The organism is Streptomyces sp. NPDC043876, from assembly GCF_056435825.1.
In genome coordinates this window covers 113,586-199,628 of record NZ_JBWKDV010000014.1, presented here as the reverse complement: position 1 = coordinate 199,628, position 86,043 = coordinate 113,586, and the positions used below count along the sequence as shown (strand labels likewise).

At 72.3% G+C, this 86,043-nt stretch carries 95 protein-coding genes (1 of these 95 cut by a window edge); 38 read left to right on the top strand and 57 right to left on the bottom strand.

Going from position 1 to position 86,043, the window contains the following annotated elements; genetic code table 11:
• The coding region (locus AC0693_RS34175; protein ID WP_478803928.1) for a hypothetical protein at positions 1-334 on the top strand (334 nt) is incomplete at its 5' end.
• A gap of 344 nt (positions 335-678) precedes the next feature.
• Here AC0693_RS34175 and AC0693_RS34170 read toward each other — a convergent pair.
• The 3 genes from AC0693_RS34170 to AC0693_RS34160 form a co-directional block, all read right to left on the bottom strand.
• Entirely contained in the window at positions 679-1,806 is a 1,128-nt protein-coding gene (locus AC0693_RS34170; RefSeq protein ID WP_478803927.1) for an alpha/beta hydrolase, read from the bottom strand.
• Between the two features lie 230 nt (positions 1,807-2,036).
• Positions 2,037-2,417: a PIN domain-containing protein gene (locus tag AC0693_RS34165; protein ID WP_469320253.1), complete on the bottom strand. Its 381-nt coding sequence runs from the start codon at positions 2,415-2,417 to the stop codon at positions 2,037-2,039.
• Positions 2,414-2,671 (bottom strand): hypothetical protein, encoded by a 258-nt coding sequence (locus AC0693_RS34160; RefSeq protein WP_478803926.1) that lies wholly within the window; start codon positions 2,669-2,671, stop codon positions 2,414-2,416. Before AC0693_RS34160 ends, AC0693_RS34165 begins: the two co-directional genes overlap by 4 nt.
• A gap of 165 nt (positions 2,672-2,836) precedes the next feature.
• Between AC0693_RS34160 and AC0693_RS34155 the strand changes: the two genes are divergently transcribed.
• The 4 genes from AC0693_RS34155 to AC0693_RS34140 are packed head-to-tail and all read left to right on the top strand — an operon-like array spanning position 2,837 to position 4,589.
• Complete coding sequence (locus AC0693_RS34155) at positions 2,837-3,169, top strand: hypothetical protein (RefSeq protein WP_478803925.1); 333 nt, start codon at positions 2,837-2,839, stop codon at positions 3,167-3,169.
• Positions 3,166-3,567 carry a TraR/DksA family transcriptional regulator gene (locus tag AC0693_RS34150; RefSeq protein ID WP_469320256.1) on the top strand — a complete coding sequence of 134 codons (402 nt, stop codon included), beginning with the start codon at positions 3,166-3,168 and terminating at the stop codon, positions 3,565-3,567. Before AC0693_RS34155 ends, AC0693_RS34150 begins: the two co-directional genes overlap by 4 nt.
• 18 nt (positions 3,568-3,585) lie before the next feature.
• Positions 3,586-3,786 carry a hypothetical protein gene (locus AC0693_RS34145; RefSeq protein WP_478803924.1) on the top strand — a complete coding sequence of 67 codons (201 nt, stop codon included), beginning with the start codon at positions 3,586-3,588 and terminating at the stop codon, positions 3,784-3,786.
• A complete protein-coding gene (locus tag AC0693_RS34140) occupies positions 3,783-4,589 on the top strand; it encodes a 3-keto-5-aminohexanoate cleavage protein (RefSeq protein WP_478803923.1) in 807 nt (268 codons plus the stop codon). The genes AC0693_RS34145 and AC0693_RS34140 overlap by 4 nt, the downstream gene beginning before the upstream one ends.
• A 302-nt stretch (positions 4,590-4,891) precedes the next feature.
• Here the strand turns inward: AC0693_RS34140 and AC0693_RS34135 are convergent, their stop codons facing one another.
• Positions 4,892-5,233 (bottom strand): DUF5713 family protein, encoded by a 342-nt coding sequence (locus tag AC0693_RS34135; protein ID WP_469320258.1) that lies wholly within the window; start codon positions 5,231-5,233, stop codon positions 4,892-4,894.
• Between the two features lie 288 nt (positions 5,234-5,521).
• Positions 5,522-6,283: a hypothetical protein gene (locus AC0693_RS34130; RefSeq protein ID WP_478803922.1), complete on the bottom strand. Its 762-nt coding sequence runs from the start codon at positions 6,281-6,283 to the stop codon at positions 5,522-5,524.
• Positions 6,284-6,564: 281 nt separating this feature from the next.
• On the opposite strand from AC0693_RS34130, the gene AC0693_RS34125 reads away from it, so the two are divergent.
• Positions 6,565-8,349: an SMI1/KNR4 family protein gene (locus AC0693_RS34125; protein ID WP_478803921.1), complete on the top strand. Its 1,785-nt coding sequence runs from the start codon at positions 6,565-6,567 to the stop codon at positions 8,347-8,349.
• Positions 8,350-8,423: 74 nt separating this feature from the next.
• Here AC0693_RS34125 and AC0693_RS34120 read toward each other — a convergent pair whose 3' ends face one another.
• On the bottom strand, positions 8,424-8,978 hold the full coding sequence (locus AC0693_RS34120) for a GNAT family N-acetyltransferase (RefSeq protein ID WP_469320261.1): 555 nt from the start codon (positions 8,976-8,978) through the stop codon (positions 8,424-8,426).
• Between the two features lie 123 nt (positions 8,979-9,101).
• Between AC0693_RS34120 and AC0693_RS34115 the strand changes: the two genes are divergently transcribed.
• Positions 9,102-9,551 carry a DUF5958 family protein gene (locus tag AC0693_RS34115; RefSeq protein WP_478803920.1) on the top strand — a complete coding sequence of 150 codons (450 nt, stop codon included), beginning with the start codon at positions 9,102-9,104 and terminating at the stop codon, positions 9,549-9,551.
• A gap of 3 nt (positions 9,552-9,554) precedes the next feature.
• Here the strand turns inward: AC0693_RS34115 and AC0693_RS34110 are convergent, their stop codons facing one another.
• The 3 genes from AC0693_RS34110 to AC0693_RS34100 all read right to left on the bottom strand — a co-directional run bounded on the left by AC0693_RS34110 (position 9,555) and on the right by AC0693_RS34100 (position 10,695).
• Positions 9,555-9,902 carry a hypothetical protein gene (locus AC0693_RS34110; protein WP_478803919.1) on the bottom strand — a complete coding sequence of 116 codons (348 nt, stop codon included), beginning with the start codon at positions 9,900-9,902 and terminating at the stop codon, positions 9,555-9,557.
• Positions 9,903-9,947: 45 nt separating this feature from the next.
• Complete coding sequence (locus tag AC0693_RS34105; RefSeq protein WP_469320291.1) at positions 9,948-10,322, bottom strand: hypothetical protein; 375 nt, start codon at positions 10,320-10,322, stop codon at positions 9,948-9,950.
• A gap of 106 nt (positions 10,323-10,428) precedes the next feature.
• A complete protein-coding gene (locus tag AC0693_RS34100; protein WP_478803918.1) occupies positions 10,429-10,695 on the bottom strand; it encodes a hypothetical protein in 267 nt (88 codons plus the stop codon).
• Between the two features lie 258 nt (positions 10,696-10,953).
• Here AC0693_RS34100 and AC0693_RS34095 point away from each other — a divergent pair, with 258 nt between their 5' ends.
• Together AC0693_RS34095 and AC0693_RS34090 are read left to right on the top strand one after the other, a co-directional pair.
• A complete protein-coding gene (locus AC0693_RS34095) occupies positions 10,954-11,436 on the top strand; it encodes a PH domain-containing protein (RefSeq protein WP_478803917.1) in 483 nt (160 codons plus the stop codon).
• Positions 11,437-11,582: 146 nt separating this feature from the next.
• A complete protein-coding gene (locus tag AC0693_RS34090; RefSeq protein WP_478803916.1) occupies positions 11,583-11,756 on the top strand; it encodes a hypothetical protein in 174 nt (57 codons plus the stop codon).
• Here AC0693_RS34090 and AC0693_RS34085 read toward each other — a convergent pair.
• The 3 genes from AC0693_RS34085 to AC0693_RS34075 all read right to left on the bottom strand — a co-directional run bounded on the left by AC0693_RS34085 (position 11,749) and on the right by AC0693_RS34075 (position 14,437).
• Positions 11,749-12,906, bottom strand: a complete 1,158-nt coding sequence (locus AC0693_RS34085) for an FAD-dependent oxidoreductase (RefSeq protein ID WP_478803915.1) — start codon at positions 12,904-12,906, stop codon at positions 11,749-11,751. The two genes, AC0693_RS34090 and AC0693_RS34085, sit on opposite strands and share 8 nt — an antisense overlap.
• A 208-nt stretch (positions 12,907-13,114) precedes the next feature.
• Entirely contained in the window at positions 13,115-13,678 is a 564-nt protein-coding gene (locus AC0693_RS34080; RefSeq protein ID WP_469339539.1) for a dihydrofolate reductase family protein, read from the bottom strand.
• 81 nt (positions 13,679-13,759) lie between these two features.
• On the bottom strand, positions 13,760-14,437 hold the full coding sequence (locus AC0693_RS34075) for a DUF4097 family beta strand repeat-containing protein (protein WP_478803914.1): 678 nt from the start codon (positions 14,435-14,437) through the stop codon (positions 13,760-13,762).
• A 236-nt stretch (positions 14,438-14,673) separates the two neighbouring features.
• Here AC0693_RS34075 and AC0693_RS34070 point away from each other — a divergent pair, with 236 nt between their 5' ends.
• Both AC0693_RS34070 and AC0693_RS34065 read left to right on the top strand, forming a co-directional pair.
• Complete coding sequence (locus AC0693_RS34070) at positions 14,674-15,405, top strand: GbsR/MarR family transcriptional regulator (RefSeq protein ID WP_469320271.1); 732 nt, start codon at positions 14,674-14,676, stop codon at positions 15,403-15,405.
• Between the two features lie 83 nt (positions 15,406-15,488).
• Positions 15,489-16,217 carry a VOC family protein gene (locus tag AC0693_RS34065; protein ID WP_478803913.1) on the top strand — a complete coding sequence of 243 codons (729 nt, stop codon included), beginning with the start codon at positions 15,489-15,491 and terminating at the stop codon, positions 16,215-16,217.
• Between the two features lie 67 nt (positions 16,218-16,284).
• Here AC0693_RS34065 and AC0693_RS34060 read toward each other — a convergent pair whose 3' ends face one another.
• Genes AC0693_RS34060 through AC0693_RS34050 form a run of 3 tightly spaced genes read right to left on the bottom strand, consistent with a single transcriptional unit; the run spans position 16,285 to position 18,262 of the window.
• Positions 16,285-17,157 (bottom strand): hypothetical protein, encoded by an 873-nt coding sequence (locus tag AC0693_RS34060; protein ID WP_469320273.1) that lies wholly within the window; start codon positions 17,155-17,157, stop codon positions 16,285-16,287.
• Complete coding sequence (locus tag AC0693_RS34055) at positions 17,154-18,047, bottom strand: sigma-70 family RNA polymerase sigma factor (protein ID WP_478803912.1); 894 nt, start codon at positions 18,045-18,047, stop codon at positions 17,154-17,156. The genes AC0693_RS34060 and AC0693_RS34055 overlap by 4 nt, the downstream gene beginning before the upstream one ends.
• Positions 18,044-18,262 (bottom strand): hypothetical protein, encoded by a 219-nt coding sequence (locus AC0693_RS34050; protein WP_356412870.1) that lies wholly within the window; start codon positions 18,260-18,262, stop codon positions 18,044-18,046. Before AC0693_RS34050 ends, AC0693_RS34055 begins: the two co-directional genes overlap by 4 nt.
• 650 nt (positions 18,263-18,912) lie before the next feature.
• Here AC0693_RS34050 and AC0693_RS34045 point away from each other — a divergent pair.
• The gene (locus tag AC0693_RS34045; protein WP_478803911.1) at positions 18,913-19,788 is read left to right on the top strand and encodes an alpha/beta fold hydrolase; all 876 of its coding nucleotides are present in this window, start codon (positions 18,913-18,915) and stop codon (positions 19,786-19,788) included.
• Positions 19,781-20,392, top strand: a complete 612-nt coding sequence (locus AC0693_RS34040; protein ID WP_478803910.1) for a TetR-like C-terminal domain-containing protein — start codon at positions 19,781-19,783, stop codon at positions 20,390-20,392. Before AC0693_RS34045 ends, AC0693_RS34040 begins: the two co-directional genes overlap by 8 nt.
• A gap of 25 nt (positions 20,393-20,417) precedes the next feature.
• On the opposite strand, the gene AC0693_RS34035 is transcribed toward AC0693_RS34040, so the two are convergent.
• Together AC0693_RS34035 and AC0693_RS34030 are read right to left on the bottom strand one after the other, a co-directional pair.
• The gene (locus tag AC0693_RS34035; protein ID WP_478803909.1) at positions 20,418-21,758 is read right to left on the bottom strand and encodes a glycosyltransferase; all 1,341 of its coding nucleotides are present in this window, start codon (positions 21,756-21,758) and stop codon (positions 20,418-20,420) included.
• 196 nt (positions 21,759-21,954) lie between these two features.
• On the bottom strand, positions 21,955-22,902 hold the full coding sequence (locus AC0693_RS34030) for an esterase/lipase family protein (RefSeq protein ID WP_478803908.1): 948 nt from the start codon (positions 22,900-22,902) through the stop codon (positions 21,955-21,957).
• Positions 22,903-23,045: 143 nt separating this feature from the next.
• Between AC0693_RS34030 and AC0693_RS34025 the strand changes: the two genes are divergently transcribed.
• A complete protein-coding gene (locus tag AC0693_RS34025; RefSeq protein WP_478803907.1) occupies positions 23,046-24,323 on the top strand; it encodes a PucR family transcriptional regulator in 1,278 nt (425 codons plus the stop codon).
• A gap of 530 nt (positions 24,324-24,853) precedes the next feature.
• Here AC0693_RS34025 and AC0693_RS34020 read toward each other — a convergent pair.
• Positions 24,854-25,735 (bottom strand): SGNH/GDSL hydrolase family protein, encoded by an 882-nt coding sequence (locus AC0693_RS34020; RefSeq protein ID WP_469339568.1) that lies wholly within the window; start codon positions 25,733-25,735, stop codon positions 24,854-24,856.
• Positions 25,728-26,291 carry a PadR family transcriptional regulator gene (locus tag AC0693_RS34015; protein ID WP_469339570.1) on the bottom strand — a complete coding sequence of 188 codons (564 nt, stop codon included), beginning with the start codon at positions 26,289-26,291 and terminating at the stop codon, positions 25,728-25,730. The genes AC0693_RS34020 and AC0693_RS34015 overlap by 8 nt, the downstream gene beginning before the upstream one ends.
• A gap of 126 nt (positions 26,292-26,417) precedes the next feature.
• Here AC0693_RS34015 and AC0693_RS34010 point away from each other — a divergent pair, with 126 nt between their 5' ends.
• Positions 26,418-26,861 carry a nuclear transport factor 2 family protein gene (locus tag AC0693_RS34010; protein WP_478803906.1) on the top strand — a complete coding sequence of 148 codons (444 nt, stop codon included), beginning with the start codon at positions 26,418-26,420 and terminating at the stop codon, positions 26,859-26,861.
• A gap of 132 nt (positions 26,862-26,993) precedes the next feature.
• Entirely contained in the window at positions 26,994-29,024 is a 2,031-nt protein-coding gene (locus tag AC0693_RS34005; RefSeq protein WP_478803905.1) for a bifunctional metallophosphatase/5'-nucleotidase, read from the top strand.
• Between the two features lie 9 nt (positions 29,025-29,033).
• Here the strand turns inward: AC0693_RS34005 and AC0693_RS34000 are convergent, their stop codons facing one another.
• The gene (locus AC0693_RS34000; protein WP_478803904.1) at positions 29,034-29,492 is read right to left on the bottom strand and encodes a MarR family winged helix-turn-helix transcriptional regulator; all 459 of its coding nucleotides are present in this window, start codon (positions 29,490-29,492) and stop codon (positions 29,034-29,036) included.
• A gap of 123 nt (positions 29,493-29,615) precedes the next feature.
• Here AC0693_RS34000 and AC0693_RS33995 point away from each other — a divergent pair, with 123 nt between their 5' ends.
• The 4 genes from AC0693_RS33995 (at position 29,616) to AC0693_RS33980 (ending at position 33,043) form a co-directional block, all read left to right on the top strand.
• Positions 29,616-31,073 carry a DHA2 family efflux MFS transporter permease subunit gene (locus AC0693_RS33995; RefSeq protein WP_478803903.1) on the top strand — a complete coding sequence of 486 codons (1,458 nt, stop codon included), beginning with the start codon at positions 29,616-29,618 and terminating at the stop codon, positions 31,071-31,073.
• 132 nt (positions 31,074-31,205) lie between these two features.
• Positions 31,206-31,691 carry a lamin tail domain-containing protein gene (locus AC0693_RS33990; RefSeq protein ID WP_469321072.1) on the top strand — a complete coding sequence of 162 codons (486 nt, stop codon included), beginning with the start codon at positions 31,206-31,208 and terminating at the stop codon, positions 31,689-31,691.
• A gap of 199 nt (positions 31,692-31,890) precedes the next feature.
• The gene (locus AC0693_RS33985) at positions 31,891-32,379 is read left to right on the top strand and encodes a phospholipase (RefSeq protein WP_356412893.1); all 489 of its coding nucleotides are present in this window, start codon (positions 31,891-31,893) and stop codon (positions 32,377-32,379) included.
• A 163-nt stretch (positions 32,380-32,542) separates the two neighbouring features.
• Entirely contained in the window at positions 32,543-33,043 is a 501-nt protein-coding gene (locus AC0693_RS33980; RefSeq protein WP_469321080.1) for an anthrone oxygenase family protein, read from the top strand.
• A 70-nt stretch (positions 33,044-33,113) separates the two neighbouring features.
• Here AC0693_RS33980 and AC0693_RS33975 read toward each other — a convergent pair whose 3' ends face one another.
• The 9 genes from AC0693_RS33975 to AC0693_RS33935 all read right to left on the bottom strand — a co-directional run bounded on the left by AC0693_RS33975 (position 33,114) and on the right by AC0693_RS33935 (position 45,523).
• Positions 33,114-33,725: an anthrone oxygenase family protein gene (locus tag AC0693_RS33975; protein WP_356412897.1), complete on the bottom strand. Its 612-nt coding sequence runs from the start codon at positions 33,723-33,725 to the stop codon at positions 33,114-33,116.
• Between the two features lie 176 nt (positions 33,726-33,901).
• Entirely contained in the window at positions 33,902-35,320 is a 1,419-nt protein-coding gene (gene ahcY, locus AC0693_RS33970; protein WP_478803902.1) for an adenosylhomocysteinase, read from the bottom strand.
• Between the two features lie 6 nt (positions 35,321-35,326).
• Complete coding sequence (gene metF, locus AC0693_RS33965; protein ID WP_478803901.1) at positions 35,327-36,379, bottom strand: methylenetetrahydrofolate reductase [NAD(P)H]; 1,053 nt, start codon at positions 36,377-36,379, stop codon at positions 35,327-35,329.
• Between the two features lie 33 nt (positions 36,380-36,412).
• Positions 36,413-39,913 (bottom strand): methionine synthase, encoded by a 3,501-nt coding sequence (gene metH / locus AC0693_RS33960; protein ID WP_478803900.1) that lies wholly within the window; start codon positions 39,911-39,913, stop codon positions 36,413-36,415.
• Positions 39,910-40,890 (bottom strand): carbohydrate kinase family protein, encoded by a 981-nt coding sequence (locus tag AC0693_RS33955; protein WP_469319136.1) that lies wholly within the window; start codon positions 40,888-40,890, stop codon positions 39,910-39,912. Before AC0693_RS33955 ends, metH begins: the two co-directional genes overlap by 4 nt.
• Before the next feature lie 113 nt (positions 40,891-41,003).
• Entirely contained in the window at positions 41,004-42,227 is a 1,224-nt protein-coding gene (gene metK / locus AC0693_RS33950; protein ID WP_356407669.1) for a methionine adenosyltransferase, read from the bottom strand.
• Between the two features lie 216 nt (positions 42,228-42,443).
• Positions 42,444-43,403: an aromatase/cyclase gene (locus AC0693_RS33945; protein ID WP_478803899.1), complete on the bottom strand. Its 960-nt coding sequence runs from the start codon at positions 43,401-43,403 to the stop codon at positions 42,444-42,446.
• Positions 43,404-43,569: 166 nt separating this feature from the next.
• The gene (locus AC0693_RS33940) at positions 43,570-43,842 is read right to left on the bottom strand and encodes a phosphopantetheine-binding protein (RefSeq protein WP_356407665.1); all 273 of its coding nucleotides are present in this window, start codon (positions 43,840-43,842) and stop codon (positions 43,570-43,572) included.
• Positions 43,843-44,017: 175 nt separating this feature from the next.
• The gene (locus AC0693_RS33935) at positions 44,018-45,523 is read right to left on the bottom strand and encodes a multicopper oxidase family protein (protein WP_469336983.1); all 1,506 of its coding nucleotides are present in this window, start codon (positions 45,521-45,523) and stop codon (positions 44,018-44,020) included.
• Between the two features lie 230 nt (positions 45,524-45,753).
• On the opposite strand from AC0693_RS33935, the gene AC0693_RS33930 reads away from it, so the two are divergent.
• The 4 genes from AC0693_RS33930 (at position 45,754) to AC0693_RS33915 (ending at position 49,148) form a co-directional block, all read left to right on the top strand.
• Positions 45,754-47,181, top strand: coding sequence for a pyridoxal phosphate-dependent decarboxylase family protein (locus tag AC0693_RS33930; RefSeq protein WP_469319140.1), 1,428 nt, complete (start codon positions 45,754-45,756; stop codon positions 47,179-47,181).
• A gap of 95 nt (positions 47,182-47,276) precedes the next feature.
• Positions 47,277-47,840: a hypothetical protein gene (locus tag AC0693_RS33925; protein WP_478803898.1), complete on the top strand. Its 564-nt coding sequence runs from the start codon at positions 47,277-47,279 to the stop codon at positions 47,838-47,840.
• Positions 47,837-48,472 (top strand): DUF6875 domain-containing protein, encoded by a 636-nt coding sequence (locus AC0693_RS33920; RefSeq protein WP_356407653.1) that lies wholly within the window; start codon positions 47,837-47,839, stop codon positions 48,470-48,472. Before AC0693_RS33925 ends, AC0693_RS33920 begins: the two co-directional genes overlap by 4 nt.
• Positions 48,473-48,632: 160 nt before the next feature.
• Positions 48,633-49,148, top strand: a complete 516-nt coding sequence (locus AC0693_RS33915; protein ID WP_469319142.1) for a Uma2 family endonuclease — start codon at positions 48,633-48,635, stop codon at positions 49,146-49,148.
• Positions 49,149-49,178: 30 nt separating this feature from the next.
• Here the strand turns inward: AC0693_RS33915 and AC0693_RS33910 are convergent, their stop codons facing one another.
• Positions 49,179-49,565, bottom strand: a complete 387-nt coding sequence (locus AC0693_RS33910) for an Imm32 family immunity protein (protein ID WP_478803897.1) — start codon at positions 49,563-49,565, stop codon at positions 49,179-49,181.
• A 300-nt stretch (positions 49,566-49,865) separates the two neighbouring features.
• Between AC0693_RS33910 and AC0693_RS33905 the strand changes: the two genes are divergently transcribed.
• Positions 49,866-50,276, top strand: a complete 411-nt coding sequence (locus AC0693_RS33905) for a VOC family protein (RefSeq protein WP_469319144.1) — start codon at positions 49,866-49,868, stop codon at positions 50,274-50,276.
• 58 nt (positions 50,277-50,334) lie between these two features.
• Here the strand turns inward: AC0693_RS33905 and AC0693_RS33900 are convergent, their stop codons facing one another.
• Positions 50,335-50,847 carry a PadR family transcriptional regulator gene (locus AC0693_RS33900; RefSeq protein ID WP_356407644.1) on the bottom strand — a complete coding sequence of 171 codons (513 nt, stop codon included), beginning with the start codon at positions 50,845-50,847 and terminating at the stop codon, positions 50,335-50,337.
• A gap of 102 nt (positions 50,848-50,949) precedes the next feature.
• Between AC0693_RS33900 and AC0693_RS33895 the strand changes: the two genes are divergently transcribed.
• Positions 50,950-51,501 carry a hypothetical protein gene (locus AC0693_RS33895; RefSeq protein ID WP_478803896.1) on the top strand — a complete coding sequence of 184 codons (552 nt, stop codon included), beginning with the start codon at positions 50,950-50,952 and terminating at the stop codon, positions 51,499-51,501.
• 199 nt (positions 51,502-51,700) lie between these two features.
• Here AC0693_RS33895 and AC0693_RS33890 read toward each other — a convergent pair whose 3' ends face one another.
• Together AC0693_RS33890 and AC0693_RS33885 are read right to left on the bottom strand one after the other, a co-directional pair.
• A complete protein-coding gene (locus tag AC0693_RS33890; protein ID WP_468470668.1) occupies positions 51,701-51,868 on the bottom strand; it encodes a hypothetical protein in 168 nt (55 codons plus the stop codon).
• The gene (locus tag AC0693_RS33885) at positions 51,865-52,095 is read right to left on the bottom strand and encodes a hypothetical protein (protein ID WP_478803895.1); all 231 of its coding nucleotides are present in this window, start codon (positions 52,093-52,095) and stop codon (positions 51,865-51,867) included. Before AC0693_RS33885 ends, AC0693_RS33890 begins: the two co-directional genes overlap by 4 nt.
• 194 nt (positions 52,096-52,289) lie before the next feature.
• On the opposite strand from AC0693_RS33885, the gene AC0693_RS33880 reads away from it, so the two are divergent.
• Genes AC0693_RS33880 through AC0693_RS33870 form a run of 3 tightly spaced genes read left to right on the top strand, consistent with a single transcriptional unit; the run spans position 52,290 to position 53,922 of the window.
• On the top strand, positions 52,290-52,547 hold the full coding sequence (locus tag AC0693_RS33880) for a hypothetical protein (protein WP_469319147.1): 258 nt from the start codon (positions 52,290-52,292) through the stop codon (positions 52,545-52,547).
• On the top strand, positions 52,522-53,040 hold the full coding sequence (locus AC0693_RS33875; protein ID WP_478803894.1) for a DUF6879 family protein: 519 nt from the start codon (positions 52,522-52,524) through the stop codon (positions 53,038-53,040). Before AC0693_RS33880 ends, AC0693_RS33875 begins: the two co-directional genes overlap by 26 nt.
• A gap of 24 nt (positions 53,041-53,064) precedes the next feature.
• Positions 53,065-53,922, top strand: coding sequence for a helix-turn-helix domain-containing protein (locus tag AC0693_RS33870; protein ID WP_478803893.1), 858 nt, complete (start codon positions 53,065-53,067; stop codon positions 53,920-53,922).
• A gap of 10 nt (positions 53,923-53,932) precedes the next feature.
• Here the strand turns inward: AC0693_RS33870 and AC0693_RS33865 are convergent, their stop codons facing one another.
• The 12 genes from AC0693_RS33865 to AC0693_RS33810 all read right to left on the bottom strand — a co-directional run bounded on the left by AC0693_RS33865 (position 53,933) and on the right by AC0693_RS33810 (position 65,139).
• Positions 53,933-54,760 (bottom strand): alpha/beta hydrolase, encoded by an 828-nt coding sequence (locus AC0693_RS33865; protein WP_356407626.1) that lies wholly within the window; start codon positions 54,758-54,760, stop codon positions 53,933-53,935.
• Positions 54,757-55,479, bottom strand: a complete 723-nt coding sequence (locus AC0693_RS33860) for a beta/alpha barrel domain-containing protein (RefSeq protein ID WP_478803892.1) — start codon at positions 55,477-55,479, stop codon at positions 54,757-54,759. The genes AC0693_RS33865 and AC0693_RS33860 overlap by 4 nt, the downstream gene beginning before the upstream one ends.
• A gap of 15 nt (positions 55,480-55,494) precedes the next feature.
• Complete coding sequence (gene trpF, locus AC0693_RS33855) at positions 55,495-56,241, bottom strand: phosphoribosylanthranilate isomerase (protein ID WP_478803891.1); 747 nt, start codon at positions 56,239-56,241, stop codon at positions 55,495-55,497.
• The gene (locus tag AC0693_RS33850; RefSeq protein ID WP_356407617.1) at positions 56,238-57,383 is read right to left on the bottom strand and encodes an acyl-CoA dehydrogenase family protein; all 1,146 of its coding nucleotides are present in this window, start codon (positions 57,381-57,383) and stop codon (positions 56,238-56,240) included. Before AC0693_RS33850 ends, trpF begins: the two co-directional genes overlap by 4 nt.
• Before the next feature lie 86 nt (positions 57,384-57,469).
• Positions 57,470-57,844, bottom strand: a complete 375-nt coding sequence (locus AC0693_RS33845; protein WP_330335463.1) for an ectoine synthase — start codon at positions 57,842-57,844, stop codon at positions 57,470-57,472.
• A 66-nt stretch (positions 57,845-57,910) separates the two neighbouring features.
• A complete protein-coding gene (trpA, locus tag AC0693_RS33840) occupies positions 57,911-58,798 on the bottom strand; it encodes a tryptophan synthase subunit alpha (RefSeq protein ID WP_478803890.1) in 888 nt (295 codons plus the stop codon).
• On the bottom strand, positions 58,791-59,846 hold the full coding sequence (locus AC0693_RS33835) for a hypothetical protein (RefSeq protein WP_468470681.1): 1,056 nt from the start codon (positions 59,844-59,846) through the stop codon (positions 58,791-58,793). The genes trpA and AC0693_RS33835 overlap by 8 nt, the downstream gene beginning before the upstream one ends.
• 36 nt (positions 59,847-59,882) lie before the next feature.
• Positions 59,883-60,134: an acyl carrier protein gene (locus AC0693_RS33830; RefSeq protein ID WP_356407609.1), complete on the bottom strand. Its 252-nt coding sequence runs from the start codon at positions 60,132-60,134 to the stop codon at positions 59,883-59,885.
• Positions 60,131-61,711: an AMP-binding protein gene (locus AC0693_RS33825; protein WP_478803889.1), complete on the bottom strand. Its 1,581-nt coding sequence runs from the start codon at positions 61,709-61,711 to the stop codon at positions 60,131-60,133. The genes AC0693_RS33830 and AC0693_RS33825 overlap by 4 nt, the downstream gene beginning before the upstream one ends.
• The gene (locus AC0693_RS33820) at positions 61,708-62,586 is read right to left on the bottom strand and encodes a MaoC/PaaZ C-terminal domain-containing protein (protein WP_478803888.1); all 879 of its coding nucleotides are present in this window, start codon (positions 62,584-62,586) and stop codon (positions 61,708-61,710) included. Before AC0693_RS33820 ends, AC0693_RS33825 begins: the two co-directional genes overlap by 4 nt.
• Complete coding sequence (locus tag AC0693_RS33815; RefSeq protein WP_478803887.1) at positions 62,583-63,836, bottom strand: beta-ketoacyl-[acyl-carrier-protein] synthase family protein; 1,254 nt, start codon at positions 63,834-63,836, stop codon at positions 62,583-62,585. The genes AC0693_RS33820 and AC0693_RS33815 overlap by 4 nt, the downstream gene beginning before the upstream one ends.
• Before the next feature lie 91 nt (positions 63,837-63,927).
• Complete coding sequence (locus AC0693_RS33810; protein WP_356407597.1) at positions 63,928-65,139, bottom strand: aminotransferase class I/II-fold pyridoxal phosphate-dependent enzyme; 1,212 nt, start codon at positions 65,137-65,139, stop codon at positions 63,928-63,930.
• Between the two features lie 515 nt (positions 65,140-65,654).
• Between AC0693_RS33810 and AC0693_RS33805 the strand changes: the two genes are divergently transcribed.
• Positions 65,655-66,464: an AfsR/SARP family transcriptional regulator gene (locus tag AC0693_RS33805; RefSeq protein WP_478803886.1), complete on the top strand. Its 810-nt coding sequence runs from the start codon at positions 65,655-65,657 to the stop codon at positions 66,462-66,464.
• A gap of 91 nt (positions 66,465-66,555) precedes the next feature.
• Here the strand turns inward: AC0693_RS33805 and AC0693_RS33800 are convergent, their stop codons facing one another.
• From AC0693_RS33800 to AC0693_RS33790, 3 genes are read right to left on the bottom strand one after another with little or no spacing between them, the layout of a single operon-like run.
• On the bottom strand, positions 66,556-67,308 hold the full coding sequence (locus tag AC0693_RS33800; protein WP_356407591.1) for an SDR family NAD(P)-dependent oxidoreductase: 753 nt from the start codon (positions 67,306-67,308) through the stop codon (positions 66,556-66,558).
• Positions 67,305-68,291, bottom strand: coding sequence for a 3-oxoacyl-ACP synthase III family protein (locus AC0693_RS33795; protein ID WP_330335473.1), 987 nt, complete (start codon positions 68,289-68,291; stop codon positions 67,305-67,307). Before AC0693_RS33795 ends, AC0693_RS33800 begins: the two co-directional genes overlap by 4 nt.
• A gap of 27 nt (positions 68,292-68,318) precedes the next feature.
• Positions 68,319-68,573, bottom strand: a complete 255-nt coding sequence (locus AC0693_RS33790; RefSeq protein WP_356407588.1) for a hypothetical protein — start codon at positions 68,571-68,573, stop codon at positions 68,319-68,321.
• Between the two features lie 259 nt (positions 68,574-68,832).
• Between AC0693_RS33790 and AC0693_RS33785 the strand changes: the two genes are divergently transcribed.
• From AC0693_RS33785 to AC0693_RS33760, 6 genes are all read left to right on the top strand, one after another.
• Positions 68,833-69,729, top strand: coding sequence for a class I SAM-dependent methyltransferase (locus tag AC0693_RS33785; RefSeq protein ID WP_356407585.1), 897 nt, complete (start codon positions 68,833-68,835; stop codon positions 69,727-69,729).
• Between the two features lie 9 nt (positions 69,730-69,738).
• Positions 69,739-71,304, top strand: coding sequence for a flavin-containing monooxygenase (locus tag AC0693_RS33780; RefSeq protein WP_478803885.1), 1,566 nt, complete (start codon positions 69,739-69,741; stop codon positions 71,302-71,304).
• A gap of 136 nt (positions 71,305-71,440) precedes the next feature.
• The gene (locus AC0693_RS33775; RefSeq protein ID WP_478803884.1) at positions 71,441-72,985 is read left to right on the top strand and encodes an FAD-binding protein; all 1,545 of its coding nucleotides are present in this window, start codon (positions 71,441-71,443) and stop codon (positions 72,983-72,985) included.
• Between the two features lie 120 nt (positions 72,986-73,105).
• Positions 73,106-73,591, top strand: coding sequence for an SRPBCC family protein (locus AC0693_RS33770; RefSeq protein ID WP_356407576.1), 486 nt, complete (start codon positions 73,106-73,108; stop codon positions 73,589-73,591).
• The gene (locus tag AC0693_RS33765; RefSeq protein WP_469337019.1) at positions 73,588-74,451 is read left to right on the top strand and encodes an alpha/beta fold hydrolase; all 864 of its coding nucleotides are present in this window, start codon (positions 73,588-73,590) and stop codon (positions 74,449-74,451) included. The genes AC0693_RS33770 and AC0693_RS33765 overlap by 4 nt, the downstream gene beginning before the upstream one ends.
• Before the next feature lie 10 nt (positions 74,452-74,461).
• A complete protein-coding gene (locus tag AC0693_RS33760; protein WP_478742143.1) occupies positions 74,462-75,112 on the top strand; it encodes a 4'-phosphopantetheinyl transferase family protein in 651 nt (216 codons plus the stop codon).
• A gap of 18 nt (positions 75,113-75,130) precedes the next feature.
• On the opposite strand, the gene AC0693_RS33755 is transcribed toward AC0693_RS33760, so the two are convergent.
• The 4 genes from AC0693_RS33755 to AC0693_RS33740 form a co-directional block, all read right to left on the bottom strand.
• The gene (locus AC0693_RS33755) at positions 75,131-76,126 is read right to left on the bottom strand and encodes an AraC family transcriptional regulator (protein WP_469319164.1); all 996 of its coding nucleotides are present in this window, start codon (positions 76,124-76,126) and stop codon (positions 75,131-75,133) included.
• Positions 76,127-76,242: 116 nt separating this feature from the next.
• Complete coding sequence (locus tag AC0693_RS33750) at positions 76,243-76,737, bottom strand: anthrone oxygenase family protein (RefSeq protein WP_356407555.1); 495 nt, start codon at positions 76,735-76,737, stop codon at positions 76,243-76,245.
• Positions 76,734-77,375 (bottom strand): hemerythrin domain-containing protein, encoded by a 642-nt coding sequence (locus tag AC0693_RS33745; protein ID WP_356407552.1) that lies wholly within the window; start codon positions 77,373-77,375, stop codon positions 76,734-76,736. Before AC0693_RS33745 ends, AC0693_RS33750 begins: the two co-directional genes overlap by 4 nt.
• Before the next feature lie 37 nt (positions 77,376-77,412).
• Positions 77,413-78,249 carry an NAD(P)H-binding protein gene (locus AC0693_RS33740; protein ID WP_469319165.1) on the bottom strand — a complete coding sequence of 279 codons (837 nt, stop codon included), beginning with the start codon at positions 78,247-78,249 and terminating at the stop codon, positions 77,413-77,415.
• A gap of 400 nt (positions 78,250-78,649) precedes the next feature.
• Between AC0693_RS33740 and AC0693_RS33735 the strand changes: the two genes are divergently transcribed.
• On the top strand, positions 78,650-79,648 hold the full coding sequence (locus AC0693_RS33735) for an AMP-binding protein (protein WP_478803883.1): 999 nt from the start codon (positions 78,650-78,652) through the stop codon (positions 79,646-79,648).
• Positions 79,649-79,748: 100 nt separating this feature from the next.
• Here the strand turns inward: AC0693_RS33735 and AC0693_RS33730 are convergent, their stop codons facing one another.
• Positions 79,749-80,561, bottom strand: coding sequence for an SDR family NAD(P)-dependent oxidoreductase (locus AC0693_RS33730; protein WP_356407543.1), 813 nt, complete (start codon positions 80,559-80,561; stop codon positions 79,749-79,751).
• A 90-nt stretch (positions 80,562-80,651) separates the two neighbouring features.
• Positions 80,652-81,113: a hypothetical protein gene (locus tag AC0693_RS33725; protein ID WP_469337032.1), complete on the bottom strand. Its 462-nt coding sequence runs from the start codon at positions 81,111-81,113 to the stop codon at positions 80,652-80,654.
• Between the two features lie 152 nt (positions 81,114-81,265).
• Between AC0693_RS33725 and AC0693_RS33720 the strand changes: the two genes are divergently transcribed.
• Positions 81,266-81,919 carry a hypothetical protein gene (locus tag AC0693_RS33720; protein ID WP_478803882.1) on the top strand — a complete coding sequence of 218 codons (654 nt, stop codon included), beginning with the start codon at positions 81,266-81,268 and terminating at the stop codon, positions 81,917-81,919.
• Positions 81,920-81,966: 47 nt separating this feature from the next.
• Here AC0693_RS33720 and AC0693_RS33715 read toward each other — a convergent pair whose 3' ends face one another.
• From AC0693_RS33715 to AC0693_RS33705, 3 genes are all read right to left on the bottom strand, one after another.
• Positions 81,967-83,310 (bottom strand): AMP-binding protein, encoded by a 1,344-nt coding sequence (locus AC0693_RS33715; RefSeq protein WP_478803931.1) that lies wholly within the window; start codon positions 83,308-83,310, stop codon positions 81,967-81,969.
• Positions 83,311-83,446: 136 nt separating this feature from the next.
• Complete coding sequence (gene gdhA / locus AC0693_RS33710; protein WP_356407681.1) at positions 83,447-84,805, bottom strand: NADP-specific glutamate dehydrogenase; 1,359 nt, start codon at positions 84,803-84,805, stop codon at positions 83,447-83,449.
• Positions 84,806-85,130: 325 nt separating this feature from the next.
• On the bottom strand, positions 85,131-86,043 hold the 3' portion of the coding sequence (locus AC0693_RS33705) for an NAD-dependent epimerase/dehydratase family protein (RefSeq protein ID WP_478803881.1). It continues 14 nt past the right edge of the window; only the last 913 of its 927 coding nucleotides appear in the window; its start codon lies beyond the right edge, outside the window; the stop codon is at positions 85,131-85,133.

Sequence of the window (86,043 nt, the reverse complement as noted above, 5' to 3'; positions counted from 1 at the left end):
ACCCATCCTCCCGACCTGGCTCAACGAGTCAGGCCCTCGATGGGGGTCAACTTTCATCCGCCGCCAACGGTCCACTTTTCACCCGCCGCCGACAGGCGATGAGGTAGTCGCCGTCTCGTGGCGCTTGAACAATGACGACGGCTCTGCAGGTACGGCTGCCACAGGGGCAACGTCGGTCGTCAGGGTAGGCGCGCTGGCCATCACCGTCTATCTGCGAAACGAGGGCGCGGGCGACACGGGGCTTGATGTTCTTCAAGCACTGACGGAAACAATGGCAGCCCGCGCCGGCGAAGCGATTTCTGGCCACACACCCCAAGCAGCGGTGCGGCTCTGAAGCACCGCCTCGCTTGACACGAGCTTCATCACGGCGCCGCGCTGCCGGCACGCAGTATCCGGGCCTGGGCGGAGAAATCGGCGCGGTGAGCACCAGCCCCCGGCCCGGCAGCGGAACCGACCACGAGAGCCTGCCCCAGCCGTTTCCCGCCCAGTTGCCCGGATCGGTAACCAGCCTGGTCACCCCCCGCCCCGGTTACCGGCTCTGACCCAGGTCAGACGGCCTCGGCACCGCTACCTCACCTGAGGTTGAGAGCGAGCCGCACGCCGACATGAGGCTGAGCCCCGTCACCGAAATAACGCCAGCCGCAGCTGCGGGTCATGGCTGCACCTTCCTGCGCGCGGTCACTTTGCGGCGACTGGGCCGCGCATGCGGTCGCTCATCCACTTCAGGTCACCCTTGAACAGGGTGTCCGTGTACTTGTAGCCGTCGTGGCCGCCCTCGAAGGAGGTCACCTTGGTTTCGATCGGGCCCTTGGTGATGTCCTGGCGGAGCTTGTCGAGGGCCGCGACCTCCGACTTGGGCTCCTTCGTGCCCATGAGGAAGGAGATCGACACCTTGTGGGCGGTGGTGGGACCGGTCGACGGGCCGGTCGGGGCGCTGGTCGAGGGGCTGCTCTTCGGCGTGGATTTGGGGCTGCTCTTGGAACCGGTCTTGGCGCTGCTCGACGGGCTGCTCGAGGGGCCGCCCGCGCCGCCGCTCTTCTTGATCAGTTGCTCGGCCAGCCAGGCGGGGCTGTTCTCCTGCTTCTCCTTCGGGTGACCGTTCCACAGCGGGGAATCGGGGGCCGCGTCGGGCCCGCCGGCTATCGCCACGCTGAACCGCTCGGGGTACTGGAGCACCATCTTCATGCCCACGTAGCCGCCGGAGGAGGAGCCGAAGAAGCCCCAGCCCTTCGGGTCGGCGTAGGTGCGGAAGTTCTCCCGCACCAGGTCCGGGACGTCGTCCGAGATCCAGGTGCCCATCTTGGGCTGCCCCGGTATGTCACTGCCGTCGTAGTAGGTGTCCTTGTTGGCGTTCAGGACCGGCATGACCACGATGAAGGGCAGGCTCTCACCCTTGTCGGCCGCCTCCCCGATCCGCTCCTGGAGGCGGAACTCCTTGGAGAAGAAATAGTTCGTCGGGTAGCCCACCGCGCCGGGCAGCGCCATCAGCACCGGGAAGGCGCTGTCCTTGTACTCGGGCTTGCCGTACTGCTTCGGCACCCAGGCCCACACGCGGCCGGTGAAGCCGGACTTCGGTCCCGTCAGGTCGGTGCGCACCACGCGTGTCCCGTCGGGCAGTTCCCGCTGCGTGGTCCACTCGCGCGGGTTGGTCGGCATCCGTACGTCGCTCGGGGCCTTGCTCTCCCCCGGCTTCGCCGTCTCCTTCGGGGCGAAGGAGACGGGATCTCCGTCGCTGGAGCAGCCGGACAGCGCGGCGACGGCGGACAGGACGAGGGCGGCGCAGAACGTGGCGGAACGGTGTTTCACTGGGGACTCCGGTGCAGACTGAAGGATCTCGAACGCGGTATCGAACGGATCTCGCAGGTAGAGATCAATACGGCGACGGATCGGTTCCAGCCGAGCGGGGCGAGGCTCGTCACGGCGAAGGACGCGGGACGAGCGGCGTCACGCGACCTCGTCGATGTCCAGGGCGCCAGAAGACTCATGGTCGTGCTGTGCCACGGCTTCGTCTGGTGTGGGCGGAGAGACTGGGACCGTCACGGGGTGAGGTCCAGGATCCGGACGGGCTGGCCTTCCCAGCGTTTCGGCATGGTGGTGGCCACGATCGCACCGTCGGGCCGGTCTGCGGTGGGCTGCGCCGCGTGCCGACTGTGCGCAGCGGCCCACGTCTCCTGCTGGGCGACGGCTAGCGCGGCGGGCAGGTCCAGGTCCAGGACCGTGATGCCGGGTAGGGCGGCCAGGTGCTCTGCGGTGCCGGGCCGTGCCCGGTCTGCTTCGACCAGTGCGCACGAGGGGGCGTAGAGGAACCAGCCGGTCTCGGCATGTGCGCGGTGGATCAGCCGAGAGGCCAGAATGTTGCCCTGTCCGGCCGCAGCCATGGCCGTCTCGTCCAGCACGATGTGCATCGCTTCGCTCATGGGCGCTGCACCTGCGCGAGCCGTCGGTCGAGTTCGCTGTCGAGTGCGTGCTGCTCGGCGGAGGTGGGGTCGTACCCGTTCCAGGCGCGCAGTGCGGCTTGCGCCTTCCGGGCACGTTCGGCGCGCTCAGCCGGGGTCAGCATCGTCTCGGCCAGGCGCGCCAGGTAGGCGCGCAGGGACAGCCCCTCGGCGGCGGCGATCGCGGCGAGACGGTCCTTGGCTTCCTCGGGGATTCTCACGTTGGCATCGGGCATTGTGGTGCTCCTTTCCATGATTCTAGGGTACGGGTACGTACCCGTACCCACGTAGCGGGCCTACGGCTTGCGATGCGACCGAGGCGCGCGAGCATGGGACGTCGGGCGGTGCAGACCGGGTAGGCGCCGTGAGCGGGATAAGGGGCGGCTGGAGGAGGTGGCGCTGTGGCACGTGCGGTGTGGGCTGGGGAGGTCGCTGCCCTGATCGAGGCCAGGAGGGCTGGCGCGAGCACGGTGAAGGGGGATCTCGCGGCGCAGCCGACCGGGGTGGTCGCCCTCATGGGGGCCCTGCTCGCCAGCGTCGGGCGTGCCGGCAGCCCGAAGGCCGCGACGGGGAAAAAGCCGGTGGCGAAGAAGTGGATCCGATCCTCCGCCCCGACGGAGGAACTGAGTGGCTTGTCGGAGGCAGGCCTCTGTATGAAGGGTGCCGCCGCCCACGTCCTCGGGCACTTGGACGTGACCAACGACGATCTGGGGAAGGCGCTGTCCCGAACATGACTCAGGCAGGACGTGACGAGCACGGGCCGTCCGAGTTCGCGACCGCCCGCGCACGCCTCGCGGCCGATCGCGCCGACACCCTCGCGCGGGCGGCTGCGCTCGGCCGCGACTTCGACGGGATCGTCGCGGCGAATGCCTTGATCGCGGTCGACGACGAGCACGACCCGGAGGGGGGCAGCACCGCCTTCGAGCGGGCCCACGTGGCCACTCTGATGGCGCGGGCGGCCGAACACCTGGAAGAACTGGACCGGGCGCTGGAACGGCTCGATCGGGGAGAGTACGGACAGTGTGAGGGTTGCGGTGGCACGATTGCGCCGGAACGCCTGGAAATCCGTCCGGCCGCGACCACCTGTGTCCGCTGCGCGTCCGAACCGCGCCGGCGGCCGCGTCCCGCCTGACGCCGAGCGGAGTTCGCGATGCGCGACCGCGAGTGGCTCGGCCTTCTGCTGGTCAAGGACACGGGGATCGTCTGCACGGGCTGCGCCGGCTCGATGAGCACTGTGGACGAACTCCCGGCCAAGAAGGCCGCTGCGAACAAGACCGGCGCGGTTGTCGGCGTCGCGATCGCCGGCACGGGGGGTACAAGGCGGGAGGTCGGGGCAGGATCCCGAGAGTGATCCAAGCATGCCTGAACGGTCGCCGGACCCGTAGCGAACACGATGATGTCCCCCTCACCTCTCGGCAACTGGCGGCCCAAGCTGCCGCGGTGGCGGCCGAAGGTGCAAGCAGCATTCACATGCATCCCAGGGACAGATCTGGGCGCGAAAGCCTTCAAAGCTGGTGCATCGGGGAAGCCGTCGGTGCGGTACGCGCGGCTTGCCGGCTGCCGGTGGGGGTGTCGACCGGCCTGTGGATCACGGATGGAGATGTGTCGCGGCGACGGGAACTGGTCACGCGATGGCGCCAGGACGCGCTGCCGGACTTCGTGTCGCTGAACGTGAGCGAACCCGGCTTCGGTGAGATGGCGCACGTGCTGCGCGGGATGGACGTCGGAATCGAGGCCGGCGTCTGGTCGGTAGCCGATGCGCGTCTCCTTCTCAACAGCCCGGCGGCCAGCTCGTGCGTCCGTGTGCTGGTGGAGGTCATCGGCATGCCACGGCAGCGTGCGTTGGACGAAGCGGATCGGATCTTGTCGGTGCTGCACGAGGCCGGCCTCACCGTCCCCGTGTTGTTGCACGGGGACGGGGACAGCACGTGGCCCGTACTGGACAGGGCGCTGGCCCGCGGTCTGGAGAGCCGGGTAGGGCTGGAGGATGTCCTGACGGACGCCGCCGGTGCCCGGGTGCAGGGCAACACCCATCTGATGCGTCTTGCGCTCGGCCGCCGGGGTGTGGTGGCGGGTGACGGCCCCGGCGTATCGGGTGGCGGTCGTGGCGCGAGGGACGGTGCCGAAGGGGCGGGTGCCGGCAGTCACGAGTAGGAGGCTGACTGCACACCAGGCCTTGGGCCGGGCCCTGTGCCAGGGTCAGGGCCGGTGCCGGGCCTTTCCCGCCCTTTCGGAGGGTTCAGGGGATCCGGCCTCTGTCTCTTTGGACCGCTTCGATTCCGGCTTGGAACCGGCTTGTCGCTCCGAGACGGTTGGTGGAGTCGCTGATGATCCGGCGCGGTGCGTACCGACACCCCGATGTATTCAGCAGCGGTCGGCGCGTAGCCGTTCCGGGCCGGCAGTACGGCCTGTGCCTTCTCGGCGGCGCTCTGCGCGTTCAGTCGGCGTGAGCCCGCTCACCAGTCTCGGCCGGCGATCAGCTCCTCTGTGTCCGCGTCTGCAAAGCCGTATGCCGACGCGACAAGGCCGAACTCATCAGCGATCCATTCCCGCGCAACCGTCTCGATCTCACTCCCGGCTGCCTCGAACTCCGCTTCCAGAAGGTTGAATTCCTCCGTCGCGGCCTGCGTGAGCGCGCACAGGGCCCCCAGATTCGGCGGCTGCTCAGCCTCGATCCGCTCGCACAGTCGCAGCAGGATCGCCCTGCCCTGGTCTACGACGTCATCGGGGAAGTACGAGTCCTCGTACATCGGCTGCAGAAACGCATGCCGTGTTACCTGCTGGTTTGTGATCGGCATGCGCTTCCCCGTCTCCGCAGAACAGCTGACGTGCCGATCATGCACGACACCACTGACAGCTACGCCGCCCATGCCCGCGGCACGTGTGGCGGCCCGGGCTCCGCAGGAGCAGGCCTGGCTGAGGTCCTCGGTTGCGTTCACCCACAGCATCCGGTGCTGTTCTTCCAGTTCGGGAGGGGCTGCCAATGCGGGCGCGTCATCGGGGTGGATCACGAGCGTGTTGCGGACCCCGGCCGAGGCGACGAATCCCTGACTCGACTCCTCGGCGTTGGCACTGAGCCGATCGTCCTATCGGGCCGCCCTACGGCGTGTGCGCAGCCAGGCGTAAATGCCGCCGCCCGCCACAGCCAGCGCCGCGGCCGCCCCCAGGACCCAGGGGTTCGGCAGCATCGTGGTGTGCGCCTGGGCCTGCGATACCGGATCGTGGCACCCGACAGCAGCCGGGGTGACCCTGTAGCGGGCCCAGACCTTCGCCGGCTTGCCGCCTTCTGCTCTCTGGACGACGTAGAGCCCGGGCTGGGCGTCGCAACGGACTCTGGCAGTGGCGGTCACCGCCTTGTCGCCGTGCATGACCACCGACCCGGTGAAGACGGGGGAGCTCAGTTTCACGTCCCCGTCGCTTGCGAGACGCGTGGGGTCGTGGGCGGTGAGTTCGCCGCCGGCCGTGACGGAGGCCACGTGCCAGGGCGTCTGCGGCCAGGGCGCGTCAGTGCCCCAGTTCTCCTCCTGTGACTGCGGCGGTAGAGCGGCGACCCGCCTCTCGCATTCCGTCCGGGCGAGTTCGTCGGCCGGTGCGACCTGGACGCTTCCCCAGAGTCTGCCGGTACCGGAAGGTGGCGCCTCCTCGTCGGCGGGTGCCGCCAGGCGCACCTCGTACAACCCGGGCGCGGCTGCGCAGGAGACGGTCATGACCGCCACGACGAGGTGGTCGTCCATCCGGAGCACGCCGTCTCGCATGAAGGCGGCGGAGACCACCCGGGTGCCGTTTCTCGTGTCAGCGGAGGAGTGGGCGTCGGTTGAGATCCCGATCTGGTCGCCAGGCTGCGCCAAGAGTTTCGCACCGCTCTGCATCGGTCGCGGCGGGTCCACCGCGGGCGTGGCCCATGCCGTGGCCGCTGTCCCCGACAGCGCGACCGTGAGGATGGCACCAGCAGAGCGAGCGATCGTTTTCCTCACTATCTGGCCCCTTTCGTTTCCCATTGGCGATCTTTCAGGAAACTGCATGGCCTGATCTCCTATCAAGCTGATGAACCGTTACCCTTCGCTGTCTCCATAGTCGCCACGGCCGGCTCGGCCGGCCGGTGTCAGTGCCCGCGCCTAGGGTGCCGGACATGATCACGTTCACCGTCGGAGAATCCTGGGACCGCATAGAGAGCTGGCTCGCGCGGCACGCACCCGTCACCCACGGGCTGCTGCGACCGCCGGCCCTCCCGGCGGACATTGCGGCGGCCGAACTCCGGCTGGGCGTGGCCTTCCCGCCCGATCTGAAACGGTCGCTGCTTCGGCACAACGGTGTGGAGCTCCAGGACGGAACGCTCCGGCTGGACTACTACGGACCACCGTCCGGAGTTGGGGAGATCGTCTGGAGCGCCGAGTTCCTGCGCGGGGTCGGGGAGGACGTTGCCGAGGGGGAGTCCGAGTTCGACGAGGAGGAGCGCGACGAGTACGCGTACTGGCCGCACGAACGACTGCTGATCACCCTGGGCATCGGCTGGCAGTCCTCCGACGGACTCTTCCTGGTCACGCGTCCCGGCCCGCACCACGGGCGGGTCGGCCGGTACTTCGACGAGACGGGCTCGACCTTCACCGCCTGGCCGGGACTGCGGAACGTGCTCTCCGACTTCGCCACGGCCCTGGAAACCGGCGTGCCCTTCGACGGGCGGACACCCCTGGCTCACGACGGCCGGCTGATCTGGGACGGTGGCACAACGGTCGTCGCCGACCCTGCCTCCGCCCTGGGCCTCGCCGCCGCGTCCCCCGAGCCGCAGGTCCAACCCGCAGCCGAACCGGCTCCGCCCGTCCCCCAGTCCGACGGTGCCTACGCCTTCAGCACCTTCGGGAGCGGACACCGGTCCGCTCCGCCCGGACAACCTGACGTCGTGTTCGTGGCGGGCATCCGCCCCGACGAGGTGCTCGACCGGCTGGGCTCCGTGCCGGCGACCGTCGCGCCGCGCAGCCGCGAGCAGGCGCGGCTGTCTGCCGGCGCGCCCTGGGCTGCGCACCGCCCGATGGTCCGGGCCGGGTCATGCGGCGAGGGGTGGTCATACGCCACGCAGGAGGGCGGTGACCCCCAGTTCGGCCGTCCCGAGGTGATGGGACGGCTGTCCCGCGGAACGCGGGTGGTGCGGCTGGCGAAGCAGGGGGCAGAGGTGTGCGCGACCGTCGTGGAGGACGGCACGGAGCGGCCGGAGGCCGGCCACCGGGTCACATCGCCGCGCGAGGACTACGTCACCGGACCCGACGGGCGACCGGCAGTGGGACCGGGCGGCCAGCAGTGGCAGCGGATCGGCGTCGATCCCTGGCCCGGTTCGACCGCCGCCTACGCCAGGCTGCTGACGGGCCTGGAGGCGGAGCACGGCATCAGTTGGGACCCGGCGGACGACGCGGCGACGCCCCTGGCCAGTGCCCTGGTGCTGCCGGTCCTCGACGCGGTGCCGGAGGCGCGGCACCCGGTCACCGTCGTACGCGACTATGACCTCGGCGCTCTCGTGGAGCGGACTCCGCCGGGGCGGTTGCGCTCGGCAGTGGCGGCGCAGCTCACGCGGCTGGCGTCCGAGACCGGAATCGACGGTTACCCGGCGATCGCCCGGGCGCTGGAGCAGGCCGGCCGGGGCGAGCCGGTGGACCTCGCGGCCGACGGGGACCTCGATCTGCTGATGCGGACCATCCAAGCGGAGACCCGGGCCGTCCGCGGACTGCTCGACGCGGCCCGCCACCAGCCGGACCCGGCACCCGTCACCGCGGCCGACCTCACGGCGTGGCGCGGACGGCACGCCGCGGCCGGGGCCCTGCGCCGATTCCTCCTGCTGCCCCTGCCCGCGGCGGCCGCGACGATCCTGGACCTGCGCATGTCCGTGCACTGGCGCGACGAGTTGGCGGCGGACCTCGGTGGCTGAGCCGGAGCCGGATCGACCAGCCCGTGGACGTATTCCACGTCCAGGTCCGAAGACGCGGTTTCGGGGTCGGTCGGTCAGGCCGGGTGCCAGTCGCGGCGGAGGAGGCCGAAGATCCAGGAGTCGGAGACGTCGCCGTTGACGATGCAGTCCTCGCGGAGGGTGCCTTCGCGGACGAAGCCGAGTTTCTCCAGGACCCGGGCGGATGCCAGGTTGCGGGTGTCGGTTTCGGCTTGGACGCGGTTGAGGTCCAGGGTGTCGAAGGCCCAGCGCAGGACGGCGTGCGCGGTTTCCGTGGCGTAGCCGTGGCCCCAGGCGGTGGGGGCGAAGACGTAGCCCAGGGAGGCGCTGCGGAAGTCGGGGTTCCACTGGTGCAGGCCGCACCAGCCGATGAACTCGCCGTCGGAGGCGCGGTCGATGGCCACGCGTGCTCCTGTGCCCTCCTCCTCCATCGTGCGGCAGGTCGTGAGGAAGCGCTGGGCACGGGCCGGGTCGGTCCACGGCGGGGAGTCCCAGTAACGCAGCACGTGGGCGCTGCTGTGCAGGGCGTACAGCGGCGCCGCGTCGGCGTCGGTGAAGGGCCGCAGGCGCAGGCGGGCCGTGCGCAGCTCGGGGGTGGGCAGCAAGGTCATGCGGGCATCCTGCCGGGCCACGCGTGCGCCCGGCCATCCGTTTTTGTCCGCTGCGCGGGAGGTCGGTCGGTCGGTCCGGCTCTGTGCGCTCGCCCCGGAGGGGCGCTGTGGAACGATTGAGGGGTGACCGAATCGAGTAGCCCGGGCGGCACTTCGTGTGGGGACGGGACCGAGCGGGTCGTCAACGGGATCGCGCAGGGACTCTGCACTCTGGACGAAGGGGTGGCCTGGTTCACGAGCCTGGAGCCGGGCCGGCGGCAGGAGGTGCTGCACAAGGCGGGCCTCTACGCGATGCAGGCCCACATCACGGCGGCGGACGGTCGCACCGGTGTGGTGCGGTCGGGGGTGAAGGCCACCGCCAATCCGGCGGTGATGATCTGCATGGACCCGCCGCGCTACGGGTTCTCATGCCTGCCCGCCGACGAACACGTCACGGCCTTCCGTGTGCTCGTCTCCGTGTTCGCCGTCGCCGACACCCGACGCCGGTTGATGCACTGCAAGGGGCAGTGTGCCCATGCATGGCACAACCTGGCGCCGGCGGCCGGCGAGCCGGCCGATGGGTTTCCACGGTGAAGCTCAACTGTCGACCTGGGGGAACGAGATCCGCGGGCCGGGGTCCGTGGATCCGACCAGCTCGGCCAGCCGGGACAATTGCTGCCAGTAGGCCAGGCTGTCGTCCTCGCCCAGCACGGTGAGGATCTTGCCGAGCTGAAACCCGCGCCACTGGAGGATCCGGTAACGGCGCTCATCGAGGGTGCCCTCATCGTGCAACCAGGTGTGCACGCAGCCGGCAATGTCCGAGTCCACCATGACGAGGTCGAAACCCGCCCGTTCGGCGCCCGCCAGCCCCGGAGGGAAAGGAGCCGAGCTGAAGTCCTCCCACAACGCCTTCACAGCAGCCATCAGATCGGGTCCGTGTTTCATCCCCCGATCATGGCCCAGGTTGGCAGTAGCGCCGACCAGGGCCGTCTACCGCAGGGCCCTTCCCCACGGGGTCCAGCCCTGGGTGACGTCGGTTCGGCGCCTGTTCCAGATGGCGCCGTCCGCGCCCCACACGGTGATCCCTCCATAGCCGGCCGGGTGGTACGTCACGCCGCTCCGGGCGACTCCGCCCAGCGATTTCCACCCTCCCCAGTGGCCGTCGCTGGTCATGCGCGTCCACACCGCGGAGTCGAGGCCGATGAGGAACTCTTCCTCCTCGCCGGTGAACAGCGTGTGCTCGGTCACCCCGTACTCGCAGATGTAGAGAGCCCCGCCGCCCCCCTTGCACTGTGCGGCTTCAGCCGGGGCGACGGACATCAGCAGACCTGCCATCACGGCGGCCGCGACGACCGCGGCTTTCATCTTCTTCACGCTCGGAGTTCCCTTTTCCTGCTTCGGGCGTCGACGGTCGGTCGGCCGACCCTCGTACGCCCGGTCACTCTAACCTCAAGATCAACTAGAGCGGATCTCAACTCACGCCGCCGGCGCGGGCCCTGCGCACCAAGGCGGCGATGGCGGCCGGAGCCACCAGTGCCCCTACGACCAGCATGGCCGACCACATGGCATCGCTCTGGTGGGCGGGATTCTCCTCCGCCTGCCGTGCCAGGATTCCGATAGCGATGACCGCCAGGGCGGACACCCCCAGAACGAACGCCGCCAGGCCCCTTCGAGCCGCGGGCGAACGCAGCGGGATCAGCGCAATCGCCAGCCATACCGCAGCAAGAAGGAATACCACTGGGCTACCTGCCATGACGCCCCCAAGTCGCAGATATCAGAAGCGAGTTGACCATGTCATGACTGTTCCCTGATGTCACCCCTGCCTTTCCCTGACCGTCCCCTGATGTCACCCCTGCCTTTCCACCCACGCCGGGCCGCTGTCGCCGTCGGGGTCCCGTGGGTGAGCGGGCAACCGGGGGGTTTGACATACGAGCCATTCCGGCTTCAGGGGGGTTCGCTGCCCGTTCTACAGTGGCTGCTTCCAGGAGGGGTGATCATGGGGACACAGGATGTGCCGCGCCGGTATCGGGTGACCGGGTGGAAGGCGGCCCGCACGCTGACCTTTTTCGGCGCATCCGTTTTGGGGTTCCTCACTCTCACCTGGGGCCTTCCGGAATTTGTCAGCGACCAGGTCAAGGCGGCGGCGAGCGCGCTGATGGTCTTGTTGTTCGTGGGCGTGGCCTTCTCGCTTCCTCGCAGCGGTACCTCGATCGACCGTGACGGCATCGAGCTCCGCGGTCCGCTCCGGACGCGGCGGCTTGCCTGGGCGGAGGTCCAGGACATCCGGACCGAGCCCCTGACCAGCGGGGCGAGCCACATACCGGAGACGGTCGCGTATGCCTACTTGGCCGGCGGTGGGCGCAAGCTGCTGATCCACCTCAATGACTTGTACGTGCCCGACTTCGAGCAGGAGATCGCCGTCGTGCGGATGATCTGTGCTGAGCGGCGCGGTGGCGGGGGTGCTCCTCCGGTGGTGTGATCCGGCGGAGGCGGCCGGCTACGCATCGTTGGCGGCGGGGGCGGAAGGAGGACCGCGCTGCGGATACGCCAGAAGGGCCATGGGGCGCCCGAACCTCAGGATCCCTGGAACGAGATCACGGCCGGACTGTGGATGGGCGGTCACTCTTGGGTCGACGGCCGGGGGCTCTGGTCGAGCTGGGGTGGGAGACGGCCGGAGCGGTCGACACCGTCCGGCGGAAACGATCCCCCTTCGCTCTGAACAACCGGATCTTCGAGGAATACCTCACCGCCGGACTCGGGGTCGCCCGGCTCCTCGTCGGCCTGGACCCGCTCAGCTGACCTCTTTGCCGGCGAGGAGGTCGAGCAGGCCGTGGGTGGGGTTGTCGGCGGAGAAGATGTCGGTGAGGTTCACGCCTTCGAACGTGGCGTCTTCGGCGCTGCGGGGGAACAGGGTGCGTTCGTAGGCGGCGAGGGCGGCTTCGGTGTCGTCGGGGTGGGCGGCGAGGGCTTGGGCGAGGTCGGCGCCGTCGAGCATGGCGAGGTTGGCGCCTTCGCCGTTCGGGGCGGCGAGGTGGGCCGCGTCACCGAGGAGGGTGGTGCCCCGTACGCGGTCCCAGCGGTGGCCGGTCGGGAGGGCGTGGTGCGGGCGCAGGACCGGGGCGGTGTCGGTGGCGGTGATCAAGGCCGTGAGTTCCGGTGCCCAGCCGTCGAATTCGCGGGCGATGCGTGCGGTGGCGGCGGTGGGGTCGGTGAAGTCGATGGCGTCGAACCAGTCCAGCGGCCTGGTCAGGGCCACGTAGGCGTGCAGGGTGTCGCCGCGCTCGCGGTGGGCGAAGATCTCGTTGCCGGGAGCGGGGGCGATCAGCATGCCGCCGCCGACGGCCTTGGCGGTGGCCGGGTGGCGGGTGTCGGCGTCGAAGAGGTACGTCTCGACGACCGAGGTGCCGGTGTACCGGGGCGTGTCGGGGGAAAGCAGCGGGCGGACCCGTGACCAGGCGCCGTCCGCGCCGACCAGCAGGCTGGTGGTGAGGGTGGCGCCGTCGGCGAAGGTCACTTCGTGGCGGCCTTCGCCGAGGGTGCGGGCGCCGCTGACCTTGCGGCCCCAGCGGACGGTGCCGGGCGGGAGCGAGTCGAGGAGGATCCGGCGCAGTTCGCTGCGCAGGACCTCGGGGCGGCCGCCGGTGCCGTCGTCCGGCTTGTCCAGCACGACGGTGCCGTCCGGCTGGAGGACGCGCATGGCCTGGCGGCCTTCCAGCACGATGGCGTGGAACTCGTCCATGAGGTCGGCCGCTCGGAGGGCGAGCTGCCCGTTGTAGTCGTGGATGTCGAGCAGGCCGCCCTGTGCGCGGGCCGCCGGGGAGGCTTCCGCCTCGTAGACGGTGGAGGGGATGCCGTGGAGGTGGAGGACGCGGGCCAGGGTGAGGCCGCCGAGGCCCGCGCCGATGATGGTGACCGGCGTGCGGGTGGGGGTGCTGGGTGTGGTGGGCATGGGGGCTCCTTCGGGTGGGCGGCCGGGGGTCCCGGCCGTCTCTCCGAAAGGTGGCAGGCCTCGCCCGTGGAGCGCCGACAGCGGACCGACAGGGCTCGGCGGGGCCCGACAGATCACCGACGGGGTGGTGTCGGGGGCGTGTCGGGGGTCCCTGGCGGCCCTCGCCGAGACCGTGCGGTTCCTTCCGGTTCCTACGGCCTTACGGGTCCTACGGGCGCCCGTAGCGGAGTTCGACGACGCCGTTGGCGAAGGTGTGGGTGCCTTCCAGGCGCAGCGGGGCCGGTGGGGTGTCCACGGGGAGGAAGAGGGGGGTGCCGCGGCCGATGCGGACCGGGTGGACGTAGATGCGGTAGGCGTCCACCAGGTCGTGGGCCAGGAAGGAGGCGGCAAGGTGGGCGCCGCCGAGGCCGAGGTCGCCGCCGGGAGCGGCCTTGAGGGCGGCGACCTCTTCGGGGACGACGTCACGGACGATCGTGGCGTTGGGGCCGGCCTGCTGGAGGGTGCGCGAGTAGACGTACTTGGGGGTGTCCCGCCAGATGCGGGCGAAGTCGGCCGTGGGGCCGGTGTCGGCGGGGTCGGTGTCGGCCGTGGACCAGTAGTCCTCCATCAGTTCGTAGGTCGTGCGGCCTTCGAGGAGGCCGCCCATGGCCCGGATCTCGTCGTTGAGGTGGCGGTGCAGTTCGTCGTCGACCTGGTGCCAGTCGATCTGCCGGTCGCCGTCCTCGATGTATCCGTCCAGGGACACCGACATCATGAGGATGATCTTTCGCATGGCCGATCAGGCTAGGGCCTGCGGCCGGTCTTCGGTGGGAACTGCGCGGTGCGGTGCGCGGGGTGGTGCGGTGCGCGGGGTTCAGAGGCCGGCGGCGGTGATGTCACCGTAGGCGGTGGTCGCGCGGATGTGCAGGGGGGCGGTGGCGCCTTCGGTGTTGCGCAGGGCGTTGTGGACGCGGCCGTGCTGGGTCTCGGCGTCCAGGGAGGCGGAGACTCCGCGGGCGGCGCCGACGGCGATGTTGCCGTATCCGGTGCGCAGTTCGACGGCGCCGCGCACGGCTTCGGTGATGTGGAGGTCGCCCTTCTGGGTGCTGATCGCCGCGGCGCCGCCGAGGCGGCCGACCGTGACGTCGCCGGCCTGGAGGGTGAGGCGGCTGTCCGCGCTCTCGTCGAGCTTGACCGATCCGCGCGCGGTCTCGATGACGACGTCGCCGAGGCGCCCGACGCCCCGGAACTCGGCGTCCGCCGCCTTGGCTTCGATGTGGGAGCCGGCGGGCAGCTGGACGGTCACCTCGACGGAGCCGGAGCTGCCGAGGGCGCGGTTCTTCGCCGGTGCGGCTTCGATGCGCAGGATGCCGTCGCTCTCTGCGTAGGCGACGGTGATCCGGTCCGCGGCCTTCACGTCGCCGGCGTGGGACGGGTTGGCGGGGAGGACCTCGACGGTGGTGTCGGTGCGGTCGGCGGCGATGAAGCGGATGTGTCCCGCGGGGACGTCGAGGACGGCGGTGACGGGGGTGGGGGTGGAGAACTTCTGCATGGGGTCCGTCTCTTTCGGTAGGTGCGACCGGGTGTTTCTGATGAGTGAAAAGCTACGTTGCGTTTATGGAGTAGACAACTGGCTTGTTGCGTAACTCCGTTGTTTTTGCAGGCCAGTGGCAGCAAATCGTTGCAATGGAATGACGCTCAACGCAACACAGGCCGGGAAGTGCGTTGCAATGAGATGAGAGTGAACGCTATCGTGGGGTTTTTCGATGACGTATGAAGGAGATCCCGATGCCGGGAGGCAGGCTCACCCAGCAGGAACGCCGGCAGATCGGGCTGGGGCTGGCCGACGGGCTCGCCTACGCGGAGATCGCGCGGCGGCTGGAGCGTCCGACGTCGACCGTCACGCGCGAGGTGATGCGCAACGGCGGCCCGACCGCCTACCGCGCCGACCTCGCCCACCGCGCCACCGAGCGGCGGGCGCAGCGGCGCGGGCCGGCCGTGGACCGGGGGGCCGGGGCGGCGCCGGCGGCCGACGGGCGGGACGCGGAGGCCGTGCGCGCGTACGAGGAGGTGTTCACGGACGTCCTCATGGCCTCCGGCCTGCCCCGGATGACGGCCCGGGTGCTGGTCTGCCTCTACACCACCGACGCGGGCAGTCTCACGGCGTCCGAACTCGTCCGGCGCCTCCAGGTGAGCCCGGCGTCCATCTCCAAGGCCATCACGTTCCTGGAGGGGCAGGGGCTGGTGCGGCGGGAGCGCGACGAGCGGCGGCGCGACCGGTACGTGGTCGACGACGACGTCTGGTACCAGTCGATGATGGCCAGCGCCCGCGCCACCGCCCAGCTCGTCGCGACCGCGCGCCAGGGCGTGGGCGTCCTCGGCCCCGGCACCCCGGCCGCGACCCGGCTGGAGAGCATCGCGCGCTTCGTCGACTTCGTCAGCGAGAGCATCACGCGGGCCGCGGAGCAGGCGCGGGAGATCCTGCACACGAAACCGGATGCGGGGCGGGTGGCGCCGTAGCGGGCCCTTGGGCGGACCGCCCTGGCGGCGGGCGGGCGGATACTCGGCTGCGGTGGGGAGCGCTCGCGCCTAGTCTCTGGCGGATGAGCTCTCAACTGTTCGCGGTCTGTTTCGATGCGAGTGAGCCCGCGCGGCTCGCGCGGTTCTGGTCAGGGGTCCTCGGCTGGGAGGTGGCCGAGGGCGCGGGCGACGACGCCGGGGACGGTGCCGTGGTCCTGCCCCTGGACGACACCGGCTTCCGGCTCCGCTTCGTCGAGCGGCACGAGCCGAAGGCCGAGCAGAACCGGATGCACTTCGATCTGACGAGTACGTCCCTGGAGGGCCAGCGGCGCACGGTGGACGGGGCGCTGGAGCGCGGTGGGCGGCACATCGACGTCGGCCAGCGCCCGGACGAGGGCCATGTGGTGCTCTGCGACCCCGAGGGCAACGAGTTCTGCGTGATCCCGCCGGGGAACTCCTTCCTCGCCGACTGCGGCTTCGTCGGGGCGCTGGCCTGCGACGGTTCGCAGGAGGTCGGGTACTTCTGGAGCAAGGCGCTGGGGTGGCCGCTGGTCTGGGACCAGGACGAGGAGACCGCGATCCGCTCGCCGCACGGCGGCCCGAAGATCACCTGGGGCGGTCCGCCGGTGGCGCCGCTGGTGGGCCGTCCCCGGGTGCGCTTCGAGCTGGCCGTACCGCAGGGCGCCGACCCCGAGGCGGAGGTGGACCGGCTGCTCTCCCTCGGGGCGGAGCGGGTCGGCGTCGGGGCCGGCGGGCGCGTGGTGCTGGCCGACCCCGACGGGAACGAGTTCTGCGTGACGAGTGCTGCGTGACGAGTGCTGCGTGACGAGTGCTGCGTACTGACCGGCCGCTGAGGCGGGATGTGGGTGCCGGGGGGGCTCAGCGGGTGGCGGTTTCCCACGGGGTGGAGGGCGCGGGAGCGGCGGGGCGGGGCGGGGTCGACGTGCGGGGGCGGCGGGGTGGGGGCGGGGTCGAGGTGTGCGGGCGGGGGGTGAGGAGGGTGCGGATGCGGGCGGCGAAGTCGGTTCCGGGCAGGGGGAGTTCGACGTCGGGCTCGCGGAGGTAGCCGGTGGCGACCGCGGTCGGCATGTAATCCATCAGTTCGGTGACCGCGGCCGAGCGGTGGCGGGTCATCTGCTGCGCGAGGCGGTGCAGGACGCGCAGGATCGTGGTGGTGGAGGAGCTGGTGATCCGTTCCTCGGGCTCCGCATCGCATGCGGGGGCGGAGCCGGACGCGGGGGCGGGGGCGGCGGGCGGGGACGACTGGACGTCGTCGGTCTGGCGGTGCCACCACTGGGCCGCCTCGTGCTCGCCGAGGGACAGGTGGTGGAGGTAGAGGCAGTAGGCGGCGGTGGCCTGGCCGGCGCCCGCCGCGTACTGCCACCAGAAGCGGGCGCCGTCGTCGGCTTCCGTGAGCTGGAGTACGCAGGCCAGTACCAGGGCGCTGCGGGGCTCGGGGACCTGGTCGGTGACGAACCCGGTGACGGTGACGGCCGGGGTGTGGGTGACCAGCGTCTCGCACAGGGCGCGCAGGTTCTCGGCCGCCGTGGTGGTGGCCGGGGTGGGGGCGGGCGTGCGGGACCGGACCGGGGCGTGGAGGCCGGTCGTCGGGTGGAGGTCTGCCGTCGGGTGGAGATCGGTGGTCGGGTAGGGGTCGGTGGTCGGGTAGGGGCGGGGGCGGACGACGTCCCGGGGGACGGCGCGGTCGCGGACCAGCAGCGCCCGGGCCAGGATCGCTTCGACGGCTGTCATTCGAGGGGGCCTTCACTCTCGGGCGGGGGGAAGATGACGCGGACGGCGTGGCGTTCGTCGGAGTTCACCGTGGCCGGCGGGACGCCCAGCAGTGCGGAGGTCTCCTCGACGGTGTTGCCGCACAGGTGGCGCAGCACCATGACGTCCAGGAGGTGGTCGGGCAGGCGGCTGATGGCGCGGAACAGTTCCAGGCTCTCGGCGAGCTGCTCCGTACGGTCGGACTCGCTGACCAGGTCCCGCACGGCGACGGTGTCGAAGACGGCGGAGCCCAGCTCGGGCCGACCGTCCAGGTGGGGGGTCTTGGCCATGACGGTGGCGCGCAGGATGTTCCATGCGTAGCGGCGTATGTCGGGGCTGGCCAGGGCGCTGTTCCAGGACAGCCAGAGGATGTCGAAGGTGTCGTCGACGGCCGCGTCGCGCGGCCCGTCGGCGAGGAACGCCTGGGCGTAGCGGCGGTAGTCGCCCTCCACGGTCCGGCGGAAGGGTTCGTGGGCCACGGGCGGGTGCGGGTGGGGCGTGGTCAGGGCCGACTTGTCGCTGGAGCGCTGCACCCACTCGTGGGTCTTCTGCGCGTCCAGGGCGGCCTGGCGCCACAGCCGGTACAGGGGCGAGACGGGCATGTCCAGCTCGACGGAGAGGCGGTGGACGACCTCCCAGCGGGGGTAGAGGCCCAGGCCCCGCAGCAGTTCGGAGAGCTTGGACTTGGCGAGCGGGATGCGCAGGCCGAGTTCGCTGAGGGTCAGGCCGCTGGCGAGGTAGCTGTCGCGCGTGTGCTCCAGCCAGGCCCGGTGCGAGCTGCCGACGGTGTCCGCCATCGGGCCGAGCTTGCGGCCGGGGCGGGCGAGCGCCGGCTGGGAGGCCGCGGCCGTGGAATCGAAGGGGAGGGTCACGGGGTGCGGTCCTCCCCGTCGGGCACCGTCGCCACGCGGTGCCCGGACGCGGCGGTGGTCCGGGACCGGGCCGCCTGGAGGATCTGCTGGACGGTCAGCCCGAGGGCCGGGGCGAGGGTGGCGATCGCGGCGCTCTGGCCCATCGCGGTCATCGCGACGCTCCAGCCGAGCACCATCAGCAGCGCGACGATGAACACGATGTACTTCTTCGGCATGGGTCGTCCTCGACTTCGTTGGGGGTCGGCCTTGCTGTCCGTGCGGCCATCCGGGACCGGGGCACGGGAATCCTCAACGCCCGGGTGCCGGCCGGTCGTTGGGGAAGCTCAGCATGGACCGCCGACCCTCCGTGACGCCACGTGATCATGGATTCACGGAACAATGCCGATCACGGAACGACGTCCGCGTGAACACGGATGACCGTTCCGGTGCTGGTCGAGGGCACAAGCGTGCGCCTGCCGCGGAAGTTCCGGGTTTTCCTTGCAATCGCGGCGCCGACCCCCGTCAATGGGTGCAAGGCACCGTTGGTGTCGGCCTTCCATCCGGAAGCGGCCCGCTCCCGTGCCGAGAACTACAGGGGGCGTGTGCTCGACCGTTCCCGCCCGGCCCGGCCGTTGTCCGGGCCGGGCGGGAATCGGAGCGCGTTCAGCGGGCGTCGGTTGCCATGCGCCGCCCTGCGTTGCGGTGTGCCGTTCGCTCGGCCTCCGCCCCCTCCGCTCCGCCGTCGGCTCCCTCTCCGCATAGCCGCCTTCTTCTCGCCTTAGCCCCCTTCTTCGTCCTCTCGCGACCCCTTGACGCCGCAGGCTAATAGCCTTAGCTTTAAGGCAATGGGTATTAGCCCACGGACTTCCCGGAAGAGGGCAGAGCGATGACCGAGTTCCTGCGGACCGACGGCGGACGGCTCGCGTACGACGTCACGGGCGAGGGGCCGCTGATCGTGCTGGCGCACGGGATGGGCGACAACCGGGGGGCGTACGGGGCGCTGGCCGCGCTCCTGGTCGACGCCGGCCACCGGGTCGCCCGTACCGATCTGCGGGGACACGGCGAATCCGACGCGGGGTGGGCCTCGTACACCCGGACCGACGTGGCGGGCGACCTGCTCGCGCTCGTCCGGCACCTGGGCGGCGGTCCCGCCGTCCTGGTGGGGCACTCCTTCGCGGGCGGCGCCGCCACGATCGCGGCGGCCGAGGAGCCCGAACTGGTCCGCGCGGTCGTCGAGATCGCCCCCTTCACGCGGGCGCAGAAGATCGACTTCGGCGCGCTCGCGACGCGGGCCCGCTACCGCAAGGGGATGCTGCTCCTGATGGGGACGGGGCTGCTGCGCAGCGTGGGGCTGTGGAAGCGGTACCTGCGCCACGCGCACCCGGGGATGCGGGCCGGGGAGGCAGCCCCGGACGCCCCGCACGGCGCCGGTACCGGCCTCGACGCGCGCCTCGCCTCCCTGGAGGCCGACCTGCGCAGGCCCGGGCGGATCGCCGTGGTGGCCGCGATGGGGATGTCGGCGCCGACCGACGCGGGGGCGCGGCTGGCCGACGTACGGTGCCCCGCACTGATCGTCGAGGGCACGCTCGACCCCGACTGGGCCGACCCCCGGGCCGAGGGCGAGGGCATCGTGGCGGGCATGGCCGCGGGGGTGGGCCGGCTGGAGATGGTCGAGGGGGCGGGCCACTACCCGCACGCCCAGTTCCCCGCCGAGACCGCCGCCCTGATCCTGGGCTTCCTGAAGGACGGCGCCGGTGCCTAGGGCGGCGCTCTCGGCGGACGCGGTGGTCGACGTCGCGCTGCAGCTCATCGACGAGGGCGGTGCGGGTGTGGCTGCGGGTGGCGCGGCCGCGGGCGCCGGGGGCGTCGAGGGCGGGCCCGTCGCGCTGACGCTGTCGGCGGTGGCCGCCCGGGCCGGGGTGGCGACCCCCTCGCTGTACAAGCACGTACGCAACCTGGCCGAGCTGCGCGACCTGCTCTCGGCGCGGATCATGAACGAGATGGCGGACGAGGTCGGCGCGGCCGTCCTCGGCCGCTCCTCCGACGAGGCCGTCCGCGCCCTGATGACGGCCTGGCGCACCTACGCCCGGCGCCATCCGCGCCGGTACGCGGTGCTCGTCCAGCGCCCCGAGCCCCGGACCGCCGAGGCGGGGGCGCGGCTGATCGGCATCATGCTGGCCACCCTGCGCGCGTACGGGCTGGAGGACTCCGCGGCGATCCACGCGGCGCGCTGCCTGCGGGCGGTGGTGCACGGGTTCGCGGAGCTGGAGACCGGGGGCGCCTTCGAACTACCGGAGAAGCTGGACGAGACGTACGACCTGCTGGTGCACATGGTCGTCTCGGGGCTGCACGCGCCGCGTGAATGAGCCGTCTTGCCGTGGGTTCTGACGGTCAGTGGGGGCGGCGGCTGCCTCCGCCGCACCCGCCGCCCCCGTCGAGCAGCAGGCGCGCGGCCACCGCGGCGCCGTCGGTGCGGATCGTGGCGGCGACGGAACGGGCCCGGGCCAGGGTTTCGGGGGCCAGGGCCGTGCGGAGGGCGGCGGACAGGGAGTCGGTCGTCGGGTCCGGCGCGTGGTGCGCCGCGCCGATGCCCAGCTCGGCCACGCGGGCGGCCCAGCGCGGCTGGTCCACGATCCGGGGCAGCACGACCTGGGGGGCGCCGGCCCGCGCGGCCGTCGTCGTGGTGCCCGCGCCGCCGTGGTGCACGACGGCGGCCACCCGGCGGAACAGGGCCTGGTGGTTCACGTCGCCCACGACGAAGAAGTCGGCCGGAGCGTGTTCTGCGGCGGCCCGCGCGGGGTCGGGGTCCGGCGCGCGGTCGGGGTCCCGCGCGGGGTCGGGGCCCGGCACCGCGTCGGCGGCCGGCACGGCGTCGGCGGCCGGGGTCAGTTCGGCCCAGCCGCGGGCGAGCAGGACGCGGCGGCCGAGGGCGCGGCCCGTCTCCAGGGCGGTCCGGGCGATGTCCTGGGGGGCGTGGGCGGCCATGCTGCCGAAGCCGACGTACACCGGTGGCGGGCCCGCGGCCAGGAACGCCTCCAGGTCAGGGGGCAGCGGGCGGTCGTCGGGCAGGATCCACGCGCCGGTGCGCACCAGGTCGAGGTCCATCGTGTCGTGCGCCGGCCAGAGCGTCGGGTCCGCCGCCAGCCACGGCCGGTCGCCGAAGACGTGGTCGCGGACGCCCGCGACCGGCGGCAGGCCGATCGCCGCGCGGTGGCCGTTCAGCGCCTCGCGGTACAGCGCGTCCACCCGCCGGGCGTCCTCCTCCCACAGCGCGCGGTGGTCGCTCTCGTCCCCCGCGGACCCATGGCCCGGCCGGGCGGCGGGGCGGAACTCCCGCGAGGGCAGCCCGCTGGTGTGGAAGCAGGCGTACACGTAACCGAGGCCCAGTTGCTCGGCCACGTCCCGTGCGCCCGCCGGCATCAGGCCGGTCGCCAGCAGCACGTCGCACCCCTCGGCCGCCGCAGTGAGCGTCTCGAAGCGCGCGGCGACCAGTTCGGGGGCGAGCCGGAAGGCGTCCTTCGCCGTCGGCGGCCTGGGGCCGGAGACCACCGAGCGCACGGACGGGCCGAGCGGCACCAGCGGTACGCCGACACGCGCCGCCACGGACGCGAACTCCTCGTCCGGCGGGGCGCACAGCACCGCCTCGGCGCCCTGTTCCCGCAGCGCGACCGCCAGGGCGGCCAGCGGCTCCACGTCCCCGCGCGAGCCCCAGGTAGACAACAGCACACGCATGGCGCGACTCCTCGTTTCCGCAGGTCCAGGCCTCGGATCCGCTGTCGGTCCGGGCCCCGGGCCGCCGATTCTGCGGTACGGAGGGGGCCTTGCCGCAAGCCCCCCGGCGCGCGGTACGGTGAAGGGGGCGAGGAGGCCGGCGGTTCGGGACTCCTCGCCGTTTCCGTGTCCCCCTTGCGGAGGGCGCCGGCCCCGTTCAGCCCGGGGAGCCGACCGCGCAGACCAGGATCGGGGTCGCGCGGCCCGGGTCGAGGGCGTTGCGGACCAGGTGCCAGACGTTGAGGTCGTACGCCTCGCCGATGTGGCCCACCGGGTCGAGGGGGCAGGAGTCCTGCACGTAGCGGTTGGCGACGCCCGGTTCGCGGACGAACGCCGTCTCGGTCGGGGTGACGAGTTCGTCGTAGCGGGACGAGATGATCGTGTACGCGATCCCGCGCTGGGCCACCGGACCGTCGTTGAGGGCGACGATGGCGGGCCCGCCCGGGAACTCGTCGGACAGCACCGGGATGCCGAGGGTGGCCGCGATGTGGTCGAGGGTGCCGCGGCCGAGGAGCGTGTCGCCGAGGTCGACCAGGCGCGCGGCGTCCGTGCCGTGGGTCGGGGGCGCGATGGCGACGACCGCCTTGAGGTGCGGCTGGATGCCCTGCATCTTCGCGAGGTAGAGGGCCTGCAGGCCGCCCTCGGAGTGGCCGACGACGCTGACCTTGGCCGCGCCGGTGGCGGCGCGCACCCGCTCGACGTACTCCTTGATCTCCAGGTTGGAGACGGCCACCGGCTTCAGGCCGCCGACCAGCGGGAAGCCGTCGTAGGCGCCGTAGGTGAGGGCGAAGGTGCAGTAGCCGCGGGCGGCGAGGTCGGCCTGGAGGTAGTTGAGGTCCTCGTACCAGGTGGCGAAGGTGCCGTGGAGGAGGACCACCGGCTCGGGGTGGGCCGAAGTGGGGCGGCAGGAGAAGTCGTTGATCCCGCCGGAGGTGGAGACCGCGGTGGTGGGGGCGACAGGGGCGGTGTCGGGTGCGGCCTGCGCCTGGACCGCGGGGGCGGCCGTGGCCGCGAGGGTGAGCGCCAGGGGGAGGGCGGCGCGGGCGAGCCACCGGCGGAGGGGGCGTGCGGGCGCTGTCGCTGTGGGTGTGGGTGTGGGTGTCACGGTCGGAGTCGGTGTCATCGCCACTCTTCCGGTCGGGCTGCAGGTCGTCGGACTGCACAGGATGCTCCGGCCGGTGCCGCGTGTCCCCTGGCGGTACGCGCAGAAAGCTTCCACCCGCGTTTGTGCGCGGTGACAATGCGCGGATGGACGAGTCCGCATTCGCCGCCGCGCTGCTGCCCGAGGTGGGGGCGATCGCCGCGGCGACCGTCGCCCACCTGACCGCCGGGATCCCGGCCTACCGGCTGCTGCCCGACAGCGTGATCGACGGGGACCTGCTCGCCAACACCGAGGCGGTGCTGCGGCTGTTCCTCACCACGCTCGCGGAGGGGCGGCTCCCGGACGCGCGGGAGCTGGCCGCGCCGGTGGCGTGGGGGGCGGAGCGGGCGCGGGACGGGGTGCCGCTGGAGGCGGTGCTGCGGGTGTACTCGCTGGGCGCGGGCGAGGCGTGGAAGCTGGCGCTGGCTGCGGCGGGGGGCGGGGGTGCGGGGAACGGGGGCGCGGGAGATGGGGGCTCTGGGGGAGGGGGCTCGGGGGACGACGGCGGATCCGGGAGCGATCCGTACGTGCTGGGGACGCGGTTGCTCGCGTTCCTCGGCGAGGTGATGCCGAAGGTGGCGGCGGCGTACGTCCGCGAACAGGCCGACCTCGACTGGGAGCAGCGCGAGCACGGCCGGAACCTGGCCGACGTCCTGCTCGCGGGCCGTCCGGCGCGGCGGGCGGCGGAGCGGTACGGGCGCACGCTCGCGGACCGGTACGACGTGGTGGTCTTCCGGCTGCCCGACGCGCAGGGCGGCGCCGCGACGGGGATGCTGCGGGCCGTACGGACCGAACTCGACCGCAATCCCGAGGTGTTGGCCACGCTCAAGGGAGAGGGCGGCGTGCTGCTCGTACCGGTGGCGCAGGAGCAGGCCGAGGGCGGGGGCGCGGCGGCCCGGGGCGGGAGGGGGCAGCGGCGGCCGTGTGCGGCGCGGCGGCTGCTGGCGCGGCTCGACGCGGCGGCCGAGCTGCCCTGCATCGCGGCGGCGGCCACCGCGCGGGACCACGATGCGGTCGCGCAGGCGCACACCGAGGCCTGCGAGGTGCTGGCGCTGGCCGAGGCGCTGGGGCGCTCCCCCGGGCTGTACCGGCTGGCCGATCTGGCCGTGGAGTACCAGCTCGTCCAGCCGGGCCCGGCCCGCGACGCCCTCGCCCGGACGCTGGCGCCGCTGGCGGACCAGCCCCATCTGCTGGAGACGCTGCGGGCGTTCCTCGCGGCGGGCCACCGGCGCGCGGAGGCCGCGGAGGCCCTGACGGTGCACCGCAACACCCTGACCTACCGCCTCGGCCGGATCCACCTGCTGACCGGCTACGACGCCACGTCCCCGGCCGACGCCCGCCGCCTGTCCGCCGCCCTGACGGCCCACGACGCGCTGCGGGGGTGAGGCGGGTCGGGCGTGCGGAGGGCGCGGGGGCGGGGGCGGGGGCGAGCACGGGAGCGGGCGCCGGGGCGATCCGTTCCCGGCGGGTGGCCTTCCGCACGGTCCGGGGCTCGGGCGCGGCGGGGACTCTCGCCGCACCCGGCTCCTGCCTGGGATTGTCCGGCGGCCGGAACGTCGCGTGGCGTCGTTTGCCGGACTTCGGGGACGTCGACGTCCTGGTGGACCTGGATGACGACGGTCTGCTGACCGCAGCGGACGTGATCCGGGTGATCCCGACCTGTACGCAGCTGACCGGCGCCTGGGCACCGTCTCGTTCAGGATCGCAGACGGGAGCGGCCACCCGCAGCGGTGGCACGTGTCGCGCCTGCGTGCGGGAGATCCCGTCCCGGGCCCGCCCCGGTGGTGCCGCTCTACCTCGCCGCGTGGGCGGGCTTCACCCTGCTACAGCAGCCGCCGCGGCCGGTGCGGTGGCGGACCGTGTGGCGCATGGCCCGGTTCGGGCGGCCGCCGGGGGTCTACCTCTGCCTGAACGGTCACACCGGGAGCAGGGTCGGGCGTTTTGCGGTGCGGTTCGTGCCCGAGGAGCGGCCGCGGAGGCGGCGGGTGAGCCAGGGGGTCAGGAAGGCGGTGGCCCAGCGGAGTTCGGTCGAAAGGGTGCGGGGGGCCGGGCCGGGGCCGGGGAGGGGGCGGGTCCAGGAGTCGTCCGCGTCGGGCAGGGCCAGGGCGTGGGCCACGGCGGCGGCGATGAGCGCGTGGCCGCGCGGGCTCGCGTGCAGGCGGTCCGGGCTCCACAGGCGGGGGTCGGTCACGACGGGGTGCCGGGCGGTCTCGGCTACGGCGACGCCGTGCCGGTGGGCGGCGTCCAGGATCCGGGCGTTGAGGGCGGTGACGCGGGGGCCGAGGGGCCGGGCGAGCGGGACGAGCCGGCCTATGTCGGGGAAGGTGACGGTGGCGACGCGGGCGCCCTGGCCGGTGAGCGCCGCGAACATCGCCTCCAGGTGGGCGGCGGTCCCGTCGGGGTCGAAGCGGGGCCGCAGCAGGTCGTTGACTCCGGCGACGACGGTGGCCAGGTCGGGGCGCAGGGCGAGGGCGGCGGGCAGCTGCTCGGCCCTGACCTGGCCCGCGAGGCGGCCGCGGACCGCCAGGTTGGCGTACAGGACGCCGGGGTGGTGCAGGGCGAGGTGCTCGGCGAGGCGGTCGGCGCAGCCGCGCAGGCCGGTGGTGTCGTCGCCGTCGCCGAGTCCCTCGGTCTGGCTGTCGCCGAGGGCGACGTAGCGCAGCGGCGCGGGGTGCGGGAGGCGGGCCGCGTCGGGGGCGGAACCGGGCGCGGTCGGGCCGCCTCGCGCGCGGGAGGGGGCCGGGCGGTCGGCCGGGTGCGGGAGGCGGGCCGCGTCGGGGGTCGGGCGCTCAGCCATGGTCGGGCCGCCTCGCGCGCAGGACGGTGATGGTGCGCTCGTACCAGTCGCGGTTGGCGCGTTCGAAGTCGAGGCCGCGCAGGCAGGTGAGGTACGGGCCGATGCGGTCGCCGTGGCGCAGGAACTCCTCTTCGGTGCGCCGGCCGCGCATCTTCCACAGCATCGCGTCGAAGAGTTCGATCTTGGCGGTGGCGAAGATGGCCCGTTCGGTGAGCTGGGTGATCAGGGCGCCGGTGTCGACGTGGTCGGCGGCCTGGACCTTGACGACCAGGTCGTCGCGCATGAAGGACGGTTTGGTGGCGGCGGCGGTGAAGCGGTCCAGTTCGGCCAGGCCGGCGGGGGTGACGCGGAACAGCCGCTTGTTGGGGCGGGTGTCCTGGACGACCTCGCGGCCCGCGATGAGGCCTTCCTGTTCCAGCTTGGCGAGTTCGACGTAGAGCTGCTGCGGGAGGGCGTGCCAGAAGTTCGCCACTCCCATGTCGAACGCCTTGGCCAGCTGGTAGCCGCTCAGTTCCTCGTCGAGCAGCGCCGCCAGTACGGCGTGGCGCAGTGCCATGTCGGCTGCCGCCTCCTTCTTCTCCCGTCGTGTGTCACGGGTCTCTGGTCACGGGCGTGACCCTGGGCCATCATAGTCAAGAAATTGAGTAATCAGTTTTGCGAGTATCGAGCATGAGGAGATGCCATGACCACGCCGAGCACCGTCGACCGCTTCCGCGATGCCGTCGACCGCCGCGATCTCGACGCCCTGGAGGACCTGTTCACCGAGGACGTGCGGCTCTACAGCCCGGTGAAGTTCACGCCTTTCGAGGGGCGGCCGATGGTGCTGGGGCTCTTCGGGGTGCTGCTGCGGACCTTCGAGGACTTCCGTTACGTCGGACGGTTCGACGGGGCCGCCGAGAGGTCCGTGGACGGCGCGGCGGCACCGGCGGCGGTGCTGGTCTTCCGGGCGACCGTGAACGGCAAGGAGATCCACGGGATCGACCTGCTGCACCTGGACGAGGAGGACCGGATCAAGGAGTTCACGGTGATGGTCCGGCCGCTGTCGGCCGTGCAGACGCTGGGGCAGGCGGTGCTCGCCGGGCTCGCGGCGGCGGGGCTGGCTCCGGCTCCGGTGGTGGCGGACTGACGGGCCGGGGACGGGTCTGCGGTAAGGGCCGTCGCCCCACCTCGGGCTCACGGCCCGGTGGGGCGTGACGCTCGTCCCCGCCGCACGTTGGGCAGGGGGACGGCGGCCGGGCGGTGCAGGGGGACGGGGACGATGGCAGGGGCGGGCGTGGGCAGGCGGCGGTTCCTGACGGCCGCGGGGGCGGTCGGGGTGAAGGCGCTGACCGGGACCGCGGTCGCGGGCGCTGCGGCGGGGCTCGACGCGGCCAGTGCGGCCGGGTACGTCGAGGTACAGCTGCTGAACATCACCGATCTGCACGGCCACTTGAGCGGTCCCCCGGCCCGGGACGCGGTGCTCACGGGGGCGGACGGGGCGACGTACACCGTCGGCGGGGTCGCCTGCATGGCCACCCATCTGGAGCGGCTGCGGGCCGGGCGGGCGAACTCCTTCTTCTTCACTCCCGGCGACCTGTTCTCGGGGTGGGAGTTCCCCGCCTTCAGCCTGGCCGACGAGCCGACCATCGAGGCGCTGAACCGGATGGGACTGGACTTCGCGACCGCCGGGAACCACGAGTTCGACCGGACGCCCGGCTTCCTGACGCAGCACATGGAACGGGGCGCGGGCGCGGGGGTGGAGGGGGCGGGGGCCGCCCACTCGTTCCCGGATTCCGCGGGACGGCCCTTCCACGGCGCCGACTTCCGCTACTACAGCGCCAATGTCACGGCGGTGACCGCGGGGCGGGAGGGGGCCGAGGTTCCCGTACTGCCCCCGTGCCACGTCGAGTGGGTGAGCGCGCCGGGCGGGCGGCGGCTGCCCGTCGGGTTCATCCACCTGACCGCGCTGGGCACGGAGGGGTTGCCGAACTCGTTCCAGCCCGGCCTGCGGACCTCGGACGAGGTGGCCGCCGCCGACCGGTGCGCGGCGCTGCTGAAGGCGCAGGGGGTCAACGCGATCGTGCTGAGCATGCACGACGGGGCGGTGGCCGGGGATGCCTTCGACTCGGGGACCGCGCCGAGCGGCCCGGCGTACGAGCTGGCGCTGCGGGTGTCGGCGGACATCGACGCGATCGTGACCGGGCACTGGCACCGGGCCTTCACCATGATGCTGCCGGACCCGGCGGGGCGGCCGCGGCCCTTCGTGGAGGCGGGCTGTCACGGGCAGATCGTCAACGAGATCGTCCTGCGGCTCGATCCGGACACGGGCGCGGTGCTCCGGGAGCTGACCACCTCGACCAACCACCCCAACACCCGTGACGTGCCCGCCGATCCCGCGCTGCGGGAGGTGGTGGACTACTGGGCCGGGTACGCGCGCCGGCGGGCCGGGCGGGCCGTCGCGCGCCAGCGGGCCCCCTTCCGGCGGCGGCTCTCGGCGGCCGGGGAGAGCACCATGGGGAACCTGGTGGCCGACTGGGCGCTGTGGGCGGCGCGGCAGCCGCCGGACCCCTTCGACACCAGCCCGCGGCCGGGCGGCGGTTCGGTTGCGGCGGGCGTCGCGGGCGGTTCCGGGCCCGGGGGCGGCGTTGGCATCGGGGTCGGCGTCGGGGTCGCGGAACTGGCGCTGATCGCGCTCGCGCCGCGGGTGGGCCGCAGCGTGATCAACACGGACCTGGTGGCGGCGCCCGGCGACGACCTCGTCACCTTCGAACGGGCGTGGCGCGCCGTGGGGTACGGGTGCCCGCTGGTCACGGCCTCGGTCAGCGGGGCGCAGCTGCACGACGCGCTGGAGCAGCAGTGGGCGCCGGACGCGCACGGCGTCCTGACGTACGCGCCGCTCGCGGTGTCGGCCAACGTCCGCTACTCCTTCGACCCGGCCCGGCCCGCCGGGGACCGGGTCGCGCCCGCCGACGTCCTGATCGGGGGCGCGGCGCTGCGGCCGGAGGCGGTGTACCGGGTGGTGACGACGTCGTACACGCTGACCGGGCAGGACGGTTACCCGGCGCTGGGCGGCTTCCGGGACCCGGTGCGGCACCGGCGGGACACGGAGAGCTTCCCCGCGTACGTCGCCGCGCTCGGCACCCTGGAGGCCGTCCCGGCGGGCCGGGTGACGGCCAAGGGCGGGCCCGCGGCGCTGCCGGGACGGGCGGGGCGGCTGGTGCCGCTCGACGCCCCGGTCCCGGACCTGCCGCCCCCGGTGGCGGCGGCGGAGGAAGCCGCCCGGGACGCGGGCCGGCGCCCGGTCTGCTGAGGCGGGGCGTCAGCTGCGGGGGCGGGCGGGGGTCCGCGGGGAGAGGTGGCGGGCCAGCACGTCGAGGGCGTCGGCGACCTCGCGGAGCTGCTCGGGGGCCGGGTCCCCCAGCGCCGCGGCCAGGGCGTCCTCGATGGTGGTCGACCGGACCGCTGCCACCCGGGCCGAGGCCCGGGGGGCCTGACGGACCAGCAGGCGGCGGCGGTCGGCGGGGTCGGGGGCGGTGGTGACGGCCCCCGCTTCCTTGAGGCGGGCGACGGCCGTGGAGACCTGGCTCTGCGGCAGCCCGGTGCGGGCGGCGATCTCCCCGACGGCACTGTCGGGGTGCGCGGACACGTCGCTGGCCACGATGAGGACGGACCGGACGCTGCCGCCGTGGCCCAGCTCACCGCCTTCGGGCTCGGGCATGGCCCCTTCGCCGATCTTCATGAGGATGCGGCCCAGCAGGAACAGCTCGACTCCGTTCATGCCCCTCACACTACATCGCGATCGATGTATCTTTTCCGTTACATCTTTCTTGATGTATCGGAATCGATGGGTTATCGTCGTTCCACGGGCACGACAGGGGAACGACGGAACGAGGAGCGGATCATGCGGACATGGCGCACATGGCGCGGGAACCCCTGGGCGGTGCTGGTGACGCTCTCGCTCGGGTTCTTCATGACCCTGCTGGACCTGACGATCGTGAACATCGCGATCCCGGACATGATGGGCGGCCTCGGCGCCACGCTCGACCAGACGCTCTGGGTGGTCAGCGGATACGCCCTCGCCCTGTCGGCCCTGATCATCACGGCGAGCCGGCTCGGCGACCTGCACGGCCCCCGCACCCTCTTCGCCGCGGGACTCGCGGTCTTCACCCTGGCCAGTGTCGGCTGCGGCTCCGCACCCGGCGCCACCTGGCTGATAGCCGCCCGCGTCGTGCAGGGGCTGGGCGCGGCCCTGCTCACCCCGCAGACGATGACCCTGATCGTGTCCGTCTTCCCGGCCGCCCGGCGCGGGACCGCGATGGGGATCTGGGGCATGGTCGCCGGACTGGCCACCCTCTCCGGCCCGACCCTGGGCGGCATCCTGGTCTCCACGATCGGCTGGCGCTGGATCTTCCTGGTGAACGTGCCCATCGGGATCGCGGCCCTCGTGCTGACGTCCCTGGTGGTGCCGGACATCCGGACCTCCCGCGCCCACCGCTTCGACCTGACCGGTGTCCTGCTCTGCGGAGCCGCCCTCTTCTGCCTGGCCTTCGGTCTCCAGGAGGGGCAGAACTACCACTGGGGAACGGGGATATGGTCGCTACTGGCCGCGGGCGGCGGCCTGGCCGCCGGGTTCCTGTTCCACCAGAGCCGCCGTCAGGACCGCGAGCCGCTGATCCCCTTCACCCTCTTCCGGGACCGCAACTTCACCGCGATGACCGCGCTGGTCGGCCTGATATCGGTCGCCATGCTGGGGCTGGTGCTGCCGTTCAACCTCTACCTCCAGTCCGTGCTGGGGCTCAGCGCCATCAAGGCGGGCCTCGTCCTCGCCCCCTCCTCGCTGGTGTCGATGGCGGTGGGGCCCTTCGCGGGCCGGCTGGCCGACCGGATCGGCGGCACGTACGTCCTGCTCGCCGGGGTCTTCTGCTACGCGGCGGGCATCGTCGCCATCGCCCTGCTCGCGGCGCCCGCCACCGCCTGGTACGTCTTCGTCCCGGCGACCCTGGTCACCGGCCTGGGCGTCGGCTGCATCATCGCCCCGATGTCCTCGGAGGCCATGCGCCACGTCCCGCCGCACCTGGCGGGCGCCGCCTCCGGCGTCAACAACACGGTGCGGCAGATCGGTTCGGTGGTGGGCGCGGCCGCGGTCGGCGCGCTGCTCCAGGGCCGCCTGGCCGCGGAGCTGGCGACCGGCAAGACCTACGCGGTCGCCTTCACCGCCACCCTGCACACCACCGCGGTCCTGCCGATCGTCGTCCTGATCGCGGGGGCCGCCGTCTGCTTCCTGCTCCCCCGCCGGGCCAAGGCGGCGGGCGCGGCGGGGACTTGCCGGGCCGGTGAGCTCGCCCTCGCTTCGCGGTAATCATACGATATTGCCTCTTTGTCCTTATTCAGTAAACTTGGGTGTTTTGCTAGAAAACGGCGCTCGCGCAGGCCAGAGTGTGGGTTCCCGGCAGCAAGCCGGGGACCCGCACGTCCTTGAGGTGACATCTCCATGTCTGCTTCGCGCACCACTCGCCGCGTCCTCGCCACCGTCGTGGCCTCCGTCGCCGTCCTCGGCTCCGCCGCCCTGCCGGCCGCCGCCGCCTCCGCCGACCACGGCCGCGGGCACGGCCACGGCCACGGCAAGCACTCCACCGTCATGATCGGCGAGGTGCAGTACGACAGCCCCGGCCGCGACGACCGCACCAACCGCAGCCTGAACGGCGAGTGGGTCGAGGTGAAGAACACCGGCAGGAAGCCCGTCGACCTGCGCGGCTACACCCTCACCGACCGCGAGGGCAACAGCTACCGATTCCACGGCCTGACCCTCGCCGGTCACTCCAGCGTCAAGGTGCACACGGGCAAGGGCCGCGACACCGCCCACGACGTGTACCAGAACCGCAACCACTACGTCTGGGACAAGCGCGACGCGGCCACCCTGCGCAACGACCACCAGCGCATCCTCGACAGCAAGTCCTGGGGCAAGCGGGGCCGCTAGCCCCGACCCGTCACCCCGCATCTCGCGCCGGGCCCCCGTCCCTTCAGGGACGGGGGCCCGGCGCGTGGCCGGGCCCCTCCCCCGTCGCGCCGCCGCCGGGTGTCCAGCCGCGCGATGCCCGGCCTTTAACAGAGCCATACATCCTGAGGACGCCGCGCCGCCGATGCCCGGGCGCGCCCCCTTCCTCCGGAGGTTCCTGATGCGCCGTAGACTCACCGCCGCGCTCGTCCCGGCGGTCACCGCCGTCACCGCGCTGGTCGCTCTCGCGTCGCCCGCCGCCGCGGCCGTTCCGGCCGACAAGCCGCAGGTGCTGAGCAGTTGGACGCAGACCAGTTCGGCGAGCTACAACGCGTGGGTCTCGGCCCGTGCGAACCGGACGGCCTGGGCGGCGTACGCCTTCGACTGGTCCACCGACTACTGCTCCTCCTCCCCCGACAATCCGTTCGGATTCCCCTTCCAGACGGCCTGCGCGCGCCACGACTTCGGCTACCGCAACCACAAGGCGCTGGGCATCTTCGCCGCGAACAAGTCCCGGATCGACGACGCCCTGTACGCCGACCTCAAGCGGGTCTGCTCCGCCTACTCGGGCGTGAAGAAGGGCTCCTGCGATTCGACGGCCTGGACCTACTACCAGGCGGTCAAGGTCTTCGGCGACTCCCCCGTCGTGGACAGCGGCGCCGCGGCCTGACGGCCGGCACCCGCACCTCGTGGCGCGGTGCGTGCCGCCGGCCCGGTCGAGGAGGGGTGGAGAGCCGCTGGAGCTCACCGGCCCGGCCTCGGCACGCACCCGTATGATCGCGGTGACTTGACGATCTGATGACCTGTCGATGACCACGAGCAGGGGGAATTACGTGGAGACAGCCCGTCTGGCCTCGCTCATCGCCGCCACCATCACCATGGGACTGGTCAGCGGGCTGTTCTACGCCTTCGCCGTCGCGGTGATGCCTGGCCTCAAGCGCTCCGACGACCGCACGCTCATCACGGTCATGCAGCGGATCAACGTGGCCATCCTCAACGGCTGGTTCGTCCTGGGCTACATCGGCGCGTTCCTCTTCACCGCGCTGGCGCTGGGGCTGCACGTCCCGGACGACGGACACGACCTGCTGGTCCCGCTGATCGGGGCGCTGGCCTGCTACATCCTGTCCATGGGCGTGACCAACCGGGTGAACATCCCGCTGAACAACGCCCTGGAGAAGGCCGGCCCGGTCGAGCGGATCGCGGACCCGGCGGCCGTGCGGCGCGCCTTCGAGGGACCCTGGGCGCGCGCCAACGTGTGGCGCACGCTGCTGTGCACGGCGGCGCTGGGCTTCCTCACCTGGGCGCTGGTGCTGCACGGGACCGCGACCGCCTGAGCGCGCAGCGTTCACGAGCGGTGCCCCGGCCGACGGTCCCGGCCGGGGCACCGCTCGCTCGCGGGGCGCTTCAGCGGGTGGCGCGCCCGTACAGGACCAGTGCCCGGGAGAGGGCCGTGAGGGCGACCGTGCACAGCAGGGTGCGCACGATGTTGGTGGAGACCCAGGTGGTCTTGAACTTGTCGACGATCGAGAAGTCGGTCATCTTCGCCGCGTCACCGGCGTCGGCCAGCTCGTTGTTGAGCGGGATGTTGACGCTGAAGGTGATCAGGAGGACGACGAAGTAGGCGACGGCCGCGGCGGCGACCCACATCGCCACGTTGCGGCGCCCCTTGCGGAACTCGATGATCACCGAGACGACCGCGACGACGAGCGCGAGCATGAAGGCCATGCCGAAGACCGGGCTGCCGTCGATGACCGAGTTGAAGTTCTGCATCGCCGTGACGTACGTCTTGTCGTCCGCCTCGGCCAGCCCCGGCATCACCGAGACGTCGAAGGCGAAGAACAGACCGGCCATCAGGCCGACGAGGACGGTCGCGACCAGGAGCAGGACCGTGGGCAGCTTGCCGCGCTCGGCGGCCGCCGCCGGTGCGGGCTGACCGGGGTACGGCTGCCCGGCGTACGGCGGTTGCTGCGGCTGCTGCTGGTACTGGTTCGGGCTACCGGCCGGATTGGGGTTCATGGGTGTGTCCTTCGGGTGGTGGTCGGGGGTGCTGCCTGCCCTCGGCTCGGACATCCGATCGTGGCATCCCCCGCGACCCCCGGCCATGGCGTTTCCACCGGCCCTCCAGCGTTCTTCGAGGGCCGGTGGCGGATTCTGTTCGGCTGCGCGTGCGGCTGCGCGTGCGGACGCCGCTCTCAGTAGCGGTAGTGGTCCGGCTTGTAGGGGCCGTTGACGTCGACGCCGATGTACGCGGCCTGCTCGGGCCGCAGGGTGGTGAGCTTGACGCCGAGCGCGTCGAGGTGGAGCCGGGCGACCTTCTCGTCCAGGTGCTTGGGCAGCACGTAGACGTCGATCGGGTACTCCTCGGGCTTGGTGAACAGCTCGATCTGGGCCAGGGTCTGGTCGGCGAAGGAGTTGGACATGACGAAGGACGGGTGACCGGTGGCGTTGCCCAGGTTCAGCAGGCGGCCCTCGGACAGGACGATGAGGACCTTGCCGTCGGGGAACTTCCAGGTGTGGACCTGGGGCTTGACCTCGTCCTTGACGATGCCGGGGATCTTCGCGAGGCCGGCCATGTCGATCTCGTTGTCGAAGTGGCCGATGTTGCCCACGATGGCCTGGTGCTTCATCTTGGCCATGTCGGCGGCCATGATGATGTCCTTGTTGCCGGTCGTGGTGATGAAGATGTCCGCGGTCTCGACCACGTCTTCCAGACGGGCGACCTGGAAGCCGTCCATCGCCGCCTGGAGCGCGCAGATCGGGTCGATCTCGGTGACGATGACGCGCGCGCCCTGGCCGCGCAGCGACTCGGCGCTGCCCTTGCCGACGTCGCCGTAGCCGAAGACCACGGCCGTCTTGCCGCCGATGAGGACGTCGGTGGCGCGGTTGATGCCGTCGATCAGGGAGTGGCGGCAGCCGTACTTGTTGTCGAACTTCGACTTCGTCACCGCGTCGTTCACGTTGATCGCGGGGAACAGCAGGGCGCCCTCGCGGTGCATCTCGTACAGCCGGTGGACACCGGTGGTGGTCTCCTCGGAGACGCCGCGGATCTCGGCGGCCAGCGCGGGCCAGTCGATGGCGCTGCGTCCCAGCAGCTCGAAGACCAGCCGCAGCTCCTCGTTGTCCGCGGTGGCGGGGTCGGGGACGGCGCCCGCCTTCGCGAACTCGACGCCCTTGTGGACCAGCAGGGTCGCGTCACCGCCGTCGTCCAGGATCATGTTCGGCCCGGAGTGGCCCGGCCAGATCAGGGCCTGCTCGGTGCACCACCAGTACTCCTCCAGCGTCTCGCCCTTCCAGGCGAAGACCGGTATGCCCGCCGGGGCCTCGGGGGTGCCGGTCGGGCCGACCGCGACGGCGGCGGCCGCGTGGTCCTGGGTGGAGTAGATGTTGCAGGACACCCAGCGGACCTCCGCCCCGAGCGCGACGAGGGTCTCGATCAGCACGGCGGTCTGCACGGTCATGTGCAGGGAGCCGGTGATGCGGGCACCCGCGAGCGGCTGCGAGGGGGCGTACTCCTTGCGGATCGACATCAGACCGGGCATCTCGTGCTCGGCCAGGGTGATTTCCTTGCGGCCGAACTCCGCGAGCGAGAGGTCTGCGACCTTGAAGTCCATAGGGGTCTACTCCGTGATGGTGGTGGCTGGGGTGGTCGAAGCGGCCGACGTGGGTGGCGTGGCCGGGGTGGCCGCGGCCTGGCGTACGTCCAGGTCCAGGTTCTGATGGATCTCTAGAGTCGCGGTGGACTTGTTGAGGGTGATGTAGTGCAGGCCGGGCGCCCCCTCGGCGAGCAGCCGCTCGGCCATCCGGGTGGCGTACTCGACGCCGATCCGGTGGCCGTCGCCGGGGCTGTCCTGGGCCGCTTCGAGGCGCTGGGCGAGGTCCGCGGGGAAGCGGGCGTCGCTCAGTTCGGAGAAACGCCGGATCTGCCGGACGTCGGTCGCGGGCATGATCTCGGGGATGACCGGGGTGAGGCAGCCGACCGAGCAGAGCCGGTCGCGCAGCCGTAGGTAGTCCTCGACGTGGAAGAACATCTGGGTGATCGCGTAGTCCGCGCCCGCCCGGCACTTGGCGGCGAAGTGGCGGATGTCCTCGTCCCAGGAGGGCGAGCGGGGGTGCCGCTCGGGGAACGCCGCCACACCGACCGTGAAGTCGCCCAACTGCCGGATCAGCGTGACGAGTTCATGGGCGTGGGCCAGCCCGTCGGGGTGCGCCGTCCAGTCCCCCTTGGGGTCGCCCGGCGGGTCCCCGCGCAGGGCCAGGACGTCGCGGATGCCCGCGTCGGCGTACTGCCCGATGATGTGGCGCAGCTCGGCCACCGAGTGCCCGACGGCGGTGAGGTGGGCGACCGGGCGCAGGGTGGTCTCGGCCGCGATGCGCTTGGTGACCTCGACGGTCCGGTCGCGGGAGGAGCCGCCGGCGCCGTAGGTGACGGAGACGAAGGAGGGGGCGAAGGACTCGATCCGGCGGATGGCGTTCCACAGGACGCGTTCTCCGGCGTCCGTCTTCGGCGGGAAGAACTCGAAGGAGAAGCTCTGCCGGCCCTGGGCCAGCAGTTCGCGGACGCCAAGCGTGGCCGGGGCGGACGTGCGGGGGCGCTCGGCGGTGGCGGTGGCGGTGGCGGTGCCTGTGGCTGTGGCTGGGGCGGGCGCGCTGGCGGTGAGTGTGGCCGGCATGTCTGTCTCCTCTCGAATCTCTCGGTGCGTTCCTCAGCGTGCGTTGAAGTACTTCGCTTCGGGGTGGTGGATGACGATGGCGTCGGTGGACTGCTCGGGGTGGAGCTGGAACTCCTCGGAGAGGTGGACCCCGATGCGTTCGGGCTGGAGGAGGTCGGCGATCTTGGCGCGGTCCTCCAGGTCGGGGCAGGCGCCGTAGCCGAGCGAGAAGCGGGCGCCGCGGTACTTCAGGTCGAACATGTCCTCGACCTTGGCGGGGTCTTCTCCGGCGTAGCCGAGTTCGGCGCGGACGCGGGCGTGCCAGTACTCGGCCATGGCTTCGGCGAGCTGGACGGACAGGCCGTGCAGTTCGAGGTAGTCGCGGTAGGCGTCGGCGGCGAACAGTTTGGCGGTGGCCTCGCCGATCCTGGACCCGACGGTGACGACCTGGAGGCCGATGACGTCGGTCTCCCCCGACTCCTCGGGGCGGAAGAAGTCGGCCAGGCACAGCCGGCGGCCGCGGCGCTGGCGGGGGAAGGTGAACCGGGTCCGCTCGTTGCCCTGCTCGTCCAGGATGATCACGTCGTCGCCCTTGGACACGCACGGGAAATAGCCGTAGACCACGGCCGCTTCCAGCAGGTTCTCGGTGTGCAGCTTCTCCAGGAGCCCGCGCAGCCGCGGCCGGCCCTCGCTCTCGACCAGCTCCTCGTACGTCGGCCCGCCCGCGCGGGCCTGCTTGAGCCCCCACTGGCCCTTGAACAGGGCGCCCTCGTCCAGCCAGGACGCGTAGTCCTTCAGCGGGATCCCCTTGACCACCCGCGTCCCCCAGAACGGCGGGACCGGCACCGGATTGGTGACGGCGACATCGGACCGTACGGAGCCCAGCTCGGGGACGTCCTCGATAGCGAGCTCCGGCGCCGCTTCGCGCTTGGCGACGCGGCGCTGCTTGAGGGGCGGGAGCTGCGCTCCGGCGACGCCCCGCTTGATGCCCATGAGGGCGTCCATGAGGCGCAGGCCTTCGAAGGCGTCGCGGGCGTAGCGGACTTCGCCTTCGTAGATCTCGTGGAGGTCTTGTTCGACGTAGGCGCGGGTGAGGGCGGCGCCGCCGAGGATGACGGGGTAGTCGGCGGCGAGTTTGCGCTGGTTGAGTTCCTGGAGGTTCTCCTTCATGATCACCGTGGATTTGACCAGCAGGCCGGACATGCCGATCACGTCCGCGCGGTGTTCCACCGCCGCTTCCAGGATCGCCGAGACCGGCTGCTTGATCCCGATGTTGACCACGTTGTAGCCGTTGTTGGACAAGATGATGTCGACGAGGTTCTTGCCGATGTCGTGAACGTCGCCGCGGACCGTGGCCAGCACGATCGTGCCCTTGCCGTCCGCGTCCGTCTTCTCCATGTGCGGCTCCAGATAGGCCACCGCCGTCTTCATCACCTCGGCCGACTGGAGCACGAACGGCAGCTGCATCTGACCCGACCCGAACAGCTCACCGACGACCTTCATCCCCTCCAGCAGGGTGTCGTTGACGATGTCCAGCGCCGGACGCGAGGCGAGGGCCTCGTCCAGATCCGCCTCCAGGCCGTTCTTCTCCCCGTCGATGATCCGCCGCTGCAACCGCTCGTCCAGCGGCAGCGCCAGGAGCTCCTCCGCCCGCCCCGCCTTCAACGACTTCGTGTTGACCCCCTCGAAGAGGGCCATCAGCTTCTGCAGCGGGTCATACCCCTCCGCACGCCGGTCATAGATCAGATCCAGAGCGGTGGTGACCTGCTCCTCGTCGAACCGCGCGATCGGCAGGATCTTCGAGGCGTGCACGATCGCCGAATCCAGACCCGCCTTCACACACTCGTCCAGGAAGACCGAGTTCAGCAGCACCCGCGCCGCAGGGTTCAGCCCGAAGGAGATGTTCGACAGGCCGAGGGTGGTCTGGACGTCCGGGTGGCGGCGCTTGAGCTCGCGGATCGCCTCGATCGTCGCGATCCCGTCCCCGCGCGACTCCTCCTGACCCGTGCAGATCGTGAAGGTCAGGGTGTCGATCAGGATGTCCGACTCCCGGATCCCCCAGTTCCCCGTCAGATCCGCGATCAGCCGCTGCGCGATCGCCACCTTGTGCTCGACCGTCCGCGCCTGACCCTGCTCATCGATCGTCAACGCGATCAGCGCCGCACCATGCTCCTGCGCCAGCCGGGTGACCTGCGCGAACCGCGAATCCGGCCCGTCACCGTCCTCGTAGTTCACCGAGTTGATCACCGCACGCCCGCCCAGACGCTCCAGACCCGCCTTGATCACCGGAACCTCGGTCGAGTCCAGCACCACCGGCAGCGTCGACGCCGTCGCGAACCGCCCCGCCAGCTCGTCCATGTCCGCCACACCATCACGGCCGACATAGTCCACACACAGGTCCAGCATGTGCGCGCCCTCACGGATCTGGTCCCGGACCATCTCCACACAGTCGTCCCAGCGCGCCTCCAGCATCGCGTCCCGGAACTTCTTCGACCCGTTCGCGTTCGTCCGCTCACCGATCGCCATGAACGCCAGATCCTGCCGGAACGCCACCGTCTGGTAGAGGGACGAGGCACCGGGCTCGGGGGCCGGCTCCCGCACCGTCACCGCCGCGCCGCGGATCCGTTCCACGACCTGGCGCAGGTGCTCGGGCGTCGTGCCGCAGCAGCCGCCCACGAGCGACAGACCGTACTCGCGGACGAACGACTCCTGCGCGTCCGCGAGTTCTTCGGGGGACAGCGGGTAGTGGGCGCCGTCCTTGGTCAGGACGGGCAGGCCGGCGTTGGGCATGCAGGACAGGGGGATACGGGCGTTGCGGGCGAGGTAGCGCAGGTGCTCGCTCATCTCCGCCGGGCCCGTCGCACAGTTCAGCCCGATCATGTCGATGCCCAGCGGCTCCAGCGCGGTCAGCGCCGCACCGATCTCCGAGCCCAGCAGCATCGTCCCGGTCGTCTCCACCGTCACCGAACAGATCAGCGGAACCGACACGCCCAGCGCGTCCATCGCCCGCCGCGCACCGATGACCGACGCCTTCGTCTGGAGCAGGTCCTGCGTCGTCTCCACCAGCAGCGCGTCCGCGCCACCCGTCAGCAGACCCTCCGCGTTGATCTGGTAGGCGTCGCGGATGGTGGAGTAACGGATGTGGCCCAGGGTCGGCAGCTTGGTGCCGGGGCCCATGGAGCCCAGCACCCAGCGCTGCTGACCGGTCGAGGCGGTGAACTCGTCGGCGACCTCGCGCGCGATCCGCGCACCCGACTCCGACAGCTCGAAATTGCGGTCGAGGATCTCGTACTCGGCGAGCGCGGCGTAGTTGGCGCCGAAGGTGTTGGTCTCGACGCAGTCCACACCGACCGAGAAGTACGCCTCGTGCACCGAACGCACGATGTCGGGGCGCGTCGCGTTGAGGACCTCGTTGCAGCCCTCCAGCTGCTGGAAGTCCTCCATGGTCGGGTCCTGCTCCTGGAGCATCGTGCCCATCGCGCCGTCCGCGACCACCACCCGGGTGGCCAGCGCCCGGCGCAGGGCGTCCGTGCGCTCCTGTGCGTTCGTGGTCATGACAGCCGTCCCAGTTGCGGTGCGAGCAGGTCGGCGGTGCGCTCGCCGTACACCGCGCGGACGGTGTCGAGGAGGGCCGCGGGGCGGACCTCGTACGACTGGGAGCCCACGGCGGCGAGGACGAGGGCGGACATCGCGCAGCCCAGCTGCGCCGCGGTCTCCAGCGGCAGGTGCCAGCTGACGGCGGCGAGGAAGCCGGAGCGGAAGGCGTCGCCGACGCCGGTCGGGTCCTCGGGGGTGATGCCGGGGACGGCGCGCACGGTGATCGTCGGATCGCCCTTGCGGTCGATTCGGACGCCTTGGGCGCCGAGGGTGGTGACCCAGGTGCCGACCCGGTCGAGGACGTCGGTGTGGCTCCACTCGGCGCGTTCGCGCAGCAGGGCGGACTCGTACTCGTTGGTGAACAGCCAGGCCGCGCCGTCGACCAGGGTGCGCACCTGAGGGCCGGAGAGCCGGGCGAGCTGCTGGGAGGGGTCGGCGGCGAAGGGGATGCCCAGGGTGCGGGCCTGGTCGGTGTGGTGGACCATCGCGGCCGGGTCGTTCGGGGAGACGAGGACCAGGTCGAGGGGGTCGCTCGCGTGCAGGGCGCGCAGGTCGATCCGGTCGGCCTCGGCCATGGCGCCCGCGTAGAACGAGGCGATCTGGTTCGAGTCCTGGTCGGTCATGCACATGAAGCGGGCGGTCTGGCGGTCGTCGGAGACGTGGACCGCGCTGGTGTCGACGCCGTGTTCCTTGAGCCAGACCTCGTATTCGGCGAAGTCGGCGCCGACGGCGCCCGCGAGGAGCGGGGCGAGGCCCAGCCCGCCGAGCCCGTAGGCGATGTTGGCCGCCACTCCGCCCCGCCGGACCTCCAGCGTGTCGACGAGGAAGGACAGCGAGACGTGTTCCAGCTGGTCGGGGAGCAGCTGGTCGACGAACCGGCCCGGGAAGGCCATGAGGTGATCTGTGGCGATGGATCCGGTCACCGCGATACGCACGTGGACTCCTGTGAGCTGATCTCGATGTCGGCGGGGCGAAGGGGTGGGTGGAGCTTGGGGCCAAGCGGGGGGGTGAAGCGGGCGGCGCGAGGGGGCGGGGCGGCGGCCGGGGCTCAGAGGCCGGCGGCGGCCTTGAGGGCCTCGGCCCGGTCGGTGCGCTCCCAGGTGAAGTCGGGGAGTTCGCGGCCGAAGTGGCCGTAGGCGGCGGTCTGCGCGTAGATCGGGCGCAGCAGGTCGAGGTCGCGGATGATCGCGGCGGGGCGCAGGTCGAAGACCTGGGCGATGGCCTCCTCGATGCGGTCGGTGGGCACGGTGTGCGTGCCGAAGGTCTCGACGAAGAGGCCGACGGGCTCGGCCTTGCCGATCGCGTAGGCGACCTGGACTTCGCAGCGGGTCGCGAGACCGGCGGCGACGACGTTCTTGGCGACCCAGCGCATCGCGTAGGCGGCGCTGCGGTCGACCTTGGACGGGTCCTTGCCGGAGAAGGCGCCGCCGCCGTGGCGGGCCATGCCGCCGTAGGTGTCGATGATGATCTTGCGGCCGGTCAGGCCGGCGTCGCCCATCGGGCCGCCGATCTCGAAGCGCCCGGTCGGGTTCACGAGCAGCCGGTAGCCCTCGGTGTCGAGCTTGATGCCGTCCTCGGCCAGCTGCGCGAGGACGTGCTCGACGACGGACGCGCGGATGTCGGGGGTCAGCAGCGCGTCGAGGTCGATGTCGGCGGCGTGCTGGGTGGAGACGACGACGGTGTCGAGGCGGACGGCCTTGTCGCCGTCGTACTCGATGGTGACCTGCGTCTTCCCGTCCGGGCGCAGGTAGGGGATCGTGCCGTTCTTGCGGACCTCGGACAGGCGGCGGGACAGCTTGTGGGCGAGGTGGATCGGGAGCGGCATCAGCTCCGGGGTCTCGTCGCACGCGTAGCCGAACATCAGGCCCTGGTCGCCGGCGCCCTGCTTGTCCAGCTCGTCACCCTCTTCACCTGTGGCGGCACCCTCGACCCGGCTCTCGTACGCCGTGTCCACGCCCTGGGCGATGTCCGGCGACTGGGCGCCGATCGACACCGACACCCCGCACGAAGCACCGTCGAAGCCCTTGGTGGAGGAGTCGTAGCCGATCTCCAGGATCTTCTCGCGGACGATGGCCGCGATCGGCGCGTACGCCTGGGTCGTCACTTCACCGGCTATGTGGACCAGGCCCGTGGTGATCAGCGTCTCCACGGCCACCCGGGAGGCGGGGTCCTCCCGCAGGAGGGCGTCGAGGATGGCGTCGCTGATCTGGTCGGCGATCTTGTCGGGGTGGCCCTCGGTGACGGACTCCGAGGTGAACAGGCGGCGGGACATGTCACTCCTGATGGCTGGTGGATACGGACGGTCGGGTGCGGGTGCGGTGCGCGAGTGCGGGTGCGGGCGGTCGGTCGGCGGACGGGCGGAGGTGGTCGGCAGAGGTGTCCCCCATCGATCTTGTGCCAGGGGGAAGGGGGAGGCGAGCCGTGCCCGGATACCCCCGACACGTTCGTGACCTCGATATCTGACGGGGCGTCAGTTCAGTGGTGGCCCTCAGAGGCTGCGGATCGCGGACTCGGCATGCTGCTTGGCCTGTTCGAGGACGGCCGCGCTCTCCCGGCCGAGCGCCGCGCGCACATGTGCGCGCGCCCGGGACACGTCGGCCCCCGGCCCCAGGACCCGCTCGGCGTCCGCCGCGCGCAGCAGCACGCTGTGCTGCGCGATCACCGTCACGCCCGTCTCGTCGGGCAGCACCGACCACTCCCCGGTGTGCGCCTCGATCAACGGCGGTGTCCTCGTCTGCTTGTGGACGATCCGGGCGGCGTGCGGGAAGCAGATCCGTACGGACTCGGTGACCTGCAGCGGCCTACCGCTCTCCGGCCGGGTCTCCATGCGGACGTACTGCACCCCGGGGACGTCCTCGCGGACCTCGGCGCGGGTGACGTGCGGGACCCGGCCGGGCCAGTCGGCCACCCCGTACAGGAAGTCGTAGACCAGCTCGGCCGGGCCGCGCACCCGGACGGAGTCCTCGAAGCCGAGCAGCAGCCCGTCGATTTCGCGCCACCGCTCCGCGTTCTCCTTGAGCCGTTCCAGCTCGGCCCGGCTGTTGGTGTCGGTCGCGAGCAGCAGCCACGCGACGTCCCCGGGCGGGCCGGTGGCCACGGTGAACTCGTGCTCCAGGCGCAGCCTGCTGCGCCCGGCGCCGCGGGGTTCGACCGTCCAGGTCCCGGCCATGGCGACGGCGGGCGCGGCGGGGAGTTCCTGGCGGAACTCGATCCGCTTCCGCGCGCTGTCCAGGGTGCGGTGCGACAGGGCGGACCTGACGCCGCCGTTGGCGGTGAACCACATCCGGAACCGGTCGCGGACCCCGTCGAATTCGAGCCGCTCGACATGGACGCTCGACGCCACGATCAACGGCCACTGCGTGGTGTCCGCGATCAGCCCGTAGACCACTCCGGCCGGCGCGGTCACGTCGATCTCGTACGACGCGCGGTGCACTCGCTCACCCGACATCGGCTCCGCCTCCCTGACCTGTGCCCCGACCCTCCTCCCCGCCGCCGGAGGGCTGCCGGAAGTCCGCTTGAGGACGGCTCCGGACGGGCCGCGACGGCTCCGGGCGCGGATGGCCGGTTCTCGACGGTGCCGGGAACCCTGGCGGCGCCCTTGGTCCCGGCCCCGGTCACTGGCCCTGCTCGATCCGGGCCGACACTGCCTCGGCCAGGGCCAGGGCCGTGGGGGTCTCGTAGATCTGGCGCAGCCTGAGCTCGACGCCGTAGGTGCGGGAGAGCTGGAGGAGCATGTGGTGGGCCGCCAGGGAGTCTCCGCCCAGCTCGAAGAAGCTGGCCTCCAGCGGCGGGTCGGTGATCTTGAGGAGGGTGGCCCAGACCGCGCGTACCTCGTCCAGGACCGTGCGTGCGTCGTGGGGTGTGAGGAACGTGAGCGAGGTGGTCATTTTCGATCTCCTTGCGGAACGTACGGACACATGTGGAGTCATGGGGGACACGGCTGGACATGGTCTGTGCCCGTCACTCTCCCGGCCCGCGCTCGTCCGGCCCTTGAGGGCACGTCGAGCCGGGCTGCGGCGGCGCGGCCCGCGCGGCGGGGGCCTGCGGGGGGGGGGACCCCGGTCAGCGGACGCGGAAGTTCGCCATCATGCCCATGGCCGAGTGGTCCAGCAGGTGGCAGTGGTAGACGTACGTCCCGCGGTACGAGGCGAAGGTGGCGTGCAGCTTCACCGTCTCCCCCGGGAAGAGCCGGACGGTGTCCTTCAGTCCGGCCTCCGCCGGTCCGGCCGGGGCCCCGTTGCGCTCCAGGACCCGGAACTGGACCAGGTGCATGTGGAAGTTGTGCGGGATCAGCTTGTTGGCGTTGGTGACCGTCCAGACCTCCGAGGTGCCGTGGGCGACGGTCTGGTCGATGCGGTCCGGGTCGTAGGCCTGGCCGTCCATGAACCCCCGCGGTTCCTGGCGCCCGTCCTCGTCCATGCTGAGCACGATGGAGCGCTGCACCGCGGGCTTCGGGAGCGCCGCCAGGGCCGGCAGCGTGCGCAGGGTGTCCGGGACCCGGCTCGGGTCGGCCGCCGTCCGGACGACGTCGAAGCGCAGCACCTTGCCGACCTGGTCGGGGGTGCCGGGGCCGAGGGTGTTCTCCAGGACGATCTGCGTGCCGACCGGGTAGCGGGAGAAGTCGATGACGACGTCGGCGCGCTCCGCCGGGGAGAGACCGACGGTGTCGGTCGGGAAGGGGTGTTCGAGGAGCCCGCCGTCCGAGCCGATCTGGACCATCTGGCCGCCGTCCGACAGCTTCAGCTGGAAGAAGCGCATGTTGGAGGAGTTCAGCAGCCGGAAGCGGTACTTGCGGGCGGCGACCTCGACGTACGGGCTCGGGCGGCCGTTGGCGAGGATGGTGGTGCGGCCGAAGGCGTCGTCCATGACGTAGACGAGCTGGCCGTAGGCGTCGAAGTGCGCGTCCCGCAGCGCGATGGGTATCTCGTACTGCCCGGCGGGCAGCGGCAGCGCGCGTTCCGTGTCGTCCGAGAGCAGGTAGGAGGCGGACAGGCCGCGGTAGACGTGCTCCGACTCCATGTGGTGGGCGTGGTCGTGGAACCAGAGCGGGGCGCCCGGCTGCTGGTTCGGGTAGGTGTAGGTGCGCGAGGTGCCCGGCCCGAAGGTGTCCATCGGGGAGCCGTCGTTGTCCTGGGTGACCGAGCCGCCGTGCAGGTGGACGGCGACCGGCATGGAGAGCGTGTTGCGGTGGCGCACCACCACCTTGCGCCCGCTGCGGGCGCGCAGGACCGGGCCGGGGAAGCAGCCGTCGTACGTCAGGACCTTGGCCATGCCGCCGGGCAGGATCTCCCGTGACACCTCTTTGATCGTGACGGCGTAGGTGTCCTGGCCGCCGGCGGTCGACACCGGGGTCAGCACGGGCAGGACCGGCATCCGCACCGAGAACGGCGGCGGTACCGGTACGGCGACCGGTCTCGGCTGGACGGCGCCGGCCGCGCCCGCGGCGTCGGTGGGGGCGGCGGCCTGCGCGGAACCGGCGTCGAGCACCGGCGTCAGTGCGCCGGTGGTGATCAGTCCGGCGCCGGCCGCGGCCAGGGCGCCGCCGAGCACGCTGCGTCTGGTGACCATGCGATGTCCTCCTGGAGGGGGTGGGTTCGGGGAGTGGATTCGGGGGCGGGCACGGGTGCCGCGCGGCGAGTGCACCAGACGTCCCTCGTCCATCACTGGAGCCCAGGTGGGGTGCGGCCGTCCGGCGTTGCGCGGGGCTTGCGAGGGCTCCGTATATCTGCTCGTGCGTACGTGGGACCGCGTACGCACGACGCGTGCCGCAGAGCGCGGCCACCCGGGGGAGGCCCACCGTGGACCTGAACGATCTGCACGATCTGCGCGACTGGCTGCCGCGCGCCCTCGGGGTCGCCGAACGGTGGGGCGGCCAGTTCGGCCCGTACGAGACGCACGGCGCCCACCGCGTCGGCCCCGACGCCTTCGACGAGGCCTTCGAGCGCCTCGCCAAGCGGATGGACCACAACTATCCGTTCTTCCACCCGCGTTACGCCGGACAGATGGTCAAGCCCCCGCACCCGGCGGCCGTCGTCGGCTATCTGACCGCGATGCTGTTCAACCCCAACAACCACGCCGCCGAGGGCGGGCCCGCGACGACGGAGATGGAGCGCGAGGCCGTCGCCTCACTGGCCGCCATGTTCGGCTTCGAGGCGCACGTCGGGCACCTGACCACCAGCGGCACCATGGCCAACCTCGAAGCGCTGTACGTGGCCCGGCAGTTGCACCCGGACAAGGGGATCGCGTACAGCTCCGAATGCCACTACACGCACGAGCGGATGTGCCACGTCCTGGGCGTCGAGGGCCACCGGATCCCGGCCGACGGGCACGGGCGCATCGACCTCGGCGCGCTGGAGGACGCCCTGCGCACCGGGCGGATCGGGACGGTCGTCGTCACCACCGGGACCACCGGGCTGGGGACCGTCGACCCGGTCCACGAGGTGGTCGCGCTCGCCCGCCGGTACGGGGCCCGCGTGCACGTGGACGCGGCGTACGGCGGCTTCTACGCCATCCTCGGGCGGGCCGGGGCGGAGGGCTTCGACCCGCGGCCGTGGCGGGCCATCGCGGAGTGCGACTCGGTGGTCGTGGACCCGCACAAGCACGGCCTCCAGCCCTACGGCTGCGGGGCGGTGCTCTTCCCCGACCCGCGCGCCGGACGGCACTTCGCCCACGACTCGCCGTACACCTACTTCACCGACGCCGACCTGCACCTCGGCGAGATCAGCCTGGAGTGCTCGCGGGCGGGGGCCGCGGCCTCGGCGCTGTGGCTGACCCTGGAGCTGCTCCCGCTCACCCCGGACGGCTTCGGTTCGATCCTGGCCGCGAACCGGCGGGCCGCGCTGCGCTGGGCCGATCTGATCACCGACTCGGCCGAGCTGGAGCTGTACCAGCGGCCCGACCTCGACATCGTCACCTACTTCCCGGCGACGGCGGACGGATCGCTGTCCGCGATCGACGCCGCCTCGGACCGGCTGCTGCGCGACGGCATGACGGCGGAGGCCGACCCGGTCTTCCTCAGCGTGCTGCGCGCGGACGCCGATGCCTTCGTACGGCGCCACCCGGCCGTGGTCCGCGACGCGGACGCGGCGCGCATCGTGCGCAGCGTCCTGATCAAGCCCGAGTCGGAGCACTACCTCCCGACCCTGCACGCCCGCGTGTCGGCGCTCGCCGCGCACGGCCGCGTGCCGGCCCCGGCCGTTCGCGGCCGTGCCACCCGCACCCTCTGACCGGAGGACCACCCATGTCCCTGTCACCGTCACCGTTACCCTCTGCCCCGTTGACCGGGTCGACATCGATCCCACGGGCGTTGACCCTGTCGACGTTGACCCCGTCGACGGTCACCGACCTGTCCTCGCTGCTCGCCGCCGCGTTCCACGGGGACGCCCTGACCCGGTGGATGATCGCCGACGAGCGGGAGCGCGCCGAGCGGCTGCCCGGCTTCTTCAGCGCGTTCGTCGGCCTGTGCGCCGCGCACGGCGGGGTGCTCACCAGCCCGGACGGCGACGCCGTCCTCCTCTTCCTGCCGCCGGGCGCCGCGCCGGACGAGGCGCGGCTGGCGGAGGCCGCCGCGGCCCTCGGCCCGCACGCCCCAGCCCTGCACACCATCGCGGCGCTCCAGGACGAGCGCCATCCGCACGGACCGCCGCACTACTACATCGCCTTCGCGGCGGCCCGCGCGCACAGACAGCGGGACGGCCTGGTCTCCGCACTGGTGGGCCGGCTCGCGGCGCGCGCGGACGCCGAGGGCGTCGGCGTGTACACGGAGGCCAGCTCCCCCGGCGGCGAGGCGGCGAGCCGGCGCGCCGGATTCGAGCGGATGGGCCCGGAGATCGTCCTGCCGGAGGGCGGACCCGCCCTCCGGCCGATGTGGAGGGATGCCCGATGAGGGGCGACGACCTGATCATGTCGTGGACCTCGGGCGAGGTCGCCCGGGGCGAGGTCCCGGCGGAGCACCTCGGTCCGCTGATGCAAGTGCTCGGGTGGAGCCGGGAGTTCCTGGTCTCCAGCCACCCCGAGCTGGGCCGCACCGGCCCCGTGTGTCCGTACACCCAGCCCGCGCTGCGCAAGGACCTCTTCCACCTGGCGCTCCCGTCGGCGGACTGCGACGACCTCGCCTCGGCGGTCGACTCCCTGCGCACGCGGCACGCGGCGCTCTCGGAGCCGCTGTCCCCCGAGGACCGCGAACTGCTCACGATCCTCCTCGTCCTGCCGGGCTTCGACCCGACGGACTCGGTGGAGCTGGACGAGCTGCAGCGCAAGGCGAAGGACGAGTTCGTGGCGGAGGGCCTGATGATCGGCCAGTTCCACCCGGTGTGCGAGGAGCCCGGCCTCTACAACGAGTCGTTCCGCCCCCTGCGTTCCCCGCTCCCCCTCCTGGCGGTCCGCAAGCTCCTGGTCTTCGACCTCCCGTTCCTGGTCGGCGACGACCTCCACATGGACCACTACCTCCAGCGCTTCGCCCCGGCCATCCCGTCCCGCGTGCGGGACCAACTGGTCAGCCGGGTGGTGGCGGCCTGAGGGGTCCCTGCCAACGTCCTCTGGCGCCTCCTCCCCCTTGTCGGCGGGAGGAGGCGCCGGGGCGGGGTCGGCCGTTCGGGTGACGGAAGACCGTAAGGGCGGGTTGCGGGGGATCCGGGACCGGTAGCGTCTTGGGGACGGAGGAAGGGAGTACCGCCCGATGAGCACGGCACCGGTCGCGCAGCACGTCGTGGGCGATCGTGCGCAGCTCGTCGAGGGCGTCCTCGACCCCGCGCGCACAGTGTCCTGGGACCACGAAGCCGCCGCCGAGGTCATCCGCGACCAGATCAAACCCCGGGTCAGGGAGCTGGGCTGCGTCACGGGGTCCGGGAACCTCGACCTGCCCAAGTCCCAGAACTGGTACGTGCCCGACATCGCGGTGGTGCCGGTCGAGCTGGCCCGGGGCGGCGGGGCGCTCGTACCCGACCAGACGCTGCTCGTCGTCGAGGTGACCTCCGAGTCGAACGCCGAGACGGACCGGGTCGTCAAGCGCAGGCGGTACGCCGAGTACGGGGCGCCGCTGTACCTGCTCGTCGACCGCGTCGAGCGGAGCGTGAGCCTGTACTCCGAGCCGGGGCCGCTCGGTTACACCCGCGCGGACGGGCCGCACCCCTTCGGGGTCGGGGTGCGGCTGCCCGAGCCGTTCGGGATCGTGCTCGACACGTCGGGTCTCTAGGGAGCCGGCCAGGCACGGGGTCCGGGCGGCTCAGCGTCTCGGCATGCCTCCGTGCGGGCTGTTGATCACCAGCGACACGGAGCCTTCCGCGACGTAGGCGTGTTCGGGGTAGTGCTCGATGTGGAGGTGGCCTCCGTCGTCGGCGAGGGCCATGTCGCGCAGCTCGTCCGCGAGCACCTCACGCGATGCGGCGTCGCCGCTGATGACGAGGATCCGGCGTTCGGCGTCGTGCTGGACGAGCACGCCGGGGCCCGGGCTCCGCCTGACTTCGACCCCCGCCAGGGTGTTGCGGCCCGGCGCGGACGCGCAGTCGAGGAGCCCCTGGCCCCCGGCCACGGCGTCGGCCAGGCTGCTCAGTTCCCCCGCCGAGCCCGCGATGTCCACCATGTCGAAGAGGGGGTCGAAACCGAGTATCACGGGCGGTGCTCCTTGGGGCGGGGGTCCGGGGGCCCATGATGCCCGAGGGCCGGTCGGCCGCCCGCTGGGGGCTGGATCTGCCCGGCGGGGAACGGCGTTGCCCCGTGGCCCGTTGATCATTAGAGTCGGCCGGGTGACTGCCGGGTCGGCCTTGGGCCATGTACGAGTGGGGCTCCCGGCCTCGGGGTGATCCCGGGGCGGGCCAGAGCCCCGCCTCCCCTTTCCGTGTCTTCCTGACCGGCGCCGTTGCGCGGCGCCCCGCCCAGTGATGTCAAGACCAGACCGGAGAGACCCGTACCCATGTCCCAGCCCATGCCCACCCACGCGAGCGCCATCCGGCTCGACCACACCGTCGTCCACGCCAGGGACCGGCAGCTGTCGGCCGAGTTCCTCACCGCGGTCCTCGGCCTGACGGTGGGCGCGCCCTTCGGGCCGTTCCTGCCCGTCGACCTCGGCAACGGCGTGACGCTCGACTACTACGAGAAGCGCGACGAACCGATTCAGCCGCAGCACTACGCGTTCCTCGTCCCGGAGGAGCGGTTCGACGGCATGATCGCGCGCCTCCAGGCGGTCGGCGTCTCCTACTACGCCGACCCGCACCACACCGAACCGGCCCGGATCAACCGGCTGTTCGGCGGCCGCGGCGCGTACTTCGCCGACCCGGACGGCCACAACATGGAGATCATGACCCGGCCGTACGTGCGCCCGTAGGGGCGGGGCCGGGGGCCGGGGGTCCGGCCCCCGGCCCCGGCCCCGGCCCAGCACAAGGTCACCCGATCTGCTCGGCCGCCCACGCCGCCCACTCGCGGCGCATCGCGTTGAAGCGCAGGCCGTACTCCAGCGCGATCCTGCCGTTCACCGACAGCGGGTCGTCGCCCCAGTCGATGGAGCCGGCCAGGCGGCGCAGGGCCTCGTGCTCCTGTTCCGACAGCTCCATCAGCTCGGTGAGGTAGCCGCGCGCCTGGTCCGGCGTGATCACGTTGAGGAAGAAGACCCGCAGCAGGATGTCGCTGCGGGTGTTGCGCGTGGGCTTGATCTCCGTCAGCCAGTGGCGCAGCTCCGCCAGGCCCTCGGCGGTGAGGGTGTACTCCTTGCGGCCGCGCGGGCCCTGGGCCGAGACGCTGATCAGCCCGTTGTCGGCGAGCTTGGAAAGCTCTGTGTACATCTGGCTCTGCGTGGCGGGCCAGACGTTGGCCAGGGAGGTCTCGAAGCGCTTCAGCAGGTCGTAACCGCTGGCGGGGCGCTCTGACAGGAGGCCGAGGAGGGCGTGTCGAAGGCTCATGCCACCACCTTACCTTCCATTCTTGACATGTCGAGGGTGGATCTTCTAGTTTCGACATGTCAGAACAGGAACGTTGAGAACGTCAGCAGCCGGGGGCCTTCGATGTCGTACGTACGCACCTTCCTTCCGTGGATCGTCTTCGCGCTGGTCCCGTCCGCCCAGTGGCAGTGGGGCGCGCTCGCCGGCCTGCTGGTGGCGGTGGCCGTGATCGCCCAGCAGCGGCGGACGGGCGCCGGCTACGACGCGCTGATCATGGAGGCCGGATCGGCCGTCTTCTTCGCGGTCCTGGCCGCCGTCGCCTTCGCGGACCCCCACTCGGCCGTCCACGCCTACTCGGCGGCGCTCTCCTCGGCCACGCTGGCGCTCATCGCCGGAGTCTCGCTGCTGGTGGGCAAGCCGTTCACGCTCGGCATCGCCAAGCGCACCACCCCGCCCGAGGTCTGGAACCTCAAGCCCTTCGTCCGCATCAACGTGGTCATCACCACCGCCTGGACCGCCGCCTTCGCCGCGACGGCCGGCGCCCTCGCGGCCTTCGCCCACGCCGGCCAGGGCCACTCCACTGCGGCGACGCTCGTCCAGGCCGCCGGATTCGTGGTCCCCATGCTCTTCACGGTGCACTACGTCGCCACGGCGCAGGCCAAGGCCCGCGGCTGAGCCGGGAGTTGAGCCCGGGGCCCCGCCCCGGGCCGGCGAGCCGAGGCCGACCCACCGCTGCCACCCACCTCGGTTCCGGCACCAACTTCGGCACAAACGTTCCCCTCTCCTTCGAGTGACCCGGTGAGGTGACCACCCGGACGGCGCCGCGCGGCGCCGTCCGGGTCTTCCGCGTCCCGCCCCGAGCGGGGCCTCGCGCTCAACCCGCCCCCGGCACCGCCCGGGCCGGCTTGCAGGCCGGATCGCGGATGTCGTGGGCCCAGTCGGAGGGCCGGGCGCCCGAGGCGGAGTGCCGGATGAACTCCTGGCCACCGGCCCGGATCGGCCGGTCGCACACCGCGCAGATCCGCCCCTCCAGGGCGCTCACAACCCCTCCAGCGTGCCGGGCGCCGCCGTGAACTCCAGCCCGGCCGCGTCCCGTACGTACGCGGTGCAGGTGTACCGCGCCACCCCGCCGACCGACCCCAGCGGCTCCCGGACCACGGCCATCAGCTCCCCCTCCCGCAGCGACCCCGGATCCCGCACCCGCCGCCGCAACAACGGGTGGTCGAGGTGTTCGAACGCCCCTTGGGCCGTGCCTTCGCGTACGTCCATCCTGGTGCTCCCTGCCGTTGTCAGAGGGTGGTGACACCAGGGTGGAGAAGCTTCGTGGCCGGCCACCAGCGATGTGCAGATCTGTGCACACATCTCATCTGCCAGTGGATCAGGGCGCCTTGATGCCTTGACGGTCCCCGCTTCAGCCACGACGGTGATGCACAGGAGTGCACAGGCCGATACGGGAGGCTGACATGGCGTTGGTGTTCATCGGGATCGATCCCAGCACCGGGGACAAGCAGAGCCCGACGGTGTGGGCCGACCTGGAGCACGCGGAACTCGTGCTCCAGGGATGGAAGCCGGGCTCGGAACTGGAAGCGGAGTGCGCTGCCACCGAAATCCCCGGTCACGCCAAGGGCATCCCCGAGGGGGAGGCCGTGATCAGGATCCCCGCCCGCATGCTGAACATCGTCCGGGAGGCCTGCGATGCCCTCGACGCCCACGTTCGATGAGCTGATGGCGCGCAGTACGCAGGCCGTGCATCTGGAGATGCGCGACGCGTACGCGGTCGACTACGAGGTGGGACCCTTCGCGGACTGGCGCGAGGGTTTCCGGCACGATCCGAACGACAGGGGTTCCTGGTGGCGGCCTTGGCTGGACCTGGTCGCCGAGACGGTGAGCCGTGGCGCGGCCATCCGCAGGGCCCGGATCGTGTCCGAACCGGTCAGCGAGTACACCCGCTTCCTCTACGACGGGACGTTCACCAACATCGCGGCCGGTGAGAGCGTGCGCTGGCTCCCCCGCCGCCGCGCTTCCGACATCGCCCTGCCCGGCAACGACTTCTGGCTGTTCGACGGCGAATGGGTCCATTGGAACCACTTCGCCGGTAACGGGTCGTGGACGGGCGAGGAGATCACCGACGACCCGGTTTCGGCGCAGCTGTGCGCCCGGGCGTTCGAAGCGGTGTGGGCCAGAGCCGTACCCCACGACGAGTACAAGATCTGACGGACAGGACCGGTCTCACAGCGCATGCCCATCTCCCCCTCGTCCTCTGCCCAGGCCGCACGCCGAGCCGTCGCCGCACGGCTGCGCGACCTCCGAAAGGGTGCGGGGCTGACCCTTGCCGCATTGGCGGGCGCCTGCGGCTGGCACCATTCCAAAACGTCCCGCATCGAGAACGCCCGCACCGCACCGTCCGCCCGGGACATACGGCTGTGGTGCCGCGCTTGCGGGGTGCCGGACGAGGCTTCCGATTTGGTCGCGCAGTCCATGAACGCCGAGTCCCTGTACGACGAATGGCGCCACCAGGTCCAAGGCGGCCTGAAGCGGCTCCAGGAGTCGTGGGTCCAGTTCTTCCAGGAGACCCGGCTCTTTCGGATCTACTCCTCCACCCTGGTCCCGGGCCTGCTCCAGACCGAGGGATACGCGACCGGGCTGCTCGGCACGATCGCCCAGTTCCGCGGGTACCCCGACGGCGGGCTGGAAGCCGCGCGTGCCCGCGTCGACCGGTCCCGGGTCATCCATGACCGGGGCCGCCGCGCCGTCCTGGTCGTGGAGGAAGCCGCACTGCACTACCGCATGGGCGATCCGGACGCGATGGCGGCCCAGCTCGGGCACCTGCTCACCGCGGGTGCCCTGCCTGGCGTCTCACTCGGCGTGATCCCGGCGTCGGTGGACCGGCGCTCGATGTGGCCCGTGGAGACCTTCCACGTCTACGACGACACGCTCGTGTCCGTGGAACTGCTGTCCGCCCAAGTGAACATCACGCAGCCCTCGGAGATCGCCCTCTATCTGAAGGCGTTCCAGCAGTTGCGGGCGATGGCCGTGTACGGCGCGGAGGCGCGGGCGATGGTGGTCCGCGCGATCGAGGCGCTGGACCGGGGGTGAGGGCACCCGCTCAGCGGGTCAGGAGGCATTCCTCCAGGAAGGCCAGGACGCGCAGGTGGTAGGCGGTGGCGGTGTGGCCCAGGCTGATGTTGTGGCCCGCGGCGCGGAGGTGGTCCAGGGTGACCGCGGGGGACGCCGTCAGGCGGGCGGTCATGGCGGTCAGGGTGGCCGGGGAGAGGTCCCACCAGGCCTCGTGCTGCGCGAAGGTGAGGCGGACGGGGATGCGGACCTCCGGGGCCAGGGTCTCGAACTGGCGCGGCCACCACATCGTCTCCGCCGACTCCCGCGGCGGGGTCGGGGCCAGGAGGGCGCGGCTGGCCTGGAAGGTGCCGCGCGGGTAGAGGCCGAGCGGGCCCCAGTTGAGCTTGGTGGCGCCGCCGCCCAGGGTGGACGGGAAGTGCAGGGCCCCGGGGTCGTAGTGGTAGCCGACGCCGGAGGCGTCCAGGCCGAGCAGGGGCGGGGTGTCCGCGTCCCCGGCGGCCGTGTGCAGGGCGACCTTGCCGCCGTCGGAGTGGCCGAGCAGGAAGACCCCGGCGCCGACGTCGTGCGTACGGGCGTGCTCCTTGAGGGCGGCCCGGAGGGTCTCGGCCTGGTCGGCCAGGTTCTGGCCCTCGGGGAGGTAGCGCGCGGAGCCGCCGTAGCCGGGGCGGTCCACGGCCAGGACGGCGTGGCCAAGGCGGGTGGCCAGCGGGGTGAAGGCGTCCCAGTACCCGGCGCTCATGCCCCGCCCGTGGATGGCCAGGACGGTGGAGCGCGGCGCGCCGTCCGGCGGGAGGGTGAAGTGGGCGGAGAGCGGGATCCCGGCTCCGGTGAGGGTGTGCGCCGTGGCCGTGTTCATCGGAGCGCCAGGCCGGTGCGGGCGCCGGTCACCGCGTCCATCCACCCGATCGGGGAGCGGGTGCGCAGGAGCGAGGTGCCGACGAGGAGGCCCGCGAAGCCCGCGTCGAGGAGGCTCGCGGCGGTGGCGGGGCCGTTGATGCCGCTGGCGCTGACCGGCGCGGGGGTGCCGCTCGCGCGGAGCGCCGGGAGCAGGTCCAGGCTGCGGTGCGGGTCGCCGGCGCCGCGTTCGCGGGTCTTGATGTCCTTGTTGTTGACCGCGATCACGCAGTCCTCGGGGTGGTGGACCCCGTCGAGTTCGGCCTCGGTGGTGATCTCGACGAAGGGGGTGAGTCCGGCCAGCAGGCACTCGGTGACCAGGGTGCGCATGCTGGACGCGGGCAGCAGGGCCGCCGTGAGCAGGACCGCGGAGGCGCCCAGTTCCTTCGCCGTGCGGATCTGGTCCTTGCGGGTGATGAAGTCCTTCTGGAGCAGCGGCAGGTCGGTCATCGCGGCGACGTCGCGGAGCAGGGCGGGCGAGCCGCCGAACCAGCGGCCGGTGACCACCGAGATGCAGGGGGCGCCCGCGCTCTCGTACGCGCCGACGATCGCGGCCGGGGTGCGGCCGCCGAGGAGGTCGTAGCCGTGCGCGTCGCGCCGCTTGACCTCCATCACCACGGGGGTCGGTGAAGCCAGGAGGGCCTCGAGAAAAGGGAAGCCGGTCCGGTTCTGCTTCGTCATCGCGACAGCTCCATGTCAAGAGGAGGCGGGAAGGAGGGGGCCCGTGCGCCAGGCGCGGGCCAGGGCGGCGATCTCCGGGACGCCGAAGGCGCCGGTGGCGCGGTCGCGGGCCGCGGTGTCCACGTCGATCCCCCGGAAGCCGGGGTGGCGCACGACCTCGCCGTAGGCGGGCCGGTTGGCCGCGTCCAGGCCGCCGGCCAGCAGGAACGGGCGGTTCAGGCGGGGCAGCAGGGCCAGGACGTCGGCGGGGTCGAGGGTGCGGCCGGTGGAGCCGATCCGGCCGTCCGCGGTGGCGGTGTCGAGGAGGAAGAGGTCCGTCCCGGCGCGTTCGTAGGCTCCGATGAGAGGGCGCTCGACGCAGCCGCCCCCGCCCGGGGCCACGTGCAGCACCTTGACGATCCCGACCTCGGCCGGGAGGGCCGCGCGCAGCGCCCGTACGACGGCGGGCGGCTGGTAGGCGTGGAGCTGGATCCAGCCGACCCCCGTACGGCGGGCCAGGTCCGTCAGTTCCCCGGCGTCGGCCAGGAAGGTGACCAGGACCGGCAGCAGGCCGGCCGAGCGGGTGGCCGCCGCGAGGGCGGCCAGCGCGTCCCGGTCCAGTTCGCGGGGGCCGCCGGGTACGCCGTGCCAGAGCCCGACGCAGTCCGCCCCGGCGGCCGCCGCGGCCTCGACGTCCCCCGCCGCCGTGGCCCCGCAGACCTTGAGCAGGGTCCCGGTCGGCGGGACGGGGGCGCGGGCGGATACGGGGGCCTCGGTGGTCATTTGCCGAGGCCCAGCATCGAGGCGATGCGGTTGTACTGGATCTCGTTCGTGCCGGAGTAGATCGTGCCGCCCACGGCGTTGCGGACGTCGACCTCCAGCCCGTACTCGGCCATGTAGCCGTGGCCGCCGAAGATCTGCACGGCGGTGAGGCTGGTGGCGAGGTTGCTCTCGCTCGTGACGAGTTTGGAGATGGCGAGGTCGACGGTGATGTTCTCGCCCGCCTCCAGCTTCTCACCCGTGTCGTAGAGCCACTTGCGGGCGGTCTCCAGCTGGATCTTCGTGTCGACGATCTTGTTGGCGATGGACTGGTACGAGCCGATCGACTTGCCGAAGGACCTGCGCGTCTTCGCGTACTCGACGCACCGGTCGAGGCGGTGCTGCATCTCGCCGACGTTGACGATGAAGGAGTAGAGGATCTCCCGTTTCATCACGTGGTCCAGGACCATGAAGCCGCCGCCCACCCGGCCGAGGACCGCCGTCTTCGGGACGCGCACGTCGTCGAAGAACAGCTCGCAGAGCGGGGAGGTGCGCAGCCCCATCTTCTTCAGCGGCTTGCCGGCGGTGATGCCGGGGGTGTCCCGGTCCACCAGGAAGGCGGTGGTGCCCAGCGGTCCGCCGTCGGGGTGGGTGCGGGCGTAGACCACGATGACGTCCGCGACGGGCCCGTTGCTGACGAAGACCTTGCTGCCGTTGATGACGAAGTCGTCGCCGTCGCGGACCGCCCGGGTCGTCATCGCCATGGCGTCCGATCCGCCCTCGGCCTCGGTGATGGCGTGGGCGCCGATCGCCTCGCCGGAGGCGATCAGGGGCAGGTAGCGCTCCTTCTGGTCGGGGGTGCCGAACTGCTGGACGGGGATTCCGGTCGAGCAGATCGAGGTGGTGACGGAGAAGCTGAGGCCGGAGTCCCGGTTGTACTCGCCGAGCCCTTCCAGCACGTACATGGTGGTCAGGACGGACTGGCCGAGGCCGCCGTAGCGTTCCTCGAAGGGCAGGGAGAGGATTCCGGTCTTCTGGACGAGCTTCCACTTGTCCTCGGAGAAGGCGGACTTCTCGTCGAGTTCGAGGTGGTCTGCGCTGAGGGCGTCCCCCCACCGCTCCAGGCCCTCGCGCAGATCTGCCTGGTCGGAGTTCCAACGGATCACGACGGACCCCTTTTGAATAGTGGTGTGGCTTGCTGTGGCCGGGCCGCCCGCGGGCCGGGTGACGGGCGCGGGCGGCGCCGGGGGATTCAGTACGCCGAGGAGCTGTGGGCGTCGAGGTTGTGCACTTCGTTGCCGCGCAGGGCGGGCGAGAAGACGCAGACCAGGCGCAGGTCCTCGTCGGGGCTCGCGACCAGGAAGTGGGCGTCGTGCTGGTCGAGGGCGTACATCCGGCCGGGGACGATCTCGTGCGAGGTGCCGTCGAGTTCGATGACCTCGCCGGAGCCGGCGATGCAGTAGCAGGCTTCCAGGTGGTTGACGTACTCCAGGCGGGACTTGGTGCCGGCCAGCACGACCGTGTCGGTCAGCGTGTAGCCGAGGCCGTCCTCGGCGAGGAGGAAGCGGCGGCTCAGGCCGTTGCCCCACTCGACGGTCTTCACGGACTCGATGTCACGAACGATCATGGCGAACTCCCGATGTGTGAGGGCGAGCGGAGGGTGGGGACGGGGGTGGTGCGGGTGGTGTGGCGGTCAGGCGGGTACGGCCGCCGGCAGGACCGAGCGGACGAAGGCGCGGAAGGCTTCGGGCACGTCGCGCCCGTCCCGCTGGGCGGCTTCCACGGCGGCCACCGCGGCGGAGCCGATGATCGCGGCGTCGGCGCCACTGGCCCCGACGGCTTCCACGTCCTGGCGGGTGCTGACCCCGAAGCCGACGGCGATCGGGGAGTCGGTGTGCGCCCGCAGGCCGGTGACGGTCTCGGCGAGCGCGGCGTGGCCGGTGGCGGGCGCGGTGCCGCTGCGGCCGTAGTGGGCGACGAGGTACAGGTAGGCCGAGGCGGCGGCGGCCGCCTGCGCCCGGGTCGCGTCGGGGCTGCTGGTGTAGCAGGTGGTGACCACCGGGAGGCCGGCCGCCGCGGCCGACTCCAGGTGCTCCGCGCGCAGCCGGGGCGGCAGGGCGTGGACGAGGAGTCCGTCGGCGCCACTGGCGGCGATCTCGCGGGTGACGGCGCCGAGGTCGCGGTCCGCCAGGGAGTACCGCCAGTCGGCGAGCAGGGCGATCCGGGTGTGGCGCAGGTGCGGCCGTACGTCCGCCACGAAGGCGAGTACGTCGTCCAGCGCGGCCCCGCCCGCCTCCAGCGCCCGGCGCGCCGAGCGCCGTATGACGGGGCCGTCGGTGACCGAGTCCGGGAAGGGCACGGCCAGTTCGAGGCAGTCCGCGCCCTCCTCGTCCAGCATCAGGACGAGGTCGCGCAGGACCGGGAGCGGGGGGTCGCCCGCGTTGAGGAAGAGGGCGAGCCCGGGGGCCCCGCCGGGTGTCCGGCGCCCCGGGAAGAAGGGCGCGAGGCCGGTGGCGGGCGCGGCGGCCGCCGGGGGCGTCGCGGACTCCGCGGGCGTCGCGTACTTCGTGGGCTCAGGCACGGGACACCGCCGGGGTGCGCCGCGCCGGGCCGGGCTTGGGGGCGGCGGCCAGGCGCTCGGCCAGATCCCGGGCGGCGCCGGAGAGGATCGCGCCCTGGGCCAGGGCGACCGCGGAGGGCCAGTCCCGGCGGGTGCCCTCGGCCACCAGCAGGGCCGCGGCCCCGAGGGCGACCGTACGACTGGCCACCGCCCCCGCCGTGCCGGAGAGCACGGACAGGAAGTGCGAGACGGCGTCGGCCGGGTCGGCCGCGGGCCTCAGGTCCCCGAAGGAGCCTTCGCCCGGGGTGAGTTCGCCGGGTCTGATGATCCGGGTCATGGCACGCTCCCCGTAGACGGTGTTGGTGGCGAAGGGCAGCAGTTCGTCCGCACCGGTGTCGTTGGCGGTGAGCCGGATCCGCCGGGTGAGGGTGGAGGCGGCCAGCTGCCGCAGGGTCTCCAGCGGCGCCGCGGACGAGACCCCGGTGATCTGGGCGGCGACCGGCAGGTCGGCGAGGAAGGGCCCGAGCGCGTTCAGGAAGCGGCCGAAGGGCTTCATGCTCAGCGGGGCCACGGTCCGCGCCAGCCGGGTCAGCTGCGCCGGGTAGACGAAGGGCCCGGCGAAGGCGATCCCGTACCGGGCGAGGGTGTCCTCGGTCTCGGCGTAGGAGGAGGTGAGGCGGACCCCGAGCCGTTCCAGCAGGTCGACGGAGCCGAGCGAGCTGGTGTAGGCCCGGGAGCCGGTCTTGACGACCTTCACCCCGGCGGCCGCGGCGACGAACGCCGAGGCGGTGGAGATGTTGAAGGTGCGCGGGCCGCCGCCGGTGCCGACGACGTTGACGGTGCCCTCCCAGGGGCCCGTCACCGTCGTGGGCGGGCGGCGCTCGGCGAGCGAGTCGAGCAGGTGGCGCAGGGTGTCGTGGTCGGGGAGCCGGCTGGTCAGCGAGGCCAGCAGGCCGACGACCTGGGCGCTGTCGAGGCCGCCGTCGCCCAGCAGGTCCCACCAGGAACCCCAGGTGTCGCGCCCGATCGGGGCCCGCTGTTCCAGCAGGCCGGTGAGTGCCTCGTGCACGTCGCTCCCCCTCCCTCGTCCCTCTCGGTGGTTGGCTCAGGCCGCCGCGCGGGCGTCGGCGATGAAGTGGTCGATCGCCTCCACGCTGCGGAAGTTGTTCGGGTCGAGGTCGGCGTCGCCGACGGCCAGCTCGAAGCGGTCCTCGACCCAGGCGATCAGCTTGAGGACGCCGAGGCTGTCGATGACCCCGTCGTTGAGGAGGTCGTGGTCGACGGGCAGTTCGGTGGGGGCGGTGCCCGGGAGGAACTCGCTGATGACGAAGTGCTTGATGGTGTCGACGTTGCTCATGACGGGATTCCTTCGGCGAGAGGTGCGGGAACGGGGTCGGACGCGGCGGCGGGTGCGGTGAGCGGAGCGGCCGCGGTGATCGGGGTCAGGTGGTCGAGCGCCTTGCGGTCGATCTTTCCGGTGGCGGTCCTGGGCAGCGGCTCGTCGGTGAGCGTGAGCTGCGTGGGGACGGCGTTGCGGGGCAGGTGCCGGGCGCAGTGCGCCCGCAGGGCGAGGACGGTGAGGGTGGAGCCGGGGGCCCGCTGGACGCCGGCGACGAGCTTCTTGCCGGCGATCGGGTCGGGCCGGGCGCTGACGCCCGCCTCCAGGACCTCGGGGTGCTCCTGGAGGACCCGTTCGATCTCGGCGGTGTTGACGGCGACCCCGCGCACCTTGACCTGGAAGTCGGTGCGGCCGGTCAGGTGCAGGGTGCCGTCGGCGTCGCGCCGTACGAGGTCCCCGCTGCGGAACCAGCGGCGGTCGTCCAGGCCGAGCGGGTGCCCGGTGAACTTGTCGGCGTGCCGGGTCCGGTCGAGGTAGCCGCGGGTCTGGAAGGGGGTGGAGACGTACAGCTCCCCGCTTCCGGCGCCTTCGACGACCGCGCCGGTGTCCGGGTCCAGGACCAGGGCGTGCACCCCGGGGAGCGGGCGGCCGATGGGGACGGGCGGGAAGGACGTGGCGGAGGTGTCGACCTCGTGGACGAAGCTGTCGTTGGTCTCGGTGCAGCCGTAGATGTTGTGGATGCGGGCCTTGGGGAAGAGCGTCGGCAGGGCGGCGAAGGTGCGGTCCGCGATGGCGTCGCCCGTGAACATCACGTGCTCGACGGTCTCGAAGGTGAAGCCGGTTTTCGCGGCCGCGTCCTGGAGCAGTCCGAAGGCCATCGGGACGGCCTGGACGACGTGCACCTCGTGCCGGTCGACCAGGTCGAGCAGGTGCCGGCCGTGGGCGGCCAGCGCCGGGTCGACGAGGACGGTCCGGCCGCCGCGCGCCAGCGTGGTCCACACGTCCAGCAGGCAGAGGTCGAAGTTGAGGGGCGCGTAGTTCAGGACGGTCCGGTCGGGGCCGATCTCGAAGGCGGCGCCCGCCCAGCCGATGAAGCGGTCGACCTCGTCCCGGCCCAGCGGGACGATCTTCGGCAGGCTGGTCGAGCCGGAGGTGGTGAGCATGAAGGCCACCTCGGCGGCCTCCTCGGCGGGCAGCGGCTGGACCGCCACGTCCGGGCTGGGCGCCACCCGGGCGCTCTGCCCGCCCGGGGCCAGTACGTGCGTACACCCGGCCTGGGCGAAGAGATCGGCGAGCAGGCCGTCCGCGAGCGCGGGGGACGGCAGCATCACCGGTCGGCGGGCGAGCAGGCAGGCCAGTACGAGGGCCACGGCCGCCGGGGACTTGTCGGCGAGGACGCCGACGGGCTCCCCGGGGGCGAGGGCGAGGTGCGCCAGGCGGTCGCGTTCGCGGCCGGCGAGGTCGTACAGCTCGCGGTAGGTGGTTTCGGCCCCGTTGAAGACGAGGGCGGTGGCGTGCGGCCGGTCGTGGACCTGGGTCAGGAATCCGGCGACGAGGCCGGGTGCGGGGCTCTGTGCGGGGCTCTGTGCGTTCACGGCAGTTCACCTCCTTCCGGGGACGGGGCCGGGGCCGGTCCCGCGAACTCGATCCAGCCGCTCTTGACGGCCGCGCCCTGGGGCGTCTTGCAGGTGAAGCGGACGACCCGGGCCTCGGCGTCGGGCTGCAGGACGATGTCCAGCGGGACGCCGGGCGGCACGGGGGCCGAGAAGCGGCAGCCGAGGCCGCGCACCCGGGCGGCGTCGCCGCCGGCGAAGCGGTCCACGGCTTCCTCGACGGCGAGGGCGACCACGCTCATGCCGTGCGCGATGACCCCGTCGAAACCGGCCGCGCGGGCGGCCTCCGAGTCCAGGTGGATGGGGTTGAGGTCGCCGGAGGCGTGGGCGTACGTACGGATCCGGTCGGCGGTCAGCTCGTGCGTCACGGTCTGCGGCGGGCCCGCGCCGAGCGGGGCGGGGGCGGCGGATCCGCCGGCGATGTCACCGAAGGGCTCCAGCAGGGTGGCGCCCACCAGCAGGGCGGAGATGACCAGTTCCGCGAAGGGCTCGGGCCCGCTCGTCCCCGCGCCGCGGCCGGTCAGCCGCACCTTCAGCGCGATCCGGGCGCCGCGCGCCTCCTTGCGCACCCCGAGGACCTCCAGGCGTACGGTCACCTCCTCGCCGGGGCGGACCGGGCGCAGCACGCGGATGTCCTGGCCGAGGTGGACCACGGAGACCGGGCCGGGCTCGGCGGCGGTCAGCTCGGCCACCGTCCGCTCGGCGACGGTGTGGGCGAGGACGAAGGGGTGGACGGGCGAGGCCTGGCCGGGGGCCGCGGGGGCCAGGCCGGGCCGGGCGGCGGCCCGGTAGCCGGTGACGTCGGCCTCGGTGACGGTCAGGGTGCGGACGGGGGCGGGCAGGGCGAGGAGCGTCATACCGGCATCACCACCACGGAGGAGTTGTGGCCGCCGAACCCGAAGGAGTTCGTGAGCGCGGGCCCCGGCCGGACGGCGCGCGGCGCGCGGTGGACGACGTCGATGTCCATTCCTGGCTCCAGCTGTTCGAGATTGGCGGTGGGCGGCACCTCGCAGTGCCGCATGGCCTGCACGGTGGCGATGAGCTCGACGGCGCCGGCGGCGCCGATGAGGTGGCCGATGACGGACTTGGGAGCGGTGACGGGGGGCTGCGCGGTGCCGAACACCTTGGTGAGGGCGGCGGCCTCGGAGCGGTCGTTGTACGGGGTGGAGGTGCCGTGCGCGTTGACGTGCACGATGTCGGCGGCGTCCAGACCCGCGTCCGCGATGGCCCCGGCCATGGCGGCGGCGGCTCCGGCGCCGTCGGGCAGCGGCATCGCCAGGTGGTGGGCGTCGGCGGTGGCGGCGTACCCGGCGACCAGCCCGTAGGTCTTCGCGCCGCGGGCCCGGGCGTCGTCGAGGCGCTCCAGGACGACGAACCCGGCGCCCTCCCCCATCACGAAGCCGTCGCGGTCCACGTCGAAGGGGCGCGAGGCGTGCTCGGGGTCGTCGTTGCGCAGCGAGACGGCGTTGAGGTTGCCGAACCCGGCCAGGGTGACCGGGGTGAGCGTGTGCTCGCAGCCCCCGGCGAGGACGAGGTCGGCGCGGCCGGTCTGGAGCAGCATCAGGGCGTGGCCGATGGCATCGGCGCCGCTGGCGCAGGTGTTGGCGACGGTGAGGGCGGGTCCGGTCCAGCCGAGCCGGATGGCGATGTGGGCGGCGGCCGCGTTGGGCATGGTCATCAGCGGCATGAGCGGGTTGACCCGGGCCGGTCCGGACTCCGTGTAGTGGGCGGACTCCCGGTCGCTGGTGGCGCGGCCGCCGACGGCGTTGCCGACGACGATGGCGGTGCGGCCGGCCTCGGCGGTGGGTGACCCGGCGTCGCGGTGGGCGGCGAGGGCGGCGGCCGTGCCGTAGTGGGCGAAGGGGTCCATCCGGCGGGCCTCCTTGGCGGGGACCAGGCCGGCCAGTTCCTCCAGGCCGCGGACGCGGCAGCCGATGCGGACCCGGTGGCGGCCGAGATCGAGGTGGGTCAGCTCGGCCGCGGTGGACCGGCCGGCCCGCAGCGTGCTCCACAGCTCGTCCGGGGTGCACCCGCCGGGGGTGACCACGCCCATGCCGGTGATGGCGACGGGCGGCTGCGCCGAACTGCCCCTGGACGGTCCAGGCATGTCTCTCCTCGGTGGCGGGTGTGCGGAAGGCGGGTGAGCGGAAAGCGGGTGAGCCGAAGGCGGTAGCGGCCGGGGCCGGGGCGAGAGGGGCTCAGATGATCCGGCACTCGCGGGCGGAGGCGATGAAGGCCTCGGCGGCGAAGTCGATGTCCGCCTTGGTGTGGGCGGCGGTGATGGCGATCCGCAGCCGCGCCAGGTCGTTGGGGACGGCCGGGGTGACCACCGGGAGGCCGATGACCCCGTTCTTGCGGCAGACGGTCGCGTAGTCGTAGGCGGCCTCGTCGGACCCGGCGATGATCGGGACGACGGCGGTCTCGCTGTCCACCGTGCTCATCCCGGCGTCGTGGAGCATGCCGCGGAAGCGGGCCGACTCCTGCTGGATGAACTCCACCCGCTCCGGCTCGCGCTGCAGGATCCGCAGGGACTCCAGGGCGGCCGCGGCCTGGGCCGGGCCGAGGGCGGCGGAGAAGAGGAAGGGGCGGGCGGCGTACTTCAGGTGGTGGACCAGCTCGGCGGAGCCGGCGACCCAACCGCCCATGGAGGGGATGGCCTTGGAGAGGGTGCCGAGCTTGATGTCGACCTTCACCTCGTGGTCGAAGTGCTCCTCGATGCCCTTGCCGGTGGCGCCGATGACACCGAGCGCGTGGGCCTCGTCGACCATCAGGAGCGCGTTGTGGGCGTCGCAGACCTTGCGCAGCTCCACCAGGGGGGCGATGTCGCCGTCCATGGAGTAGACGCTGTCGACGATGACGAGGCGGACCCCGGTGTCGGGGGCGGCGGCCAGCCGGCGCTCCAGGTGCGCCACGTCGTTGTGGCGGAAACGGGTGACGGTGGCGCCGGAGAGCTTGCAGCCGTCGACGATGCTGGCGTGGTCGTACTTGTCGATGAAGACGGTGTCGCCGGGGCCGACGATGGCGCCGACGGTGCCCACGTTCGCCGCGTAGCCGGAGCCGAAGACGAGGGCCTTCTCGCGGCCCGCGAACCGGGCGACCTCCGCCTCCAGTTCCTCGTGCAGCGGGGTCGAGCCGGCCAGCGCGCGGACCCCGTGGTTGCCGGTGCCGTAGCGGTCCACGGCGGCCTTGGCGGCCGAAACCACCCGTTCGTCGCCGGCGAGCCCGAGGTAGCTGTAGCCGGACATCATCAGCAGCCGCCGGCCGTCCTGGTCGGCGTAGGCCGAGTCCCGCTCCACCGTGTATGCGACGAAGCTGTTCTTGCGGTCGGGCTCGTACTCCAGGGACCGTACGCGGTCCCGGAAGTACGCCAGCTTCGGCTCCAGGCGCTCCCAGGCGGCGGATGCGTTCACGTGCTTCTCCTCGTCGTGACGTCCGGCGGACCCGGAACTCCATCGACGCCCCGCCGTCGTTCCGGCCGGGCTCTAGTGGAATTCCATTAAGGCGTCCGGGCGCAATGGCGACGCAACAGCGGAAGTCGAGCGCGGCGATATCGGGGCGCGAGCGGCGCTCCAGTCGCGCACCGGCCGTTCACGAGCGGCCCGCCACCGGTCCGCCAGTGGGGCTCGAATTCCGGAAAGCCGGTCCTCCACCCCGCTTCGACCTGGCATTTCATTCGCGAAGGAATGTTTTCGGGGCTCTGTTGACACGTGGAGAAGGCCCGAAGGTATCTTCGAACCGCACGCGAACCTGGGGGACACGGCCGGAAGTCGACCGTTTCGGAGAGTGCATAGTGCTGATCAGACTCGTAGGCCTTGTCACGATCGAACCGGACGGAGCCCCGCCACAGCACCTCTCCAGCGCTCAGGCGCAAGTGGCGTTCGCCCGTCTCCTCCTCGAACGCAGCGGAGGCACGGAGCGTGACCAGTTGGCTGAAACCGTATGGCCCGAGGGGCTGCCCGACACCTGGGCCTCGGCGCTGCGCAGCGTCGTGAGCCGCGTACGGACCTTCGTCACCACCCCGCAGGACCAGCCCGGCGTGACGCCCCTGGTCGCGCAGGGCGGCCGGTACGTCCTGCGGCTCCCCGAGGACGCCGCCGTGGACGTGGAGTGCGCGGAGACGGCGGTGGCGGAGGCGGCCGAGGCGTACGCGGAGGGGGCGTACGCGGTGGCGCAGCAGCTGGCCGCGGGCGCGGTCTCTAACCTGCGCGGGTCGTTCCTGCCCTCGCACGAGGGGGACTGGGTCAACGCGGTGCGCGAGCAGCTGGAGGAGCTGCGCCTGAAGGCACTGGAGACGGCGAGCCTGTCCTCCTCGGCACTGGGCGACCAGCACCACGCCCTGCGCTACGCCGAGGAGGCGGTGCGGCGGGCTCCGTTCCGCGAGAGCGCGTACCGCTGCCGGATGGCGGCGCACACCCGGGCCGGCAACCGCGCGGAGGCGCTGCGCAGCTACCAGCAGCTGCGCGAGGTGCTGGCGGAGGAGCTGGGGATAGACCCGGCGCCGGAGACGGAGGCGGCGTACCTGGAGCTGCTGCGCACGCCGGAGCCGCGGCGCACCGTGCGGCCGTTCGCGGTCCTGGACCCGTTCCTCATGGGCATGTTCGAGGTGGACCGGGCGGCGGCGCCGCAGCCGTGCTCCCTGTCGGACCACGGCTGCGTGACGCACCCGACGGCGGCCCGCCCGGCCGCTTCACACCCGGCGGCGGCCCGCCCGGCCGCCTCGCACCCGGCGGCGTAGGGACGTCCCTCCCCCGCGCGGGGCCCGTACGCGCGGCGGCCCCGGCCCCCCTGGGAAGGGGGGCCGGGGCCGTCTTGCCGCCCGGGCCGGGTCAGGTGATCGACACGCCGCTGTCGATGCTGATGACCTGGCCGGTCATGCAGTCCTGGTCCAGGAAGAGGCCCGCACTGCGCGCGACCTCCTCGACCGTCACGAACCGCGGGATCGGGGCCTTGTCCTCCATGCCCTCGATCACCCGGTCCGGGAGGTCCTTCGTCATCCCCGTGATCATGAACCCCGGGGACAGCGCGTTCACCGTGACGCCGCGCCGGCCGCACTCCGACGCGAGCGTGCGGGTGAACCCGATCAGGCCCGCCTTGGACGCCGAGTACGCCGTCTGCCCGGCCGTCGCGATGATGCCCGACGGGGAGACGATGTTGATCACCCGGCCCCAGCGCTGGCGCAGCATGGCCGGGACCGAGGCCCGGGCCGTGTGGAAGGAACCGATCAGGTTGGTCTGGATGACCTGCGCCCAGTCCGCCGGGTTCTGCATCGCCATGAGGCCGTCCTTGCGGATGGCCCCGTTGTTGACGAGTACGTCGACGGGCCCGAGCCCGGCGGAGATCTCGGCGTAGATCCCCTGGACCGCCTCCCACGAGCCGACGTCTCCCGTGACCAGGACGGACGGGTTGGTCAGCTTCTCCTGGACCGCGACCGCCGCGTCGCGCGAGCTGTTGTAGTGCACCGCGACCCGGCAGCCCAGGGCGTCCAGCTCCAGGGCCAGCGCCTGGCCGAGGCCGCCGGAGGCGCCGGTGACGAGCGCGACCGGGGATTCGGGCCGCTGGCCCGCACTCTTGTTGCTCATGCTGCCGCACCGCCCCATTCCATCAGGATCGAACCCCATGTCATGCCGGCGCCGAACCCGGCCAGCAGGACCTTGTCACCGGCCTTGATCCGGCCCTCGTCGAGGGCCTCGGCCAGCGCGATCGGGATGGAACCCGACGCCGTGTTGCCGTACTTCTGGAGGTTGGTGATCAGCGCCTCCTGGCGCAGCCCGGTGTGGGACATGATCGAGTTGATGATCCGGATGTTCGCCTGGTGGGGCACCACGTGGTCCACGTCGGCCGCGTCCACCTTGGCGCTCTCCAGCGTCTCGCGGACCGTACGGACGGTGTAGCGGACGGCGTTGAGGTAGATCTCGTTGCCGTTGATCTGCGCGTAGTGCAGGCCCGCGTCCAGCGTCTCCTGGGTGGTCGGCATCCGGCTGCCGCCCGCGAGCACCTTGAGGGATCCGGTGCAGGAGCCGTCGGCGCCCAGGTTCCAGGCCTTGACCCGGTTCTCCGGGCCGGCCTGGAGGACGACCGCGCCGGCGCCGTCGCCGACCAGGATGGACAGGTCCCGGTCGGCCGGGTTGGCCGTCAGGGTGTGGGTGTCGGAGCCGATCAGCAGGATCGGCCGCGGGTCGATCGCGATGAGCGCCATCGCGGAGACGAGCCCGTAGACGAAGCCGGCGCACTCCGAGTTGACGTCGTGCGCGCTCCCGGCGATGCCGAGTTCGTGGTGGACGAACGCGGAGGTCGCCGGGGACGGCTGTTCCGGTGTCGCCGTGGCGACGATGAGGTGGGCGATGTCGGCGCCGGTGAGGCCCGCCTTGTCCAGGGCGCGCCGGCCGGCCTCGACGGCCAGGGAGACGGTCGTCTGCCCCGGGTCCACCGCCCGCCGCTCACGGATCCCGCAGCGGCTGACGACCCAGTGCTCGTCCACGCCGAAGCGCTCCGCGAGTTCCGCACTGGTGACGACGCGCTCGGGTACGGACATGCCCCACCCGGTGATGTCGAAGCCGGTCACGTGGTTCCCCTCGTCCCTCGTCCCTCGTTACGCCTGCGCCGGGACGAGATCGACGATCTTCGCGTAGACGTCACGCAGGGTCGTCGTGTCGTCGAGGTCCGCGAAGAGCGACTCGTCGGCCGGGATGTGCGGGTAGGTGGTCTGGAATCCGTACAGCCACTCCATCAGGTCCAGCGAGTCGACGTCCGCGATGTGCTGGAGCGGGGCGTCGGGGCTGACCTCCGCGGCACCCGAAACGGCCTCGAGCTGGCTCGCCAGTTCTTCGATGGTGGGCAGCGACATGGGGTCGGTCCTCTCTCGGCAGTGCAACTCGGCAATGCGTCTTGGTTTTCGAGAGCGATGAAAACCCCGGGCCCGCAAGGAAGGCGCAACACGGCCCGCCGCGGTCCTCGCCGCACCCCTTTCTTCCAGCGGATTCGGACCGTGTTGCGCCTGCCTTGCGGGTCATCGGGTTTTCTCGGACGCGAATTCAGATCGGACGGCCCCGCCGGACAGCCAGGGCCCCGCCGGACAGCCCAGGACAGCCAGGAATGAGGATCAGATGACAACGGTCGCCCCCAAGTCGGTGGACCCCGAGGTCGATGCGATCAGGCACCACTACGAGGTCAGCAACGATTTCTACCGGCTGCTGCTGGGCCCCACGATGATGTACTCCGGCGGCTACTGGGAGGACGGCGAGGACCTCGTCGCCACCCTGGACGAGGCGCAGGAGCGCAAGCTCGACAAGTTCGCGGAGCTGGCGGGCGTCCGTGCCGGCGGCGCCCAGCGCGTCCTGGACATCGGCTGCGGCTGGGGCACCATGCTCAACCGCCTCACCACCGTCCACGGCGCCGAGCAGGCCGTCGGCCTGACCCTCTCGCGCACCCAGGAAGCCTTCATCGACGGGCTGAAGAACCCGAAGATCACCACGCTGGTCGAGAGCTGGGCCGACTACAAGGTCGCCGACGACAGCGAGAAGTACGACGCGGCGTTCTGCATCAACGCGCTGGAGCACTTCGTCTCCTCGGCCCTGCCGCCGAAGGAGCGCACCAGGCGCTACCGGTACTTCTTCCAGCAGGTCGCGAACACGCTCAAGCCGGGCGCGAAGTTCGTGCTGCACACCATGACCGCCGAGGCGCTGCCGATGAACCGGGCGCTCCTCGACGACCTGAAGTTCCTCCAGCGGTCCGAGTTCAAGGACTGCCACATCCCGCACCTGCACGAGCTGACCGCGGGCGCCGAGGGCCTCTTCGAGATCGACGAGATCGTGAACGAGCGCGAGTCCTTCGCGATGGCCTGCCGCGCCTGGCTGGTGCTGCTCGCCGAGCGCCGGGACGAGGCCGTCGCCCTGGAGGGCGAGGAGGTCGTGGCCCGCTTCGAGCGCTACCTCGACATCTTCGCGTACACCCTCGAGGACAAGTTCTTCAACAACTTCCGCGTGACCATCACGCGCCGCTAGGAGGCCGACGTGACGAGCATTCTCGAACCGGCCAGGGACGGCGGAGCCCGCCCGACGACCGAGGCGGCCGCCAAGGGCCGTGGGCCGACCCGCCATCTGCGGGTGGCCGTCATCGGTACCGGGTTCTCGGGCCTGGGTACCGCCATCCGGCTGCTGCAGTCGGGCATCGACGACTTCCTGGTGTTCGAACGGGCCGACGAGGTCGGCGGCACCTGGCGCGACAACAGCTATCCGGGGTGTGCGTGCGACGTCATGTCCCACCTGTACTCCTTCTCGTTCGCCCAGAACCCGAACTGGAAGTCCACCTTCGGCAAGCGCGACGAGCTGTACGCCTACCTGCGCGACACGGCCGACCGCTTCGGGGTCCGCCCGCACATCCGCTTCGGGCACGAGCTGGTCTCCGCCCGCTGGGACGACGGCGAGCGGCACTGGAAGGTCGAGACCTCGCAGGGCGACTACACCGCGCAGGTCCTGGTCACGGGCACCGGCTACCTCAGCGAGCCGGCCGTCCCGGCCATCAAGGGGCTCGCGGAATTCGAGGGCAAGGTCTTCCACTCCTCGCGGTGGGACCACGACCACGACCTGACCGGGCGCCGCGTCGCGGTCATCGGTACGGGCGCCTCGGCGATCCAGTTCGTCCCGCAGATCCAGCCGGACGTCGAGCGCCTGGACCTCTACCAGCGCACGCCCCCGTGGGTCGGCCCGAAGAACGACAAGCCGACCAGCCCGACGCAGGCCAAGCTGCTGCGCTCGGTGCCCGGCTACCAGAACTTCCGGCGGAACTTCAACATGTGGGGCCGGGAGATCCTGGCCTTCGTGATGGCCCGCCCGAAGGTCGCCGGGAAGATGCAGAAGATGGCGAGCGACCACCTGAAGAAGTCGGTCCCGGACGAGGCGCTGCGCGCCAAGCTGACCCCCGACTACGTGATGGCCTGCAAGCGGCTGCTGTTCTCCAACACCTGGTACCCGGCGATCCAGCAGCCCAACGTGGACCTGGTCACCGACGGGATCGCCGAGGTCCGCGCCAAGTCCATCGTGGGCACCGACGGGGTCGAGCGCGAGGTCGACACCATCATCCTCGGTACGGGCTTCCAGGCCACCGACCGCCCGGTCGCGCGCCGGATCTGGGGACGGGACGGCGTACAGCTGCGCGACGCGTGGAAGCAGGAGGGCATGTCGGCCCACCGGGGCACCACGATCGCCGGGTTCCCGAACCTGTTCATGCTGCTGGGCCCGAACACCACGCTGGGGCACTCGTCCCAGGTCGTGATGATCGAGGCGCAGATCAACTACGTCGTGGACGCGCTGAAGCAGATCGAGAAGCGCGGTCTGTCCAGCGTCGAGGTCCGCAAGGAGGCGCAGGCGGCCTGGAACAAGGCCCTCGACGCCAAGCTCGACGGCTCGGTGTGGAACGCGGGCAACTGCCAGAGCTGGTACCTCGACGAGAACGGGCGCAACCCGTCCATCTGGCCGACGTACACCTGGCGCTTCCGCAACCAGACCAAGCGCTTCGACCTGAGCGAGTACCAGCTCGCCTCGCAGGTGCGCACCACGAAGCCGGTGCCGCAGCGGTAGGCCGCGGGGCGCGCGTACGGCCGTACGGACCGACGTACGGACGGACGTACGCGCGCGGGTCGGGCACCACACGCAGGTCACGCAGGTCACCCATGCACGCACGCACGTACGCCATGGAATCGGGAGACGTACGCAGATGAGCAGTACCTCTGGAGTCAACACCGGCGCCGCCGCCGTCGCCGGCGGGGTCGCGCAGCCGTCCCGGCGGCGGATCCTCGGCTCGCTGGCGGCCACCGCCGTCGCCGTCGTGGGCTGGAACGCCGTCGACCAGACCTGGGCGACGGCCGCCGAGGCGGCCGGGAACCCGGACGTCGTACCCGTGCCGGGACTGGTCGGCACCCTGGTCACGACACCCGCCACGGTCGGGGCCTTCGGCACGGACTTCGGTCACCTCTGGGACGCCCCTGACAACAAGCCGTGGGCGGTGCTGCACCCGGGCGGGGTCGACGACATCGTCACGATCGTCAACTACGCCCGTGCCAACGGGATCAAGGTGGCGGTCAACGGGCAGGGCGGCACCGGTACGGACATCGAGTCGCACTCGGTGTACGGGCAGGCCCGGGTGCCCGGCGGCATCTCCATCGACGCCAAGGGCATGTCGAAGATCCTCTCGATCGGCGGCGACTACGCCGTGGTGGAGGCGGGGGTGACCTGGGGCCAGCTGACCGACGCGACGCTGCGCCTGGACAAGACCCCGCCGGCGCTGCCCGACTACCTGTACATCTCGGTCGGCGGCACCATCAGCATCGGCGGGATCGGCGGCACGGTGCAGCGCTACGGCCTGCTGTGCGACACCGTGCAGGCGATCGACATCGTCACGGGCGACGGCAAGCTGGTCACCGCGACCCCGGTGTTCCGCGCGGACCTCTTCAACGCGGCGCTATCGGGCGGCGGCCAGGTCGGCATCATCGTCCGGGTCAACGTCAAGCTGATCCCGGCGCCGAAGCGGGCCGTCATCTTCAGCCTGTTCTACAACGACGTGGACGCGTACCTGCGGGACGCGGAGCGGGTGATGACCGACGGCCGCTTCCAGGTCCAGGCCGGCGAGATGCTGCAGAAGCCGGACGGGTCGGGCTGGCGCTACAAGATGGAGGTCGGCGCCACCTACACCACGACGCCGCCGGACCGCGCGAAGCTGCTGTGCGACCTGAAGGACGTACGGGCGGACGCGATCATCGAGGACACGACGTACCGCGAGTACATGTTCCGGCTGGACGCCTACGAGGCCTACCTCAAGGAGACCGGCCACTGGGCCGGCCCCAAGCCGTGGCTGAGCATGTTCCTGCCGGCCTCGAAGACGAAGACCTTCATGAAGCTGGTGGAGCGGGAGCTGAACGCCGAGTCGCTGGGCGGCGGGTTCCTGCTCTTCTACCCGTACTTCACGTCGAAGATCAAGCGGCCGCTGGCGATGCAGCCCAACGAGTCCGTGGGCTACCTCTTCGACCTGCTGCGCTTCCCGAACGCGGGCGCGGACATCCAGGGGATGCTGGCCCAGAACCGCCGCCTGTACGACCTGGCGGTGTCGATGGGCGCCAAGCGCTACCTGGTGGGTTCGGTCCCGAACATGACGCAGGCCGACTGGCGGGCCCACTTCGGCAACCGCTGGGCGGGCTTCGTCAACGCCAAGAAGAAGTACGACCCGAACAACCTCTTCACGCCCGGCCAGGGCTTCTTCGCCTGACGGTGACGGCCTGACCGGACGCGGAGTACCGGCGGCGGGGGCGGGGAGAGGCATCCCGTCCCCGCCGCCGTCCCGTTCCCCTGCTCACATCTGTGGGCTCACATCTGTGGAGGCTTCGAGATGACGACCTATGACCTGATCGACGAGGCGGTGATCGACGCCCCGGCGAGCGCCGTCTGGGAGGCGCTCATCGCGGAGCTGCACGGCGCCCGGAAGTGGTGGGTGCCGTCCAATACCTTCGACGTCGTCTCCGGGTCCGCCGACCAGGTCGGCGGCCGGATCGCGGTCACCGTCCACACCAAGGGCTCCGACAAGGGCGGCCTCAAGCTCCGCTTCACCTCGCGCACGGTGGCCGTGGAACCCGGCCGGCGCCTGGAGGTCGAGTACGTCGACGGAGTGTTCCGGGGGCGCAGCGTCTTCCGGCTGGAGCCGCTGGCCGAGGACCGGACCCGGATCTCGATGCACTTCGTGGGCACCCCGAGCGGTTTCCTGAAGATCCTGTCCAAGGTCGCGGACCTGGGCGCCGAGCACTCCAAGGGGGCCCTGTCGGCCTTCGAGTCGCTGGGCCGCCGGCTGGCGCCCGCGGGTGCGGGGGCGCGGGGATGAGCGAGGCCATGGAGCTGTCCCTGGCCCGCGAGCTGAGCCGGGAGCTGAGTGTCCGCACGGACGACGGCGCGGACCTCGCGGTCACCGTACTGGCCCCGCTGGCGGGCACGGCCGCCGCCGTGGACGTGGTCCTGGTGCACGGCTGGGCGCACACCCGGCGGGTCTGGGGCACGGTCGCGGACCGGCTGATCCGGGCCGGGCACCGGGTGGTGCTGTACGACCAGCGCGGGCACGGCGCCTCCACCGCCGGCCGGACCCCGGTCTCGGTGGAGCGGCTCGGCGCGGACCTGGCGGCCGTACTGGGGGAGACGGACGCGCGCGGGGCGGTCGTGGTCGGCCACTCGGGCGGCGGGTTCGCGGCGCTGTCGTACGCCGCCCTGGACCCCGCGGCCGGGCGGCTGCACGGGCTGGTGCTGCTGGGGACGGCCGCGCACGGCCAGGACACCCCGGACAGCGAGGTCAAGATGATGGGCAGCGCGCTGTTCTCGTGGGCGCTGCGCCGGTCCTGGCTGGGCGGCAAGCTGCTGTCCTCGACCATGGCCAAGGGGGTGGACCCGGTCGCGCTGGAGGTGAACCGGCAGCTGTTCGCGGCGACCGCCCCGCACGTCCGGGCCGAGTTCTTCCGCTGCACGCGGGGCTGGGACGTGCGCGGGGCGCTGGCGTCGGTGACCGTGCCCGCGGTGGTGCTGCACGGGGAGGGCGACAAGGTCATCGCGCCCGCGCTGGCCGAGATCCTGGCCGAGACCCTGCCGGGCGCCCGCTTCGAACCGGTGCCGGGCGCGGGCCACATGCTGCCGCTGGAGCGTCCGCTGCTGGCGGTGTCGGCGGTGGCGGAACTGACCTCGCGCGCGGCCCGGTGACCGTGGGCCGATGATCGAATCCATCCTGCCGCCGGGCGTCGCGTCCTCGGAAGCCTTCGACGACGCGGCGCCCGCGCCGCTGTTCCCGAGCGAGGCGGCGCTGATGGCGAGCCGCCGGGCGCGCAGGCGCCGCCAGTTCGCGACGGCCCGCGCCTGCGCCCGCCGCTGCCTGGCGGACCTCGGCCACGCCCCCGCCCCGCTGCTCCCGGGTCCGGGCGGCGCCCCCGCCTGGCCGTCGGGGGTGGTCGGCAGCATCACCCACTGCGACGGCTACCGCGGGGCGGTGGCGGACCACCGCGCGCGCACCTCGGCGCTGGGCATCGACGCGGAACCGGCGGGCCCCCTCCCGCCGGGCGTCCTCGGCCTGATCACCTCCCCGGCGGAACGCGCCCACCTGGCCGCCCTGGCGGAGGCCGACCCCGCGACCCCGTGGGAGCGCCTCTTCTTCTCGGCGAAGGAAGCGGTGTACAAGGCCTGGTACCCGGCCACGGGCACCTGGCTCGGCTTCCGCCAGGCCACCGTGACCCTCTCCCCCGAGGGCACCTTCACGTGCGTCCTGCACCCCCCGCCCACCGCCGCCCCGGTGAACCCCCACTACGAGGGCCGCTGGCTGTCGACCCCGACCCTGGTCCTGACGGCGGTCCACCGGGCGGGCGGGTGAGGGGTGTCCCGCTCCCCCTCACCCCGCCAGGATCACCGTGCGCGGGGGCGTGGGGGCTTCGCTGGGGGTGGCCGGGGTGGTGCCCGCGCGGAATTCCTGGGGGCTGACGCCGCGGACGCGTTTGAAGGCCGTCGACAGGGCGAAGGCGCTGCTGTAGCCGACGCGGCGGGCGACCGTGGCGACGGTGGCCTCCGGTTCGCGCAGCAGGTCGGCGGCCAGGGCCAGGCGCCAGCCGGTGAGGTAGGCGACCGGGGGCTCGCCGACGACCTCGGCGAAGCGGCGGGCCAGTGAGGCGCGCGAGACCCCGACCTTGAGGGCGAGTTCCTCGACGGTCCAGCCGTACGCCGGGTTCTCGTGCAGGAGTCCCAGCGCGGGGCCGACCACCGGGTCGCTCTGGGCCCGGTACCAGGCGGGCGCGCCGCTGCCCGGGTCGGCGAGCCAGGTGCGCAGGATGCCGATGAGGAGCAGGTCCAGGAGCCGGTCGAGGACGATCTCCTGGCCCGGTTCGTCCTTGCCGATCTCCATCGCGAGCAGCCGTACGAGGGTGTCGTCCCCGGCGGTGGCCGGGCGGACCAGGACCGTGGGCAGCGCGTTCAGCAGCCGGCGGCCGATCTCGCTGGGCGCCTGGTAGGTGCCGCTCAGCATGACCGCGGACCCGTCGTCCTGGAAGGCCTCGCCCCAGGAGCGCACGCCCAGCGCCATGGTGTCGGTGACGTCCTCCCCGGCCTCGGTGTTGCACCGCTGCTCCGGGCCCACCGTGATCTGGACCGGGGTGTCCGGGTGGTCGGCGACCGTGTAGGGCTCGGGGCCGCGTACGACGGCCAGGTCGCCGGGGCGGATCAGTACGGGCGCTCCCCGGTCCGGGACCAGCCACGCCTCGCCGCGCACCATCGTGACGACGGAGAGCGGGGCGCGGTCCTCGACGCGCAGCGACCAGGGCGGGTTGAAGACGGATTTGAGGAGGAAGGCGCCCCGGGCCTTGGGGCCTTCCAGCAGACCGGTCAGAGTGTCCATCCCAGGTGCCTTCCGAGAGTGTCCGTCCCGGGCGCACGCACCACGGAGCGACGGTGAAGCGCCCGCTCTCCCGCGGGGGACGGAATTGAGAGCGGGCGCCGTTCAACGGGGTGGTGCTATGCCGCCGAGCCGCGGCCGTGCAGGGTCAGCGCCCGGCCCAGGGCGGCGAGGGCCGCCGTGCAGGCCACGGTGCGCACGATGTTGCCGCCGGTCCAGCGGGCGCCGAAGCGGGACCGGGCCGCGCCGAAGTCGGCTCCGGCGCGGGCCAGTTGGGTGTTCAGCGGAATGTTGACCGCCGCGGTCACCACCAGGGACAGCGCGTAGAGGGCGAAGGCCGTCCAGCCCCAGCGCGCCGCGTCCGGGCGGCCGCCGCGCTGCTGCTGCACCGCCGCCACGCCCGTGGCGAGGAACGCCCCGAGGAAGAGCAGGCCGAACAGCCCGTTGTCGATGGCGTCGTTGATGTTGCGCATCGCGGTCACGTACGTCTGGTCGTCGCCGCGCCCGAGGCCCGGCATCACCGAGATGTCGAAGGCGAAATAGAGGCCGGCCATCAGCCCCGTGCCCACCGTCGCCGCCACCAGGGTGGCCGATTGGGTCGTCGTGCTCGTCACGTCTGGAGTCCCTTCAGGGTGCGCTCGTACCGCCTGCGCAACAGCGTCGCACCGATCAGCCGGACCGGCGGTGGAATGGTGGAGGAGACGTGTGCGACGGACTCCCGGCTCGCGCCGTCGAACATCCAGGGCTGGAGGTACGTCATGACGCGCATCGGCGCGCTGGAGACCACCTTGCGCTCCTCGGCCAGGTAGGCCCGCTCCCCCAGCCGGTCGAAGACCGGGAAGACCACGCGTTCCTCGTCGCGCAGGTGGCCGCGCAGGATGTCCTCGAAGGCCTTGGCGGCGGCCACGAGGCCGTCGCCGCCGCGCCCCACGGCGGTGGACACCGCCGCCATGGCGGCGTCCAGCTCCTCGTGGTCGTCGTGGAGTTCACGGGCCTGCGCATCGAAGTCGGCGTCGCGCCGGCGCAGGCCCGGCCACAGCACGTCGTCCTCGCTGGTGTGGTGCCATTCGATGACCTCGCGCAACCGCTGCCACCACTCGGCGCCGCCGCCCCGCCAGGCGGGCGCCGCCGCGCGCAGCCGCGCCGCGTCGCGCCGCATGGCGATGTGCATCAGGGCGAAGCCGTGGAAGTGGGGCGGCAGGGCGGCCAGTCCGTTCTCGCTGGAGAAGGACGGCTGGGACGTGCTGGTCATCGGGGTCTCCTCCCGGTGGGGGCGACGTGGGACGGGCTCAGACGTTCCAGACCCCGCTGGCCGCCGCCTCGCGGGCGAAGTCGGCGAAGTCCTTGGGCCCCCGGCCCAGGGCCTCCTCGACCCCGTGCACCAGGTGCGCGTTGCGGCCGTCCAGGATCATGGTGAACAGGTCGGCGAACTCCTCCGGGAGGTCGTTCTCCCGCAGGACGGCGCGGTACTCCTCGTTGGTGACCGAGAGGTACGTGATCTCCCGGCCGGTGGCCTTGGTCAGTTCCGCGGCGACGTCGCTGAAGCTGAGCAGCCGCGGTCCGGACAGCTCGTAGGTCTTGCCGATGTGGCGGTCGTCGGTCAGGGCGGCCACCACGACGTCGGCGATGTCGTCGACGTCGACGAAGGCCTCCACCGCGTCCCCGGTCGGCAGGGCGATCTCGCCGGCCAGGACGGGCTCCAGGAAGAAGCTCTCGTTGAAGTTCTGGTTGAACCAGCTGGCGCGCACCACGGTCCAGTCGGCTCCGGAGGCCTTGAGGTTCTCCTCGCTGACCTCCGCGGCCTCCTCACCGCGGCCCGAGAGCAGCACCAGGCGGCGTGCGCCGCTCGCCACGGCCGCCTTGGAGAACGCGCCGACCTGCTCGGCGGCGCCCGGGAAGGCTAAGTCCGGGTAGTAGGTCACGTACACCCGGTCGACGCCCTCCAGGGCCGCGGCCCAGGTCTCGGGCTGGTTCCAGTCAAAGGCCGGTTCACCATGGCGCGATCCGACCCGTACGGGAAGACCCTTGGCGGCGATTTTTTCGGCGACGCGGCGGCCGCTCTTGCCGGTGCCTCCGATGACGAGGGTGGTCCGGCCGTTCTGCGTGTTCTGCGTGGTCTGAGTCATGAGTACAGTCAAGTCCAGTCTCGCGAGACGGGCCATAGCCACAAAGCTCTCCTCCATACGCGTGCGTCTACGGTCCGTGCCCGGGCAGGCGGGCGTGGAGGCTGTGGCGGCGGCGGGAACCCCCGAATCGTAGGCACGCCTTACCCGGACCGGCCACAGCGTCCCGAGCCCTCCTCGACCCGGTCCCCAGCCTTCCGCGAGCCGTTCCCGAGCGGCTCCGGACGGGCCCCCGAGCGGCTCTCCGGTGCGCCCCGGCCGCGGTTCCGGCCGGTCCCCGGCGCGCGTGCGGCGGGCCTCCGCCCGGCCTGGACGCGTTCTGTACGGCGGGACTTGAGCGATCCTCCGGTCCGCGCCGACACCATCGGGCCGTGGAAGACCGCAGCGAGGTCCGGGAGGCCGCATGAACCCCACTCCGGAGCATCCGGAGCTCGACCAGTTGTCCGCCGACCTGGGCGGTCTGCTCGGCCGGATCGGGCTCGACCCGGCCGGAGAACCGCCCGTGCGCCGGGACCGCATCGACATCCGCTTCGCGGCCGCGGCCGCCCGCCACCCCGTCAGGATCGCCGCGCGCGACGCGGAGGAGCAGGCGACGTACCTCGAACTGGACTGGCTCGCGGACGAGATCGCGCGCAAGCTGTCGGGGCGTACGGGCCCGGGGCTCGCGGTCGCCGTGCGCGCCCGGCGCTCGTGCATGTCCGCGGGCGCCGTCGTGGGCGCGCTGCGCTCGGGAGCGGCCGTACTCCCGCTGGAGCCCGGGCACAACGCGGGGCTCCAGGAGTTCCTGATGCGGGACGCCGGGGCCTCGCTCGTCCTTTCGGACAGCGGGCTGCTGCGCGACGAGATCCCGCTGGCCAAGGCCGGTCCGTTCGTCATCGCGGCCCGTCCGCAGAGCACCGCGGTACGCCGTGAACTGCCGCAGGAGGCCGCCTTCCTGGCGCTCCCCTCGGGCGGGCACCCCGGCCGGGCGCTGTCCGTGGCGCCGGTCACGCACGGGGAGGTGCTGTCCTGGGTGGACAGCATCGTCCCGCTGCTGGAGGCGGGGCCGCAGGAGGTGTGGACCGCCTTCCACTCGCTGAGCCTGGACCTGGGCATGCGGGAGATCTGGGGGCCGCTGCTCTCGGGCGGGCTCGCGGTGATCGTCGACCGGGACACCGGTGCGGACGCGCGCGAGTTCGCCGAACTGCTGGAGGACGAGCAGGTGACGGTGCTGACGCAGCTGCCGTCGGGGCTGGCGCGGCTCACCGGCGCCGCCGCACGGGGCACGACGCTGCCCGCGCTGCGGCACGTCCTGCTGGCGGACGAACCGGTGGAGGAGCGGGTGCCGGCGGCGTGGAAGGCCTCGGGGATCGCGCCGTGGGCCGTCGTGTGGGAGGTCTCGGGCTCGCCCACCGTGCTGTGAGGCGCGTGCTGCGAGGCGCGGCGGACCCGGACGCGCCGAGGCGTCCGGCGGGGATTCCCGCCGGACGCCTCACGCGCACGCAACCGGACCTGCGGGCGGTTCAGACGTTCCCCAGCCCGCCGCACACGTTGAGCGCCTGCGCCGTGATCGACGCGGCGAGGTCGGTGGTCAGGTACCCGACGAGCCCGGCCACTTCCTCGGGCGTGGAGTAGCGCCCCAGCGGTATCCGCGCCTCGAACTGCTCCTGCACGTACTCCTCGGTGGTGTCCCACACCTGCGCGTACCCGCTGCGCACCAGGGCCGCGGTGGGCGTCTCGACGTAGCCGGGGCAGACCGCGTTGACGGTGACGCCCTGCGGGGCCAGCTCCTTGCCCAGCGCCTTCGTGAAGCCGACGACGGCGTGCTTGGCGGCGGAGTAGGGGGCGCCGAGCAGCACGCCCTGCTTGCCCGCGGTGGAGGCGATGTTGATGATCCGGCCCCAGTGGGCGGCGCCGAGCCCGCCCGGGCCGAGCACCTCGCGGGTGACCAGGAAGACGCTGTTGAGGTTGGTGTCGATGACCTCGTGCCACAGCTCGTCGGTGAGGTCGGCGGTCGCGCCGCCGCCGCTGCGGCCCACGTTGTTGACCAGGACGGAGACCGGAGCGTCGAAGGCGCGGCCCGCCGATGCGACCAGGGCCGCCACCGACGCGCGGTCGCGCACGTCGGCCGCCGCGCCCTCCACCTCCAGACCCTCGGCCCGCAGGTCCTGGACGGTCTGCTTGACGGCCGTCTCCGTGCGCGCGCAGAGGAACACCCGGTGGCCGCGGGCGCCCAGGTCGCGTGCGATGGCCAGGCCGATCCCGCTGGTCGCCCCGGTGACCAGGGCCACGGGCCGCTCGGGGGCTCTGTTCGTCGCCGTCGGCTGTGCCTTCATCGGGCGCCCTCCCATGCTCGTGCTGACGTCATGACGTTCGCGGAGGGCACTCGGGGCGCACCGGAAGAAGGATGGAGGAATCGGGCGGGGTCAGGCCCCGGGCGAAGGTTGCGCCCGGTCCGGTTCCGGGCAGGCCCGCAGCAGCCCGCGGGCCTCGGCGTGCAGCCGCTCGGCGTCCAGCTCCTCGCAGTCCACCGACATGCCGAGCCCGGTGGCCGCGCCGGTCTCGTAGAACGACTGGTACTGGATGTACGGCTGGAACCCGTCGGACGACTCCCGCCCGATCAGCAGCGTCGCGAGGTGGGTGCGGCCCGCGTCGTCCGTGCGCGAGAGCTCCAGCTCGTACTCGTACGGCTCCGCCCGCGGCGGCAGGCCGAGCACCGCCCGCGCGAAGCCCCGCACCTGCTCCGCACCGTCGAAGCGGATGGTCTCCGTACCGAACGGCGACTCGGCGCGCAGCAGCCACGCCTCGCCCGCGCCCTCGACCGTCAGCGCGCTGCGCCCGTGCGGGCCTTCGTGGCGGCAGACGAACGCCGCGTCCTCGTGGTCCATCGGAACAGCATGCCAAGGAGGTGCCGGGCCCCGTGGTCCGGGGGCACGCCCTCTCGACGGGCGGCGGCCGCTGCGCAATCCTTGGCATCCGGTCCGGTGACGGGGGGTCACGTGGCGGGTCAGGCGACGCATCGGGCCGCGGGGTGGCCGGCGTGAGGGCGTTCGACGTGGTGGAGCCGGTGCTGGTGGCCGCCTTCCTCGGGCTGGCGTACCGGACGGTGCGCACCACCGGGGTCGGGCTGCGGGTGGCCGTGCTGGTCATGGCCGTGTTCAACGCGGGGCTGCTCTGGACGCTGGCCGAGACCGGGCCGTCCTGGTCGGTGCCGGTGGTGGGCGCGTTCTCGCTGGTGTGCGCGGTGTTCAGCGCGCTGGCCGCGGCGCGGGCCCTGCTCGGGCGGATCGCCTTCATCGACGACGCCCGCTACGCGGAGATCGTGGACCAGGTGGGGAGCGCCCGGGAGCCGCAGGTGCTGGGGCTGTGCGTGCTCTACAACGGCACCCTCGCCGTGACGGCCTTCAGCGACGACGCCAGGCCGGAGGGCAGGCTGCACCACTTGCGGGCCCCGGACCGCTGCGGCTTCTGCCTGGTGGAGGACCGGATGCGGGACTGGCTGGGCGAACCGGCGGCGCTGGTCGAGGAGTACCGCACCCACCTGCGGGCGGGCCGGAGCCGGCACTTCCTGGTCAGGCGGCGCTCGCCGGAGGAGCCGTGGACGGGCCGGTTGCGGGACCGGATCGCCTACCGGCTGCCGAAGGTGCGGCCCCCGTGCGACGTCCACGACCCGCTGCTCGCGGGACGGAGCTGAGCGTTAACGGCGTTAACGCCGTTAACGCTCCCCGCCCGCGCGGCGGTTCAGCGCTCCTCCGGGGAGAGCAGCAGCCGCTTCTGGGGCTTGCCCATGGCGTTGCGCGGCAGCGATGCCACGAACCGCACCTCGCGCGGGCGTTTGTGCACCGAGAGGTGGGCGGCGACGAAGTCGGTCAGTTCGGCCGCGCCGACCCCCTCGGCGACGACGAAGGCCACGATCCGCTGGCCGAGGTCCGCGTCGGGGACGCCGACCACGGCGGCCTCGCTGACGGCCGGGTGGTCCAGGAGCGCGTTCTCGACCTCGCCCGCGCCGATCCGGTAGCCGCCCGACTTGATCATGTCGATGGAGGCCCGGCCGACGATCCGGTGGAGGCCGTCCGCGTCGATGGCCGCGATGTCGCCCGTACGGAACCACCCGTCCTCGGTGTACGAGGCGGCCGTGGCCTCGGGGCGGCCGAGGTAGCCGCTGAACAGGGTGGGCCCGGTGAGCTGGAGTTCGCCGATGTCGGCCCCGGGCTCGGCGGCGATCCGGGTACGGACCCCCGCGACCGGCGTGCCGACCGTACCGGGGCGGGGCGCGGCGTCGGCCCGGGCGCTGAGCGTGATCAGGGTCTCGGTCATGCCGTAGCGCTCCAGCGGCGCGTGGCCGGTGAGCCGCTCCAGCGCCCCGAAGACGGGGGTGGGCAGGGGCGCGCTGCCCGAGACGAGCAGCCGGGCTCCGGCGAGGCCCGCGGCGGCGGCCGGGTCGGCGGCGATCCGGGACCAGACGGTGGGGACGCCGAAGTAGAGGCTGCCGCCCGCGGCGGCGTAGGCCTGCGGGGTGGGGCGGCCGGTGTGGACCAGGCGGCTGCCGGTGCGCAGGGCGCCCAGGACGCCGAGGACCAGGCCGTGCACGTGGAACAGCGGCAGCCCGTGGACCAGCGTGTCCCCGGCGGTCCACTGCCAGGCGTCGGCGAGGGCGTCCAGTCCGGCGGCGAGGGCCTCGCCGGTGTGGACGACGCCCTTGGGGGCGCCGGTGGTGCCCGAGGTGTAGAGGATCAGGGCGGGGTCCCCGGGGCGCGCGCCGCCGGTGTCGGCGCTCGCGGCGGCCCGGCGGGCGAAGTCGGCCTCGACGAGGACGGCGCCGGAGTCGCGCAGGATGTGCTCGCGCTCGGCGGGCCCGGCGTCCGGCGGCAGGGGGACGACCGGCACCCCGGCGAGCAGCCCGCCGACCACGGCGGCGACGGTCTCCAGGGAGGCGGTGGCGGTCACCGCGAAGGCGGGCGCCCCGGCCACGTCGGCGGCGACCGCGCGGGCCGCGCCGAGCAGGTCCTCGTACGAGGTGGAGCGGCCGGCGATGGTGACCGCATCCGCGCGGTCTCCGTGGTTGCCGTGCAAGGCCGTGAGCAGCACCGGGGGTCCCCTGTTCGTCGTCGACGTCGACTGGGTCCCAGGGTGTCAGACGGCCGGCGGGGACGGACGGGCGGAACCTCCCGTCCGGCCGTCCCCGCCCGCCACACCGGTACCGGTAGCGGTACCGGTCCGATCAGATGACGCCCTGGGCCAGCATCGCGTCCGCGACGCGCTCGAAGCCCGCGATGTTGGCGCCCGTCACGTAGTCGCCGGGGGCGCCGTAGCGCTCCGCGGTCTCGTGGCAGACCGTGTGGATGTCCCGCATGATCCCGGCCAGTTCCTGCTCCACGCGCTCCGCGGTCCAGGAGACGCGGGCGGCGTTCTGGCTCATCTCCAGGGCGCTGACGGCGACGCCGCCCGCGTTGGCGGCCTTGCCCGGGCCGAAGGCGACGCCGGCCTCTTGCAGGATGCGGACCGCTTCCGGGGTGGTGGGCATGTTGGCGCCCTCGGACACGGCCCTGACGCCGCCCGCGATCAGGCTGCGCGCGTCCTGGGCGTCCAGCTCGTTCTGGGTGGCCGAGGGGAACGCGACCTCCGCGGGCACCTCCCAGACCCGGCCGCCGGGCACGTAGCGGGCCGAGCCGCCGCGGCGGGCGGCGTAGTCGCTGACGCGGCCGCGCTCGACTTCCTTGATCTGCTTGAGCAGTTCGACGTCGACGCCCTTCTCGTCGATCACGTAGCCCTGGGAGTCGGAGCAGGTCAGCGGGTGGGCGCCGAGCCCCAGCAGCTTCTCGATCGTGTAGATCGCGACGTTGCCGGAGCCGGAGACGACGGCGCTGCGGCCTTCGAGGCCGATGCCCTTCAGCTTCAGCATCTCGGCGGCGAAGAGCACCGCGCCGTAGCCGGTGGCCTCGGGGCGGATCGCGGAGCCGCCCCAGCCGCGGCCCTTGCCGGTGAGGACACCGGCCTCCCAGCGGTTGGTGATCCGGCGGTACTGGCCGAAGAGGTAGCCGATCTCGCGGCCGCCGACACCGATGTCACCGGCGGGCACGTCGGTGTGCTCGCCGATGTGGCGCTGGAGCTCGGTCATGAACGACTGGCAGAAGCGCATCACTTCGGCGTCGGAGCGGCCGCGCGGGTCGAAGTCGCTGCCGCCCTTGCCGCCGCCGATGCCGAGGCCCGTGAGGGCGTTCTTGAAGATCTGCTCGAAGCCGAGGAACTTCACCACGCCGATGTCGACGGACGGGTGGAACCGCAGGCCGCCCTTGTACGGGCCGAGCGCGCTGTTGAACTCGACGCGGTAGCCGCGGTTCACCTGGACGTGGCCGTGGTCGTCCGTCCACGGCACCCGGAAGATGATCTGCCGCTCGGGCTCGCAGAGCCGCTCGACGAGTCCCGGCACCGCGTATTCGGGGCGCGCGGCGAAGACGGGGGCGAGGGTCTCCAGTACCTCTCGCACCGCCTGGTGGAACTCGGGCTGGGCCGGGTTGCGGCGTTCGATGTCCGCGCGCAGCGCGTCCAGCCTGGCCTTCGAGTCCTTGGGGTCCTTCACGGGCTCGTCCTCCTCGGGGGTGTGGTGCGCGCGGGGCGGCGGTGCGGCGTTCGTCCGACGTGCCGTCACCTCCCGCGAACCGGAATCGGCTGTTCGGGGTGCGGTCCCAGCCGGAGGGTACCGCGCGCCCTCACGGCGCCGGCGTACCGTCCGACCTGCGGAACGGGGCCGAAAATACTACGGCGGGCGGCGCGGTTCGAGGGTGCGGGGAAGACCCCGGAGGATCCGCCGGAGCGCGCGGCCGGGTCTTGTTCCTTCGGGCCGTTGCCGGGCGACGCCTGCCTCGCGTCTCGCGCCCCGGCACCGTGCGCCCCAGCCTTCCGCCTCACGCTGTTGTTTCGCTGGAACCGCCCGGACCGGGGGCGAGGCCGCTCCCGTCGAAGCCCGGACCGGGATCCGTGCGCAGGTCCGCCCAGAGCTGCGCGCTGTCGAACCAGTGGTCGGTGGTCAGCATCTCCAGCCCGTGCGGGGACTGGCCGTGCCCGGCCAGCGCGGCCCGGGCCTGCGCGAGGGTCAGGTCCCGGTCCGGCCAGGGCAGTCCGGCGGCCGCGGCCACCGCGCGCAGGAAGGCACCGGCGGTGACGGGGGCGGGATGGGCCGCGTGGTAGACGGAGGCCGTCAGGTCGCGCGCGGGGGCCAGCGCCGCCCCCAGCAGCAGCCGGGCGAGGTCCGCCACGGAGACGGCGGACAGCAGCGCGGGCCAGCCCTCCACCGTGCCCGGCAGGGCGCGCAGGATCCGCAGCGCCCCCGGCACGACCCAGGTGTCGCCCTCGCCGTAGACGAGGTGGGGGCGCAGGACGGTCCCGCCCGCGGCGATGACCGCGTCCTCGGCGGCGGCCCGGGTCAGCGAGGTGGGCGAGCCCGGATTGCGGGCCATCCGCTCGGGGCGCTCGCCCCGGAAGGTGCCGCGCCCGTACACGGAGGCCGTGCTCAGGTACACGACGCGCGGCACTCCGGCCCGGCGGGCCTCGGCCAGCAGGGCGGCGGTGCCGCGGGCGTTGACCGCCTCGTTGGCCTCGGGGGCGCCGCCGATCCGCGAGGCGCAGTGCAGCAGGACGTCCGCTCCGTCGCAGATCCCGCGCAGCGAACCGGGGTCGGCGAGGTCGGCCCGTACGGTACGGGCGCCGGGGACGGCGACCGCCGGCGGGCGGCTGTGCGTGAGCAGTCTCAGGTCGAGGCCCCGGCGCGCCGCCTCGCGGGTCACGTGCCCGCCGATGAAGCCGGAGGCGCCGGTGATC

Coding starts and splice junctions, on each gene's coding strand:
- AC0693_RS34165 (WP_469320253.1), bottom strand. CDS start 2,417: ATGAGCGAAGCGATGCACATCGTGCTGGACGAGACGGCCATGGCTGCG.
- AC0693_RS34160 (WP_478803926.1), bottom strand. CDS start 2,671: ATGCCCGATGCCAACGTGAGAATCCCCGAGGAAGCCAAGGACCGTCTC.
- AC0693_RS34150 (WP_469320256.1), top strand. CDS start 3,166: ATGACTCAGGCAGGACGTGACGAGCACGGGCCGTCCGAGTTCGCGACC.
- AC0693_RS34145 (WP_478803924.1), top strand. CDS start 3,586: ATGCGCGACCGCGAGTGGCTCGGCCTTCTGCTGGTCAAGGACACGGGG.
- AC0693_RS34135 (WP_469320258.1), bottom strand. CDS start 5,233: ATGCCGATCACAAACCAGCAGGTAACACGGCATGCGTTTCTGCAGCCG.
- AC0693_RS34125 (WP_478803921.1), top strand. CDS start 6,565: ATGATCACGTTCACCGTCGGAGAATCCTGGGACCGCATAGAGAGCTGG.
- AC0693_RS34120 (WP_469320261.1), bottom strand. CDS start 8,978: ATGACCTTGCTGCCCACCCCCGAGCTGCGCACGGCCCGCCTGCGCCTG.
- AC0693_RS34110 (WP_478803919.1), bottom strand. CDS start 9,902: ATGAAACACGGACCCGATCTGATGGCTGCTGTGAAGGCGTTGTGGGAG.
- AC0693_RS34105 (WP_469320291.1), bottom strand. CDS start 10,322: ATGAAAGCCGCGGTCGTCGCGGCCGCCGTGATGGCAGGTCTGCTGATG.
- AC0693_RS34095 (WP_478803917.1), top strand. CDS start 10,954: ATGGGGACACAGGATGTGCCGCGCCGGTATCGGGTGACCGGGTGGAAG.
- AC0693_RS34085 (WP_478803915.1), bottom strand. CDS start 12,906: ATGCCCACCACACCCAGCACCCCCACCCGCACGCCGGTCACCATCATC.
- AC0693_RS34080 (WP_469339539.1), bottom strand. CDS start 13,678: ATGCGAAAGATCATCCTCATGATGTCGGTGTCCCTGGACGGATACATC.
- AC0693_RS34075 (WP_478803914.1), bottom strand. CDS start 14,437: ATGCAGAAGTTCTCCACCCCCACCCCCGTCACCGCCGTCCTCGACGTC.
- AC0693_RS34070 (WP_469320271.1), top strand. CDS start 14,674: ATGCCGGGAGGCAGGCTCACCCAGCAGGAACGCCGGCAGATCGGGCTG.
- AC0693_RS34065 (WP_478803913.1), top strand. CDS start 15,489: ATGAGCTCTCAACTGTTCGCGGTCTGTTTCGATGCGAGTGAGCCCGCG.
- AC0693_RS34060 (WP_469320273.1), bottom strand. CDS start 17,157: ATGACAGCCGTCGAAGCGATCCTGGCCCGGGCGCTGCTGGTCCGCGAC.
- AC0693_RS34050 (WP_356412870.1), bottom strand. CDS start 18,262: ATGCCGAAGAAGTACATCGTGTTCATCGTCGCGCTGCTGATGGTGCTC.
- AC0693_RS34045 (WP_478803911.1), top strand. CDS start 18,913: ATGACCGAGTTCCTGCGGACCGACGGCGGACGGCTCGCGTACGACGTC.
- AC0693_RS34035 (WP_478803909.1), bottom strand. CDS start 21,758: ATGCGTGTGCTGTTGTCTACCTGGGGCTCGCGCGGGGACGTGGAGCCG.
- AC0693_RS34025 (WP_478803907.1), top strand. CDS start 23,046: ATGGACGAGTCCGCATTCGCCGCCGCGCTGCTGCCCGAGGTGGGGGCG.
- AC0693_RS34020 (WP_469339568.1), bottom strand. CDS start 25,735: ATGGCTGAGCGCCCGACCCCCGACGCGGCCCGCCTCCCGCACCCGGCC.
- AC0693_RS34015 (WP_469339570.1), bottom strand. CDS start 26,291: ATGGCACTGCGCCACGCCGTACTGGCGGCGCTGCTCGACGAGGAACTG.
- AC0693_RS34010 (WP_478803906.1), top strand. CDS start 26,418: ATGACCACGCCGAGCACCGTCGACCGCTTCCGCGATGCCGTCGACCGC.
- AC0693_RS34005 (WP_478803905.1), top strand. CDS start 26,994: ATGGCAGGGGCGGGCGTGGGCAGGCGGCGGTTCCTGACGGCCGCGGGG.
- AC0693_RS34000 (WP_478803904.1), bottom strand. CDS start 29,492: ATGAACGGAGTCGAGCTGTTCCTGCTGGGCCGCATCCTCATGAAGATC.
- AC0693_RS33995 (WP_478803903.1), top strand. CDS start 29,616: ATGCGGACATGGCGCACATGGCGCGGGAACCCCTGGGCGGTGCTGGTG.
- AC0693_RS33990 (WP_469321072.1), top strand. CDS start 31,206: ATGTCTGCTTCGCGCACCACTCGCCGCGTCCTCGCCACCGTCGTGGCC.
- AC0693_RS33985 (WP_356412893.1), top strand. CDS start 31,891: ATGCGCCGTAGACTCACCGCCGCGCTCGTCCCGGCGGTCACCGCCGTC.
- AC0693_RS33975 (WP_356412897.1), bottom strand. CDS start 33,725: ATGAACCCCAATCCGGCCGGTAGCCCGAACCAGTACCAGCAGCAGCCG.
- ahcY (WP_478803902.1), bottom strand. CDS start 35,320: ATGGACTTCAAGGTCGCAGACCTCTCGCTCGCGGAGTTCGGCCGCAAG.
- metF (WP_478803901.1), bottom strand. CDS start 36,379: ATGCCGGCCACACTCACCGCCAGCGCGCCCGCCCCAGCCACAGCCACA.
- metH (WP_478803900.1), bottom strand. CDS start 39,913: ATGACCACGAACGCACAGGAGCGCACGGACGCCCTGCGCCGGGCGCTG.
- metK (WP_356407669.1), bottom strand. CDS start 42,227: ATGTCCCGCCGCCTGTTCACCTCGGAGTCCGTCACCGAGGGCCACCCC.
- AC0693_RS33945 (WP_478803899.1), bottom strand. CDS start 43,403: ATGTCGGGTGAGCGAGTGCACCGCGCGTCGTACGAGATCGACGTGACC.
- AC0693_RS33940 (WP_356407665.1), bottom strand. CDS start 43,842: ATGACCACCTCGCTCACGTTCCTCACACCCCACGACGCACGCACGGTC.
- AC0693_RS33935 (WP_469336983.1), bottom strand. CDS start 45,523: ATGGTCACCAGACGCAGCGTGCTCGGCGGCGCCCTGGCCGCGGCCGGC.
- AC0693_RS33920 (WP_356407653.1), top strand. CDS start 47,837: ATGAGGGGCGACGACCTGATCATGTCGTGGACCTCGGGCGAGGTCGCC.
- AC0693_RS33915 (WP_469319142.1), top strand. CDS start 48,633: ATGAGCACGGCACCGGTCGCGCAGCACGTCGTGGGCGATCGTGCGCAG.
- AC0693_RS33905 (WP_469319144.1), top strand. CDS start 49,866: ATGTCCCAGCCCATGCCCACCCACGCGAGCGCCATCCGGCTCGACCAC.
- AC0693_RS33900 (WP_356407644.1), bottom strand. CDS start 50,847: ATGAGCCTTCGACACGCCCTCCTCGGCCTCCTGTCAGAGCGCCCCGCC.
- AC0693_RS33895 (WP_478803896.1), top strand. CDS start 50,950: ATGTCGTACGTACGCACCTTCCTTCCGTGGATCGTCTTCGCGCTGGTC.
- AC0693_RS33885 (WP_478803895.1), bottom strand. CDS start 52,095: ATGGACGTACGCGAAGGCACGGCCCAAGGGGCGTTCGAACACCTCGAC.
- AC0693_RS33880 (WP_469319147.1), top strand. CDS start 52,290: ATGGCGTTGGTGTTCATCGGGATCGATCCCAGCACCGGGGACAAGCAG.
- AC0693_RS33875 (WP_478803894.1), top strand. CDS start 52,522: ATGCCCTCGACGCCCACGTTCGATGAGCTGATGGCGCGCAGTACGCAG.
- AC0693_RS33870 (WP_478803893.1), top strand. CDS start 53,065: ATGCCCATCTCCCCCTCGTCCTCTGCCCAGGCCGCACGCCGAGCCGTC.
- AC0693_RS33865 (WP_356407626.1), bottom strand. CDS start 54,760: ATGAACACGGCCACGGCGCACACCCTCACCGGAGCCGGGATCCCGCTC.
- AC0693_RS33860 (WP_478803892.1), bottom strand. CDS start 55,479: ATGACGAAGCAGAACCGGACCGGCTTCCCTTTTCTCGAGGCCCTCCTG.
- trpF (WP_478803891.1), bottom strand. CDS start 56,241: ATGACCACCGAGGCCCCCGTATCCGCCCGCGCCCCCGTCCCGCCGACC.
- AC0693_RS33845 (WP_330335463.1), bottom strand. CDS start 57,844: ATGATCGTTCGTGACATCGAGTCCGTGAAGACCGTCGAGTGGGGCAAC.
- AC0693_RS33830 (WP_356407609.1), bottom strand. CDS start 60,134: ATGAGCAACGTCGACACCATCAAGCACTTCGTCATCAGCGAGTTCCTC.
- AC0693_RS33820 (WP_478803888.1), bottom strand. CDS start 62,586: ATGACGCTCCTCGCCCTGCCCGCCCCCGTCCGCACCCTGACCGTCACC.
- AC0693_RS33815 (WP_478803887.1), bottom strand. CDS start 63,836: ATGCCTGGACCGTCCAGGGGCAGTTCGGCGCAGCCGCCCGTCGCCATC.
- AC0693_RS33800 (WP_356407591.1), bottom strand. CDS start 67,308: ATGAGCAACAAGAGTGCGGGCCAGCGGCCCGAATCCCCGGTCGCGCTC.
- AC0693_RS33790 (WP_356407588.1), bottom strand. CDS start 68,573: ATGTCGCTGCCCACCATCGAAGAACTGGCGAGCCAGCTCGAGGCCGTT.
- AC0693_RS33785 (WP_356407585.1), top strand. CDS start 68,833: ATGACAACGGTCGCCCCCAAGTCGGTGGACCCCGAGGTCGATGCGATC.
- AC0693_RS33775 (WP_478803884.1), top strand. CDS start 71,441: ATGAGCAGTACCTCTGGAGTCAACACCGGCGCCGCCGCCGTCGCCGGC.
- AC0693_RS33770 (WP_356407576.1), top strand. CDS start 73,106: ATGACGACCTATGACCTGATCGACGAGGCGGTGATCGACGCCCCGGCG.
- AC0693_RS33765 (WP_469337019.1), top strand. CDS start 73,588: ATGAGCGAGGCCATGGAGCTGTCCCTGGCCCGCGAGCTGAGCCGGGAG.
- AC0693_RS33760 (WP_478742143.1), top strand. CDS start 74,462: ATGATCGAATCCATCCTGCCGCCGGGCGTCGCGTCCTCGGAAGCCTTC.
- AC0693_RS33755 (WP_469319164.1), bottom strand. CDS start 76,126: ATGGACACTCTGACCGGTCTGCTGGAAGGCCCCAAGGCCCGGGGCGCC.
- AC0693_RS33745 (WP_356407552.1), bottom strand. CDS start 77,375: ATGACCAGCACGTCCCAGCCGTCCTTCTCCAGCGAGAACGGACTGGCC.
- AC0693_RS33740 (WP_469319165.1), bottom strand. CDS start 78,249: ATGACTCAGACCACGCAGAACACGCAGAACGGCCGGACCACCCTCGTC.
- AC0693_RS33735 (WP_478803883.1), top strand. CDS start 78,650: ATGAACCCCACTCCGGAGCATCCGGAGCTCGACCAGTTGTCCGCCGAC.
- AC0693_RS33730 (WP_356407543.1), bottom strand. CDS start 80,561: ATGAAGGCACAGCCGACGGCGACGAACAGAGCCCCCGAGCGGCCCGTG.
- AC0693_RS33725 (WP_469337032.1), bottom strand. CDS start 81,113: ATGGACCACGAGGACGCGGCGTTCGTCTGCCGCCACGAAGGCCCGCAC.